The 84,481-nt window shown below is 72.6% G+C and carries 72 protein-coding genes and 5 tRNA genes; 28 read left to right on the forward strand and 49 right to left on the reverse strand.

The genetic code is table 11. The features are described from left to right. From K7787_RS17565 to K7787_RS17575, 3 genes are all read right to left on the reverse strand, one after another. Window positions 1-229, reverse strand: a 229-nt coding sequence (locus K7787_RS17565) for an RNA-binding protein (protein ID WP_223002079.1), incomplete at its 3' end; no start/stop codon positions are given. A gap of 5 nt (window positions 230-234) precedes the next feature. Then, entirely contained in the window at window positions 235-654 is a 420-nt protein-coding gene (gene rpsP / locus K7787_RS17570; protein WP_009190869.1) for a 30S ribosomal protein S16, read from the reverse strand. 300 nt (window positions 655-954) lie between these two features. Continuing rightward, a complete protein-coding gene (locus K7787_RS17575) occupies window positions 955-1,557 on the reverse strand; it encodes a hypothetical protein (RefSeq protein WP_009190868.1) in 603 nt (200 codons plus the stop codon). 546 nt (window positions 1,558-2,103) lie between these two features. Here K7787_RS17575 and K7787_RS17580 point away from each other — a divergent pair. Next, window positions 2,104-2,970: a class I SAM-dependent methyltransferase gene (locus tag K7787_RS17580; protein ID WP_223002081.1), complete on the forward strand. Its 867-nt coding sequence runs from the start codon at window positions 2,104-2,106 to the stop codon at window positions 2,968-2,970. A gap of 102 nt (window positions 2,971-3,072) precedes the next feature. On the opposite strand, the gene ftsH is transcribed toward K7787_RS17580, so the two are convergent. From ftsH to nsdA, 6 genes are all read right to left on the reverse strand, one after another. Beyond that, entirely contained in the window at window positions 3,073-5,103 is a 2,031-nt protein-coding gene (gene ftsH, locus K7787_RS17585) for an ATP-dependent zinc metalloprotease FtsH (RefSeq protein ID WP_247721012.1), read from the reverse strand. Window positions 5,104-5,203: 100 nt separating this feature from the next. After that, window positions 5,204-6,754: a signal recognition particle protein gene (gene ffh / locus K7787_RS17590; protein ID WP_009190865.1), complete on the reverse strand. Its 1,551-nt coding sequence runs from the start codon at window positions 6,752-6,754 to the stop codon at window positions 5,204-5,206. A gap of 117 nt (window positions 6,755-6,871) precedes the next feature. Further along, entirely contained in the window at window positions 6,872-9,325 is a 2,454-nt protein-coding gene (locus K7787_RS17595; protein ID WP_223002083.1) for a [protein-PII] uridylyltransferase, read from the reverse strand. A gap of 25 nt (window positions 9,326-9,350) precedes the next feature. Next, window positions 9,351-9,689: a P-II family nitrogen regulator gene (locus K7787_RS17600; protein ID WP_009190863.1), complete on the reverse strand. Its 339-nt coding sequence runs from the start codon at window positions 9,687-9,689 to the stop codon at window positions 9,351-9,353. Then, complete coding sequence (locus tag K7787_RS17605) at window positions 9,686-11,038, reverse strand: ammonium transporter (RefSeq protein WP_223002085.1); 1,353 nt, start codon at window positions 11,036-11,038, stop codon at window positions 9,686-9,688. The genes K7787_RS17600 and K7787_RS17605 overlap by 4 nt, the downstream gene beginning before the upstream one ends. 358 nt (window positions 11,039-11,396) lie before the next feature. Further along, window positions 11,397-12,881 carry a transcriptional repressor NsdA gene (gene nsdA / locus K7787_RS17610; protein ID WP_009190861.1) on the reverse strand — a complete coding sequence of 495 codons (1,485 nt, stop codon included), beginning with the start codon at window positions 12,879-12,881 and terminating at the stop codon, window positions 11,397-11,399. Between the two features lie 449 nt (window positions 12,882-13,330). Here nsdA and K7787_RS17615 point away from each other — a divergent pair, with 449 nt between their 5' ends. Beyond that, complete coding sequence (locus K7787_RS17615; RefSeq protein ID WP_009190860.1) at window positions 13,331-13,993, forward strand: bifunctional DNA primase/polymerase; 663 nt, start codon at window positions 13,331-13,333, stop codon at window positions 13,991-13,993. A 224-nt stretch (window positions 13,994-14,217) separates the two neighbouring features. Here K7787_RS17615 and ftsY read toward each other — a convergent pair whose 3' ends face one another. After that, window positions 14,218-15,429 carry a signal recognition particle-docking protein FtsY gene (gene ftsY / locus K7787_RS17620; protein ID WP_043261343.1) on the reverse strand — a complete coding sequence of 404 codons (1,212 nt, stop codon included), beginning with the start codon at window positions 15,427-15,429 and terminating at the stop codon, window positions 14,218-14,220. Window positions 15,430-15,626: 197 nt separating this feature from the next. On the opposite strand from ftsY, the gene K7787_RS17625 reads away from it, so the two are divergent. Continuing rightward, window positions 15,627-17,093, forward strand: a complete 1,467-nt coding sequence (locus K7787_RS17625; RefSeq protein WP_009190858.1) for a cytosine permease — start codon at window positions 15,627-15,629, stop codon at window positions 17,091-17,093. Between the two features lie 66 nt (window positions 17,094-17,159). Further along, window positions 17,160-17,381 (forward strand): hypothetical protein, encoded by a 222-nt coding sequence (locus K7787_RS17630; protein WP_247721025.1) that lies wholly within the window; start codon window positions 17,160-17,162, stop codon window positions 17,379-17,381. A 175-nt stretch (window positions 17,382-17,556) separates the two neighbouring features. On the opposite strand, the gene K7787_RS17635 is transcribed toward K7787_RS17630, so the two are convergent. From K7787_RS17635 to K7787_RS17650, 4 genes are all read right to left on the reverse strand, one after another. Then, entirely contained in the window at window positions 17,557-18,972 is a 1,416-nt protein-coding gene (locus K7787_RS17635; protein WP_164393754.1) for a sugar porter family MFS transporter, read from the reverse strand. 336 nt (window positions 18,973-19,308) lie between these two features. Beyond that, a complete protein-coding gene (gene smc, locus K7787_RS17640) occupies window positions 19,309-22,878 on the reverse strand; it encodes a chromosome segregation protein SMC (RefSeq protein ID WP_223002087.1) in 3,570 nt (1,189 codons plus the stop codon). Between the two features lie 245 nt (window positions 22,879-23,123). Beyond that, complete coding sequence (locus K7787_RS17645; protein WP_009190853.1) at window positions 23,124-23,327, reverse strand: hypothetical protein; 204 nt, start codon at window positions 23,325-23,327, stop codon at window positions 23,124-23,126. Window positions 23,328-23,702: 375 nt separating this feature from the next. Beyond that, entirely contained in the window at window positions 23,703-23,984 is a 282-nt protein-coding gene (locus tag K7787_RS17650; RefSeq protein WP_223002089.1) for an acylphosphatase, read from the reverse strand. Window positions 23,985-24,153: 169 nt separating this feature from the next. On the opposite strand from K7787_RS17650, the gene K7787_RS17655 reads away from it, so the two are divergent. Continuing rightward, window positions 24,154-25,329: a CAP domain-containing protein gene (locus K7787_RS17655; RefSeq protein ID WP_223002091.1), complete on the forward strand. Its 1,176-nt coding sequence runs from the start codon at window positions 24,154-24,156 to the stop codon at window positions 25,327-25,329. 20 nt (window positions 25,330-25,349) lie between these two features. Here K7787_RS17655 and K7787_RS17660 read toward each other — a convergent pair whose 3' ends face one another. From K7787_RS17660 to K7787_RS17680, 5 genes are all read right to left on the reverse strand, one after another. Next, entirely contained in the window at window positions 25,350-26,591 is a 1,242-nt protein-coding gene (locus tag K7787_RS17660; RefSeq protein WP_223002093.1) for a tyrosine-type recombinase/integrase, read from the reverse strand. Beyond that, window positions 26,591-26,785: a helix-turn-helix transcriptional regulator gene (locus K7787_RS17665; protein WP_223002095.1), complete on the reverse strand. Its 195-nt coding sequence runs from the start codon at window positions 26,783-26,785 to the stop codon at window positions 26,591-26,593. The genes K7787_RS17660 and K7787_RS17665 overlap by 1 nt, the downstream gene beginning before the upstream one ends. Next, window positions 26,782-28,200: a replication initiator protein RepSA gene (gene repSA / locus K7787_RS17670; RefSeq protein ID WP_372456654.1), complete on the reverse strand. Its 1,419-nt coding sequence runs from the start codon at window positions 28,198-28,200 to the stop codon at window positions 26,782-26,784. Before repSA ends, K7787_RS17665 begins: the two co-directional genes overlap by 4 nt. Next, complete coding sequence (locus tag K7787_RS17675) at window positions 28,197-28,529, reverse strand: hypothetical protein (protein ID WP_223002097.1); 333 nt, start codon at window positions 28,527-28,529, stop codon at window positions 28,197-28,199. Before K7787_RS17675 ends, repSA begins: the two co-directional genes overlap by 4 nt. Window positions 28,530-28,610: 81 nt before the next feature. Next, a complete protein-coding gene (locus K7787_RS17680; RefSeq protein ID WP_223002099.1) occupies window positions 28,611-28,802 on the reverse strand; it encodes a hypothetical protein in 192 nt (63 codons plus the stop codon). Between the two features lie 191 nt (window positions 28,803-28,993). On the opposite strand from K7787_RS17680, the gene K7787_RS17685 reads away from it, so the two are divergent. Together K7787_RS17685 and K7787_RS17690 are read left to right on the forward strand one after the other, a co-directional pair. Beyond that, window positions 28,994-29,767: a GntR family transcriptional regulator gene (locus K7787_RS17685; protein ID WP_223002101.1), complete on the forward strand. Its 774-nt coding sequence runs from the start codon at window positions 28,994-28,996 to the stop codon at window positions 29,765-29,767. Next, a complete protein-coding gene (locus K7787_RS17690; protein ID WP_223002103.1) occupies window positions 29,764-30,327 on the forward strand; it encodes a GNAT family N-acetyltransferase in 564 nt (187 codons plus the stop codon). The genes K7787_RS17685 and K7787_RS17690 overlap by 4 nt, the downstream gene beginning before the upstream one ends. A gap of 346 nt (window positions 30,328-30,673) precedes the next feature. Here the strand turns inward: K7787_RS17690 and K7787_RS17695 are convergent, their stop codons facing one another. Then, window positions 30,674-31,123 (reverse strand): hypothetical protein, encoded by a 450-nt coding sequence (locus tag K7787_RS17695; RefSeq protein WP_223002105.1) that lies wholly within the window; start codon window positions 31,121-31,123, stop codon window positions 30,674-30,676. A 527-nt stretch (window positions 31,124-31,650) separates the two neighbouring features. Here K7787_RS17695 and K7787_RS17700 point away from each other — a divergent pair. Further along, complete coding sequence (locus K7787_RS17700; protein ID WP_223002107.1) at window positions 31,651-32,046, forward strand: winged helix-turn-helix transcriptional regulator; 396 nt, start codon at window positions 31,651-31,653, stop codon at window positions 32,044-32,046. A 135-nt stretch (window positions 32,047-32,181) separates the two neighbouring features. On the opposite strand, the gene mutM is transcribed toward K7787_RS17700, so the two are convergent. The 8 genes from mutM to recG all read right to left on the reverse strand — a co-directional run bounded on the left by mutM (window position 32,182) and on the right by recG (window position 39,873). Next, window positions 32,182-33,060, reverse strand: coding sequence for a bifunctional DNA-formamidopyrimidine glycosylase/DNA-(apurinic or apyrimidinic site) lyase (gene mutM / locus K7787_RS17705; RefSeq protein ID WP_019983173.1), 879 nt, complete (start codon window positions 33,058-33,060; stop codon window positions 32,182-32,184). Between the two features lie 205 nt (window positions 33,061-33,265). Beyond that, a complete protein-coding gene (gene rnc, locus K7787_RS17710) occupies window positions 33,266-34,078 on the reverse strand; it encodes a ribonuclease III (protein ID WP_020657164.1) in 813 nt (270 codons plus the stop codon). Between the two features lie 19 nt (window positions 34,079-34,097). Then, a complete protein-coding gene (gene rpmF / locus K7787_RS17715) occupies window positions 34,098-34,271 on the reverse strand; it encodes a 50S ribosomal protein L32 (RefSeq protein WP_007493396.1) in 174 nt (57 codons plus the stop codon). A gap of 2 nt (window positions 34,272-34,273) precedes the next feature. Next, window positions 34,274-34,927 carry a YceD family protein gene (locus tag K7787_RS17720; protein WP_009190847.1) on the reverse strand — a complete coding sequence of 218 codons (654 nt, stop codon included), beginning with the start codon at window positions 34,925-34,927 and terminating at the stop codon, window positions 34,274-34,276. Window positions 34,928-35,154: 227 nt separating this feature from the next. Further along, window positions 35,155-36,309 (reverse strand): F0F1 ATP synthase subunit B, encoded by a 1,155-nt coding sequence (locus K7787_RS17725; protein WP_223002109.1) that lies wholly within the window; start codon window positions 36,307-36,309, stop codon window positions 35,155-35,157. Window positions 36,310-36,408: 99 nt separating this feature from the next. Beyond that, on the reverse strand, window positions 36,409-36,888 hold the full coding sequence (gene coaD / locus K7787_RS17730) for a pantetheine-phosphate adenylyltransferase (protein WP_009190845.1): 480 nt from the start codon (window positions 36,886-36,888) through the stop codon (window positions 36,409-36,411). 26 nt (window positions 36,889-36,914) lie between these two features. Next, the gene (rsmD, locus tag K7787_RS17735) at window positions 36,915-37,502 is read right to left on the reverse strand and encodes a 16S rRNA (guanine(966)-N(2))-methyltransferase RsmD (protein WP_009190844.1); all 588 of its coding nucleotides are present in this window, start codon (window positions 37,500-37,502) and stop codon (window positions 36,915-36,917) included. Window positions 37,503-37,650: 148 nt separating this feature from the next. Next, the gene (recG, locus tag K7787_RS17740; protein ID WP_164390728.1) at window positions 37,651-39,873 is read right to left on the reverse strand and encodes an ATP-dependent DNA helicase RecG; all 2,223 of its coding nucleotides are present in this window, start codon (window positions 39,871-39,873) and stop codon (window positions 37,651-37,653) included. A 171-nt stretch (window positions 39,874-40,044) separates the two neighbouring features. On the opposite strand from recG, the gene K7787_RS17745 reads away from it, so the two are divergent. Continuing rightward, a complete protein-coding gene (locus K7787_RS17745; protein ID WP_223002111.1) occupies window positions 40,045-41,877 on the forward strand; it encodes an HSP90 family protein in 1,833 nt (610 codons plus the stop codon). Beyond that, entirely contained in the window at window positions 41,874-45,074 is a 3,201-nt protein-coding gene (locus K7787_RS17750) for a tetratricopeptide repeat protein (RefSeq protein WP_223002113.1), read from the forward strand. Before K7787_RS17745 ends, K7787_RS17750 begins: the two co-directional genes overlap by 4 nt. Before the next feature lie 71 nt (window positions 45,075-45,145). Here the strand turns inward: K7787_RS17750 and K7787_RS17755 are convergent, their stop codons facing one another. Beyond that, window positions 45,146-47,449: a DAK2 domain-containing protein gene (locus K7787_RS17755; protein ID WP_223002115.1), complete on the reverse strand. Its 2,304-nt coding sequence runs from the start codon at window positions 47,447-47,449 to the stop codon at window positions 45,146-45,148. 165 nt (window positions 47,450-47,614) lie between these two features. On the opposite strand from K7787_RS17755, the gene rpmB reads away from it, so the two are divergent. The 3 genes from rpmB (at window position 47,615) to K7787_RS17770 (ending at window position 52,563) form a co-directional block, all read left to right on the forward strand. Next, window positions 47,615-47,800, forward strand: coding sequence for a 50S ribosomal protein L28 (gene rpmB, locus K7787_RS17760; RefSeq protein WP_009190838.1), 186 nt, complete (start codon window positions 47,615-47,617; stop codon window positions 47,798-47,800). A gap of 126 nt (window positions 47,801-47,926) precedes the next feature. Further along, window positions 47,927-50,986: an AfsR/SARP family transcriptional regulator gene (locus K7787_RS17765; RefSeq protein WP_223002117.1), complete on the forward strand. Its 3,060-nt coding sequence runs from the start codon at window positions 47,927-47,929 to the stop codon at window positions 50,984-50,986. Between the two features lie 344 nt (window positions 50,987-51,330). Then, complete coding sequence (locus K7787_RS17770) at window positions 51,331-52,563, forward strand: FAD-dependent monooxygenase (RefSeq protein ID WP_223002119.1); 1,233 nt, start codon at window positions 51,331-51,333, stop codon at window positions 52,561-52,563. On the opposite strand, the gene thiD is transcribed toward K7787_RS17770, so the two are convergent. Together thiD and K7787_RS17780 are read right to left on the reverse strand one after the other, a co-directional pair. Further along, window positions 52,530-53,405 (reverse strand): bifunctional hydroxymethylpyrimidine kinase/phosphomethylpyrimidine kinase, encoded by an 876-nt coding sequence (gene thiD / locus K7787_RS17775; protein ID WP_223002121.1) that lies wholly within the window; start codon window positions 53,403-53,405, stop codon window positions 52,530-52,532. The two genes, K7787_RS17770 and thiD, sit on opposite strands and share 34 nt — an antisense overlap. Further along, window positions 53,402-54,367 (reverse strand): thiamine-phosphate kinase, encoded by a 966-nt coding sequence (locus K7787_RS17780; RefSeq protein ID WP_009190834.1) that lies wholly within the window; start codon window positions 54,365-54,367, stop codon window positions 53,402-53,404. The genes thiD and K7787_RS17780 overlap by 4 nt, the downstream gene beginning before the upstream one ends. Window positions 54,368-54,573: 206 nt before the next feature. Here K7787_RS17780 and K7787_RS17785 point away from each other — a divergent pair, with 206 nt between their 5' ends. Both K7787_RS17785 and K7787_RS17790 read left to right on the forward strand, forming a co-directional pair. After that, a complete protein-coding gene (locus K7787_RS17785) occupies window positions 54,574-54,807 on the forward strand; it encodes an Lrp/AsnC family transcriptional regulator (protein WP_009190833.1) in 234 nt (77 codons plus the stop codon). A 21-nt stretch (window positions 54,808-54,828) separates the two neighbouring features. Further along, window positions 54,829-55,329 carry a DUF3515 domain-containing protein gene (locus K7787_RS17790; RefSeq protein WP_009190832.1) on the forward strand — a complete coding sequence of 167 codons (501 nt, stop codon included), beginning with the start codon at window positions 54,829-54,831 and terminating at the stop codon, window positions 55,327-55,329. A gap of 73 nt (window positions 55,330-55,402) precedes the next feature. Here K7787_RS17790 and K7787_RS17795 read toward each other — a convergent pair whose 3' ends face one another. Genes K7787_RS17795 through K7787_RS17805 form a run of 3 tightly spaced genes read right to left on the reverse strand, consistent with a single transcriptional unit; the run spans window position 55,403 to window position 58,454 of the window. After that, window positions 55,403-56,560 (reverse strand): D-alanine--D-alanine ligase family protein, encoded by a 1,158-nt coding sequence (locus K7787_RS17795; protein ID WP_009190831.1) that lies wholly within the window; start codon window positions 56,558-56,560, stop codon window positions 55,403-55,405. A gap of 59 nt (window positions 56,561-56,619) precedes the next feature. Continuing rightward, window positions 56,620-57,630: an NAD(P)H-dependent glycerol-3-phosphate dehydrogenase gene (locus tag K7787_RS17800; RefSeq protein WP_223002123.1), complete on the reverse strand. Its 1,011-nt coding sequence runs from the start codon at window positions 57,628-57,630 to the stop codon at window positions 56,620-56,622. Continuing rightward, window positions 57,627-58,454, reverse strand: coding sequence for a lysophospholipid acyltransferase family protein (locus K7787_RS17805; RefSeq protein WP_223002125.1), 828 nt, complete (start codon window positions 58,452-58,454; stop codon window positions 57,627-57,629). Before K7787_RS17805 ends, K7787_RS17800 begins: the two co-directional genes overlap by 4 nt. 152 nt (window positions 58,455-58,606) lie before the next feature. On the opposite strand from K7787_RS17805, the gene cofC reads away from it, so the two are divergent. Beyond that, the gene (cofC, locus tag K7787_RS17810; RefSeq protein ID WP_223002127.1) at window positions 58,607-59,245 is read left to right on the forward strand and encodes a 2-phospho-L-lactate guanylyltransferase; all 639 of its coding nucleotides are present in this window, start codon (window positions 58,607-58,609) and stop codon (window positions 59,243-59,245) included. A gap of 106 nt (window positions 59,246-59,351) precedes the next feature. After that, window positions 59,352-59,561 (forward strand): hypothetical protein, encoded by a 210-nt coding sequence (locus K7787_RS17815; RefSeq protein ID WP_009190827.1) that lies wholly within the window; start codon window positions 59,352-59,354, stop codon window positions 59,559-59,561. A gap of 130 nt (window positions 59,562-59,691) precedes the next feature. Here K7787_RS17815 and K7787_RS17820 read toward each other — a convergent pair whose 3' ends face one another. The 4 genes from K7787_RS17820 to leuC form a co-directional block, all read right to left on the reverse strand. Further along, window positions 59,692-60,330 carry an HU family DNA-binding protein gene (locus tag K7787_RS17820; RefSeq protein ID WP_009190826.1) on the reverse strand — a complete coding sequence of 213 codons (639 nt, stop codon included), beginning with the start codon at window positions 60,328-60,330 and terminating at the stop codon, window positions 59,692-59,694. Between the two features lie 136 nt (window positions 60,331-60,466). Continuing rightward, window positions 60,467-60,697 (reverse strand): SCO5555 family protein, encoded by a 231-nt coding sequence (locus tag K7787_RS17825; protein WP_009190825.1) that lies wholly within the window; start codon window positions 60,695-60,697, stop codon window positions 60,467-60,469. 387 nt (window positions 60,698-61,084) lie between these two features. Further along, on the reverse strand, window positions 61,085-61,678 hold the full coding sequence (gene leuD, locus K7787_RS17830) for a 3-isopropylmalate dehydratase small subunit (protein WP_223002129.1): 594 nt from the start codon (window positions 61,676-61,678) through the stop codon (window positions 61,085-61,087). 6 nt (window positions 61,679-61,684) lie between these two features. Further along, complete coding sequence (gene leuC / locus K7787_RS17835) at window positions 61,685-63,115, reverse strand: 3-isopropylmalate dehydratase large subunit (RefSeq protein WP_009190823.1); 1,431 nt, start codon at window positions 63,113-63,115, stop codon at window positions 61,685-61,687. Between the two features lie 186 nt (window positions 63,116-63,301). Between leuC and ndgR the strand changes: the two genes are divergently transcribed. After that, the gene (gene ndgR, locus K7787_RS17840) at window positions 63,302-64,018 is read left to right on the forward strand and encodes an IclR family transcriptional regulator NdgR (protein ID WP_009190822.1); all 717 of its coding nucleotides are present in this window, start codon (window positions 63,302-63,304) and stop codon (window positions 64,016-64,018) included. Between the two features lie 479 nt (window positions 64,019-64,497). On the opposite strand, the gene K7787_RS17845 is transcribed toward ndgR, so the two are convergent. The 9 genes from K7787_RS17845 to K7787_RS17885 all read right to left on the reverse strand — a co-directional run bounded on the left by K7787_RS17845 (window position 64,498) and on the right by K7787_RS17885 (window position 68,704). Continuing rightward, a tRNA-Glu gene (locus tag K7787_RS17845) sits at window positions 64,498-64,570 on the reverse strand. 44 nt (window positions 64,571-64,614) lie between these two features. Beyond that, window positions 64,615-64,686 (reverse strand) — tRNA-Gln (locus K7787_RS17850). Window positions 64,687-64,706: 20 nt separating this feature from the next. Then, a tRNA-Glu gene (locus tag K7787_RS17855) sits at window positions 64,707-64,779 on the reverse strand. Window positions 64,780-64,841: 62 nt separating this feature from the next. Continuing rightward, a tRNA-Glu gene (locus K7787_RS17860) sits at window positions 64,842-64,914 on the reverse strand. Between the two features lie 42 nt (window positions 64,915-64,956). Continuing rightward, window positions 64,957-65,028, reverse strand: a tRNA-Gln gene (locus K7787_RS17865). Window positions 65,029-65,119: 91 nt separating this feature from the next. Then, complete coding sequence (locus tag K7787_RS17870) at window positions 65,120-65,875, reverse strand: HAD family hydrolase (protein ID WP_223002131.1); 756 nt, start codon at window positions 65,873-65,875, stop codon at window positions 65,120-65,122. Between the two features lie 131 nt (window positions 65,876-66,006). Continuing rightward, window positions 66,007-67,521, reverse strand: a complete 1,515-nt coding sequence (gene gltX / locus K7787_RS17875; protein WP_223002133.1) for a glutamate--tRNA ligase — start codon at window positions 67,519-67,521, stop codon at window positions 66,007-66,009. Further along, window positions 67,514-68,299, reverse strand: coding sequence for a fumarylacetoacetate hydrolase family protein (locus tag K7787_RS17880; protein WP_009190819.1), 786 nt, complete (start codon window positions 68,297-68,299; stop codon window positions 67,514-67,516). Before K7787_RS17880 ends, gltX begins: the two co-directional genes overlap by 8 nt. A 216-nt stretch (window positions 68,300-68,515) precedes the next feature. Further along, window positions 68,516-68,704: a hypothetical protein gene (locus tag K7787_RS17885; RefSeq protein WP_019983194.1), complete on the reverse strand. Its 189-nt coding sequence runs from the start codon at window positions 68,702-68,704 to the stop codon at window positions 68,516-68,518. Between the two features lie 601 nt (window positions 68,705-69,305). On the opposite strand from K7787_RS17885, the gene K7787_RS17890 reads away from it, so the two are divergent. The 8 genes from K7787_RS17890 (at window position 69,306) to K7787_RS17925 (ending at window position 80,222) form a co-directional block, all read left to right on the forward strand. Continuing rightward, window positions 69,306-73,352, forward strand: coding sequence for a sensor histidine kinase (locus K7787_RS17890; protein WP_223002135.1), 4,047 nt, complete (start codon window positions 69,306-69,308; stop codon window positions 73,350-73,352). 9 nt (window positions 73,353-73,361) lie between these two features. After that, a complete protein-coding gene (locus tag K7787_RS17895) occupies window positions 73,362-73,775 on the forward strand; it encodes a roadblock/LC7 domain-containing protein (protein WP_003973453.1) in 414 nt (137 codons plus the stop codon). Between the two features lie 111 nt (window positions 73,776-73,886). Continuing rightward, the gene (locus K7787_RS17900; protein WP_009190816.1) at window positions 73,887-74,285 is read left to right on the forward strand and encodes a DUF742 domain-containing protein; all 399 of its coding nucleotides are present in this window, start codon (window positions 73,887-73,889) and stop codon (window positions 74,283-74,285) included. Beyond that, window positions 74,266-74,841: a GTP-binding protein gene (locus K7787_RS17905; RefSeq protein ID WP_009190815.1), complete on the forward strand. Its 576-nt coding sequence runs from the start codon at window positions 74,266-74,268 to the stop codon at window positions 74,839-74,841. The genes K7787_RS17900 and K7787_RS17905 overlap by 20 nt, the downstream gene beginning before the upstream one ends. A gap of 416 nt (window positions 74,842-75,257) precedes the next feature. Then, the gene (locus K7787_RS17910) at window positions 75,258-78,557 is read left to right on the forward strand and encodes a sensor histidine kinase (protein WP_223002136.1); all 3,300 of its coding nucleotides are present in this window, start codon (window positions 75,258-75,260) and stop codon (window positions 78,555-78,557) included. A gap of 10 nt (window positions 78,558-78,567) precedes the next feature. Next, a complete protein-coding gene (locus K7787_RS17915) occupies window positions 78,568-78,981 on the forward strand; it encodes a roadblock/LC7 domain-containing protein (protein WP_004983065.1) in 414 nt (137 codons plus the stop codon). Between the two features lie 97 nt (window positions 78,982-79,078). After that, window positions 79,079-79,651, forward strand: coding sequence for a DUF742 domain-containing protein (locus K7787_RS17920; RefSeq protein ID WP_009190813.1), 573 nt, complete (start codon window positions 79,079-79,081; stop codon window positions 79,649-79,651). After that, window positions 79,632-80,222, forward strand: a complete 591-nt coding sequence (locus K7787_RS17925) for a GTP-binding protein (protein ID WP_043261333.1) — start codon at window positions 79,632-79,634, stop codon at window positions 80,220-80,222. The genes K7787_RS17920 and K7787_RS17925 overlap by 20 nt, the downstream gene beginning before the upstream one ends. A gap of 224 nt (window positions 80,223-80,446) precedes the next feature. Here K7787_RS17925 and K7787_RS17930 read toward each other — a convergent pair whose 3' ends face one another. Both K7787_RS17930 and K7787_RS17935 read right to left on the reverse strand, forming a co-directional pair. Further along, window positions 80,447-80,641 (reverse strand): acyl-CoA carboxylase epsilon subunit, encoded by a 195-nt coding sequence (locus K7787_RS17930; protein WP_009190809.1) that lies wholly within the window; start codon window positions 80,639-80,641, stop codon window positions 80,447-80,449. A 56-nt stretch (window positions 80,642-80,697) separates the two neighbouring features. Continuing rightward, window positions 80,698-82,305 carry an acyl-CoA carboxylase subunit beta gene (locus tag K7787_RS17935; RefSeq protein WP_019983029.1) on the reverse strand — a complete coding sequence of 536 codons (1,608 nt, stop codon included), beginning with the start codon at window positions 82,303-82,305 and terminating at the stop codon, window positions 80,698-80,700. A 400-nt stretch (window positions 82,306-82,705) separates the two neighbouring features. Between K7787_RS17935 and K7787_RS17940 the strand changes: the two genes are divergently transcribed. Both K7787_RS17940 and K7787_RS17945 read left to right on the forward strand, forming a co-directional pair. Then, the gene (locus K7787_RS17940) at window positions 82,706-83,329 is read left to right on the forward strand and encodes a YceI family protein (protein ID WP_223002138.1); all 624 of its coding nucleotides are present in this window, start codon (window positions 82,706-82,708) and stop codon (window positions 83,327-83,329) included. A gap of 237 nt (window positions 83,330-83,566) precedes the next feature. Then, on the forward strand, window positions 83,567-84,481 hold a 915-nt coding region (locus K7787_RS17945), incomplete at its 3' end, for an RNA polymerase sigma factor (RefSeq protein ID WP_247721015.1).

The following is an 84,481-nucleotide window of genomic DNA, read 5'->3' on the forward strand; positions in this document are numbered from 1 at the left end:
GGTCCACGTCGACGAGGTCGACGCGGACACCGCGGCCGCCGATGGCGCCCACGACGGTGCGCAGCGCGCGTGCGGTACGGCCGTTGCGACCGATCACCTTGCCGAGGTCCTCGGGGTGCACCCGGACCTCCAGCACGCGTCCGCGACGCAGGTTGCGCGAGGCGACCTGCACATCGTCAGGGTTGTCGACGATGCCCTTCACGAGGTGCTCAAGCGCCTCTTCGAGCATGCTGCTCAGGCCTCGGTCGAGTCGGACTCGGCAGCGGCCTCGTCCTTCTTCTCAGCCTTCTTCTTCGGGGTGATCGCCTCACCCTTGCCCTCGTCGTCGCCGCCGAGGGCCTCGAACGACGGACGCGCGGCCTTCTCCTGCGGCTGGAGCAGCGGAGCCGGGGCGGGCTCGCCCTTGAACTTCTGCCAGTCGCCGGTCTTCTTCAGGATGGCGAGCACCGGCTCGGTCGGCTGGGCGCCGACGGAGAGCCAGTACGCCACGCGCTCGGCGTCCACCTCGATGCGCGAGGGGTTCTGCACCGGGTGGTACAGACCGATCTCCTCGATGGCCCGGCCGTCACGGCGGGTACGGGAGTCGGCGACGACGATGCGGTAGTGAGGCGAACGGATCTTGCCCAGACGCTTCAGCTTGATCTTGACTGCCACGGGAGTGGGTTCTCCTGGAATTGACGTGGTTGGGCACGGCGAGACGCCGCGTGGGGTTGCGGTACCCGAGTGCCCGATGGACGCGTCAGCCGGAGGAGAGAGGGGTCCTGTGCGGCTGTCGAGTACAGCTGGCCATTCTGCCACACTCCGCGGACCCGATCGGGCACGGGGTGCTGCGGCCGTATGCGGGCATGCCTCGGCGGCACCCGGCGCGACGGCTCCGCGGCAGAGCTGCCCGCGGCCGCGCCGTCGCCCCGGCGTGCCGTGGCGCGTCCGGCACCCACGAGATGCCGGACGCGGTCAGCTCGCCGCCGCTCCCACCGTCTCCGGGATCCGGAACGGCTTGCCGCATCCCCCGCACACGATCGGGGCCTGCGCCAGGACGGAGGGGACGACCCGGACGTTGCGGCCGCAGTCGCAGACCGCCTTGACCCGGACGCCGCCGCCGGAGGAGCCGTGGCGGGCGGCCGGACCGCGGAAGGTGCGGCTGGTGTCGGCGGAGGTGGCCGCGGTGTGCGCCTTCAGGGCGCGCTGGAGGCGCTCCATGGTCGGGCGGTAGCGCCGCTTGGCCTCCGGGCTGAGCGTGACCAGGGAGAAGCCGCTGCTGGGATGCGGCTCGTCCGGGTGGTCCAGCCCCAGCTCCTCGGCGATGGCGAGGAACCGGCGGTTGTGGTACCGGCCGGCGCGGGAGGTGTCACGCACCCCGCGCGCGGCGGCGATGCCGTGGACTGCTTCGTGCAGCAGTCGCTCGAAGGAGAGTTCGTGCCCGCACGCGGACGACGACTCTCCGATCAGGGATTCCGGCGCGGCCAGATCCGGCAGTTCGGGGTGGTTCCGCTGAATGTCGGCCCACGCCTGCGCCAGTTCCGCTGCGAGAACAGGTGTTGTCTGTGTCGTGCTCACGTAATGACAACGAGCGTGGGTGCCGCCGTGTTCCTATTCCGGGGCATCCCAAATAATTTGCACGTACCCGTCAGTTGCCGCTGATGCGTCCTGACGAGGGCGGGTGCGCTGATCTGCGGAGAAGCCTCACAGCTCGGCACAAGCTGGTGCGTAGTCACGGCTACGCACGGGCGGCCGCCGTCCGGTGCCCACGGGGCGCGGAACGGGGCAAGAGGCGTTTCGGCCGCTTTCGGGGGCGAACGCCGTCACTAGGTCAGCGCGCCCGGGGTCCCCGACGTTACCGGGCCCGCTCCCCCCGTCCCGCACCGGCCCGTCCCCCTCCCCTGAAGGCGGCTCGGTCCGTGTCCGGAAACAGCTCGTCGAGGCTCCGGTTACCGGGATGTGAAATCTCGCCCCGCACGCCCGAAACCGGCAACCGAGAGCCCCTCGACCCCTGGACGCGATGCGGAGCGGGGAGTTACCTGACATACGGGAAGTGCGAGCGCGCGGCACGGGGGCCACGGAACCTGCACAGCGGCAACTCTCGGCGGATTGGGGCGCTTATCCATGACACCTACGCTCGTGCGTCAGCACGCCACCCACGCGGGGCCGGCTCCCCGGGTGGACCAGCGTGCACGCGCGCGTGACTGGTCCGAGATCCAGGAGCGGATGCTGGTACCGCTCTACGAAGCCGTGTACGAGCGACTGGACGTGGGCGCCGGCACCCGGCTGCTGGCCCTGGGCTGCGGGTCCGGGCTCGCCCTGCTGATGGCGCACGCCCGGGGGGCGGCGGTCACCGGCGTCGGCCCCTCCTGCCCCGAACGGCTCGCCCTCGCGCGCCGCCGCCTGCTGCCGCAGACAGGGGGCACGCGCGCGCGTGCGGACGCCCGGATCGTCGACGGGCCGCTCTCGACCCTCCTCGACGACGGCGAGGCCGCCGACGCCGCGGACAGCGCCCCGAGGCCGCCGTACACCCTGATCACCGCGTTCGACCCGGTCGGCTGCCTGACCGGCGACGGCGAACGGCTGAGCGAACTGCTCTCCGCGGTGGCGCCGCTCGCCGGGCGCGGGACGCCCGTCGTGCTGGCCGGCTGGGGACCGCCTGAGCGGTGCGCGACCTCCTCCGTGCTGCGGGTGGCGACCGGGCCGGACGCCCCGCACCCCGCCGCGCGCGACGGCCTGGAGGACGTGGCCCGGCGCGCCGGACTGCGACCCGACGGCTCCGGCCGGGTCGCCTGCCCGTTCGGATACGCCGGCCTCGACAGCGCGGTGCGCGGCATGCTCTCCACCGGGCTGTTCGACACCGCGATCGAGGCGGGCGATCCCGACCAGGTCGCCAAGGAGCTGGCGGAGGCCCTGCACGCCCACCAGCGATCCGACGGCACGGTGTGGATGCCGAACGTGTTCCGCTACCTGATCGCGCTGACGCCCTGACCGGACGGGCCTCCCGCCCGGTCCCGTCCGCCCGTACGGACCCGGGGCCGGGCGCGCCCGCTGGAACGGCTCAGGCCGCGTACGCCCGCCCGCAGCGGCCGCTCAGACCGGGTGCGCGCCGCGGCCGTCGTCGCCGCCCCGGTCCTCCACGTGCCGGGTGTGCGTGTCCGGCTCGGGCTTCGGCTCCGGTTCGGCCTCCGCCTCCAGGTCCTTCTTCAGACGCGTGATCCCGGCGACCCGGTAGGCGTCGGCCTCCTCCAGGGTCTCGTTCTCCAGCAGCGCCGCCGCCAGCGCGTCCAGCTGCGGCCGGTGGTCGCGCAGCTTGCGGCACGCCTCCTCGTAGCACTCGTCCACGATCCGCCGCATCTCGGTGTCGATGGCGTCCAGGGTCTGCGGGGCGGCGGCGAGCCCGTACGCCTGCTGGGAGTCGTTCGGCAGCGCCGACAGCCGCCCCAGATGCTCGCTCATCCCCCACCGGGCCACCATCCCGCGCGCGATGTTGGTGACCTGCTCCAGGTCGCTCTCCGAACCGGTGGTGATGACGTCGTAGACCACGTGTTCGGCCGCCATGCCGCCGAGCGCGCCGATGATCCGGCCGCGCAGATACTCCTCGGTGTACGCGTACTTGTCCGACTCCGGCGTCGACAGGGTGACGCCGAGCGCGCGCCCGCGCGGCACGATGGTGATCTTGCGGACCGGGTCGGCGCCGGGCTGGAGCATGCCGAGCAGCGCGTGGCCGCTCTCGTGGTACGCGGTGCGCCGGCGCTCCTCCTCCGGCATGACCAGGGCGCGTTCCGCACCCAGCTGCACCTTCTCCAGCGCCTGGGAGAAGTCGGTCTGCGTCACCTGCCGCTGGCGCCGCTTGACCGCGAGCAGCGCGGCCTCGTTGGCGAGATTGGCCAGTTCCGCGCCGGTCATGCCCGGCGTGGTGCGGGCCACCCGGTTGAGGTCCACGTCCGGTGCCAGCGGGATCTCCCGGGTGTGGATCCTCAGGATCGCCTCGCGGCCGCCCCGGTCCGGCGGCGCCACCTGCACCATCCGGTCGAACCGGCCCGGCCGGGTCAGCGCCGGGTCCAGCACGTCGGCCCGGTTGGTGGCGGCCAGCACGATCACGCCCTCGGAGCCCGAGAAGCCGTCCATCTCGGTCAGGATCTGGTTCAGCGTCTGCTCGCGCTCGTCATGGCCGCCCATCGACGCGCCGCCGCCGCGCGCCCGCCCGATGGTGTCGATCTCGTCGATGAAGATGATCGACGGAGCCACCTTGCGGGCCTCCGCGAACAGCTCGCGCACCCGCGAGGCGCCCACACCGACGATCATCTCGATGAACTCCGACGCCGACGCCGAGAAGAACGGCACCCCCGCCTCGCCCGCCACGGCCCGCGCCAGCAGCGTCTTGCCGGTGCCCGGCGGTCCCGTGAGCAGTACGCCGCGCGGCATCTTGGCGCCCATGCGGCGGTAGTCGTCGGGATGCTTCAGGAAGTCCACCACGTCGTCCAGCTCGCCCTTGACCTCGTCGATCCCGGCGACGTCGGCGAACGTGGTGCGCTGCGTGCCCGGCTGCAGCTCGACCGGCCGGGGCGGCGTCTTGCGGCCCAGCAGCCCGCCGGGACCGCCCAGACCCGAGCCGATCCGCCGGGCGAAGAAGATCCACAGGACGGCCAGGACCGCGATCGGGGCGAGCGACAGCAGCAGATTGGACAGGAAGCTGCGCTCCTGCACGACCGGCTGCGCGGTCACCGTGACCCCGTGACCGCTCAGGCTCTGCCAGAGCCGGTCGTCCGCGAACGACGGCCGCTGGGTGCGGAACTTCGTGTACGTCCCATGGCCGCCGGGCTTGGTCCGCGCAGTCTTCAGCTGGCCCTGGATCGCGTCGCCCTTGGCGTAGATCTTGCCGACGTTGCCGGCGTCGACCTGCCGGCTGAACTCCGTGTACGAGATCGTCGGCTCGCCGCCGCCGCTGTAGTAGCTCAGCCCGCCGTAGGCCAGCAGGAAGACGATGACCGCCGTGACCAGCAGCCCCCACCATCTGCCGCGCATCCTCCGGCCGCCGGGCCGCCTCGGCGGCTGGTCCGGCGTGCCCTCGGTGCGCCACGGCTGGTCAGGGGCCTTGCGTGGTGGCGCGGCATTGCTCATATCTGGACGTTACGGCAGATGCCGTGCCCCGGCACGCGCTGAGGGCGCCCCCCTCCGCACGGAAGGGGACGCCCTCGGCCACTGACGGTCCGGGCGACCGTCAGCCCATGAACTTCTTGAACTCGTCCGGCAGCTCGAAGTCCTGCGCGCCCTGCTGGGGCAGGCCGAGCGCGCCGCCCGCCTGAGCCGCCGCGGCGCGCCGCGCGGCCTCCTCCTGCTCCTGCTGCTTGCGCTTCATCGGGTTGCCCGAGCGCTGCTTGCCCTTGGCTTTCTTCGGCTGCTTCTTGGAACGGCCGGGGCCGCCGCCCATGCCCGGGATGCCCGGCATACCGGGCATGCCGCCGCCCTGCGCCATGCGGGACATCATCTTGCGGGCCTCGAAGAACCGCTCGACCAGGTTCTTCACGGCGCTGACCTCGACGCCGGAGCCCTTGGCGATACGGGCGCGGCGCGAGCCGTTGATGATCGTCGGGTCCTGGCGCTCGCCCGGGGTCATCGACTTGATGATCGCGGCGGTGCGGTCCACGTCGCGCTCGTCGATGTTGTTGATCTGGTCCTTGATCTGCCCCATGCCGGGCAGCATGCCGAGCAGCTTGCTGATGCTGCCCATCTTCCTGACCTGTTCCATCTGGGACAGGAAGTCGTCCAGGGTGAAGTCCTGGCCCTTCTTCGACGCCAGCTTGGAGGCCATCTTCTCGGCCTCTTCCTGGCTGAACGTCTTCTCCGCCTGCTCGATCAGGGTGAGCAGGTCACCCATGTCGAGGATGCGGGAGGCCATCCGGTCCGGGTGGAAGGCGTCGAAGTCGTCGAGCTTCTCACCGTTGGACGCGAACATGATCGGCTTGCCGGTGATCTGCCGGATCGACAGGGCCGCGCCGCCGCGGGCGTCGCCGTCGAGCTTGGAGAGCACCACGCCGTCGAAGCCGACGCCGTCGCGGAAGGCCTCCGCGGTGTTGACCGCGTCCTGACCGATCATGGCGTCGACGACGAAGAGGATCTCGTCCGGGGAGACGGCGTCGCGGATGTCCGCGGCCTGCCGCATCATCTCCTGGTCGATGCCGAGGCGGCCGGCGGTGTCCACGATCACGATGTCGTGGACCTTGGCCTTGGCGAACTCGATGGAGTCCTTGGCGACCTTGACCGGGTCGCCGACGCCGTTGCCCGGCTCGGGGGCGTAGACGGCCACGCCGGCGCGGTCGGCGACGACGCTGAGCTGGTTGACGGCGTTGGGGCGCTGGAGGTCGCAGGCGACCAGGAGCGGGGAGTGGCCCTGCTCCTTGAGCCACTTGCCGAGCTTGCCCGCGAGGGTGGTCTTGCCCGCGCCCTGGAGGCCGGCGAGCATGATCACGGTGGGGGGCTGCTTGGCGAAGCGGAGACGGCGGGTCTCGCCGCCCAAGATCTCGACAAGCTCCTCATTGACGATCTTGAGGACCTGCTGGGCGGGATTCAGGGCCTTGGAGACATCCGCCCCGAGGGCCCTCTCCTTCACGTTCTTGATGAACGTGCGCACGACGGGGAGCGCGACGTCGGCCTCGAGCAGGGCGATGCGGATCTCGCGCGCCGTGGCGTCGATGTCCGCCTCGGACAACCGCCCCTTGCCGCGCAGGTTCTTGAAGGTCGCTGAGAGGCGATCGGAGAGAGTATCGAACACGGCGGCGTCGGTCCTCGGGGTAGGGGTCGTCTTGGGCTGCCCTCCAGGGTATCCGGCCCCGCAAGCGAATCGCCCCCGCCCGCCGACGGCGGGCGGGGCACGATCACCGGGGACGGATCATCCCCGCAGCGTCTCCTCCACCCGCCGGGCCAGCGAGGCGGCCTCGTCGTCCGGCAGCGGGGCGCCGTCCAGGGCCGTGACGTAGAAGGCGTCCACCGCGTTCGCGCCGAGCGTCGAGACATGGGCGCTGCGCACCCGTACCTTCGCGTCCTCCATCGCCTGCCCGAGCCGGAACAGCAGGCCGGGCGCGTCCTGGGCGCGGACCTCGATGACGGTGGCGTGCCGGGAGGCGGCTGGGGCGACCGTCACCCGCGGCGGGGGCGGCACGACGCCGCGGCGGCGCGGATAGGCGGCGTCGCGCTCGGCGAGGCGGCCGGCGATGCCGAGGCTGCCGTCCAGCGCCCGGACCAGGTCGGCGCGGAGCCGGGTGGCCTGCGGCAGCGAGCCGTACTCGGCGGCGACGCGCCAGTTCAGCAGCAGGACGGTGGCGTCGCCGAAGCCGTCGGGCAGGTCCAGGGTGCGCAGTTCGGCCGTGCGGACGGTGAGCCGGTGCACGGCGAGGACGCCGGCGACCGCGGGGAGCACTCCGGGCTGGTCGGGGACGGCGAGGAGCAGTTCGACGCCGAGGGGTTCGGGTTCGCGTGCGGGGTCCTCGTCCAGGGGGTCGGCCTGGGGGCGCAGGGTGAGGACGGGGCCGCCGGTGCGGAAGGCCTCGACGGCGAGCCGTTCCTGTTCGGCGGTGGGCGCGGCGGCGGGTTCGGCCGCCTCGGGCTCCTCGCCGGCGAGGAGGGCGCCGACGCGGCGGACCAGGTCGGCGACGAGGGAGGCGCGCCAGGAGGACCAGGCGGCGGGGCCGGTGGCCAGGGCGTCGGCCTCGGTCAGGGCGTGCAGCAGTTCGAGGGTGCCCTGGGTGCCGACCGCCTCGGCGACGGCGCGGACGGTGGCGGGGTCGTCCAGGTCGCGGCGGGTGGCGGTCTCCACCAGCAGCAGGTGGTGGCGGACGAGAGTGGCGAGGACGGCGGCGTCGGCGCGGTCGAAGCCGATGCGGCCGGCCACGTCGCGGGCGATGGTCTCGCCGGCGACGGAGTGGTCGCCGGGCCAGCCCTTGCCGATGTCGTGCAGCAGGGCGGCGGCGAGGAGCAGGTCGGGGCGGTGGACGCGGCGGGTGAAGCCGGCGGCGCGTACGGCGGTCTCGATGAGGTGGCGGTCGACGGTCCAGACGTGGACGGCGTTGCGCTGGGGGCGGCAGCGCACCCGTTCCCAGTCGGGCAGCAGCCGGCTGATGACGCCTTCCGCTTCGAGGGCTTCCCAGACCTGGACGGTGGGGCGTCCGGAGCCGAGCAGGGTGACGAGCTGTTCGCGGGCCTCGGCCGGCCAGGGCGTGGGCAGGGGGCCCGCGGCGGCGGCCAGGCGGCGTACGGCGTGCAGGGAGAGCGGGAGGCCGGCCTGGGCGGCGGCGGCCGCGGCGCGCAGCGGGAGCACGGGGTCGCGTTCGGGGCGCGCGGTGCGGGCGAGGACGACTTCGCCGTCCTGTTCCACGACGCCCTCGGCGAGCGGGGTCCGTTCGGCGAGGTGGGTCTTCCCGCCGCCGAGGAGGGCGCGCAGCTTGGGGCGCACGGCGCGCGATTTGAGGACGCGCCCCACTTCGCGCCAGGTGACGTCGCCGGCGTAGGAGATGACGCGGGCGGCCTCGTAGACCTGGCGCAGCAGGGTGTCGGCGTCGAGGAGGCCGAGGTGGGCGGCGACCTGGTCCTGTTCCTGGAGGGCGAGCCGGTCGGTGGCGCGGCCGGTGGTCAGATGGAGGGCGTCGCGTACGTCGAGGAGCCGGCGGCGGGCGTCGGCGAGGCCTTCGCGGGGGGCGTCGGCGAGCCAGGAGGCGGCGACGGCGCGCAGGGCGGTGGCGTCGCGCAGGCCGCCGCGGGCCTCCTTGAGGTCGGGTTCCAGGAGGTACTGGAGTTCGCCCTGGCGTTCGGCGCGCTCGGCGCACAGGTCGCGCAGTTCGGGCAGGCGTTTGGGGGCCTGGTTGCGCCAGTCGGCGAGGATCTCGGTGCGCAGGGCGGTGGTGAGGCCGCGGTCGCCCGCCAGATGCCGGGCGTCGAGCAGGCCGAGCTGGGCCTTGAGGTCGTCGGCGGCCGTCCGGCGGGCCTCGGCCGGGGTGCGGACGGAGTGGTCGAGGGCGAGCCCGAGGTCCCAGACGGGGTACCAGAGGCGGTCGGCGAGGGCGGCGACCGCCTCGGGGGCGCTGCCGTCGTGCAGCAGGAGCAGGTCGAGGTCGCTGCGCGGGGAGAGTTCGCCGCGGCCGTAGCCGCCGACGGCGACGAGGGACGCCCCGGGCAGGTTGTGGGCCGCGGCGGCGAAGAGGCCGGCCAGCCAGTCGTCGGTGAGGGCGGCCAGGGCGGCACGGCGCGGCGGCCCGGGCCGCGTCTCCTCGGTGAGGAGGCGCAGCCGGGCCGCCGCGTAGCCGCTGGGTCCCGAGTCCTCTGCTTCGTTGCGCATGTCGGTGTCCGTCACCCGGCGACTCCTGTCCTCGTGGCTGTCAGAGCGCGTCCGGGCCGCGTTCGCCGGTGCGGACCCGTACGGCCGTCTCGACCGGCAGGGACCAGACCTTGCCGTCTCCGATCTTGCCCGTTCGGGCCGCCTTGACCACGACGTCGATGAGCTGTTCGGCGTCGTCGTCCTCGGCCAGCACCTCGATGCGGATCTTGGGGACCAGGTCGACGGTGTACTCCGCGCCGCGGTAGACCTCGGTGTGTCCGCGCTGGCGGCCGTAGCCGCTGGCCTCGGTGACGGTGAGGCCGTGGACGCCGAAGGCCTGGAGGGCCTCCTTGATCTCGTCCAGCCGGTGCGGCTTCACGACGGCGGTGATGAGCTTCATGCGTCCACCTTCTTGCTCGGCTTGCTCTGCGTCGCGCCGCCCGGGGCGGCGGTGGGGCCGGCGGTGATGACGCCGCCGCCCGCGCCGGCGAAGTCGTACGCGGTCTCGGCGTGCTCGGCGCGGTCGATGCCGGAGATCTCCTCGTCCTCGCTGACCCGCATGCCGATCGTCTTGTCGATCAGGAGGGCGAGGACGGCGGAGGCGACGAGGGAGTAGGCGAGGACCGCCAAGACGCCGGCGCACTGCTTCCAGAACTGGTCGAGGCCGCCGCCGTAGAAGAGGCCCTTGACGTCGGACTGGCCGCTGCCGCTGGCGAACAGGCCGATCAGCAGGGAGCCGATGACGCCGCCGACCATGTGGACGCCGACGACGTCGAGGGAGTCGTCGTAGCCGAACCGGTACTTCAGGCCGACCGCCATGGCGCACAGGACGCCGGCGATGGCGCCGACCGCGATGGCGCCGAGCGGGGAGACCGCGCCGCCGGAGGGCGTGATGGCGACGAGGCCGGCGACCGCGCCGGAGGCGGCGCCGAGGGTGGTGCACGCGCCGTGGCGGATCTTCTCGTAGCCGAGCCAGGCGAGCATGGCGGCGGCGGTGGCGATCTGGGTGTTGACGAACATCAGCGGGCCGACGCCGTCGTCGTTGCCGAGCCAGGAGCCGGCGTTGAAGCCGAACCAGCCGAACCACAGCAGTCCGGCGCCGAGCATGACCAGCGGGAGGCTGTGCGGGCGCATCGGGTCCTTCTTGAAGCCGACGCGCTTGCCGATGACGAGGATGACGCCGAGCGCCGCGGCTCCGGCGTTGATGTGGACGGCGGTGCCGCCGGCGAAGTCGATCACGCCGAGGTCGAAGGCCCAGCCGCCGGTGCCCCAGACCCAGTGGGCGACCGGGAAGTACACGATCGTGGCCCACAGCACCACGAACAGCGACCAGGCGGTGAACTTCACCCGGTCGGCGAGGGCGCCGCTGATCAGGGCCGGGGTGATGATCGCGAACATCAGCTGGAAAACGGCGAAGACGAAGACCGGGATGGTGTATCCGGGCCACAGGTCCGTCTTGCCGATCCCGCTGAAGCCGACGAAGTCGGAGGTCCAGCCGACGAAGGAGCCCTTGTCGGCGCCGAAGGCCATGGAGAAGCCGTAGAGGACCCAGAGGATGGTGATGATCCCCAGGCTGATGAAGCTCATCATCAGCATGTTGAGGGTGCTCTTGACGCGGACCATGCCTCCGTAGAAGAAGGCCAGGCCCGGGGTCATCAGCATGACCAGGGCGGAACAGATGAGCATGAAGCCTGTGTTGGCGGACGACAGCTTGGGTGCGTCCGCCGCAAGCATGATGGCTGGTGCCATCGGCGTCTCCTCGTCTTGGGTACGGCCCCGTGCGGGCGAAGCCTTGCGCGGTCCGGGAAGCGATTCCCGGCCAGGAGGGGTGGGCCGGTTATGCGCCATGAGATTGGCGCAGCGCGGTTTCGGTGGGCGCCCCCCGTTGTTTCGCCGGGGTGACGAAGGCGCCCGCTGTGTTACGCGTCGGTGAATCGCGCGTGTGGGGCGGCGCCGCGGGGCGGATGCGGGGACGAGGAGCCTCGTGGCGTGAGAAAACCGGCCGCGGCGGCCTTCCGATGACCTGGCGGGGGAGCCGAGTCGGGCAGTTCGGGAGGGCCGGCCGCGGCCGGGGTTCTGGGGTGCGCCGGTGTCCGGCGGCGGTGTCTCAGCCGGCCTCGGCCGTCTCGGGCAGCTCGGCGGCGAGCTGCTCGGTGAGGTCGATGACCTCGGCGAGGTCGCCGAAGTCGCGTACGGCGTTGTCGACGGTCTTGCGGATACGGGTGTTGACGCGTTCGGAGCGGACCTTCTTGGCCACCTTCATGGCCTGCGTGACGTACTGGGTGCTCTGCTCGGGCTCGCGCTGGAGGAGGTGGACGGTGGCCATGCCGATGAGGTTGAGCGCGTAGGAGCGCTGGTGCTCGGAGTCGTCGGCGAACAGGTCCACGGCCCGCTCCATCAGGGGCTGGGCCAGCGAGGCGTAGGCGGGGCTGCGGCCGGCGACATAGGCGAGGTCGCGGAAGGAGTGGCTGTTCTCGCCGTGCAGTTCGGCCTCGGAGAAGAAGCGGATCCAGTCGGGGTCCGGCTCGTCCCAGTCCTCGGCGTCGGCGAAGGCGTCCTCGGCCATCCGCACCGCGCGCTTGCAGCGGCCGGGCTGGCCCATGTTGGCGTAGGCGCGGGCCTCCATCGCATACAGCATGGACTGGGTGCGCGGGCCGGCGCAGTCGCGGCTGCCGTACTGGGCGAGGTGGATGAGTTCCAGGGCGTCGTCGGGGCGGCCGAGGTGGATCATCTGTCGGCTCATGCTGGACAGGACGTAGGAGCCGAGCGGCTTGTCGCCGGCCTCCTTGGCGGCGTGCAGGGCGAGCACGAAGTACTTCTGCGCGGTGGGCTGGAGCCCCACGTCGTAGCTCATCCAGCCGGCCAGCTCGGCCAGCTCGGCGGCGACCTTGAACAGGCGCTTGGTGGTGGCCTCGGGCTGTGCTTCCTGGAGGAGGTCGGTCACCTCGTGCAGCTGGCCGACGACCGCCTTGCGGCGCAGGCCGCCGCCGCACTGGGCGTCCCACTGGCGGAACATCTTCGTGGTGGTCTCCAGCAGCTCCAGCTCGGGGCGGGAGAGCCGGCCGGGGCGGCGGGAGGCGGCGGCCGGTTCCGGCTCGCGCGACGGGCTGGGGGGCGAGGGGACGAGCCAGCGCTGGAGCGGTTCGATCAGGGACGGGCCGGCGGAGAGCGCCAGCGAGGTGCCGAGGAAGCCGCGCCGGGCCAGCATCAGGTCGCTGCGGGAGAACTCGCTGAGCAGGGCCACGGTCTGCGGGCCGGTCCAGGGCAGGTCGACGCCGGTGACGGAGGGCGACTGGCGGGCGGTGCGCAGGCCGAGGTCCTCCACGGAGACCACGCAGCCGAAGCGCTCGGAGAACAGCTCGGACAGGATCCTGGGGATCGGCTCGCGCGGGTTCTCCCCGTCCAGCCAGCGGCGCACGCGGGAGGTGTCGGTGGAGATGTGGTTGGCGCCCAGCTGCCGGGCCCGGCGGTTGACCTGGCGGGCCAGCTCGCCCTTGGACCAGCCGCTGCGGACGAACCACGAGGAGAGCAGTTCGTTCGGCCGCTTGTCACCGCTCGCAGTGTTCGTCCCGCCACCGCCGTTGCCGCTCACTGGAACGCCCCCATTCCTGAGACCACTTGTCGCTGAGTGCGCCAAGCCCTATCAGAATGCCGGTCGGCTCCGCCGTCCGTCCGTCGCTTCTCGGCCGCCGGACGGGAGCCGACTTGCCTCCGGCATACCCACGAGCGCATGGACCCCCAGGACTCGTGCACTCACAGTAATCCCACGATCACCGTCACGACCATGGCGATCCCGGAAACGCCACCATTCGCCACCCCTTCGAATGAACTCTGGGCGGCCATGACGCGATTGACTTGACATCACACGTCCACGACCGGGCGGAACGGTGCACGGCAGGGCGCGCATCGCCGACCGCACCACCCCGGACGCTCCAGTGCGCCGTCTGAACTCTGCGGCGCGGGGGATGGGACTGGAAGACGGAGAGTTACCGACCGCATCCGCCGCGTGACCATCGAGGCGGCGGACCCGTTGGAGGGGGCATGGGGTTCACGATCGGCGGCATGCGCGAGATCCGTTCCGGCACGCGTCGGCGCGGCCGGCCGTACCGCTCGTCGGAGTGCACGGCGGTGGCCGAGTACACCGGGCTGTGGGGCTGGGACGTGGCGCCCGGCGCGCGGGCCGTCGGCCGCTCCTGCTCCTGCGGCCGCGCCGGCTGTCCGGCGCCGGGCGCGCATCCGCTGGACTTCGCCCCCCTCGTCCCGGCCGGCGCCACGCTGGACGAGGTGACCCGGGCGTGGGCCGAGGTGCCGGGCGCCGCGGTGATGCTGGCGGTCGGGCGGGCGTTCGACGTGATCGAGGTGGCCGAGCCGACCGGGCGCTGCGCGCTGGCCCGGATGGAGCGGATGGGGCTGCCGCTCGGTCCGGTGACCGTCTCCCCCGACGGCCGCGCCCACTTCTTCGTCGCCCCGGGGGCCGCCGCCGAGCTGCCCGGTCTGCTCTACCGCATGGGCTGGGACGACCCCGCCGCCCTGGATCTGCGCGGTCTCGGCCCGGGCGCGTATCTGACGGCGCCGCCCTCCGACCGCGGCGGCCGCGGCCCGGTGCGCTGGCTCCGGCCGCCCGCCCTGGACACGGCGAACCCGCCGGAGGCCCGGCTGCTGCTCGGCACGCTGGCGTACGTGGCGCACCGCTCCCGGGCGTAGCCCGGCGGCCCGGCCGCGCACCCCTGCCCCGCGTCCGCGGCCGAGCCCGCGCGCATCCCGGCCGGCTCCCGCGCACCGCGGCCGGCTCCCGCGCGTCCCCGGCCGCGCCCTCACACCCGTACAGCCGTCTCCCGCCCCCGTGCATACGAAAGCGCCCGGCCCATACGACAGCGCCCGCCCCCCGTGTTCCGGGGGCGGGCGCTGTCGTGGGCCATGGGGGCCGGTCAGTCTCCGATGAGGGCGTCAACGAACGCCTCCGGCTCGAACGGCGCGAGGTCGTCCGCGCCCTCGCCGAGCCCGATCAGCTTGACCGGGACGCCCAGCTCACGCTGGACCGCGATCACGATGCCGCCCTTGGCGGTGCCGTCCAGCTTGGTCAGCACGATGCCGCTGATGTCCACGACCTCGGCGAAGACCCGCGCCTGGACCAGACCGTTCTGCCCGGTGGTGGCGTCGAGGACGAGCAGCACCTCGTCCAGCGGGGCGTGCTTCTCGACGACCCGCTTGACCTTGCCCAGCTCGTCCATGAGACCGGTCTTGGTGTGCAGGCGGCCGGCGGTGTCGATGAGCACCACGTCGACGCCCATCTCCTTGCCCTCCTTCACCGCGTCGAAGGCGACGGAGGCGGGGTCGCCGGCCTCGGGGCCGCGCACGGTGTGGGCGCCGACGCGCTCGCCCCAGGTCTGGAGCTGGTCGGCGGCGGCGGCGCGGAAGGTGTCGGCGGCGCCGAGGACGACGGTGCGCCCGTCGGCGACCAGGACGCGGGCGAGCTTGCCGGTGGTGGTGGTCTTGCCGGTGCCGTTGACGCCGACGACCATCACGATGCCCGGCTTGCGGCCGTCCGGCTCGGTGCGCACGGTGCGGTCCACATCGGTGCCGACCAGGGTCAGCAGCTCCTCGCGCAGCAGGGTGCGCAGCTCGGCCGGGGTGCGGGTGCCGAGGACGCGGACCCGCTCGCGCAGCCGCTCGACCAGCTCCTGGGTGGGCTGGACGCCGACGTCGGCGGTCAGCAGGGTGTCCTCGATCTCCTCCCAGGTCTCCTCGTCCAGGTGTTCGCGGGACAGGAGGGTGAGCAGGCCCTTGCCCAGGGCGTTCTGCGACCGGGAGAGGCGGGCGCGCAGCCGGACCAGGCGGCCGGCGGTCGGCTCCGGGACCTCGATCGCGGGAGCCGGGATCTCCTCGACGACGGGCGGCTCCTCCACGACGACGGGAGAAGACGCGTCGGGCAGGTCCACCTCCTCGATCGTCCGCCGCGTTTCCTCGCGCGGCGTCTCGGCCTCTTCGCCGACGTGCGGCTCGGCCGGAGGAGCGGTGATGTCGGGGGGGCTGGGCGGCGGCGGGGGCAGCGGCCTGCGGCGCCGGCTGCCGACGACGAGCCCGCCGAGCGCGCCGAGCACCACCACGGCGATGACTACAGCAAGGATGATGGTTTCCATAACGCGTCCAGTATCAGCCATGGGTACCGGCCGCAGGCGGCTTGTGGCTTCCGCCAGGAGACAAAGGCCACCGAATGCCATGAGTCGGATCAAAGTACGATGGTGTGGCTCGCGTCCGTACGCGTAGAGTCCCGACGTCGCCGCCCTTTTCTCCCGGCGGCCCCTCTCCCCCCACGAACGAGGCCGGACCCTTCTTCATGAGCAAGACCGCCGAGACCGAAGGCGCGCTGGAAACCCGTGGCATCGAACAGGTGCCCGATCACGAGCGCACCGCCAGGACCCGTGAGCTGTTCCCCACCTGGGTCGGCGCCAACATCAGCGTGCTGCTGCTCACCATGGGCGCCAGTCTCGTCGTGGCGTACCACCTGAACTTCTGGCAGGCGCTCGTCGTCGCCGTCGCGGCGCCCGTCGTCTCCTACGGCCTGGTCGGGCTGATCGGGATCGCGGGCAAGCGCGGCGGGGCGCCGGGCATGGCGCTGTCGCGGGCGGTCTTCGGGCAGCGCGGCAATCTCCTGCCCGGTTCGCTGATCTGGGTGGCCCGCTGGGGCTGGGAGACGATCAACGCGGTGACCGGCGCGTACGCCGTGCTCACCATCCTGAAGATCCTGTTCGGCGTGCGCGGCAACAGCGTGCTGGACATGGTGACGCTGCTGGCGTTCGTCGTCGCCACCTTCGCGATCTCCGGGCTCGGCATCACCGCCGTGCAGAAGTGCAACAAGTACGCGACGTACCTCTTCGGCGTCTTCTCGGTGCTGGTGCTCGGCTATCTGGTCGTGGACACCGACTGGTCGGCGGTCTTCGGGCACTCCGCCGGGTCCACCGCCTCGGTGATCACCGGTGTCGGCATGATCGCGGCGGGCGGCGTGAGCTGGATCCCGACCGCGCCGGACTTCACCCGCTACCTGCCGCGCACCGCCTCCTCCAAGGCGATCGTGGGCCACTCGGTCGGCGGCGCCGGAATCGTCGTGCTGCCCATGGTGCTGATGGGCGCGGTGATGGCGGTCTCCACGCCCGATCTCGCCTCGGCCGCCGACCCGGTCTCCTTCCTCGGCGAGATCCTGCCGACCTGGATCGCGGTGCCGTATCTGCTGATCGCGCTGATCGGCATGCTGCTGATCAACTCGATGTCGATGTACTCGGCGGGCTTCACCGCGCAGACCCTCGGCTTCAAGGTGCCGCGGCACTGGGCGGTCTCGGTCAACGCGGTGATCTCGCTGGCGTTCGGCGGCGTGCTGATGCTGGTGGCGACGAGCTTCATGGGCTCGTTCATCGCCTTCCTGTCGCTGCTCGCGGTCGCCTTCTCCGCCTGGGTCGGCGTCTTCGGCGCGGACATGCTGCGGCGCACCGAGTACGACGGCCGCGCCATGGCCGACACGACGCGCACCAGCGCGTACTGGTACCGGGGCGGCTTCTCCCCCGCCGCGGTGGCGGCGTGGGCGATCGGCCTGGCCGCGGGTCTGATGTTCACCACGTCCGACTGGTTCACCGGCCCGTTCGCGACGGGCAACGTCATCGGCGAGTACGGCCTCGGCTGGGTCGCCACGATCGTGGTCTCCGGCCTGCTGTACCTGGTGCTGCCCAAGCCGGCCGTGGCGACGCCGGCCGCCGCCGCGGGCGCCGCCGAGGAGCGCGCCGCCGAGCAGCCGGAGACGCTGACCGTCTGAGCCGCGCGCACCCGCCTTCGCACACACCGAAGTCCCCCTCCCGCCTGACCCGAGGGGGACTTCCGCGTGTCCGGGGGTGCCGAAACTGCGTGGCTCGACGCCGAGCAGGTGCCGGAGCTGCTGCGCGAGGTCGCCCTGCCGCGCGAGCGGCTGGACCAGGTCGCGCTGTGGACCGAGCGGCCGCGGACGGTCGAGGAGCACCGGGACCAGATCGCGGTCCGGCTCGGGATCGTCGAGGACAGCGCCCGCGAGGCGCTGGAGATCGGCGGCGGCGTCCTCGTCCGGTGACCGCGGCCGACCGCGTGCGAAACCGCCGCCCCCGGCCGGTCGGAACCGGGCGGGGGCGGCGGTGGATACGAGGAGAGGGCAGCGGGGATGGGCCCGTCTCCTCGGCTTCGGGGGCCGGGGGAGCCAAGGGCGCGCGGGGCTCCGTGCGGAGTCCGGGCGCGCGGCCCCCGCGGGCTCAGCCCATCTCCTCCAGTGCCTTGCCCTTCGTCTCCTTGACGAACTTGAGCACGAACGGGATGGAGAGCGCGGCGAAGACCGTGTAGATGATGTAGGTCCCCGACAGGTTCCAGTCGGCCAGCGACGGGAAGCTCGCGGTGATGGCCCAGTTGGCGATCCACTGCGCGGAGGCGGCCACGCCGAGGGCGGCGGCGCGGATCCGGTTCGGGAACATCTCGCCGAGGAAGACCCACACGACCACACCCCAGGACAGGGCGAAGAAGAGGACGAAGACGTGGGCGGCGATCAGGGCGACCCAGCCCTGGGTGGCGGGCAGCTTGCCGTCGACCAGCGGGTGCGAGAAGGCCCAGGCCTCCAGCGCCAGGCCGACCACCATGCCGACCGAGCCGACGAGGGCGAGCGGCTTGCGGCCGACGCGGTCCACGAAGATCATCGCGATCACGGTGCCGACGATGTTGATGATCGACGTCGTGAACGAGTAGAAGAACGACTGCGAGGGGTCGACGCCGACCGACTGCCACAGCGTCGAGGAGTAGTAGAACGCGACGTTGATGCCTACGAACTGCTGGAACACCGACAGGCCGATGCCGATCCAGACGATCGGCTTGAAGAAGAAGCCGCCGCCGAGCAGGTCCTTGAAGGTGGACTTGTGCTCGCGCTTCATCGCGGTCTCGATCTCGTGCACGCGCGCGTCGAGGTCGACGTCCTTGCCCTCGACCTCCGCGAGGATCTCGCGGGCCCGCTCCCGGCGGCCGACGGAGATCAGGAAGCGCGGGGACTCGGGGATGGCGAAGGAGAGCAGACCGTACAGCACGGCCGGGACGACCATGACGCCGAGCATGACCTGCCAGGCCTCCAGGCCCATCAGCTTGCCGCGCTGGTCGCCGCCGGCGGCGTTGAGCAGGCCCCAGTTGACCAGCTGCGAGATCGCGATGCCGACGACGATCGCGGCCTGCTGGAAGGAGCCGAGCCGGCCGCGGTAGGCGGGCGGGGAGACCTCGGCGATGTAGGCGGGGCCGATCACCGAGGCCATGCCGATGGCGAAGCCGCCGATGACGCGCCACATGGCGAGGTCCCACAGGGCGAACGGCAGGGCCGAGCCGACGGCGCTGACGGTGAACAGGACCGCGGCGATCTGCATGCAGCGGATGCGGCCGATGCGGTCGGCTATGCGGCCGGCGGTCGCGGCGCCGATGGCGCAGCCGATCAACGCGATGGCGATGACCTGCGCCAGCACGGCGGAACCGACGTCGTAGCGGTCCCGGATGGCCTCGACGGCGCCGTTGATCACGGAGCTGTCGTAGCCGAAGAGGAAGCCGCCCATGGCCGCCGCCGCGGCGATGAAGATGACGTGCCCGAGATGATCGGGATGGGCCGTGGCTCCTGGCCTGGGTGCCTGCGCTGTGCTGGTCACGTGTACTCCTCGGGCACACCGGCAACGCTGCCGGGGTGGGGGGTCAGCCCTCCGGGTCATGAGACCTGAAGGTAAAAGCAACGTTGCAGAGACTATGCCTTCATGTTTCGAAGTCAATAGCTCGTCTGCTGTGACTTTGACCCACCCGCGTGGCGAGCTTGCGTTCAAGTGTTGAAATCAAGTATCGGACAAGGTCCGTCTACCCCGAAGTCATGGGTACACGCGGGGGCCGATCACGAAACGGGCGGAAGAGGGCAAGTGCTCTCCGAGCGCGCAGACGAAGAGGGCGCCCACGGCCGCGAGCCGGTGCGGGCGCCCTCGGCGGAGCCGGTGCGGTCAGCGCAGGCGCTGGCTGATGACCTTCGAGACGCCGTCGCCCTGCATGGAGACGCCGTACAGCGCGTCGGCCACCTCCATCGTGCGCTTCTGGTGCGTGATCACGATGAGCTGGGAGGCCTCCTGCAGCTCCTGCATGATCCGGATCAGCCGCTGGAGGTTGGTGTCGTCGAGGGCCGCCTCGACCTCGTCCATGACGTAGAACGGGCTCGGCCTGGCCTTGAAGATCGAGACCAGCAGGGCGACTGCGGTCAGCGAGCGCTCGCCGCCGGAGAGCAGGGACAGCCGCTTGACCTTCTTGCCCGGCGGGCGCGCCTCGACGTCCACGCCGGTGGTGAGCATGTTGTCGGGGTCGGTCAGCACGAGCCGGCCCTCGCCGCCGGGGAAGAGACGGCTGAACACGCCCTCGAACTCGCGTGCGGTGTCCCGGTAGGCGTCGGTGAAGACCTGCTCGACCCGCTCGTCCACCTCCTTGACGACCTGGAGGAGATCGGCGCGGGTCTTCTTGAGGTCGTCGAGCTGCTCGCTGAGGAACTGGTGGCGTTCCTCCAGGGCCGCGAACTCCTCCAGGGCCAGCGGGTTGACCTTGCCGAGCTGCTGGTAGGCGCGCTCGGCGGCCTTGAGCCGCTTCTCCTGCTCGGCCCGCACGAAGGGCCGGGGGCGGTTGCGGGGGTGGTCAGGGTCCTCGGGCAGTTCCTCGCCCTCGGCGGGCAGCGAGGGCGGCACGAGCTGGCCCGGCCCGTACTCCGCCACCAGAACGGCCGGCTCCACGCCCAGCTCCTCCAGCGCCCTGGCCTCCAGCTGCTCGATCCTGAGCCGCTTCTCGGCGCCGAGCACCTCGCCCCGGTGCACGGAGTCGGTCAGCTTGTCGAGTTCGCCCTTGAGATCGCGGCCCTGGGTGCGGGCGGCGGCCAGCTCCTGCTCGCGCAGGGCCTTGGCGGCCTCGGCGGCGGCGCGCTCCCGCTCGGCGCGGGCGAGGGAGACCTCCACATGGGCCAGCAGTTGCCGGGCGCCGGAGGCGACGGCCCCGGCGACTGCCGCCTCGTGGCGCAGCCGGGCGCGCCGCTGTTCGGCACGCGCGCGTGCCTCGCGTTCGGCGCGGGCGGCCCGGTCGAGGGAGTCGGCGCGGCCGGCGAGCGACTTGACGCGTTCCTCGTGGGTGCGGACCTGGAGGCGGGCCTCCATCTCGGTCTGCCGGGCGTTGGCGCCGTCGGCGGCGAGCCGGTCGCGCAGATGGGTGTCGGGTTCCTCCTCGACGGGCGTCTCCTCGGCGACGGCGAGCCGCTCGGCGAGTTCCGCCACTTCCTGGAGGGCGTTGTCCAGGGCTTCCTGGGCGCGGGCGGCGGCGGCCGTGGAGCGTTCGGCCTCGCCCGCGGCGCCGCGGGCCTGGCCGGCGAGGCGGCCGAGCTGCTGGGCGACCGCCGACTTCTCCCGGTCGGCGGCCCGCCGCCGCTCCCCCAGCTCCTCGACCAGCGCCGCGCACTCGGTGCGCCGCTGTCCGGCCAGCCGCTGGGCCTCGGCCAGCTCCTCGCACCGGACGGCGAGCCGGTCCAGCTCGGCGGCGGCCTCGTCCACGGAGGCCTGCACCTCCAGCAGGCTCGGCGCGCCGGCCGATCCGCCGTGCGCGAAGTGCGCGCCGAGCAGATCGCCCTCGGCGGTGACGGCGGTGAGACGGGGATGCGTACGGACCAGGTCCTCGGCGTCCTCCAGGGTGGTGACGACGACGATGCCGCGCAGCAGGCGGCGTACGGCCGGCATGAGGTGGGCGGGGCCGCTGACGAGGTCGGCGGCGCAGGGGTGCCCGCAGGGGGTGCCGTCCGGTCCGGTCGCCGGGGTCCCGGGCTCGTCCGGGGCGTCGGCGAGGAGGAGGGCGGCGCGGCCCGCGTCCTGTTTGCGCAGCAGGCGCAGGGCGTCGGCCGCGGCGGCGGGGCCGGCGACGGCGAGGGCGTCGGCGGCGGCGCCGAAGGCGGTGGCGAGGGCGGTCTCGTGGCCGGGGGCGACCGTGAGGAGTCCGGCGGCCGGGCCGAGCAGTCCGGTGAGGCGGTCGGCGGCGTCGAGCAGGGCGCCGGTGCCGTCCTTGCGGCGCAGCCCCAGGGCGAGGGCGTCGTGCCGGGCCCGCATCGCCGCGCGTTCGCGTTCGGCGGCGGTGGCGGCCTCGCGGGCGGCGCCGAAGGCGGCCTCCGCCTCGGCCAGGGCGGTCCTGGCGGCCTCGTGCCGTTCGGCGAGTTCGTCCTCGTCCGCGTCGAGTCCGTCGACCTCGGCCTTGAGGGCCTCGTACTCCTCCTGGGCGTGGACGGCGCGTTCCCGGGCCTCGTCGCGGGCGGCGGCCAGGCGGTCGATCTCGGCCTGGGCGGAGGCGGCGCGGGAGCGGGCCGCGTTGACCTGGCCGGCGAGCCGGGCCAGCCCTTCGCGGCGGTCGGCGATGGCGCGGGCGGCGTCCCTGAGGCGGCGCTCCTCGGCGGCGAGTTCGCGTTCCAGTTCGGCGCGGTGGGCGACGGTGTCCTCCAGCGCCCGCTGGGCGGCCTCCAGGGCGGCCTCCAGCTCGGCCTCCTGTTCGCGGACGCGGGCGGCCTCGCGCTCCAGGTCCTCGGGGTCGCGGCCGCGCCGCTCCTCGTCGGGTGCGGAGGTGGCGCTTCTGACCCGGGCGTCGGCCAGGGAGATGGTGCCGCGGACGCGTTCGGCGAGCTGGGACAGCTCGTACCAGGTCTCCTGGGCGCGGGTCAGGCGCGGGGTGAGGCGGCGTACCTCGTCCTCCAGGCGCGCTTCGCGCTGGAGGGCGCGGGCCAGTTCCTGTTCGGCGGCCTCCTTGCGTTCCTTGAGGGCGGCCTCGTCGGCGATCTCCGCCTGGAGGGCTTCGCGCAGGCGTACGAGGTCGTCGGCGAGCAGGCGCAGCCGGGCGTCGCGCAGGTCGGCCTGGATGACGGCGGCCCGGCGGGCGACGGCGGCCTGGCGGCCGAGCGGTTTGAGCTGGCGGCGCAGTTCGTCGGTGAGGTCCTGGACGCGGGCGAGGTTGGCCTGCATCGAGTCGAGCTTGCGGAGCGCCTTCTCCTTGCGCTTGCGGTGCTTGAGGACGCCGGCGGCCTCCTCGATGAAGGCGCGGCGGCCGGCCGGGTCGGCGTGCAGGACGGAGTCGAGCTGGCCCTGGCCGACGATGACGTGCATCTCGCGGCCGATGCCGGAGTCGGAGAGCAGTTCCTGGATGTCCAGCAGCCGGCAGGTGTCGCCGTTGATCTGGTACTCGCTGCCGCCGTTGCGGAACATGATCCGCGTGATGGTGACCTCGGCGTACTCGATGGGCAGGGCGCCGTCGGAGTTGTCGATGGTCAGGGACACCTCGGCGCGGCCCAGCGGCGGGCGGCCGGTGGTGCCGGCGAAGATGACGTCCTCCATCTTGCCGCCGCGCAGCGACTTGGCGCCCTGTTCGCCCATGACCCAGCTGAGCGCGTCCACCACGTTGGACTTGCCCGAGCCGTTCGGGCCGACGACGCACGTGATCCCCGGTTCAAAGCGGAGCGTGGTCGCCGAGGCGAACGACTTGAAGCCGCGGAGGGTCAGGGCCTTGAGGTGCACGCCGTCGGACTCTACCCGCCCGGGCTAGCGCACTCCACGAACCCTCGCAACCGCGCGGTTTCGCCCAGGGGCGGGCAGGGCACACCAGACGTTAAGACGCTGAAAGGATGCGCGGGAAACGGCGGGGGCCACGCGAGCGGGGGGACGGGAAAGAAGGAAGGGACGCCGAAGCGTCCCTTGCAACTCTGACGACGGAGCGGTTGACACGGGCGGCCCAACCACTGTGTCGTGGTGCTGTGCAGTGATCAGGTGAGCGCAGGCTCCGCCTGGTGTGCGTCGACACGCTCCATGATCCTGTCGTGAGAAGCGGCAGCCGTCAGCGCGTCGTTCTCCGCCTGGATCCGTACGAGCTCGGATTCAAGGTCCTGGACGCGCTGCTGGAGCCGTCGCATCTCGGCGAGGAGTCGAGGGTCGGAGCCACCGACGTAACCGAGAAGCGCCTTTGCCATGATGGATGGTCCTCCACACTGAGTGACCGACCGATGCGGTGTGGGTCGTGAGGGATTCGCACCCGCGGTGCTTGGCACTGTTCAGTTGTGCTGCCGTTCATCCATGCCAAACAGCTAAGGTGCGCGGGCTTTCAGCGTCTCACCAAAAAGTTTGACGGTCAACACGATCACACCCCGTGTCGGTGGGCGTCCCGGGGGCGCGCGGCCGGAAAGGCGGCGCGGCGGCTCCTGCGGGCCCCTGGGGGCGTGGCGGTCATCCTGCCCTGCGCGGCCCGGCACGGCAAGGTCCTTCCGGCGACCACCTGCTCTTTTCCCTCCGGGCAGATGCCAGGGGCAGGTGCGGCGGCCCGGGCCCGGCGACGCCCGGCGACCGCGTCAGCGGATCGCGAAGCCGTCGTAGCCCCCGCGCGGTGTGTCCCAGATCTCTGTGACACCGTCCACACGGCCGGGCGTGTCGTCCCCCTGGAGCCAGTCGAGGAGCCTCTGGCAGGCCTCGTGCGCCCCTTCGGCGACGATCTGCACGCGTCCGTCGCCGAGGTTGAGGGCGAAACCGCTGAGCCCGCCGATCTCCAGGGCCCGCGCCCGGGTGAACCAGCGGAAACCCACGCCCTGGACGTGCCCACGCACCCAGGCGACCAGTCGAACATCCTCGCTCATGAGTGCAACCTAACCGGGCAATGTCCCTGAGGGCACTTCCGCCCCCTGCGCCATGCGGTACCGTCCCGACCCAATGAATCTCATATGAAACTCACTCGATCGAGTGAGTCGGGTTGACCGCGTCGGCTCAGGGCGCGCGTCGGCCCTGGGGACGAGGAAGGCCAGGAACATGGGACGCCACCGACGTTCGGACGCCGGCCGCGCCACCACGGACCGTGCCACGGGGGCGACGGACACGCACGGCTCGTACCGGCAGGGCCACAGCTCACGGGACCTCTACGACTCGTTCCCGGACGGCGACCGCATGGGCATCGCGCCCTATCTGAACCCGGAGCGGTACGCCGACGCCTACGCGCGGGCCGAGGAGTACCTCTTCGCGACGGACGACGACTACGCCCGCGCCACGGACACGGTGGGCTTCCCGCCCGAGGGCTTCAGCCCCTCGCAGGGGCCGCTCGGCCGGGGCCGCCGCCGCAGGAGGAGGGCCGCCACCCCCGTCCGCACGGGTCTGCTCGGCGTCTCGGCGGCGGTCGCCCTCGGCACCGTCGCGGTGGCCACCGGCGCGGTGCCCGGGCTGGAGAACTACCGGCTGGGCGGGGACAGCAGCACCGGCGCCGACAGCGTGCAGGCGGCGGGCACGCCCACGAACAGCGCGAGCGCGCAGGGCGGCACGTCCGGCGGCGCACTGCCGGGCGACCGGACGGGAGCGCCCGGCGCCGGACGCGGCGCGGGCCGGCCGGCCTCGCCGACGCACTCCGCCGCACAGCCCTCGGCGACGCCGAGCCCATCCGCCCCGTCCGCCTCTCAGAGCCCGGCCGCCACCGCCCCGGCCACCCCGGCGAAGCCGCCCGCGGCCGAGCCGACGACCGAGCCGGCCGGCACCGCGGCCCCGCAGGAGACCGCGCCGGCCGCGCCCGCCACGAAGATCCCGCGGCAGCGGACCCGGTCCCCGGCGACGGTCTCCACGGAAGCCACCGCCGCGGCGGAGGTGCTGAGCCTGGTCAACCAGGAGCGGGCGAAGGCGGGCTGCAGCCCCGTCACGGCGGACGGCGCGCTGGCCTCGCTGGCGGAGGACTTCAGCGAGGCCATGGCCGACCAGGGCTTCTTCGACCACACCGACCCCAGCGGCGCGTCCCCGTGGGACCGGGCCGCCCGGCTCGGCATCACCGGCCTCGGCGGCGAGAACATAGCCCGCGGTCAGGCCGACGCGGCGGCGGTCATGGACGCCTGGATGAACAGCCCCGGCCACCGTGCCAACATCCTGAACTGCGACTTCAAGACCCTCGGCGTCGGCGTCCACTTCGGGACGGGCGGGCCTTGGTGGACGCAGGACTTCGGGTACTGAGATTCCCGCAGGTCAGACGCCTATGCACCTTCCTGGGCCGTGTCCGGGCCGTCGCCCGCGGGTTCCTCGTCGGCGAAGACGCGATCCACGGCGGCCCGGGTCCGAGTCCCGCTCGACGGCATCAGGTGCGTGTACGTCCTCAGCGTGAAGCCTGGGTCATGGTGACCCAGGTACTCGCTGAGAGCCTTGATGCTCTCCCCCGCGTCCAGCAGCACCGAGGCGTAGAAGTGCCGCAGCGCGTGCATTCCGTTGTCCCGCCCGGTCTCGACGCCTGCCGCACGAAGCGCCGGCCGCCATACGCGGTCGTTGAAGCGGTTCCGGTCCAGTGACAGCCCCATGGACCCGGTGAAGATCAGCGACGCCGTGACGGGCGGGCCGTCGAGGGTCTTCCAGGGGAGCGTGATCCTCGTAGCCGGGTGTCGCTTGAGGTGGCCGGCCAGCGCGAAGGCCACGGACTCAGGCAGGGGAACATCACGCTCCTTGCCGCCCTTGGGCGGGGCGAACACCGGCCGGGACAGCCGTAGGAGCTTGACCTGCCGTACGACGTGCACCACTCCCCCGAGGAAGTCCACATCTTCCACGGCCAGGCCGAAAGCCTCACCCTGACGCAGGCCGCACCCGGCAGCCACGTTCACGAGCGACTGGTAGCGATCCGGCAGCGCCGAACGCACGGCCATGACCTGTTCAGCAGACCACGGCTTCACCTTTCGAGGCTCCAGGCGCGGCGCCCGCACAGACCGAGCGCTGCACGGATTGGCCCGGATGATCCGGTCTTCCACAGCAGCAGTGAAAACCGTGGAGACATGGGCGAAGATCCCGCGCCGATACCCAGCAGAAAGCCCACGGTCCTCCAACGTCCGCAGCCAGAGCCGCAGGTGGGAAGGCGTGAACGACCCCAGCGGTCGGCTGCCCAGGTACGGGATCGCGTGCAGCCGTAGGCGGCTTTCCACGGACTCTCGGGTCAGAGGGTCCGTGACCTGGGTGGCCATCCACTCCGTGGCGTACTGCTCGAACGTGACCTTGCCAGCGTCAGGGTCGACGTAGTCGCCGCGCGACATGTCCGCCTCGATGTTGACCAGCCACTGTTCCGCCTTGCGCTTCTGCTTGTCCGGGAAGCTCTTGGACTTCTCGGCCCCGTCCGGACCGACGTAGCGAGCCCGGTAGCGCATCCCTACACCGTGGCGCTCAGTCTTGACTTTCCGGGGCTTGCCGTCCGGCCCGGTCTCGGTCTTGTACCAGCGGTCTTGGATGTGCCCGGCCATCAGGCGGCCCTTTCCATCAGAGAGGCGACCCAGGTACGCACGTCTTCGGGGTCGAAGCGGAGATGCCGGCCGACGCGGAAGCCTCGCGGCCCGGTCTGCTTGCGGCGCCACTGGTAGACGGTTTCGACCGGGACACCCAGGAGGTCGGCCAGGTCGACCGGGGTCAGGTAGCGGTCGGGCAGCGAGCGCTTCATGCCCACACCTCCATGTCGTCCAGGTCGGCGAGTGCTTCGCGTGCGGTGTCTCGGTTCAGTCGCAGGTCTCGGGCGATGGATGCGGCGAGCCAGGATTCGCCGGGGGTGTGGCCTTGTCCGGCGTAGGTCCAGTGGGCAAGGACGAGCGTGGAGCCCTCCGTGTCGTCGAGGTCTTCGGAGAGCCCGCGTTCGCGGCGTTCCTGCCGGGCGCGGTAGTCGGCGCGGACCTGGCGCAGCGCGCCGAGGGTGGTGGAGTAGCGGCGGGACTTGGTGGAGAAGTGGCCGCGGAAGCCGAGCATGTGAGCCCAGCGCCACAGCAGCCGGTCCGGGTAGGCGTCATCGAGGACCCAGCACGCTTCGATGAGCCGCCGGGTGTGGTCGGGCAGGGGGAGCTTGTCCAGTTCGGCCGGTTCCCCGATGCGGCGGTCGATGGTGCCGGTGGTCTCGGCGGCTTTGGTGGCGTACTTGGCGACGTAGGAGGCCACGGCCTGTTCGGTCAGTTCCTCGCGGCCCAGTGCGCCGATGGCTTGCACGTCGACCTGGGAGCCCCAGCGCAGGGTGCGGGCGGGGTGGCCGGCGGAGGCCGGAACGGGCACGGACACGCGAGCGGCGGCCGCCCGGATCGCGTCATCCAGGAGGGCGATGGTGGCCCACGCCGGCGGAGGTGTGTCGGGGCCGTCTGGACCGTCGAGGCGGACCACCGCGTGGAAGTGCACCGAGCCGCGTTTCTGGAACTCGGCGACCTTGCCGAAGGCGACCTTGCACACCTCGCGTAATGCCGACTGCGTGAGGCCGGCGCGGGCGGCGATCTCCCGGCGCAGGTAGATGGTGAAGCGGCGCCACAGGTCCCCGGCGAAGTTGTTCCACAGCACCGCGCCCGCGTAGTCGTAGCGCTCCGGGTCCAGGGCCGTGCCGAGTACCGGGTCGTCCTCGGTGTGCTGGGTGCCGCAGCGGCAGCGGCCGGTGTCTGGCCGGTTGTGGACGGGGCCGAAGGACGGTGCGGTGAGGGTTGCGAAGACGCGGGGGTGGTCCCGCACGGTGGCGGGCACGTCCTTGCGTTCGTCGCCGGTGATCCCGGCGCGGATCAGGTGGTAGGTGTCCCCGGCATACGTCCAGGCGCAGGCCGGGCAGCGGGAGGCCCGCCGGTTGCCGCAGGCGACGCGGAGCATGCCGCCCGGCTCGGTCTCGGTGCTGTAGGAGTAGAGCACGTCCCCGGTCGCCGCGTCGCGGGTGACCGTCTGGCCCGTCAGCCGGATCGGGTGGGAGCAGCCGCCGGTACGGCGTACCTGTTCCTGCCAGCGGTCGAAGCCCGGCGAGTTCGCCACCCGCAGCAGGTCCGCCAGGGTCAGGGGGTCGGTGCCCAGGGAGGCCGCGACACCGGCCACGACCTCCGGAGGAACAGGGAACAGGCTCACGCGGCCACCGCCAGCGCAGCCGGGGGAACGAGCCGGGCGAGGCGGGCGACGTAGGCGGCGTGCCGCTCCCTGGCGCTCTCGCTGATCGAGGTCAGGCGGACGGAGGCGGATGTGTGCTCGGTGAGTCCGGAGCCCGCGCAGGAGCCGCAGAAGATGCCGGTCGGGTCGCTGTCGCCCGCCCAGCCGGAACCGGCGCACCGGTCGCAGTCGGCCCACGGCCGGGAGACGAGGAAGTTCAGGCACTCGGCCGGATCGGCGCAGTCCGTGACACCGCAAGCCGGGCACGCCCGCTGGAGGGAAACGCGCACACGGAGGGGGGAAGCAGGCATGATGGAGGTTCCCTTCGAGGGAGCCGGGGGCGGCGGATCTTCTTGGCGGTTGAGCGCCGCCCCCGGGCGCGGATCGGACTGTTACTGGCCGTAGCGGCGGCGGTAGCGCCGGGACTCGAACTTCGGCGCGGGCAGCATCTCCTTGTCGGGGGAGTCGCCCTTGTCCGGCGCGTAGTCGGGGTTGTACGGGTAGGTCGGGTGCTGGAGATGGGCCTTGACCGCTGCCCGGTCCCGCTTCCTCGCGTCCCGCTCCCCCTGGTCCCTCTTGAACATGTCCTGTCCTTTCCTTCGAGGTGTCGGGGCGGCTGATCTTCTTGACGGTTGAACACCACCCCTGAGCAAGGGAATTGACCCCCTTGCTCAACTTGTTGGTACAAGCTCAGCTTGCAGTGTGATGCGGCCGACGTCAAGAGAATCGGCGCTACATGTACCAACAAGTTGACCGGGTGCGTCATGATGGGGGTATGAGCAAGCAGCCGAAGTACCAACAGGTGGCGGACGCCCTGCGCCGCGACATCGACAGCGGGACGTACGAGCCAGGTGCGCGGCTGCCCTCGGAGAGCGACCTGATGGCACGCTTCGACGCTTCCAGGAACACGGTTCGATCAGGTCTGAATGTGCTGGTGAGCCAAGGGCTGATCTCGTCCAGCCAGGGTCTTGGGTACGCGGTCCGGAAGCACGAGGTGTTCGAGCTGAACGCCTCTCGCTTCGAGAACCTGACGTTTCCTCAGAACGGTGACGCCTACTCGACGGACGTTACGAACGCTGGCCGCCGGCCGCATCAGACCTTTCGGGTCGAGCTGACCACCGCGCCTGAATACGTAGCTCAGCGACTGAAGGTCGATGCCGGATCAAGGACGGTCCTACGGTTCTGTCACCGGTTCGTTGATGACGTGCCGTGGTCCACTCAGGCCACGCACTACCCGGAATGGCTGATCGAGCAGGCGCCGCGACTCACCGAGCCGGGCGACATTGCTGAAGGCACCACGCGATACCTGACAAGCCTTGGCATCGAGCAGGTCGGGTACGCAGACGAGATCGCTACGAGGATGCCGACGCCAGAGGAGGCCCGTCTCCTGGACATCGCTCCCGGCGTACCTGTCTTGCTGTGGACACGCACTGGCTACTCGACGGAGAAGCCCATACGGTGCACGATCACTACCCTGCGAGGCGACCTGAACCGCATGAACTACGAGATCGGCGATCTCTCGGCCCGAGACGAGAACGAGTCCCAGTGATAATCACCCCCGCCGTCCCGGACGATCTGACCGCACTCCTGGCGTTCCGCGAAGAGGCAGCCTCTTGGATCAGTGAGTTGGGAAGCGACCAGTGGAGCCGCCCCTATCCCGCGGATCGCCTCATGGCCACAATCGAGGCCGGGACGGTGTTCATGGTGCGAGACGGGGAGACGACTGCCGCCACGATCACTCTCACGCCAGAGGCGGAGGAAGGGTTGTGGTCCGAGGAGGAACTGTCCGAGCCGTCGATGTTCATCAACAAGCTGACGGTGTCCCGCCTGTACGCCGGCCAGAACCTCGGCGGCCGACTTCTTGACTGGGCAGGAGACCGAGCGTTCCGGTCATCGGCCAAGTGGCTACGCCTTGACGCATGGACGACCAATGAGGCCCTACAGCGCTACTACCTGCGCCATGGGTTCCAGCATGTTCGGACCGTCCGTGAAGGCAGCGCCGTTAACGGAGGCCCGCGTGTCTCAGGGTGGCTCGCCCAAAGAGAGGCACAGCCTGCCGATCACGGCTTCGCAGACCAGACGCCTGCCCCCGCGCCACTCGCCAGGTAGCGGTTACAGGTTTCTCTACCTCATCAAGCCCCGGCTGCGCTCCGCTCCGCCGGGCGCGCTTCCCGGCTCCGCTCCGCGCGCCGCTCCTGCCTTCGGCCCGCTCCGCGCGGGCTGCGCCGACGCGCGCCCTGGTGAGGGTTGGCCGGCGGCATGAGGTCAGAACACGTCGTGGCTGGGGCGGTCGGCTCCACGGCTTTAGGCAGCCACTTTGGGGCGAGCCTCTAAGATCATGGCCCCAACGTCGTGCTTTACCGGGCAGGTCCACAGACTGCCCGACGCGCCGCAAGCTTACGGGGCCATGATCACTCGCCCCAAAGCAGCTCCAGCCCAAAGCCGCTCCGCCGACCTAGTCCGGACTCTGAACCAGCTCTTTGGGTTGGCCGGATAGATCGCCACCTACGATTCCCAGATCATCCCGCATGGCACTTAGAAGATCTCGGTAGGCGTTCTCAAGCCCTTGCGCAAAGCTGTCCTTATTCTCCTCAGACCGCTGCTGATCAGGCAGGCACACGCTGGAGGCCCCGAACCACATCCACACTCCCCGAGCGTCGGCAGCGACCTTCCGCGACCCAAGCAGCTCCATCTCGGCGATGAGCCGTTCGGCATCGCGCGTGAAGGCTTGGACGTCTGGGGCCGCCGCTGGAGGGATCTCCGGAGAGTAGCGAAGGTGCCTCACGTAGGGACGCCAGGTGCTGACGAGGCCCAGATACTCGGTGAACACCCTCTGCCTCTCGCTGGCCCAGCGATGCCGATCCTCTCGCTCCCAGCGCTGCTGTTCCCTCTCAATCTCGCGCACCCAACGAGCGTCATCACGTCGAGCAAGCACACGCTGACCCACGACAACGCCGGTAGCTCCGAGCGCTCCGCTTGATCCGAACTGAATCAAGGCCATCCACCATGCCGTCATGCCCTGAAGGTACGGCGAGCCCTGGACACGCATGTGAGATCTGAGGAGGATCTGAGCCCGAACCGCTCGCCCAAGCCCGCCGGGCCGTCCCCGGGCCGTCCGAGGCCGCACAACGACGACCAACGCTGACAACCACCGACGGCTAAGTCGCAGGTCGCAGCGTTGATCGTCTACAAGGCCCCAGGTCAGCGGACCGACCCGGCACTTCTTCGGGTACTGAGGCGGGGCTTCGATCACTGAGGCGGGGCTTCGGTCACCCTGGCCGGGCTTCGGTCACCGAGGCCGAGGCCGGTCGGCTGCTGAAGGCCGGTCGCCGCTCAGGCCGGTCGGCTGATGAAGGCCGTCGGTCGTCGGGAACGCTGTCGTTCGGTGAGCGCTGTCTGTCGGTGAGCGCTGTGCTCGCGTACGCTGCTCGTATGAGCGGCACGCAGGAACGCATCGAGGCGCCGGACCTCCCCTACGACGTGTTCGCCAAGGCGTGCCCCTCGCGCGGGACGCTGGAGCACGTCACCGGGCGCTGGGGCGCGCTGACCGTCGGGGCGCTGCACGAGGGCTCGCTGCGGTTCAACGAGTTGCGCCGCCGCGTCGACGGCGTGAGCGAGAAGATGCTGTCGCAGACGCTTCAGGCGCTGGAGCGGGACGGCCTGGTGCACCGTGAGGCGCGGCCGACGAACCCGCCGCGCGTCGACTACGAGCTGACCCCGCTCGGGCACGCGGTGGCCGAGCGGCTGCTGGCCCTCATCCACTGCGTGGAGGGCCGGATGGACGAGGTGCTGGCCGCCCGCGAGCGCTACGACGCCCGCCGGGCCTGACGACTACGCGGCTCTGTCCCGACGGCTACGCGGCTCGGGCACGACGACCGCGCAGTCCGGGCCTGGCGACCGCGAGGCCCGCGCCCCGCTCGCGCGGCCCGCGCCTCGCCGCGGGGTCCGGGCCCCGTCCGCACCTCAGACCCGGCCGCCCGCCGCCGGGCGGAGGCGGGGCGTGGGCTGGCACTTCGGGCAGTAGTGGCTGGAGCGGTTCATCCAGGGGCGGCGGCGCATCGGGGTGGCGCAGCGGCGGCAGGGCAGGCCCTCGCGGCCGTAGGCGTCGAGCGAGCGGTCGAAGTAGCCGGACTCGCCGTTGACGTTGACGTACAGGCTGTCGAAGCTGGTGCCGCCGACGGCGAGGGCCTCGTTCATCACGTCCCGGACGTGGCCGAGGAGTTCGGCGGTGCGGGGGCGGGTGAGGGTGGCGGTCGGACGCTCGTAGTGCAGCCGCGCCCGCCACAGCGCCTCGTCGGCGTAGATGTTGCCGACGCCGCTGATCAGCGACTGGTCGAGCAGGGCGCGCTTGATGGTGGTGCGCTTGCGGCGCAGCGCCCGGTGGAAGGCCTCGTCGTCGAACAGCGGGTCGAGGGGGTCGCGGGCGATGTGCGCGATGACGTCGGGCAGCCCGTCGGGCCCGGTCTCGTGCAGCGAGAGGCCGCCGAAGGTGCGCTGGTCGACGAAGCGGAGTTCGGTGCCGTCCTCGTCGGCGAAGCGGACGCGGATGCGCAGGTGCTTCTCGGCGGCCGCCTCCCGCGGCTGGACCAGGAGCTGGCCGCTCATGCCGAGGTGGGCGAGGATCGCCTGGTCGCTGTCGGCCAGCGGCAGCCACAGGTACTTGCCGCGGCGGCTGGGCGTGCCGACGCGGTGGCCGATGAGGCGGCGCGCGAAGTCGTCCGGGCCGGCCAGGTGCCGGCGCACGGCGCGCGGGTGCAGCACCGCGACCTCGGCGACGGTCCGCTGGGCGACCCACCGCTCCAGTCCGCGCCGTACGACCTCGACCTCGGGCAACTCGGGCATGACTCCCCCGCACTGACTCGACCTGTCGATCTGCTCGACCTGTGGACTCGCTCGATCTGTGGATTTGTTCGACCTGTGGACTTGATGGGGCATGCGCCGAGCGCCCGCCCCGGGTGCGGGACGGGCGCTCGGAACGTGCTCGCCGCTACGGCCGCAGGGCCGTGGCGGTCGCCGTGCCGCGCCGGACGGTGCCGGGCGGACGGCGTCAGGCGGAGGCCGGCGCCTGGTCGGCGCCGTTGTCGCCGGCGGCGGACTCGGCCGCCTTGGCGCGTTCGTCCGCAGCGGCCTTGATGGCCCGCCAGGCGGACTCGGCGGCCTGCTGCTCCGCCTCCTTCTTGCTGCGGCCGGTGCCGGTGCCGTACGAGACGCCTCCGACGCGGGCGGCAGCAGTGAAGGTCTTCTCGTGGTCGGGGCCGGTCTCCGTGACCAGGTACTCGGGGACGCCGAGCCCTTCGGTCGCGGTGAGCTCCTGGAGGGACGTCTTCCAGTCCAGGCCGGCTCCGAGGTTCGAGGACTTCTCGATCAGCGGGTCGAACAGGCGGTGCACCAGTTCGGAGGCCGCGTCGAGGCCCTGGTCGAGATAGACCGCGCCGATCACCGCTTCAAGGGTGTCGGCGAGGATGGACGCCTTGTCCCGGCCGCCCGTGCCCTCTTCACCGCGGCCGAGCCGGATGAAGGCGCCCAGGTCGAGGCCGCGGCCCACTTCCGCCAGCGCACGCGAGTTGACCACCGCGGCCCGCAACTTGGCCAGCTGGCCTTCGGGCAGGTCGGGGTGGGTGCGGTACAGCGTGTCCGTGACGACGAGACCGAGGACGGAGTCACCGAGGAACTCCAGCCGCTCGTTCGTCGGCAGGCCGCCGTTCTCGTACGCGTAGGAACGGTGGGTCAGCGCACGCACCAGAAGGGCGGACTCGAGCCGGTAGCCGAGCCGCCCTTCCAGAAGCGTGTGGGACGAGGCGGTGTTGTCCGATGGGCCACTCCCGGCAGCGCGGGGAGAGTTCTTCTTCGCCGTGGACACGGTGCCTCTCACCAGCCGCTCAGACCTCGAGGACCTGGCGCTTGTTGTAGGTGCCGCAAGACGGGCACGCGATGTGCTGCAGCTTGGGCTCGTGGCAGCGCTCGCACGCCACCAGGGTGGGGACCGCAGCCTTCCACTGCGACCGGCGGTGGCGCGTGTTGCTGCGCGACATCTTCCGCTTCGGAACAGCCACGGCTACTTCTCCTGCTTCTCGTCGACGCGCGCTGATCGAGTCGCGTCGCCGCTCATCTCGTCCTTCTCGCCGTCTTCGAGTGAACCGGCGAGTCCCTGCAAAGCCGCCCAACGGATGTCGACGGCGTCGTGGTGGTGGTCCGGGTCGTCCGCGAGCCGCGCTCCGCACTCGGAGCACAGGCCCGGACAGTCGTCCTGGCACACCGGCTGCATCGGCAGTGCGAGCACCACCGCATCGCGCAGCAGAGGTTCGAGGTCGAAGAGTCCGTCCTCGAGGAAGAACCTGTCCTCGTCGTCCTCGGCGTCGTCGCCCGGTTCCGCGATCACACGGCCCCGGTCGTCGGCGTCAGGGTACGAGAACAGTTCCTGGAAGTCCGCTTCGAGCTCCAGCCCGACCGGCTCCAGACACCTTACGCACTCCCCCTCGGCCCGTGCACGGGCGGTGCCTGTGACGAGCACCCCTTCCATGACCGACTCGAGCCGGATGTCCAGCTCGACGGGGGCGCCTTCCGGCACCGCGATCACGGACTGGATACCGAGGTCCCGGGGGGCCGGGACCGTGCGGGTCAGGCGCTGCAGCGCACCAGGACGCCGCCCCAGCTCATGTGTGTCGAACACGAGAGGGTCGCGGTGGTCGAGGCGGGCGTTGTGAGCCATTCCTGCTTTCGGTTTCCGAGCTAGGAGGGACGCGGCCTGGGTCGGTGTCTCCCGGGCAGCGCGGATCGCGGACGTACACGCGACCGAAGAGCCAGGATACTGGACCTTTCGCTCTCGTCCCAATCCGGCCCCGGCCGGCCGTGCGGCGCCCGTGTCCGGCGGGCGCGCGGGCGGTGTGCGCGGCCCGTCTGCAAGCCGCGTGCGCCCGGTGCGCGCCCCCTGGTGGCTTACAGCCCGCGGCCCTGTTCGTACGCCCGCAGCTGTTCGGCGCTGATCATGCTGGTGTCGAAGAGGCTGGTCTCGTCGAGCGCGTAGCCCGGCTGGGAGTGCTGGGGCTGCTGCGCCTGGTGGTCCTGCTGTCCGTCGTGGCTCTGCTGGGCGTGCTGGGCCTGGTTCGGGTCGTACCCGGGCTGCTGCCCGGTGTCGTAGCCCTGGTACGGGTCGCCGGCCGCCGTCCCGTAGCCGGTGGCGGCGTAGGGGTCGGGCTGCTGGGACTGCTGGTAGCCGTACGGGTCCTGCTGGGGGTCGTAGCCCTGGTAGCCGTACGGGTCGCTCTGCCCCGGCTGCTGGTAGCCGTAGGCGGGCTGGGGCTCGTACTGCGGCTGGGGCGGGGCGGCCGGGCGCTCGGGGGCCGGGGCGGCGGCGGTGCGAGGCGAGGGGGCGTCCGAGAGGTCGGCGAGGCCGGCCAGGTAGTCGGCGTCGCTGGAGTGCTGGACGGTGCTGGTGTCGTCGGCCAGCGCGCCGAGCTCGTCGGTGGCGATCCGGCCGTGCAGCTTCTGCCGGCCGCGGCCGACGGCCTCCAGGGTCTTGGCGAGGACCGCCTCGAAGGCGCCGAGCTTGGCGTCGACGTACTGGTCGGCGTCGCGCCGCAGGGTCTCCGGGTCGTGGCTGCGCTCGGGGGCGTCCTCGTCCTCGTAGCCGTTCTCGTCGAGGCCGGGGCCGGTGCCGAGCAGCTTCTCGCGGCCGCGGCCGACCGAGCCGAGGGTCTTGGTGAGGACGACCTCGAAGTTGGCCAGCTTGGAGTCGACGTAGTCGTCGGCCTCGGCGCGGATCTCCTCGGCCTCCTGGCGGGCCTCGGCGAGGATGCGGTCGGCCTCGGCCTGGGAGCGGCGGGCGATCTCGGTGCCGGAGACCAGGGAGCCGCGCTCGGCGTGCGCGGTCTCGATGATCCGTTCGGCCTCGCGGCGGGCCTCCTCGACCATCTGTTCGCGGTCGCCGATCAGTTCCCGGGCCTGCGCGAGCGAGCCGGGCAGCGCCTGGCGGACCTCTTCGAGCAGCGCGAGCAGCTCGGCGCGGTTGACCACGCAGGACGCCGACATGGGCATGGAACGGGCGCCCGAGACCGTGGCCACGATCTCGTCGAGCTTCTTCTGCACGTCCACGGTGTGCTCGCCTACTCCCTACCGATGCGCTGTTCCGGACGGGACGACTGTACGACCACGGCGCGGCCGCCGGACACCGGGTGACGGCACGTCAGCGGCTCAGTCCTTCCTGAGCCGGGCGGACAGGGCCGCCAGGACCTGCGGGGGCACCAGGTGGGAGACGTCGCCGCCCCAGGTCGCGACCTCCTTGACCAGGGAGGAGGACAGGAAGCTGTAGGTGGGGTTGGTGGGCACGAACAGCGTCTCGACGCCGGAGAGGCCGTTGTTCATCTGGGCCATCTGCAGCTCGTAGTCGAAGTCGCTGACGGCGCGCAGGCCCTTGACGATGGCGGGGATGTCGCGCTGCTTGCAGAAGTCGACGAGGAGGCCGTGGAAGGCCTCGACGCGGACGTTGCCGTACTCGGAGGTGACGTCGCGGATCAGCTCGATCCGCTCGTCGATCTCGAACAGGCCCTTCTTGGACTGGTTGATCATCACCGCGACGTAGACCTCGTCGTACAGACGGGAGGCGCGGGCGATGATGTCGAGGTGCCCGTTGGTGATGGGGTCGAACGACCCGGGACAGACGGCACGGCGCACTTGAGTTCCCTCGCTCTCCGGTCCGGTCATCGTGCGTCTTCGCACGTAGAGGCGGCGCGACCGTACCAAAACGTTCCCTCGCCGTAGCGACGGGCCCGGAGTGCGTCGAAGCCCTCCGGCCACCCGAATTCACCGCCTCTGGTGCTGCGCTCCACGGTGACGAGGGCTTCCGTCGCGAGCCACCCCTGCGAGCGGAGTGTGAGCAGGATCTCCCGAAGATCGTCGTCGGTGACGGCGTAGGGCGGGTCGAGGAAGACGATGTCGTACGGCCCGGCGGGCGGCGGCGACTGGACGATCTGTTCCGCTTTGCCCGTCCGGACCTCGGCGCCGGGCAGGCCGAGGCTCTTCACGTTCTCCCGGACGATCCGCGCGGCGCGGGCGTCGGCCTCGACGAGCAGGGTGTGGCCGGCGCCGCGGGAGAGCGCCTCCAGGCCGACGGCTCCGGAGCCGGCGTACAGGTCCAGGACCCGTTCGCCGTCGAGGGGGCCGCCGAGGAGGGACTGCCAGGTGGAGAACAGGCCCTCGCGCGCGCGGTCGGAGGTGGGGCGGGTGCCGGTCCCCGGCGGGACGGCTAGGCGACGTCCGCCGGCCTTGCCGGCGATCACGCGGGTCATCTGGGGTCCTTGGTCGTGGGCGGTGTCCCGTTCAGTGTGGCTGGTCGCGCGGCGGCCCGCGTCCCTGGGGCGGTGGCCCGCGTCCCTGGGGGACCTCTGCGGGCTCCGCCGCCCGCGCGCGGCTCCCGCGTCCTGGGGGCGGCGCCGCTCACCCCTTCTCCAGGTACTGCTCCTTGTCGTCGTCCAGCAGGGCGTCCAGCGCCGTGCGCAGGCCGGGCAGGCCCGTCAGCTCCGGGTCCGCGGCGACCACCGCCGTCGCCTCCTCCCGCGCCTCGGCGATGATCTCCTCGTCCTCGATGACCGCGAGGACGCGCAGGCTGGAGCGGGCGCCGGACTGGGCCTGGCCGAGGACGTCGCCCTCCCGGCGCTGTTCGAGGTCGATGCGGGACAGCTCGAAGCCGTCGAGGGTGGCGGCCACCGCGTTCAGCCGCTGGCGGGCCGCGCTCGCCTCGGGCATCTCGGTGACCAGCAGGCACAGGCCGGGGGCGGAGCCGCGGCCGACGCGGCCGCGCAGCTGGTGCAGCTGGGAGACGCCGAAGCGGTCGGCGTCCGTGATCACCATGACGGTGGCGTTGGGGACGTTGACGCCGACCTCGATGACGGTGGTGGCGACCAGGACGTCGGTGTCCCCGGCGGCGAAGCGGCGCATGACCGCGTCCTTGTCGTCGGGGGCCATCCGGCCGTGCAGCACCTCCACGCGCAGCCCCTGGAGAGGGCCCTTGGCGAGCTGGTCGGCGACGTCGAGGACGGCGAGCGGGGGGCGTCGGTCGGCGGTCGCGTCGGCGTCCGGGGACTTCTTGGCGGCCTTCTTCGGGTCGTCCTCCTCGTCGCCGATGCGCGGGCAGACGACGTACGCCTGGTGGCCCTTGGCGACCTCCTCGCGCACCCGCTCCCAGGCGCGGGCGAGGAAGTGCGGCTTGTCGGCGGCCGGGACGACATGGCTGGCGATGGGCGAGCGGCCGGCCGGGAGCTGGTCGAGGACCGAGGTCTCCAGGTCGCCGAAGACGGTCATCGCGACCGTGCGCGGGATGGGGGTGGCGGTCATGACCAGCAGGTGCGGGGGCTGTTTGCCCTTGCCGCGCAGGGCGTCGCGCTGTTCGACGCCGAAGCGGTGCTGTTCGTCGACGACGACCAGGCCGAGGTCGTGGAACTGGACCTTGTCCTCGATCAGCGCGTGGGTGCCGATCACGATGCCGGCCTCGCCGGTGACGAGGTCGAGCAGGGCCTGGCGGCGGGCGGCGGCGCCCATGGAGCCGGTGAGCAGCACCACCTTGGTGGCGTGCTCGGAGCCGCCGAGCATGCCCCCTTCGGCCAGTTCGCCCATCATCTCGGTGATCGACCGGTGGTGCTGCTGGGCCAGCACCTCGGTGGGCGCGAGCATCGCGGCCTGTCCGCCCGCGTCGACGACGGCGAGCATGGCGCGCAGGGCCACCATGGTCTTCCCGGAGCCGACCTCGCCCTGGAGCAGGCGGTGCATGGGGTGGTCGGCGGCGAGGTCGGTGAAGATCTCGCGGGAGACCTTCCGCTGGCCCTCGGTGAGGGTGAAGGGGAGGCGGTCGTCGAAGGCGGCCAGCAGGCCGTCGGGGCGGGGGACGCGCGGGACGGCGGGCAGCTGGGCGTCGGCGTGGCGGCGGCGGGCCAGGGCGACCTGGAGGACGAACGCCTCGTCCCACTTCAGCCGGGCCTGGGCGTCGGCGATGTCGGCCTTGGTGTGCGGGCGGTGGATCTTGAGCAGGGCCTCGGGCAGGGGCAGCAGGCCGCGGCCGGCGCGCAGCGCCTCGGGCAGCGGGTCCACGGCGTCCCGGGCGTCCGGCAGCACGGTCTGGACCGCCTTGGCGATCTTCCAGGACTCCATCTTGGCGGTGGCCGGGTAGAGCGGGATGAGGGCGCCGGCGAAGGACTCGACGCTCTCCCCGTCGTCGCCCTGGAGCAGTTCGTAGGCGGGGTGGGCCAGTTGGAGCTTGCGGTTGAAGACGGAGACCTTGCCCGCGAACATCGCGCGCGTGCCCGGCAGCAGGTCCTTGTGGGGCTTGTGCACGCCGTTGCCGAAGAAGACCAGCTGGAGCCGGCCGCTGCCGTCGGTGATCGTCACCTCCAGGCGCTGGCCCTTGCCGCGGGGCGCCCGGGAGGAGGCGAACGTGTGCAGCCGGGCGTCGGCGACCTGGGCGACCACCGTGACGTGCTCGTCCATGGGGAGGTCGGCCAGATGGGTGAGCCGGCCCCGCTCCTCGTACTTGCGGGGGTAGTGGTGGAGGAGATCGCCGACGGTGTGCAGGCCGAGGTGCTCGGCCATCACCTTCGCGGTGGCGGGGCCGAGCACCGACTTGAGCGGTCGACGCAGTGGTTCTTGCAGTGCGGGCACGAGATCCATTGCACACCACGCCACTGACATTGCCGTATACGTACCTCGAAACCCCTGGTCAGCCGGGTGGTGTGGGCTCTAGGATGACGCGCTCACGGACCTTCCCCCGCGGTCCACCGCCCCACCGGTGCCGCCCGACCCCGCGCCGTCGGCAAGCCCCCACCCGGCGGCGCTGCGACGATGGACTCCCAGACCTCACAGTCATCAGCCGAAGGCTCCCCGTCCGCCCACGCGTTCCAGGTCGACCTGCGCGGTCTGGTGGACCTGCTGTCGCACCACCTGTACTCCAGTCCCCGGGTCTATCTGCGCGAGCTGCTGCAGAACTCCGTGGACGCCGTCACCGCCCGGCGCGCCATGCAGCCGGACGCCCCTGCCCGGGTGCGGCTGGTCGCGGACGGCGGCTCGCTGCGGGTGGAGGACACCGGCATCGGCCTGACCGAGTCCGATGTGCACGAGCTGCTGGCGACCATCGGCCGCAGCTCCAAGCGGGCCGAGGGGCTCAGTCAGGCCCGTTCGGACTTCCTCGGCCAGTTCGGCATCGGTCTGCTGGCCTGCTTCCTGGTGGCCGAGCGCATCCGGGTGGTCAGCCGCAGCGCGCGTACGCCGGGGGCGCCGCCGGTGGAGTGGACCGCGCGCGAGGACGGCTCGTACACGGTGCGGACGCTGCCCGCCGACGCCCGCCCGGAGCCCGGCACCACCGTGCACCTGACGGCGCGGGCGGGGGCCGGCGAGTGGCTGACGGAGGAGCGGGTGCTCGCGCTGGCCCGGGACTTCGGGTCGCTGCTGCCGTACGACGTGCGGGTGGGCGAGCGGGCGGTGAGCGACCTGCCGGCGCCCTGGGACCGGCCCTACCCCTCCCCCGCCGCGCGCCGGGTGGCGCTCGCCCGGCACTGCCACGAGCTGTTCGGTTTCACACCGCTGGACTCGATCGACCTGGACGTGCCGCTGGCCGGGGTGCGCGGGGTGGCGTACGTGCTGCCGGCCGCGGTCAGTCCGGCGCAGCGGGCGGGCCACCGGGTGCACCTGAAGGGCATGCTGCTGACCGAGCGGGCCGAACAGCTGCTGCCCGACTGGGCGTTCTTCGTGCGCTGCGTGCTGGACACGGACAGTCTGCGGCCCACCGCCTCGCGCGAGTCGCTGTACGAGGACGAGACGCTGGCTGCCGTGCGCGACGCGCTCGGGGAGCGGATCCGGTCGTGGCTGACCGCCCTCGCGGCCGGTGATCCGGAGCGGCTGGCGGCGTTCCTGTCGGTGCACCACCTGGGGGTGAAGTCGCTGGCCCGGCACGATCCGGAGATGCTGCGCACGATGCTGCCGTGGCTGCCGTTCGAGACGAGCGACGGGCGGCTGTCCCTGGAGGAGTTCGCGCAGCGGCACCCGGTGGTGCACTTCACGCGGACGGTGGAGGAGTACCGGCAGGTCGCGGCGATCGCCTCCGCGCAGGGCGTCGGCGTCGTCAACGGCGGCTACACCTACGACAGCGAGCTGGTCGAGGCGCTGCCGTCGGTGCGGCCGGGGACGGTGGTCGCCGAGCTGGACGCGGACACGGTGACCGCCCATCTGGACGCCGTGGACCCGGCCGAGGAACTGGCCCTGGCGGGCTTCCTGGCCGCCGCGCGGGCGCGCCTGGACCCACTGGGCTGCGATGTGGTGCTGCGCGCCTTCCATCCGCTGTCGGTGCCCGCGCTGCACCTGGACGACCGCTCGGCGCGGCACGAGCGGGCCCGCGCGGAGGCCGAGGAGCAGGCCGACGACCTGTGGGCGGGCATCCTCGGCTCGCTGCGCGGCGGCGCCCCGCGCGCGCGGCTGGTGCTCAACCATCTCAACCCGCTGATCCGCCGAATCGGTTCTCTCGCCGACGGGGAGCTGATCGGCACGGCGACGGAGTCCCTGTACGGGCAGGCGCTGCTGATGGCGCAGCGCCCGCTGCGCCCGGCGGACTCGGCGCTGCTCAACCGCGCTTTCATCGGCCTGCTGGAGTGGGCCACCCACGGGGAGGACGGCCGCCGATGAGTTCGGTCACGGATCTCGACTCGCTCAGGCGGGCGATGGCGGAGAACGGCGAGCGGCCGGAGGGACCGGCCCGCAACGCGCGCGCGGAGGAACTGCTCGCCGAGGCGGAGCGGCTGGACATACCGCTGGCGGTGATCGAGGCGCTCGGGCACCAGCTGAAGGTCTACAACTACAGCTCCGAGAAGGACAAGATGTTCGTGCCCTTCGCGCGGCTGCTGCGCATGTGGGACGAGCGCCCCGAGGACTTCGACGAGTACGAGGCCCACTCGCTGCACTGGGTCTTCAAGTGGATGTCGGCGGGCATGGTGGACCAGCCGCACATCCCGCTGGCCTCCATGGAGAAGTGGCTCGGCGAGATGGAGCACCGCTACCGCCTCGCCGGGTACAGCGAACGGGCGGTGCGCGGCGCGGAGTTCAGCGTGGCCGCCCATGTGGGCGACGTGGCGCGGGCGGAGCGGGCGTACGCGGCGTGGCTGGCGGCCGACCGGGACCGGATGGCCGACTGCCACGCGTGCGAGCTGCACACGCAGGGCTGGTGGCAGGCCGAGCGCGGCCGGGACGAGGAGGCGGTGCGGCTGTGGCGGCCGGTGCTGGAGGGGGAGTTCTCCTGCGCCCACGAGCCGCACACCGTGCTCGCCTCGGCCCTGCTGCCGCTGCTGCGGCTGGGCCGGACGCAGGAGGCGCGCGCCCACCATCTGCGCGGGTTCCGGCTGGTGCGGCCGATGGAGAGCATGCGCGCCGCGTACGCCGACCATGTGGAGTTCTGCGCGCTGACCGGGAACGAGGCGCGCGCCCTGGAGCTGCTGGCCGAGCGGCCGGCGTACTTCACCGACGCCGGGCATCCGCGCAGCCGGCTGGACTTCCTGACGGTGGTGGCGCTGCTGATGGACCGCCTGGTGGAGCTGGGGCACGGCGGTCAGCCGGTGCCGGGCCCGGCGGGCCGGTCCTGGACGGCCGCCGAGCTGGCCGCCCACGCGCGCGGGGAGGCCGAGGCGCTGGCGGCCCGGTTCGACGCGCGCAACGGCACCTCCCACGTCGGCGAGCGGGCACGCGCGCGCATGGCGCGACGGCCGCTGCTGGAGCGGCTGCCGCTGGGCGTGCGCACGGCCCGGCCGGTCTCCGCCCGGGCCGCCGCGGCGCCGCCCGCCGCCGGGGCCGTCGCTCCCGCCGAGCCGGAGCCGGCCGGCCTGGCCGAGCTGGTGGCGCGGGCGCGGCGGCTGTCGGACACGCTGCGGCCGCACGCCATGGAGGCGTGGGCGGCGGTGGCGCGCGCCGCCGAGGGCGCGGCGGACGCCGGCCTGACCGACCGGGACCGGGCGGAGGTCGCCGAGCACGAGGCGATGAGCCTGGGGCCGCAGGGCGCGCCGCTCTTCGAGAAGGCCGCCGCGCTGTACGCGGCGGCGGGCGATCCGGGCGAAGCGCTGGCGGCACGCGCACGCGGGGCGTACGTACGGGCGCTCGCGGGCGACCCGGAGGGCGCGCTCGCCGAGGTCTCCGGACCGTACGAGGAGATCCTCGCGCTGTACGCCGAGGAGGGCACCGGGCTGCGGCAGACCGCGTCCGTGCTGATGGCGCGGGCGCGGGTCCTGATGCGGCCGGTGCACGAGGCCGACGGGCCGGTCGATCCGCGGGTCCTCGCCGCCGCCGAGGAGGCCGCGCGGGAGGTGCTGGCGCTCGTCGGGGGCCGCACCGGCGAGGACGTACGGCTGGCCGCGCGGTCGGCGGAGGCGCGGGCGATGCTCGCCGAAGTCGCCGCGCACACCGGGGACCTGCCGGGCGCGGCGGAATCGTTCCAGCGGGCGGCCGCGGAGTACGTGGCCGCCGGGCTGCCGTGGTTCGCGGTCGAGTACGAGGCCCGGCTCGCCGCCCTGGCCCACCACCTGGGCGACGTCGCCGGGGCCGAGCGCGCGCTGCGGGCCGCCCTGGAGCACGGCGACACCGTCCTGGAGGCCCCCGGACGGGCCCGGCTGCACCTCCAGCTGACCGAGGTCCTCGGCAGCCTCGACCGGCCCGCCGAGGCGGCCGAGCACGCGCTGGAGGCCGCCCACTGGGCCGACGAGGCGGGCGAGGGCCCGGCGCTCGGCGCGTGGGCGCGCCAGCAGCTCGGCGGTCTGCTGCTGCGGCTGGGGCGGTGGGCGGAGGCCGCGGAGGTGCTGGAGTCGGCGCTCGCGGACCTGACCGCCGAGACGCACGGCGACGGGGCGGTGGTGCAGACGCAGTGGTGGCTCGGCGACGCGCTGAGCGAGCTGGGCGAGCACCGCGCGGCGGCGGAACGGCGGCTCCAGGCCGCCGAGATCGCCCGGCACTGGCCCGAACAGCAGGACCACGCCACGCTCGCCCACCTCGCCGCGGAGTCGCTGAGCCGCGCGGGCCTGCTCACGGAGGCGGACGCCGCGTACACGCGCGCGGGCGAGCTGTGGCGGACGGTGGGCAGCGTCCACGGGGTGGTCCGCGCCCTGCGCGCGCGTGCCTGGCTGGCGGTGCGGGGGGACTCCGGGGGCGGCTCGGAAGCGGGTGCGGGCTTGGACTCGGGTGCGGGTACGGCCGTCGGTGGGGGCGCGGGGTCGGGCTCCGAGGTCGGTGCGGGTGCAGGTTCCGGCGCGGGTGCAGGTTCCGGCGCGGGCTCGGGCTCGGGCGCCGAGGTCGGTGCGAGTGCGGGCTCGGCTGCGGGTGGTGAGGTCGGCTCGGGTGACGGGGTGGGCTCGGGCTCCGGGGCGGGTGCGAGTGTCGGGGTGCGTGCCGCGCGGGAGTTGATGGCGGACGCCGTCGCGGAGTGCCGGGCCGCGCTGCGCGGCGCCGACGACGACGAGGAGCGGTTCCGGCTCACCGACGAACTCGGGAGCAGCCACCAGCAGTTCGGCGAGCTGCTGGCCCGGTGCGCCGCCGACGAGGACGAGGCCCTTCTCGCGGCGGCCCTGTCCCAGACGGAGCAGGCCGTCGCCGTCTTCGCCGGGCTCGGTCCGGCCGCCCGGCACGACCGCACCGGCGCGCAGCTCACCGCCGCCCGGCTCGCCGCCGACCTGGGCCGCCTCGCCGAGGCGACGGCACACGCGCGTGCCGTACTGACGGCCTGCGACGACGCGCAGACTCCGGACGGCGACGCGACCGCCCCCGGCCCTGGGGACGACCTGACCGCCGCCCGCCGCGCGGACGCGTCACGTCTGCTGCGGCTGCTGGAGGAACGGGCCGGGAAGTGAGCGGCGGGGCCGGGGCCCGCGCCCCGGCCGCTCCAGCGGGAACGATCCCGCTGCGGTCGGGGGCTACTCGGCTACTCCACGCCGATGAGGAGCAGCGCGCCCTGTCGGCCGCCGTGGTAGGTCACCGTGTCCACGGCCAGGTAGGCGTCGCGGACGCGGCGCTCCAGGTGGGCGGCGACGGTGTCGGGGGCGTCGTCGCCGAGGACGAGGGTGACCAGTTCGCCGCCGGCCGCGAGCATCCGGTCCAGGACCGTCCGGGCGGTGGCCGTGACGTCCGAGCCGATCACGGCCACGTCACCGTCGATGAGACCGAGCACGTCGCCGGCCTGGCAGACGCCGGCCGAGGTCCAGGACTCGTGCTCGGCGACGATGACCTCCGCGTGGCGGGTGGCGCCGGCCGCCGAGGTCATGGCGACGACGTCCTCGTCGAACCTGCGGCCCGGCTCGTGCACGGCGAGGGCGGCCAGGCCCTGGACCGCCGAGCGGGTCGGGATGAGCGCCACCCGGACGCCCTCGCCGCGCGCCTGTTCGGCCGCCGCGGCGGCGGTGTCGCGCAGCTCGGCGTCGTTGGGCAGCAGGACCACCTCGCGCGCGTGCGCCCGCCGTACGGCCTCGACCAGCTCGCCGCTGGCCGGGGGCTCGCCGGGGCGGGCCAGCACCGTGGTCGCGCCCGCCTCGGCGCACAGGCCGGCCAGGCCCTCGCCGGGTACGACGGCCACCACGGCGCGCTGGGCCCGCTCGCGGGGCGGCCGGCCGGGACCGGCCGCGTGCGCGTCGCCCACGCCGAAGTGGGTGATGCGGATGCGGTGCGGCCGGCCGGCCTCGACGCCCGCCTCCACCGCCGCTCCCGCGTCGTCGACGTGGACGTGGACGTTCCACAGGCCGTCGCCGCCGACCACGACCAGGGAGTCGCCGAGCGCGTCCAGTCGCTGCCGCAGCCGGGCCACGGCGGCGTCGTCGGCCTCCAGGAGGTAGATCACCTCGAAGGCCGGGCCGCTGACCGGCGCGGCGGACGCGGCGGACGCACAGCCGCCCGGCCCGGCCGGCTCCACCGCGCCGCCGATCTCCGCACCGGTCCCACCGCCGACGCCGCCGCCCAGGCCGATTTCCGCACCGGTCCCACCGCCGACGCCGACTCCGCCGTCGATTTCCCCACCGGCCCCGCCACCGGCACCGCCAGGGGGCACGCCACCGGCCTCGCCGCAGGCACCTTCACGGCTCCCGGCCCCGCCGTCGGTTCCGGCTCCGCCGTCCGTTCCGCCAGGGTCCCCGCCGTCGTTCCCGGCCCGCACACCGGCACCGGCGCCCGCACCGGCCCCGGCCCGCATACCGGCCCGCGCGGCCGTCCCGTTCCCGCCCGCCGTTCCGGACGCGACCGCGACCGCCGCTCCGGCATCCGCGCCGCTCCCGGACGCGGACTCGGAGGCGGACTCGGGCTCGGAGGCACGCTCGGGCTCCGCTCCGGCTCCGGCTCCGCCGTCGCCTCCGGCCTCCCCGGAGCCCCGCACGCGCGCGTGCGGCACGGTCGGCCGGGCCGCGCCCGCACCGTCCGGTGCCGTGACGGCCGCCACGGCCGTCCCCGCCATCCCGGTCGCGGCCACCGCCGCGGTCCCCGCGACCGCCTCCCCCGTGAACGTCTCGACCAGCGCACCGAGCACCGCCACCAGTCCCCGGCCGCCCGCGTCCACCACGCCCGCGCGCCCCAGGGCCGCCAGCTGGCCCGGGGTCGCGGCCAGGGCCGTGCGGGCGCCCTCGTACGCGGCCCGCGCGACCGTGCCGCAGTCGCCCTCGGCGTCGTCGGCCGCGTCGGCGGCGGCGGAGGCGACCGTGAGGACCGTGCCCTCGACCGGGCGCGCGACCGCCAGCCGGGCGGAGTCGGCGGCGCGCCGCAGGGCGGTCCGCAGACCGTGCCCGCCGGTGTGAGCACTGTCACCGTCGGCGGCGAGCACCTCCGCCATGCCGCGCAGCAGCTGGGCGAGGATCGTCCCGGAGTTGCCGCGCGCGCCGATGAGCGCCCCGTGCGCCATCGCCCGCGCCGCCTCGGCCAGGGACGGGCCGCCGGGGAGGCCGTCCGAGGCGCCCGCGCCGGTCTCGTGGGCGGCGAACACGGCCTCCACCGCGGCGACGGCGGACTCCACGGTCAGATACAGGTTGGTGCCGGTGTCCCCGTCGGCGACGGGATAGACGTTGATCGCGTCGATCTCCTCGCGGGCGCGGCCCAGCGCCCGCAGGGCCAGCCCGCACCAGGTGCGCACCGCCGGCGCGTCGAACGTCTGCGCCACCTGCGCCTCCTCGAGCTGCTGGACTGGACGGCAGCGTAGACCCAGGGACGGTCCCGGCCGGAAGAGGGCCTGGGCGGGGTCCTCGGCCGCCATGGTAGTTTCGTGGCACGGAAGCAGTCGTTGTATGCTGCTCCGGTTGCCCGATCCTGATCGGGCTCTCCCCCTGGCAACGCCACTCAGATCAGTGTGCTCATTGAGCCCCGGATCCCGGCATGCCGGGATCAACCGTAAGTGCATCTGAAGTCTTTGGAGTGACCCGTGGCTGCCAACTGCGACGTCTGCGGCAAGGGGCCGGGCTTCGGCAACAACATCTCGTTTTCGCACCGCCGTACGTCCCGTCGCTGGAACCCCAACATCCAGCGTGTGCGTACCGTGGTCGGCGGGACGCCGAAGCGCGTGAACGCTTGCACCTCGTGCATCAAGGCCGGCAAGGTCTCGCGCTGACGCACAGCAACAGCTAAGCGCGCGGCCACTGCTGGTTCGCTGCACTAAGCCGGTCCCCCTCGGGTGGGCCGGCTTTTTGCCGTACCCGACGCCGGGACAGGCGCCCCGCCTGCCACAATCCGGGGAATGCGCTTCGGCATCCTGGGCCCGCTGGACATCCGCACCGACGACGGCGCCCCCGTCGATCCCGGCGGCCCGCGCCCCCGCGCCCTGCTCACCCTGCTGCTGCTCGCCGCCGGCCGCACCGTCACCACCGAGCATCTGACCGACGGCCTGTACGGCTCCCAGCCGCCCGCCGGGGCCGTCAACGCGCTCCAGTCGCAGATCTCCCGCCTGCGCCGGCGGCTCGGCCCGCACGCGCCGATCGAGGCCGTCCCGGCCGGCTACCGCCTCGCCGTCCCGCCGGACGCGGTCGACGCCCACCGCTTCGCGCGGCTGGCCGCGCAGGGCCGTACCGCCCTCGCCGCCGGCGATCCCGCGCGGGCGGCCGACCGGCTGCGCGCGGCGCTCGCCCTGTGGCGCGGCCCGGCCCTGCCGGACCTGCCGGACGCGCACGCCGAGACCGCCCGCCTCGCCGAACTGCGGCTGACCGCCGTCCAGGACCGCGTCGAGGCGGACCTGGCCCTCGGCGGCGGACCCGAGCTGGTGGCGGAGCTGCGGGCGCTGCTCGCCGATCATCCGCTCGCCGAGCGGCTGTACGGGCAGCTGATGCGAGCCCTGCACGCGGCCGGGCGGCCCGCCGAGGCGCTCGCCGTGTACGAGGACGCCCGGCGCGCCCTCGCCGACGAGCTGGGCGCGGACCCCTCCCCCGAGCTGTCGGCCCTGCACCTGGAGCTGCTCCGGCAGACCCGGCCCGCGCCGCACCGGCCCCGGCTGCCCGCGCAGCTGACCGGCTTCGTCGGCCGGGACGGCGAGCTCGCCCGCATCGCCGCCCTCCTCACCGCCCCCGACGCCCGCCTGGTCACCCTCACCGGACCCGGCGGCGCGGGCAAGACCCGGCTGGCGGTCGAGGCCGCCCGCGCGCACCCGGACGCGTACCTCGTCGAGTTGGCCCCGCTGGCCGACGGCGCCCGCGTCCCGTACGCGGTCCTCGCCGCCCTCGGGGTGCGCGAGGGCCTGCGCAGCACCGCCGTGGACGGCCTGGACCGGCTGTGCGGCGCGCTGGAGGACCGCGAGGCGCTGCTGGTGCTGGACAACTGCGAGCACCTGGTCGAGGACGCCGCCCGGTTCGCCGGGCTGCTGCTCGGCCGCTGCCCCGGGGTGCGGGTCCTCGCCACCAGCCGGGAGGCGCTGGGCATCACCGGCGAGGTGCTGGTGCCGGTGGAGCCGCTGCCGGCCGGGGCGGCGCAGCGGCTGTTCCTGGAGCGGGCGCGGGCGGTGCGGCCCGGCTTCGACGGGCACGCGTGCGTGCCCGACGTCTGCCGCGCCCTGGACGGGCTGCCCCTGGCGATCGAGCTGGCGGCGGCCCGGCTGCGCACCCTGGAGCCCGAGGAGCTGGCCGCCCGCCTGGACGACCGGTTCCGGCTGCTCTCGCGCGGCGACCGTACCAAGGCGCCCCGGCACCGCACCCTGCGGGCGGTCGTGGAGTGGAGCTGGGACCTGCTGGACGCCGAGGAGCGGGAGCTGGCCGAACGGCTCACCGTCTTCGCCGGGAGCGCCACCGTGCGGGCGGTGCGGGAGGTGTGCCGGACGCCGGACCCGGAGGACCTGCTGGACTCGCTGGCGGAGAAGTCGTTCCTGACGGTGGCCGGGGGGCGGTACCGGATGCTGGAGACGATCCGCGCCTTCGCCGCCGAGCACGCCGCCCGGCATCTGGACACCGATGCGCTGCGCGACGCGCACGCCGCGTACTTCCTGCGCCTGGCCGAGCGGGCGCAGCCGCTCCTGCGCGGCGGCGGGCAGCTGCCCTGGCTGGCCCGGCTTGCCGCCGAGCACGCCGACCTGGACGCGGCGCTGCGGCATCTCGCGGGCGCCGACCGGGCCGGCGCCCTGCGGCTGATGGCGCTGCTGTCGTGGTTCTGGCGGCTGCGCGGGCTGCACGGCGAGCAGGTGCCGCGCGCCCGCGCGCTGCTGGCGGCGGTGGGCGACGTGCCGCCGCCGGGGCTGGTGGAGGAGTACGTGCTGTGCGCGCTGAACGCGCTGTCCGGGGACGACGGCGACCCGGCCGCCGAGGAAGCGCTCCACGCGCGCGTGGAGACCCTGCTGGACTCGCTCGACGGGCCGCTGCGGCTGCCGTACGTCCTGGTGCTGTGGTCGGTGGTGACCGGGCCCCGGCCCGCCGCCAACGCCAGGGCCCTGCGGCTGGCCGGTACGGACCCGTGGGCGGGGGCGCTGCTGGACATGGGGCTGGGTCTCCAGGCGCGGTTCGCGGGGCGGCCCGGGGAGGCGGAGGAGGCGCTGACGCGGGCGCTGGCCGGGTTCCGGGCGACCGGCGACCGCTGGGGCATGGCCAACTGCCTGGAGCCGCTCGGGATGTACGCCCACGCGCGCGGGGACGACGACGGCGCGCTCGGGCTGCTGGACGAGGGGCTGGCCCTGGTACGGGAGCTGGACGCGCCGGAGGAGACCGCCGACCTGCTGCGCAGCCGCGGCGTCGTGCTGCTGCGCCGGGGCGACGCGGCGGGCGCGGCGGACCACTTCGAGCGGGCGACGGCGCTGGCCCGTACGGCCGGGGCCGGGGACAAGGCGGCGGGCGCGCGGCGCGGCCTCGGGGACGCGGCCCGGCTGTCCGGGGACACGGCACGCGCGCGCGTGCTGTACGAGGAGGCGCTGCGGATGTGCGCGGCGAACTGGTTCAGCGTCGGCGAGATCGTGCGCGTCCTCATCGGTCTGGGCCGTACGGCCGCCGCCGAGGGGAAGGCCGAGGACGCGCGGGAGTGGTTCCGCCAGGCCGCCGTCGCCGCCGGGGACTCGGCGAGCGTGCTCGAACTGGCCGAGGCGGCCGAGGCGCTGGCGTCCGTCGCCGAGATGCCCGAGCGGGCCGCCGTCCTGCTGGGCGCCGGCGCGGGCCTCAGGGGAGCGCCGGCGCGGGAGGACCCCGATGTCGCCCGCACCGAGGAGGCGCTGCGGGCGCGGCTGTCGCCCGAGGCGTACACGGCCGCCTTCGAGCGGGGCGTACGGCTGCGGGCGGCGGCGGTCGAGGAAGGGCGCGGCGAGGCCGGCGAACGCCGGGTCGCGGCCGGCTGACGCCGGGACAAGGCCGCCGAACGGGAGGGCGCGGTCGCCGAACCCTAGGCGGGACCGGGCGGACCGCGGACCGCGGACCACGGACCGCAGACCACGAGGCGCGGTCGGCGGACGGGCGGAACACGGTGGGCGGACGGGCAGAACGCCGTCGGCGGACGCGCGGAACACCGTCGGCGGACGGGCGGAACACGATGGGCGGACGCGCGGAACACCGTCGGCGGACGGGCAGAACACGATGGGCGGACGCGCGGAACGCCGTCGGTGGACGGCGCGGTAAGGAGACGGCGGCACGCGGTCAGCGAGCGGTAGGCGGACGGTCAGCGGCGTGCCCGAGGCTGCCGTGCATGACGCATCAGCAGCACACCCGGTCCCTCGCCCACCTGGACGTCCTGATCTCCGGCGCCGGCGTCGCCGGACCGGCCCTCGCCCTCAATCTCGCCCGCTACGGCGCCCGTGTCACCGTGGTGGAGCGGGCGCCCGCCCTGCGCGGCGGCGGCTTCGCCGTCGACTTCCGCGGCCACGTCCACCGCCGGGTCCTCACCGACATGGGGATCTGGGAGCAGATCCACGCCCGCCAGACCCGTATGGGCCCGCAGAGCGTGGTCGACGCCGACGGCGTCCCGCGCGTGGACCTGCCGGCCGCGATGATGAGCGGCGACGTGGAGATCTTCCGCGGCGAGCTGGCGCGGATCATGTACGAAGGCACCCGGGACCGCGTCGAGTACGTCTTCGGGGACTCCGTCACCGCGCTCGCCGAGACGCCCGGCGGAGTCGAGGCCGCCTTCGAGAAGGGCGCGCCGCGCCGCTTCGACCTGGTCGTCGGCGCGGACGGGCTGCACTCCACCACCCGCCGCCTGGTGTTCGGCGACGAGTCCCGCCACCTGCGCTTCCTCGACCACTACGTGGCCGGCTTCCCCGTACCCAACCACCTGGGCCTGGACCGCCGGGGGCTGATGTACAGCGAGCCCGGCCGCTGCGTCGCCGTCGGCAACTACGACGGCGACCCGGACCGCGCGGGCGCCCTGCTGGTGTTCCGGTCCAAGGAGCTGACGTACGACCGGCGGGACGTGGCCGCGCAGAAGCGTGTCCTGGCCGAGCGGTTCGCGGGCATGGGCTGGGAGACGGACCGGGTCCTGGCCGCGCTGGCGGACACCGACGACCTGTACTTCGACGCGATCGCGCAGATCCACGTGGACCGGCTCACCGAGGGCCGGGTGGCGCTCCTCGGCGACGCCGGCTACGGGGCGACCATGGGCGGCATGGGCACCGGCGTGGCCGTCGTCGGCGCGTATGTGCTGGCCGGTGAACTCGCCCTGGCGGGCGGCGACCACCGCACCGCGTTCGCGGCGTACGAGGACCGGATACGGGACTTCGCCAAGGGGTGCCAGAAGATCTCCGGGAACGCGGGGCCGTTCTTCGCGCCGCCGACCGAGCGGCGCATCCGCAGCCGGGACCGCATGTACCGGCTGCTCGCCTCGCGGCCGCTGGCCGGCTTCTTCAAGCGGCTCACGGAGAAGGCGGCCACCGCGATCGAGCTGCCGGACTATCCGGCCGCCTCCGGCTCCCCCGCCGCGTGAGCGGTGCGGAAGGTCCAGGCGTGGTCCACCGGGCCGATGCCGCCGCCGAGCGCGAAGCCGTGGGCGATGGCCCCGGTGACGTACTCCTTGGCCGCCGTCACCGCCTCGGGCACCGACCGCCCCCGGGCGAGGTGCGCGGCGATCGCGGAGGCGAGGGTGCAGCCGGTGCCGTGGGTGTGCCGGTTGTCGTGCCGGGGGGCGCGCAGCCAGTGTTCCTCGGCGCCGTCGGTGAGCAGGTCCACGGCCTCCCCGGTGAGGTGACCGCCCTTGATCAGCACCCACTTCGGGCCGAAGGCGAGGACGGCCGCCGCGGCCTCGCGCAGCTCTTCCTCGCGGGTGACGCGGACGCCGGTGAGCTGGGCCACCTCGTCCAGGTTGGGGGTGGCGACGGTCGCCGCGGGGAGCAGTGCGGTGCGCACCGAGTCCAGCGCGGAGGCGGCCAGCAGCGGGTCGCCGTGCTTGGAGACGCCGACCGGGTCCACCACCGCGGGGGCGTCCGTCGCGGCGATCAACTCGGCGACCGCCCCGACCAGTTCCGCCGAGGAGAGCATGCCGGTCTTGACCGCCTGGACGCCGATGTCGTCCACGACGCTGCGGTACTGGGCCCAGACCGCCTCGACGGGCAGTTCCCAGGCGCCCTGCACGCCGAGCGAGTTCTGCGCGGTCACGGCGGTGAGCACGCTCATGCCGTGCACGCCGAGGGCGAGCATCGTCTTGAGGTCGGCCTGGATGCCCGCGCCGCCGCCGGAGTCGGAGCCGGCGACGGTGAGGACCCTGGGCGGCGCGGGCCGGGACGCGGGAACGGGCGCGGAGCCGGGGACGGAGCCGGGTGCGGTGCTCATGACTCGATGTCCCCGAAGTGGTCCCAGCCGCCCTTCTTGGTCCACGGCGCGCCGTCGACCGTGACCTGGGGCAGCGCCGACAGGTTGAGCACCTCGCCGATCACCTTCCAGCGGGCCGGCAGCTTCACGTCCGGCGGGAAGGTCGCCACGATCGCGTGGTCCTCTCCCCCGGTCAGCACCCACTGCAGCGGGTCGACGCCGACGGCCTGCCCGATGTCGTTCATCTGCGAGGGGACGTCGATGGCGCCGGAACGGATGTCGATGCGGACCTTGCTGGCCTCGGCGATGTGCCCGAGGTCGGCGATGAGCCCGTCGCTGACGTCGCACATGGCGGTCGCGCCGAGCCCGGCCGCCGCGGGGCCCGCGTGGTACGGCGGTTCGGGGCGGCGGTGCGCCTCGACGAAGGCGCGCGGGGAGCGGAAGCCGCGGGAGAGGACGGCGTATCCGGCCGCCGACCAGCCGAGCCAGCCGGTGACGGCGACGAGGTCGCCGGGCCGGGCGCCCGCGCGGGTCACCGGCTCGTGGTTGCGCAGATCGCCGAGGGCGGTGATGGAGACCATGATGCTGTCGCCGCGGACCACGTCGCCGCCGACCACACAGGCGCCGGCGACCTGGCACTCGTCGCGCAGGCCGTCCATCAGCTCGGTGGGCCAGGTGACCGGGAGTTCGGCCGGGACGACCAGGCCGAGCAGCAGCGCCGTCGGCACGGCGCCCATGGCGGCGATGTCCGCGAGGTTCTGCGCGGCGGCCTTGCGGCCCACGTCGTACGCCGTGGACCAGTCGCGGCGGAAGTGCCGGCCCTCCAGGAGTATGTCCGTGCTCGCCACGACCCGGCGGTCGGGGGCGGCCACCACCGCGGCGTCGTCGCCGGGGCCGACCCGGACCGCCGGGGTGGTGGTGAGACGGGAGGTCAGCTCCCTGATGAGCCCGAACTCACCTAGCTCACCCACAGTGCCCTTCATAGCCCTTACGCCCCTTCTGTCCCTGTGCGTTCCCCGGCGTGCGGCCCCGTGGCCCGCGCCGCGGCCCCGACGGCCGTCAACTTCTGTCCTACCTGCACCCCGGCGCGCCGGTCACGTTCCGCGCGGGTCTCCCCGCGATGTGCGGCGACGCGATACCGTGGCGTTCCTTTTCCCCACATGATCCTCGTGGCCGCCCTGGAGGTTCCGTGGTACAGGCGTACATCCTGATCCAGACGGAGGTCGGCAAAGCGTCGACCGTCGCCGAGACGATCAGCAGACTCCCTGGAGTGATCCAGGCCGAGGACGTGACAGGACCGTACGACGTCATCGTGCGCGCGCAGGCCGACACCGTCGACGACCTGGGCCGCATGGTGGTGGCGAAGGTCCAGCAGGTGGACGGCATCACCCGCACCCTGACCTGCCCGGTCGTGCATCTGTAGCCCCCGTCTACCCTTGGGCCGGTGAGTTCCTCTCGTCACCGGCTCTACGGCCTGCCCGCCCTCGCCGTGCTGATCGCCGCCGCGGGCTGTTCCTCCAGCGACGACAGCGCCGCCGCGGCGGTTCCCAGCCCGGACGCGGCGGCCGTGAAGCTGTGCCGGGATCTGGACGGGGCGCTGCCGGGGAAGCTGGCCGGACTGAGCCGCAAGGACCCCCGGCCCGCCTCGGCGCTGACCGCGGGCTGGGGAAGCCCGGTGATCATACTGCGCTGCGGTGTCCCCCGGCCGCCGAAGATGATCGACCCGAAGGTCGCCGAGGGCAAGGACCCGGACGCGGTGGCCGGCGGGGTGAACGGCGTGGACTGGCTGATGGAACGGCAGGGCGACGGCGGGTACCGCTTCACCACCGCCAACCGCAGGGCGTACGTCGAGGTCGTGGTGCCCGAGGGCCGGGACAGCTCCACGGTCCTGGTGGGGCTGGCCCCGGCGATCAAGAAGGCGATCCCCGAAGGGATCGCCGACTGACGCGAAGTGCCGACCGGCGCGAAGTGCCGGCTGACGCGCAGCGCCGGCTGGCGCGAAGCGGGGGTGTCCCCGCTCAGCGCAGGCCGGTCGGGCGGCGCAGCGCCGCCTGGATGAGGCGGTCCACCAGTTCCTCGTAGGAGACGCCGGTGGCCTCCCACATCTTTGGGTACATCGAGATCGGCGTGAAGCCGGGCATGGTGTTGATCTCGTTGATGACGAACCCGCCGTCCTCGGCGAGGAAGAAGTCCGCGCGGACCAGGCCCTCGCAGGAGGCCGCCTCGAACGCCTCCACCGCGAGCCGCCGCACCTCGGCGGTCTGCTCCTCGGTGAGCGGGGCGGGCACGACGCCGGGCGTGGAGTCGATGTACTTCGCCTCGAAGTCGTAGTACGCGTGCTCCTGCGGCGGCGGGATCTCGGCCGGCACGGAGGCGCGCGGGCCGTCCTCGAACTCCAGGACGCCGCACTCGATCTCGCGGCCGCGCACCGCGGCCTCCACCAGCACCTTCGGGTCGTGCCGGCGGGCCTCCTCGATCGCCTCGTCCAGACCGGCGAGGCCGTCCACCTTGGTGATGCCGATGGACGAGCCCGCGCGGGCGGGCTTCACGAACAGCGGCCAGCCGTGCTCGCCGGCGAAGTCGACGACCTTCTTGCGGGCGGCGGCCGGGTCCCGGTCCCACTCGCGCGGCCGGATCACCACGTACGGGCCGACCCGCAGCCCGAAGGAGGTGAACACCCGCTTCATGTACTCCTTGTCCTGGCCGACGGCCGAGGCGAGCACGCCCGAGCCGACGTAGGGCACGCCGGACAGCTCCAGCAAGCCCTGGAGGGTGCCGTCCTCGCCGTAGGGGCCGTGCAGCACCGGGAAGACCACGTCGACCTCGCCGAGCGCCTTGGGCACCGAACCGGGTTCGCTGTAGACGACTTCGCGGTTGTGCGGGTCGACCGGGAGCACCACGCCGCCCTCGGTGGACTCGGCCAGCTCGTCCACGCTCGGGGTGCGGCGGTCGGTGATCGCCATCCGCTCCGGGTCGTCCGCGGTCAGGGCCCAACGGCCGTCCGTGGTGATGCCGATCGGCAGGACCTCGTACTTGGACCGGTCGATGGCGCGCAGCACCGCACCCGCGGTGACCACGGAGATCCCGTGTTCGGAGCTGCGTCCGCCGCACACGACGGCCACGCGCGGCTTGCGGGGCGGCTGCTCGGGGCTCTGGGGGAGGTTCTCGGTGCTCATATCGCGATGAGAGTACCCGGTGGCCGTGCCCCGAGACAGCGTTGGCGGGGCGGGGTCGCTCAGCGTCGCTCGGGCTTCGCGCTGCGCGACATCAGCTCCTTGACGGCGACCATCGGCGACTTGCCCTCGTGCACGATGGCGACGACCGTCTCGGTGATCGGCATGTCGACGCCGTGCCGGCGGGCCAGGTCGAGCACCGACTCGCAGGACTTGACGCCCTCGGCGGTCTGCCTGGTGACGGCGATGGTCTCCTGGAGGGTCATGCCCCTGCCGAGGTTGGCGCCGAAGGTGTGGTTGCGCGACAGCGGCGAGGAGCAGGTCGCCACCAGGTCGCCGAGGCCGGCCAGTCCGGAGAAGGTGAGCGGGTCGGCGCCGAGCGCCATGCCGAGGCGGGTGGTCTCGGCGAGGCCGCGGGTGATGAGCGAGCCCTTGGCGTTGTCGCCGAGTCCCATGCCGTCCGCGATGCCGACGGCCAGGCCGATCACGTTCTTCACGGCGCCGCCGAGTTCGCAGCCGACGACGTCGGTGTTGGTGTACGGCCGGAAGTACGGCGTGTGGCAGGCGGCCTGGAGCCGCCGGGCGACCGCCTCGTCGGCGCAGGCCACCACGGCGGCGGCCGGCATGCGCGCGGCGATCTCGCGGGCGAGGTTGGGTCCGGTGACCACGGCGACGCGGTCGGCGCCCACCTTGGCGACGTCCTCGATCACTTCGCTCATGCGCATGGCCGAACCGAGTTCGACGCCCTTCATCAGGGAGACGAGGACGGTGTCCGGGGCGAGCAGCGGCAGCCACTCGGCGAGGTTGTCGCGCATGGTCTGCGAGGGGATGGCGAGGACGGTGAAGTCCGCGTCGCGGGCGGCCTCGGCGGCGTCCGCGGTGGCCCGCACGGTGCGCGGGAGTTCGACGCCGGGCAGGTAGTCCGGGTTGGTCCGGGTGGAGTTGACCGCCTCGGCCACCTCCGCGCGGCGGGCCCACAGGGTGACGTCGCAGCCGGCGTCGGCGAGGACCACGGCGAAGGCGGTGCCCCACGATCCGGCGCCGAAGACGGCCGCCTTGACGGGTGCGCTCACGTGCCCTGCCCCTCTTCCCGTACGGCCTCGCGCGCCGCCGGCTCCTTGGGGTCGACGGCGGCGGTGCGGCCCTGGGACCGCAGCTGCGCCTGCGCCTGGGTACGGCGGCGCTGTTCGATCCGCTCGCGGCGCGGGTCGTAGGGCACGGCGGGCGCCTTCTCGCCGCGGATCTGCTCCAGCAGGCCGGTGATGGCCGCCATGATGACCTCGGTCGCCTCCTTGAGCAGCTCCGGGGTCATCTCCTTGTCGTAGAAGCGCGACAGGTCCACCGGCGGCCCGGCCAGCACGTGGTGCGTCTTGCGCGGCAGCAGGTTGGGCTTCTTGGCGTAGGGGGGCAGGAGTTCGTTGGCGCCCCACTGGGCGACCGGGACGACCGGGCACTTGGTCTGCAGGGCGACGCGGGCGGCGCCCGTCTTGCCGGTCATCGGCCAGCCGTCCGGGTCGCGGGTGAGGGTGCCCTCGGGGTAGAAGGCGACGCACTCGCCGCGCTGGACGGCGTCGATGGCGGCGCGGAAGGCGCTCAGCGCGTCCGTGCTCTCGCGGTAGACGGGGATCTGGCCGGTGCCGCGCATGGCGGCGCCCACCAGGCCCTTCTTGAAAAGCCCGCTCTTCGCGAGGAATCGCGGGACGCGCCCGGTGTTGTACTGAAAGTGGGCATAGGCGAAGGGGTCGATGTGCGAATTGTGATTCACCACGGTGATGAATCCGCCATCGGCCGGAATGTTCTCCATTCCGCGCCAGTCCCGCTTGATCAGAACCACCAGCGGCGGTTTGCAGATCACCGCTGCGAAGCGGTACCAGAAGCCGATTCTGCGGCGGGGCACGCGGACACCTTCCTCTAGGTCTGCCCCCGGGGCCGGGAGCCGCACAAGTGTCGCCCCAGGCCGCCGGTCTGTCGAGAACACCGTACGCCCCGGCCCTGGCGATGCCGACGGGCCGGGGAGAATGTCCGGGACGAAGAGAGGGACGAACGCTCGTGCAGTGGACCTTGGTGATCCCCCTGAAGCCGCTGGCGCGGGCCAAGAGCAGACTGGCGGACACCGCCGGGGACGGGGTCCGCCCCGGTCTGGCCCTCGCCTTCGCACAGGACACCGTGGCGGCGGCGCTGGCCTCGGCGGCGGTCGCGGGTGTGGCGGTCGTCACGGACGACGCGGTGGCCGGGCGGGAGCTGGCGGCGCTGGGCGCGCGGATCGTCCCGGACACGCCGGGCGCCGGGCTGAACGCCGCGCTCGCGCACGGTGCGACGGCCGTCCGGGCGGGGCGGCCGGGAAGTGCGGTGGCCGCTCTCAACGCCGATCTGCCGGCGCTGCGGCCCCTGGAATTGGCGCGTGTTCTGGCGGCGGCGGCCGAATTCCCGCGCGCTTTTCTCGCGGACGCGGCGGGGGTCGGCACGACTTTGCTGGCGGCGGGGCCGGCCCATGAATTGCGCCCGGCGTTCGGCGGGCCGTCCCGCGCCCGGCATCGCGCCTCGGGCGCGCGCGAACTGGACCTCGACGCGGTGGACTCGGTCCGCCAGGACGTGGACACCGGCGCCGACCTGCGCACGGCCCTCGCCCTGGGCGTCGGCCCCCGCACGGCGGCGGCCGCGGCCCGTCTGCTGATCCCGGAACAGTGAGGCGCGCGGCGGCGAGAGGGCGCGGGGGTCTGCAGGGGGACGCCGGGCGTCCTGCGGGCCGCTTCGGTGCGGGGCGGGCGACCGGCAGGGGCAGTAGGGTGGCGCCATGCAGGCGACCGCATACACGTACGACCCCGAAAGCCGTAGCGGGCAGGTGCTGCTGGACGACGGCACGCCGGTGCCCTTCGACGCCGCGGCGTTCGACGCGGGCGGGCTGCGGCTGCTGCGGCCGGGTCAGCGGGTGCGCATCGAGACGGCGGCGGACGGCGGGGACGCCGGCCCCCGGATCACACTGGTGACGCTCCAGACCTTCTGAGCGGCCGCTCGGGCCCGGGCCCCGCCCGAACCGCGCGAGCCGGTCGAACGACCCTCCCGAACAGGCCGGACGCACCGCGGGCCGGGCTCCCTGGGGAGTCCGGCCCGGCGCTTGAGCACCGCGGTGCGCCTCACTTGCCGCGGGCGGTGGTCTTCTTGGCGGTGGTCTTGCGGGCGGTCGACTTCTTGGCCGGGGCCTTCTTGGCCGTCGCCTTCTTCGCGGGGGCCTTCTTGGCGGCGGTCTTCTTCGCGGCGCTCGTCGCCGTCGTCTTCTTGGCCGCCGGGGTGGCCTTCTTGGCCGCCGCCGTCGTCTTCTTGGCGGTGGTCTTCTTCGCAGCGGCCGCCGTCGTCTTCTTCGCGGTCGCCTTCTTCGCGGCGGCGGTGGTCTTCTTCGCGGCGGCCTTCTTGCCGACGGCCTTGGCGATGGTGGCCGGCGGGCCGGACAGGCTGCCCTTGGGCGCCTTCTTCACCGCGATGTCGTTCTTCGGGAGCTTCTTCGAGCCGCTCACCAGGTCCTTGAAGCCCTGGCCGGCCCGGAAGCGGGGAACGGAGGTCTTCTTGACCCGCACCCGCTCACCCGTCTGCGGGTTGCGGGCGTAGCGGGCCGGGCGGTCGACCTTCTCGAAGGACCCGAAGCCGGTGACCGAGACCCGGTCTCCCCCGACGACCGCTCGGACGATGGCGTCCAGTACGGCGTCGACGGCGTCGGCGGCCTGCTGCCGGCCGCCCATCTTGTCGGCAATCGCTTCTACGAGCTGCGCCTTGTTCACGTCTTCCCCTTCGGAGACCTCGCCAGAACGAAGATGTTCAAGCTTTTTCGCACGTTAGGCAGATATATACCGCAAATCAAACACGAAACGGGCTAATCACCCTTGTGCCGCAACAGACTCGACGGCCTCGGGCTGTTCAGGCTTCCTCGCCGGGGATTCGCCCCTCGTCGAGGTCCGCCGTGAACCGCTCCAGACGCCTGGTCGCCCCGGCGAGATCGTGCTTGGCCGCAGCCGTAATGACCAGCAGCTTCCGGGTCAGCGCCATCCGTACGCCCTCCGGGACTTGCAGTGCGCGCACCCGTGAGTGCGCTTCCTTCAACTGGGCCGCGACCGCCGCGTAGAGCTGGAGTTGGCCGTCGTCGTCCATGCACAGATTGTGCCATCTGGGGCGAGTTGTCGCCTGCGCAGGGGGCAACTGCCGCCTCGGCCGGCCGTCCGGGCGACGCCGCCGACCGGGCCCCGGCGGCTCGTGTACCCCGGCAACCACCGCTCTAACCTGGGCAGTTGACCCACGGCGAGCCGAGCCGCCGGGCGGTCCGGCCCCGGAAACAGCTGTACCCCCGATCGTGGCGATCGGGGGTACGGCGGCGTTTCGCGGTGGCCGAAACTCTACTTGTCACAGAGCCGGAGCAGTGAACCGGTCCGGGCGGCCGGCGTGAGCGGACGGCGTCCGGACGGCCGCCCGGCCGGGGCGGCGGACCATCCGTGGATCACACCCGGATCACCCGTGGATCACACGTGCTCCGCCGCCGGCTCACACCTGGAGCGTGCGCGGCTTGAACGACGGGCGCTTCGCCTCGTACGCGGCGATGTCCTCCTCGTTCTGGAGGGTGATGGAGATGTCGTCCAGGCCGTTCAGCAGCCGCCAGCGGGAGTTCTCGTCCAGCTCGAAGGCGGCGGTGATGCCCTCGGCGCGGACCTCGCGCGCGACCAGGTCGACGGTGATCTCGGCGCTCGGGTCGCTCTCCACCAGCCCCCACAGCGCGTCCACGACCTTCTGGTCCAGGACCACCGTGAGCAGGCCGTTCTTCAGCGAGTTGCCGCGGAAGATGTCGGCGAAGCGGGCGGAGATCACGGTCTTGAAGCCGTAGTTCTGCAGCGCCCAGACCGCGTGCTCGCGGGAGGAGCCGGTGCCGAAGTCGGGGCCGGCCACCAGGACCGTGGCGCCCTGCCGCTCGGGGCGGTTGAGCACGAACTCGGGGTCCTTGCGCCAGGCCTCGAACAGCCCGTCCTCGAACCCGTCGCGGGTGACCTTCTTGAGCCAGTGGGCGGGGATGATCTGGTCGGTGTCGACGTTGCTGCGGCGCAGCGGTACGGCCCGGCCGGTGTGGGTGGTGAAGGCTTCCATGATCTCTCAGACTCCAGCGGGCGTGGGGGCGGCGGCGTCGGTCAGGTCGGCCGGGGAGGCCAGGTGGCCGAGGACCGCGGTGGCGGCGGCGACCTGCGGGGACACCAGGTGGGTGCGGCCGCCCTTGCCCTGCCGGCCCTCGAAGTTGCGGTTGGAGGTGGAGGCGGAGCGCTCGCCGGGGGCCAGCTGGTCGGGGTTCATGCCCAGGCACATGGAGCAGCCCGCGTGCCGCCATTCGGCGCCGGCCTCCTTGAAGACCACGTCCAGGCCCTCGGAGACGGCCTGCAGACCGACCCGCGCGGAGCCGGGGACGACCAGCATCCGTACGCCGTCGGCGACTTTGCGGCCCCGCACGATGTCGGCGGCGGCGCGCAGGTCCTCGATGCGGCCGTTGGTGCACGAGCCTACGAAGACGGTGTCCACCTTGATGGAGCGCAGCGGCTGCCCGGCGTCCAACCCCATGTACTCCAGGGCCTTTTCGGCGGCCAGGCGCTCCGAAGCGTCTTCGTACGAGGCCGGGTCGGGGACGGCGGCCGAAAGCGGCGCGCCCTGGCCGGGGTTGGTGCCCCAGGTGACGAACGGGGACAGCTCGGCGGCGTCGATGACGACCTCGGCGTCGAAGACGGCGTCGTCGTCCGTCCGCAGCGTCTTCCAGTACGCGACGGCGGCGTCCCAGTCCTCGCCCTCGGGGGCGTGCGGGCGGCCCTGGAGATAGGCGAAGGTGGTCTCGTCCGGGGCGATCATGCCCGCGCGGGCGCCGGCCTCGATCGACATGTTGCAGATGGTCATGCGGGCCTCCATCGAGAGCTTCTCGATGGCGGAGCCGCGGTACTCCAGGACGTAGCCCTGGCCGCCGCCGGTGCCGATCCGGGCGATGATCGCCAGGATGAGGTCCTTGGCGGTGACGCCCTCGGGCAGTTCGCCCTCGACGGTGATCGCCATGGTCTTGGGGCGGGCCATCGGCAGCGTCTGGGTGGCCAGCACGTGCTCCACCTGGGAGGTGCCGATGCCGAACGCCAGCGCGCCGAAGGCGCCGTGCGTGGAGGTGTGCGAGTCGCCGCAGACGACGGTGGTGCCGGGCTGGGTCAGGCCGAGCTGGGGGCCGACCACGTGCACGACGCCCTGCTCGACGTCGCCCAGCGGGTGCAGCCGTACGCCGAAGTCCGCGCAGTTCTTGCGCAGCGTCTCCAGCTGAGCGCGGGAGACCGGGTCCGCGATGGGCTTGTCGATGTCGAGGGTGGGGGTGTTGTGGTCCTCGGTGGCGATGGTCAGGTCGAGCCGGCGCACACCGCGCCCGCTCTTGCGGAGGCCGTCGAAGGCCTGGGGGCTGGTCACCTCGTGCAGCAGGTGCAGATCGATGAAGAGGAGGTCGGGCTCGCCCTCGGCGCGCCGGACGACGTGGTCGTCCCAGACCTTCTCCGCGAGTGTCCTACCCATCGCTTTCCCTCCGGCCGGACGCACCAGTGCGCCGGCCCAACTAGAGATCTTGAGGAGGCGGCACCGCGCCCCCCTACGGGCAGCCGCCGCCGGACCCGCCGGTCCACGGGCCGCTGATTACCAGGGTGGCGTGTTCCACGGAAAATTGAACTTGCGTTTCACAGAGTGAGACGCGAGTATCGTTGCATGGACAACAGTAGCGGCGTCGGCGTCCTGGACAAGGCAGCCCTTGTCCTGAGCGCCCTGGAGTCCGGTCCGGCCACCCTCGCGGGTCTGGTCGCGGCCACCGGACTGGCACGACCCACGGCCCACCGGCTGGCCGTGGCCCTGGAACACCACCGCATGGTGGCACGCGACATGCAGGGCCGTTTCATTCTCGGCCCCCGGCTCGCGGAACTGGCCGCGGCGGCCGGCGAGGACCGTCTCCTCGCCACCGCGGGCCCGGTGCTCACGCATCTCAGGGACGTCACCGGCGAGAGCGCGCAGCTCTATCGCCGCCAGGGCGACATGCGCATCTGCGTCGCCGCCGCCGAGCGCCTGTCCGGTCTGCGGGACACGGTCCCGGTCGGCTCCACGCTCACCATGAAGGCCGGCTCCTCCGCCCAGGTCCTGATGGCCTGGGAGGAGCCCGAGCGCCTGCACCGGGGCCTGCAGGGGGCCCGCTTCACGGCGACGGCCCTGTCGGGCGTACGGCGGCGCGGGTGGGCGCAGTCGATCGGCGAGCGCGAGCCGGGCGTCGCCTCGGTCTCCGCGCCCGTGCGCGGCCCCTCCAACCGCGTGGTGGCCGCCGTCTCGGTCTCCGGACCGATCGAGCGCCTGACCCGCCACCCCGGCCGGATGCACGCCCAGGCGGTCATCGACGCCGCCGCCCGCCTCTCCGAGGCGCTGCGCCGCTCCGCCTGACCCGCTCCCCGCTCCTCCCCCCAGGCCCTGTCGGGCGGCGGCCTCAACGCCGCGGCGCCGCAGCCGACGGACCGCACGACGACACCCGCACCCGTATCGAGCCGCCCGAGGCGGCCCCCGAGTCCCGTCCCCTCGGACTCGGGGACCGCCTCTCTCGTTCAGCGGCGCGTCACCGCGGGGTGCCGCACCGCGCTCAGGCCGGGTCCGGGCCGCCGCCCCGGAGCGGTGGGCGAGCCGGTCCGCGAGGTGGTGCCGGAGCACGCGGACGACGACTTTCCCTGGGCCGCACGATTCGGCTGGGCTGCGGCTGCGGGACCGAACTGCTCGTGCCGTACGCCGAGTTGGCGTACCGGACGGCGCGGGAGGAGGAGTCGGTCGGGCGGTACGGCTTCGACCAGCCGTCCCGGGATGCGCCGGCCGTGCGCGGCCGACGCCGGGAACGCCGAAGGCCCTCCGCCGAAGCGAAGGGCCTTCCTCTGTACCCCCGACCGGATTCGAACCGGCGCTACCGCCTTGAGAGGGCGGCGTGCTAGGCCGCTACACAACGGGGGCGTGGACACTGCAAGCGCTTAAAACCGCATCGCCGCAGGTCCAAGCTGGTCTACCTGGACTCGAACCAAGACTAACTGAACCAGAATCAGTCGTGCTGCCAATTACACCATAGACCAATGATGGTTTAGACCAGTCGTACCCCCGACCGGATTCGAACCGGCGCTACCGCCTTGAGAGGGCGGCGTGCTAGGCCGCTACACAACGGGGGCCCTAGCGATCCTGCATCGGAAACAACGGGTGCGACCCGGATTGTTCCCGCGGGAAGGATCTGTACCCCCGACCGGATTCGAACCGGCGCTACTGCCTTGAGAGGGCAGCGTGCTAGGCCGCTACACAACGGGGGCTTGCGGATGTGATCCGCGGTTGCAGATTGAAGCATCTGCGAGCTGGCCTACCTGGACTCGAACCAAGACTAACTGAACCAGAATCAGTCGTGCTGCCAATTACACCATAGGCCACTGGAACGCAAGCCCCTGAGGGGTTCTTGTTCTAGTACTGCGCTCCGGGTTTCCGGCCTTCCGGCCCGTTCCCCGCGGCGCAGGAAGAACATTACCTGAAGGTGGACGGGGCTCCAAAACGACTATCCGTGCCGAGCGTCGCCGGGAGTTCGGCGAGGGGGGAGATCCGGCGCGGACCGCCCTCGGCGTCACCGAGGGTGTGCACGCCGTCACGGTCGATCCAGATCGAGAGCAGTCCCGCCTCGTGGGCGCCCCGGCCGTCGATCTCCGGGTGGTCCCCCACGTACGCCACCTGGTGCGGCGGGAGTTCCAGCGCCTCGCAGGCCGCGTGGAACGCCGCGGCGGCCGGCTTGGACACGCCCAGCTCCGCGGCGCACAGCAGCACCTCGAAGCGGTCGCGCACCCCGAGGACGGTCAGCTTGTGCTCCTGGACCCGGAGATTGGAGTTGGACAGCACGGCGTGCCGGTGGCTGGCGGCGAGGGCGTCCAGGACGGGCAGCACGTCCGGGAAGAGCGCCCAGGCGGCCTCGTAGTGGCGCAGATAACGCCCGAACCATTCCTCGGCCTCGGCGTCGGTCAGCTCCGGCCGGCCGAGGAAGACCCGCACCCGGTCCCGGCGCTGCTCCTCGAAGGTCGCCTCGCCCGCCGCGAACCGCGCCCACTGCTCGTCGGTGATCCGCCGCCAGTGCGCGAGGGCCTCCTCCGCGTCGCCGTACCGCTCCAGCAGGCGCTCGGCCAGCAGATGCGCGCGCATCCCGGCCCGGTCGGCCGTGGTGTAGTCGAAGAGGGTGTCGTCCACGTCCCACAGAACGGCTCGGATCTCCGGCAGCGCGGGCTGGCTGGTCATGTCTTCGACCGTACCGCGGCACCCGGCGCCGGCGGGCGGTCCGCCCGGACGGCGAGATCGCCCGGACAACGCGCGGGGGCGGCCCCCGGTGACCGGGAGCCGCCCCTGGTGAGCGCGCGGGCGCGGTGGCGTCAGGCCGCGAGCCTGGCCAGCGCCGCGTCGATGCGGGCCAGCGTCTTCTCCTCGCCCAGGACCTGCAGGGACTCGAAGAGGGGCAGGCCGACCGTGCGGCCGGTGACGGCGACGCGGACCGGGGCCTGCGCCTTGCCGAGCTTGAGGCCGTGCGCCTCGCCGGCGGCCAGGACGGCCTCCTTCAGCGACTCGGCCGACGTCCAGTCCGCGGCCGAGAGCTTCTCGCGGGCGGTGCGCAGCAGGGCGTCCGAGCCCTCCTTCATCGCCTTCGTCCAGCTGGCCTCGTCGAAGACGGGCTCGGGCAGGAACAGGAAGTCGACGTTGTCGGTGATCTCGGAGAGGACCTTCAGACGGGTCTGCGCGTGCGGCGCGATCGCCTGCCACTTGGCCTCGTCGAAGTCCTCCGGCGCCCACGGCGCGAAGGGGGCCCTCAGCCAGGGCGCGCAGCGCTCGGTGAAGTCCTTCACATCGAGCATGCGGATGTGGTCGGCGTTGATCGCCTCGCACTTCTTGAGGTCGAAGCGCGCCGGGTTGGGGTTGACGTCCGTGATGTCGAAGGCCGCGACCATCTCCTCGATCGAGAAGATGTCCTGGTCGGCCGAGAGCGACCAGCCGAGCAGGGAGAGGTAGTTGAGCAGGCCCTCGGGCAGGAAGCCGCGCTCGCGGTAGAGGTTGAGCGAGGACTGCGGATCGCGCTTGGAGAGCTTCTTGTTGCCCTCGCCCATCACGTACGGCAGGTGGCCGAAGGCGGGGATCTCCTTGGCGACGCCCAGCTCGATCAGCGCCTTGTACAGGGCGATCTGGCGCGGGGTGGAGGAGAGCAGGTCCTCGCCGCGCAGGATGTGGGTGATCTCCATCAGCGCGTCGTCGACCGGGTTGACGAGCGTGTAGAGGGGGGCGCCGTTGGCGCGGACGATGCCGTAGTCCGGGACGTTCTCCGGGAGGTAGGTGATCTCGCCGCGGACCAGGTCCGTGAAGGTGATCGTCTCGTCGGGCATCCGGAAGCGGACGATGGGGGTGCGGCCCTGCGCCTGGTACTCCGCGACCTGCGCCTCGCTCAGCTCGCGGCAGTGGCCGTCGTAGCCGGAGGGCTTGCCGGCGGCGCGGGCGGCCTCGCGGCGGGCGTCCAGCTCCTCCTGCGAGCAGTAGCAGTGGTAGGCGTGGCCGGCGTCCAGCAGCTTCCGCGCGACGTCCCGGTAGACGTCCATGCGCTGCGACTGGCGGTAGGGGGCGTGCGGGCCGCCGACCTCGGGGCCCTCGTCCCAGTCGAAGCCCAGCCAGCGCATCGCGTCGAGCAGCTGGTTGTAGGACTCCTCGGAGTCGCGGGCCGCGTCGGTGTCCTCGATGCGGAAAACGAGGGTGCCCTGGTGGTGGCGGGCGAACGCCCAGTTGAACAGGGCGGTGCGGACCAGCCCCACGTGGGGGTTACCGGTGGGCGAGGGACAGAAACGGACACGCGGGGGTGCCCCCTGTCCGAGCGCCGTCGAGGACTTGGGGGATGGTGCGCTAGCCACGCTTGACAACCTTGTTGGTGAGAGTGCCGATGCCTTCGATGGTGACGGCGACGTCGTCGCCGACGTTCAGGGGGCCGACCCCTGCCGGGGTGCCCGTGAGGATCACGTCGCCGGGAAGCAGCGTCATGGCCTCGGAGATGTTGACGATCAGATCCTCGATGGGGTGGATCATCTCGCTGGTGCGGCCCAGCTGCCGCTGCTCGCCGTTGACGGTGAGCTGGATGGTCAGGTCGCCCGCGGCGGCGAGGTCGATGCCGGTCTCCACCCAGGGGCCGAGCGGGCAGGAGCTGTCGAAGCCCTTGGCCCGGGCCCACTGCTTCTCGCGGCGCTGGACGTCGCGGGCGGTGACGTCGTTGGCGCAGGTGTAGCCGAAGATCACGTCCTTGACGCGGTCGCGCGGGACCTCGCGGCACATGCGGCCGATGACGACGGCCAGCTCGGCCTCGTGGTGCAGTTCCTCCGAGAAGGAGGGGTACTGGATGGGGTCGCCGGGGCCGATCACCGAGGTGGACGGCTTGAAGAAGGCGAACGGCGCGTCGGGGACCTCGTTGCCGAGTTCGCGGGCGTGCTCGGCGTAGTTGCGGCCGAAGGCGACGACCTTGTTGGGGAGCACCGGCGGCAGCAGCCGTACCTTGCTCAGCGGCACCTTGGTGCCGGAGAGCTCGAAGTCCGCGAACGGGATGCCCTTGATGATGTCGAGGACGAGCTGGTCCGGCTGGTCGCCCTCGACCGCGCCGAAGGCGACGTTCCCGTCGATGGAGAACCTGGCGATGCGCACGGGTTGCTTGGCCCCTTGACTGAGCTGGCTGGAGTCTGACGCTCCAGGCTAGCGCGGCACGGGCCCCGCATCCCGCGCATTACGTGGCCCGGGCAGCGGGTCACGGGGCCGGGAGGCGCCGGGGCCGGACGCGCGAGAGGGGCGCCCCCGGGGCCGGGGGCGCCCCTCTCGCGGTGCGCGGCGGGCCGGTTGAGCGGTTCGCCGTCCGGGCGCGTACTACTCCGCGACGGAGGCGGCGACCGGGGCCTCCATCAGGACGGTGCGCCGGGGATTGGCGGTCTGGGCGGGGAGGGTGACGGAGTGCTCCGGCAGTTCCGGGGTCTGCAGCGCTTCGGCGTCCTCGAGGTGCGCCAGCGTCGTGCGCCGGGGGTTGGCTATGGTGCGGAACATCATCGTCGTCTTCACGGTTGTCTCAAGACCTTGTCGTCTACGGGCGCCGGGAGCGGTCGGACGGGCCCCCGCGCGCGAGGTTGGCAGAGTTACGCCTTATGTAAAGCGTCAGGCTAAACATGCAATTCCCGGCCCAAGACGTGAAGAGACCGTGATCTCCATGTGAGTTTGCTCACGGAGCTATCGACAATCCGGACAATTGCCAGGCGGCCCCCACCCCACCGAATCGGACATTCGCTCCCTGAAGTAATCATTCCGCTCCCGATCATGGCGACTGGGACACCTGCGGCCGCTCACCAGGTCGTAGGCATATGTCCGTAATGCGGGAGATCACTTTCCACCACCGGTAACCCGCCACTCACGTGGTGTCACAGAGGTCACAGCATGGCCCACATGCCTTGTTGGAGATCCTGCACTGTGCTGGAATGCCACGGACCGCCGCAGGATCGAGCCGGCGCGCAGGGGGCGCAACGCAGCGCCGAGTGGCGGCGAGACAGGGGGAGCAGCGCCGGTCACTCACGACCACCCGGGGAACGTTTTCAGGGCGTTCCCCACGACGCCGACACCGTCCTTCCGCTCGCGCGGGAGGGCGCCTGGTCCAGAGGTTGCGACGCTAGTGCAGGGACGTTTCAAGAGGGATGGCAGCGCTTCGGCGGAGCCGGAGCCGCACGGCGGGACTGGCCCCATGGCCGTCAGCTCCTCGCCCCAGCACGCCCAGAACCAGGGCCCGGCCGCGTCCGGCGACAGCAAGGAACGCGGCGGTACGGCCGGCCCGACTCCCCCGTCGGGCCCCGCTCCGTCGGTGAAGCCCGCCAAGGGGGCGGCCTCCACCGGCCCCGGCTCGCGCATGGCCCTGCGCAACTGGCGCATCTCCACCCGCCTGGTGTCGCTGCTCGCGCTCCCCGTGGTCGCGGCCACCACGCTCGGCGGTCTACGCATCAACCAGAACCTGGACGACATCCAGCAGCTCGACAACATGAAGCTGCTGACGGACATGACCAAGCAGGCCACCGAACTGGCCGCCGCGCTCCAGGAGGAGCGCGACCAGTCCGCCGGTCCGCTGGCCCACCCGTCCAGCGCGAGCGCGATCACCGTCAAGGGCTTCCGGGACAAGACGGACCGCGCCAAGGACAACTTCCTCACCGCCTCCGAGGAGATCGACAGCGCCAGCAAGGACGGCAACCTCCAGGGTGTCCGCGACACCCTCGTCGGCCTCGCCAGCGAGCTGAACGGCCTCGCCAAGATCCGCAAGAGCGCCTACACCTCGGAGCGGAACTCCGCCCAGACGGTCGAGGCGTACCACCACCTCATCACCGAGCTGCTCGGCCTCTCCCAGGACATGGCCGAGGCGACCAGCAACCCGGAGATGATCCAGCGCACCCGCGCGCTGGCCGCGTTCTCCTCCGCCAAGGAGTACGCCTCCGTCCAGCGCGCCGTCATCGCGGCGGCCCTGCCGGCGAACAACACCTCCAAGGCCGACCTCTCCGACAACGACCGCCTGTACGCGCAGTCGGCGCTGGACAGCCAGACCTCCGAGATCAACAGCTTCCGCAACATCTACGGCAGCGGGGCCGAGGAACTCCTCAAGCCGGTCGAGGAGGGCAACCCGACCATCCAGTCGGCCGACCAGTACGCCAAGCGCGCGCTGGACAGCGCCGACGGTCTGGCCTCGCTCAACAAGCGCTCCTACCGCGACTGGGTGGACGACAGCTCGACCAAGATCGAGCAGATGCGGAAGATCGAGCACACGCTGCTTGAGAACATGGAGCAGAAGGCGCGCGAGCTGCGCAGCTCCACCGAGCAGGACGCCATCATCTCCGGTGTGCTGATCCTGCTGGTGCTCGGCGTGTCGCTGGTCGGCGCGTTCGTCGTGGCGCGGTCCATGATCCGTTCGCTGCGCCGGCTGCAGGACACCGCCACCCGGGTCGCCCAGGACCGGCTGCCCGAGCTGGTCAAGCAGCTCTCGGAGTCCGACCCGCAGGACGTGGACACCACCGTGGAGTCGGTCGGTGTGCACTCGCGCGACGAGATCGGCCAGGTGGCCGCGGCCTTCGACGAGGTGCACCGCGAGGCGGTCCGCCTCGCCGCCGAGCAGGCGCTGCTGCGGGGCAACGTCAACGCGATGTTCACCAACCTCTCGCGCCGCTCCCAGGGTCTGATCCAGCGACAGCTGTCGCTGATCTCCGAGCTGGAGTCCCGCGAGGCCGACCCGGACCAGCTGTCGTCGCTGTTCAAGCTCGACCACCTCGCCACCCGTATGCGCCGTAACGGCGAGAACCTCCTCGTCCTCGCGGGCGAGGAGCCCGGCCGCCGGTGGACCCGCCCGGTCCCGCTGGTCGACGTCCTGCGCGCCGCCGCCTCCGAGGTGGAGCAGTACGAGCGCATCGAGCTGGCCTCCGTGCCGACCACCGAGGTCGCCGGCCGCGTCGTCAACGACCTCGTGCACCTGCTCGCCGAGCTGCTGGAGAACGCGACCTCGTTCTCCTCGCCGCAGACCAAGGTCAAGGTCACCGGTCACGCGCTGCCCGACGGCCGGGTGCTGATCGAGATCCACGACACCGGCATCGGCCTCTCCCCCGAGGACCTGGCCGCGATCAACGAGCGGCTCGCCTCGCCGCCCACCGTGGACGTCTCCGTCTCCCGCCGCATGGGTCTGTTCGTGGTCGGCCGCCTGTCCCAGCGACACGGCATCCGCATCCAGCTGCGCCCCTCCGACTCGGGCGGCACGACGGCCCTCGTCATGCTGCCGGTGGACGTCGCCCAGGGCGGCAAGAAGCCGGCCCCCGGCAAGCCCGGCGCCTCCGCGGGCGGTCCGGCGGCGGCCGCTGCCGCCGCGGGCGCGGCCGCGGCCCGGCGCCAGAGCGGCCAGGCCGCCGGCGGCGCGCTCGGTGCGGGCGGCGCGGGCCGCCTCGGCCCCGGCGCCGCCCAGCGCGGCCAGGTCGGGGCCGGTCAGGGCCCGCGGGCCGCGCTGCCCGGCACGGGCGGACGGCCCGGCGGCCCGGGCGGCGCCCGTGGTCCGCAGGGCGGCCCCGGTCAGCCGCAGCAGGGCCGGCCGGGCCAGAACGGCCCGGGCCCGAACAACGGTCAGAACGGTCCCGGCCAGAGCCCCGCGGGTGCGGGCGCCGGCTTCGGCGGCCGGGCGCCGGGCGCGCCGCAGGGCCTGCAGGCCGCGGGTCCCGCCGCGCCGCAGGGCTTCGGCGACGGCCGCCGCGCGAACAACGCGAACCCCCGGCAGGGCTTCGGCGAGGGCGGCCGGCAGGACGCCTTCGGCAACGGCGCCCGCGGCGGCGTGCCCCCGCAGCGGGGCAACGGCGGCGAGCAGGGCCGTACCCCGCAGCTGCCGCCGCGCGGCGGTCCGCGCGCCGAGCTGCCCGGCGGCAACCCGCAGCCGCGCACGCCGAGCTGGGGCGACGAGAACGCGGCCGGCCCCGCCCGGCCCGACGCCCCGCGCGGGCACGACGAGGCGGAGCGGGCGCAGAACGCGCCGCGCTACGAGGACCACTCGGGCCCGGGCGGCACGGCGGAGATGCCGGCGCTGCCGGCGCCCGACCGGCAGGGCCAGGGCGGCCCGGCGGACACCTCGGCCTTCCCGCGCCCCGACTTCGACGCCCCGCAGGGCAGCGGCCGGGACGCGGGCCGGTTCCAGGACCCGGCCGCGGGCGCGCAGCAGAACACCGGCTCGTTCGTCCGCCCGGACATATTCGGCGGCGGCGCGCAGGGCGGCCAGCAGCACGGCGGCCCGTCGGACACGGGCCAGTTCGCCGCGCCGCAGGGCTACGACAACGGCTCGACCGGGCAGTTCCAGCAGCCCGGGTACGACGACGGCTCCACGGGCCAGTTCCCGGCCGTGCAGGGCTACAACGACGGCTCGACCGGCCAGTTCCCGGCCGTGCAGGGCTACGACGACGGCTCCACCGGCCAGTTCCGGCAGCCCGGGTACGACAACAGCTCCACGGGCCAGTTCCAGCAGCCCGGGCACGACAACGGCGCCACCGGCCAGTACGCCACCCCACAGGCGTACGACAACGGCGCCACCGGCCAGTTCCAGCAGCCGGCCCAGCACGACGGGAACTTCGGCCGGCCCCAGCTGCCGGGCCGACAGGACCCCTCGTCCACCGGCCAGTTCGAGCGGCCGCAGGCCACCGGGGGTCCCGCCGACTTCGGCGCCCCGCGGCCGCCCGCGCAAGCGCAGCGGCCCGTGGCCCGGGAGCCGGAGGCGCTGCCGCCGGCCGGTCCGGGCGACGGACGCACGCCGCTGTTCGACACGCTGGAGACCAACTGGTTCCGCGGTGAGCGGCAGCAGGCGGCGACGCCGGCTCCCGCCCCGCAGCAGCCGCAGGCTCCCGCGGCCCCCGAGCGTCCCGCCGCCTCCGCCTGGCGCAGCTCGCCGAACGACGAACTCGTCCGGCAGGCAGAGCGCGTACGGCAGCCGGCTGCGGGCGGCGTCACCACCTCCGGCCTGCCGCGCCGGGTGCCCAAGGCGAATCTCGTCCCGGGCACGGCTCAGCAGCAACAGCACCAGAGCGGTCCGCAGGTCTCGCGTGCGCCCGACGACGTACGCGGCCGACTGACCAATCTCCGTCGGGGCATCGCACAGGGTCGTCAGGCCGGCAACGGCCAGACGGGCAGTCACCCGAGCCCCACTCACCAGCAGGAGCGTTAGTTGAGCCCGATGAGCCAGGCGGCACAGAACCTCAACTGGTTGATCACCAACTTCGTGGACAACACCCCCGGGGTGTCCCACACCGTCGTGGTGTCCGCGGACGGACTCCTTCTGGCGATGTCCGAAGGGTTCCCGCGCGACCGCGCCGACCAGCTCGCGGCCGTCGCGTCCGGCCTGACCTCGCTGACCGCGGGGGCGTCCCGGATCTTCGAGGGCGGCAACGTGGCGCAGACGGTCGTGGAGATGGAGCGCGGCTTCCTCTTCCTGATGTCCGTCTCGGACGGGTCGTCCCTGGCCGTCCTGGCCCACCCGGAGTGCGACATCGGCCTCGTCGGCTACGAGATGGCGCTGCTGGTCGACCGGGCGGGCGCGGTGCTCACCCCCGACCTGCGCGCCGAACTACAGGGCAGTCTGCTCCACTGACCGGCCCCGGTACCACCCACGTCACCAAATCACCGTCCGGCCGCCACAATCCCCCCACCGGCCCCGTCAGACGGCTCGCCCGACCGACTTGCTGTCCCGCCCGGAGGATTCATGACCCCGCCCACCGCCCATCATGATCCGTACGCCGAGCCGTACGGGGACGAGGGCGACCAGCCGCTGGTCCGTCCGTACGCGATGACCGGCGGCCGGACCCGGCCGCGCTATCAGCTCGCCATCGAGGCGCTGATCAGCACCACGGCCGACCCGGCAGCGCTGATGGGACTGCTCCCGGAGCACCAGCGGATCTGCCATCTGTGCCGCGAGGTGAAGTCGGTCGCCGAGGTGTCGGCGCTCCTCGCCATGCCGCTCGGCGTGGCACGGATCCTCGTCGCGGACCTGGCCGAGGCCGGGCTGGTGGCCATCCACCAGCCGGGCGGTGACGAGAACAACGGCGGCGCGCCTGATGTGACGCTGCTCGAAAGGGTGCTCAGTGGACTTCGCAAGCTCTGACGGGGGCCGGGCCACCACCTCCGCCAAGATCGTGGTGGCGGGCGGCTTCGGTGTCGGCAAGACCACGTTCGTGGGCGCCGTCTCGGAGATCAACCCGCTGCGCACGGAGGCCGTGATGACCTCCGCGTCCGCGGGCATCGACGACCTGACCCACACCGGGGACAAGACCACCACCACGGTGGCCATGGACTTCGGCCGCATCACGCTCGACCAGGACCTGATCCTGTACCTGTTCGGCACGCCCGGCCAGGACCGCTTCTGGTTCATGTGGGACGACCTGGTCCGCGGCGCCATCGGCGCGGTGGTGCTCGTGGACACCCGGCGCCTGGCCGACTGCTTCCCCGCGGTGGACTACTTCGAGAACAGCGGACTGCCGTTCGTCATCGCCCTCAACGGCTTCGACGGCCAGCAGCCCTACAGCCCCGACGAGGTACGCGAGGCGCTGCAGATCGGCCCCGACACCCCGATCATCACCACCGACGCCCGCCACCGCGCCGACGCCAAGTCCGCCCTCATCACGCTCGTGGAACACGCGCTGATGGCCCGCCTGCGGTAACGGCGCGGACACGGACACATCTCACATAGCACCCAAGCAGGGGTCGCGATACACCAGTTGTCGTAGCAGCACCGGAGCCGGCTGTGTCCTTTGACACGGTCGGCCCCGGTGTTCATAACGTTTCGGCAGAGGAATCGGGTGGTACTGCAACGCGTCGCGCACATCCGGTGCCGCTGCGCGCACGATGCGCCCGCCTTTTGACGCCGCTCGCTCTTTATGACCGTTTTATCTGGGGCTTACAAGTGCGGGCGCGGCCGGTTCCAACTGTTTGGAAGACCGCATGTCCGCGTGCTGGAATGCCTGAACTGCCCAATAGTCAAAGACGTACTCAGTGATGCTGACGTCGTCGCCGGCGCAGAGGGCTTGAGACACTGCGGCACAACGAAGGTGCCGACCGCCGAGAGGTTGTTGGTCGAGTGAGGCGAAGCAAGAACGGTCCCGAGCCGTCGGCGGCCCGGGGCAACTTCACCCCGCCGCCGCGCGGAGCGGCGCCCGCACACGTGCCCGGTTCGGAGTCGGCGAGCGCCCCCGCGCCGAGCGGCGGTCCCTTCTCTCCCCGCAACTGGCGGGTGCGCACCCGGCTGAACGCGATCCTGCTCATACCCGTGCTGGTCGGCCTCGTCATGGGCGGCTTCCAGGTCAAGAGCTCGATCGACACCTGGAACGAGGCCCAGGACGCCGAGAAGACCGCCCGTCTGGTGCGGGCCTCCCTCAGCTACGCCAACGCCCTGTGGAACGAGCGCGACGTCACCGCCGCCCCGCTGCTCCAGGGCAAGGGCCAGAACGACGCCACCGTCACCCAGGCCCGCGCCGCCACCGACAAGGCCGCCGACGCCTTCGACGCAGCCGCCAAGGACATGCCCCAGAAGCCCGGCCTGGTGCGCCGGCTCAAGCTGTTCCGCGAGACCGAGCCCGAACTCCAGTCGCTGCGCGCCGCCGCCTTCACCTCCAAGCTGACCGGTGTGCAGACGGAGGAGGGCTACGTCAAGGTCGGCCACCCGCTGATGGAGTTCGCCAACGAACTCGGTCTGGGCACCGGCAACATCACCTCCTACGGCCGTACGGTCTACGCGATCTCCCTCACCCAGGCCGCCCTGTCCCTGGAACGCTCGATCGGCACGCATCTGCTGGTCAAGCCCGGTCCGGACGCCGGCAACCTGGCCAGCCAGCGCATCGCCCTGTCCTCCTACGCCTACCTGGAGGGCATCGCCGTCGAGGAGTACCTCGGCGGCGGCACCGAGGCCGACGCGCAGAAGCTGGACCAGGCGAAGAAGGACATCCAGACCAAGGCCGCGGCGATGGCGCAGGACGCCAAGAGCCAGAACCCCGACTACGTGGCCCCGCCGTCGGACCCGCAGAAGATGGTCACGGCCCTCGCCACGCTGGACAGCACCGATGCCGGCGCGCGCCAGGAGCTGGCCGCCAAGGGCATCACCGCGCAGAACTGGTGGGCCGTCAACACCCTCAAGTTCGACGCCTACCGCAAGATCCAGTCGGACATGGCCGACACCGCGGTGAACGAGGCCTCCGGCATCGCCGACGACGCCAAGCAGTCCACGTTCATCACCAGCGCCGTCGTCCTGCTCGCCCTGCTGGCCGCGTTCGTCCTGGCCGGTCTGGTGGCCCGCCAGATGAGCCGCTCGATGCGCCGTCTGCGCAACGCCGCCTTCGGCATCGCCGAGCAGCGCCTGCCGATGCTGGTCGACCAGCTCTCGCGCACCGACCCGGGCCGGGTGGACACCCGCGTCGAGCCGATCCCGATCGCCTCCACCGACGAGATCGGCGAGGTCGCCCGCGCCTTCGACCAGGTGCACCGCGAGGCCGTCCGGCTCGCCGCCGAGCAGGCCCTGCTGCGGGGCAACATCAACGCGATCTTCACCAACCTCTCGCGCCGCAACCAGTCGCTGATCGAGGGCCAGCTGACCCTGATCACCGACCTGGAGAACAACGAGGCCGACCCGGACCAGCTGGAGAACCTGTTCCGCCTGGACCACCTGGCCACCCGTATGCGCCGCAACGGCGAGAACCTGCTGGTCCTCGCCGGCGAGGAGCCCGGCCGCCGCTGGGACCAGCCGGTCCCGCTGGTGGACGTGCTGCGCGCCGCCTCCTCGGAGGTGGAGCAGTACGAGCGCATCGAGATGTCCGGCGTCCCGGAGGCCGAGATCCACGGCCGCGCGGTCACCGACCTGGTGCACCTGCTGGCCGAGCTGCTGGAGAACGCCACCACGTTCTCCTCGCCGCAGACCAAGGTCCGCGTCACCGCGACCCGGCTGCCCGACGGCCGCGTCATGGTCGAGATCCACGACAAGGGCATCGGCCTGACCGCCGAGGACTTCGCGGACATCAACCACAAGCTCGCCAACCCGCCCACCGTGGACGTGGCGATCTCCCAGCGCATGGGCCTGTTCGTGGTCGGCCGGCTCGCCGACCGGCACGGCATCCGGGTCCAGCTGCGCCCCTCGGGCGAGCAGGCCGGCACCACCTCGCTGGTCATGCTGCCGGACGCGATCACCCACGGCGGCGGCGGCGAACAGGCGCTGGAGCGCGACGAGTTCACCGTCTCCCAGATCATCCCCGAACAGCAGGCGCCGGGGGAGGACTTCACCCAGCTGCCGCCGATGCGGACCGCCGCCGAACTCGGCTTCGACGACAGCCGCTACGCGGAGGTCCCGGACGACCTCCGGGGCCTGGACCCGGTGGGCCGCTCGCTCAAGCGCGAGGAGCGCCGGGCCGCCCTGGAGTCCCAGACCGGCGGCGCGCCGGAGGGCCAGGAGGCCCACCAGGGCGCCGCTTTCCCGGACGACTCCGCCGGTCGGCAGCAGGCCTACGACACCGGCCAGAACCCGTACCCGGAGCAGACCGCCGGCTACGACGGCCGCAGCGGCTACGCGGACCAGCAGCAGGCGTACGACCAGCAGGGACAGCAGGCGTACGACCAGCACGGCCAGGTGCCGTACGAGCAGCAGGGCGCGCAGTCGTACGAGCAGGGGTACTACGCGCAGGACGGCGCCGTCGCGCAGAACAGCGGCTACCCGGCCGACGGCGGCTACGCGGGCGCGGACGCCTATGCGGAGCCGGTGCGCGAGGACCACTCGGGCGTCCACCCGGGTGCGCAGGAGCAGTACGCCGGCTTCCAGGAGCAGCCCTACCAGGACGACTGGCCGCAGGGCGACGCGTACCAGAACGGCTACGCCGAGCAGTACGCTCCGCAAGCGGAATCCGTGCAGGCCGCTGACGTGACCGACGGTAACCGCGTAGGCTTCGACCAGCCCGGAGCGGACCCGGCCGCCGGCCACGCGCTGACCGACGCGGGGCTGCCCCGCCGGGGTTCCACGGCGGGCGGTGCGGACGGCGCGCGGCCCGAGCACCGGGAGGCGCCGGCTTCCTCCCCGGCGAACAACGGCGACAGCGGCTGGCGTTCGGCGAACGACGAGCGCTGGCAGCAGGCCTCGAAGCTGCGCAAGCCCAAGGCGGGCGGGGTGACCTCCTCCGGCCTGCCGCGGCGGGTGCCCAAGGCCAACCTGGTCGAGGGAACCGCGGAATCGACCCCGCAGGGCGGCCCACAGGTCTCCCGCGCCCCCGAGGACGTCCGGGGCAGGCTGAGCAACCTGCGCCGGGGCGTCGAACGGGGACGCACCGCAGGAAGTGACAAGAACGGCCAGGCCACAAGGAATGAACACAGTGGTCCTGACAGCACCTACAACCAGGAGCGTTAGTGTGAGCCCGATGAGCCAGGCGGCGCAGAACCTGAACTGGTTGATCACCAACTTCGTGGACAACACCCCCGGGGTGTCCCACACGGTGGTGGTCTCCGCCGACGGACTCCTTCTGGCGATGTCCGAAGGCTTTCCCCGCGACCGCGCCGACCAGCTCGCGGCCGTCGCGTCCGGTCTGACCTCGCTGACCGCGGGCGCGTCCCGCATCTTCGAGGGCGGCAGCGTGAACCAGACCGTTGTGGAGATGGAGCGGGGATTCCTCTTCATCATGTCCATCTCCGACGGTTCTTCCCTCGCGGTTCTCGCGCACCCCGAGGCGGACATCGGTCTCATTGGGTACGAGATGGCCCTTCTGGTGGACCGCGCGGGCACGGTCCTCACCCCGGACCTCCGCGCGGAACTCCAGGGAAGCCTTCTCAACTGAAAGTCAGACGGTGCGTTTTGGTGTCCTGTGGCCGTAAGGTTTCGGGACGCGGCTTCCACACCGTTGGAGGCCCGGCGCCATCGGAGGAGGAGAGAGAGTGGCAACACCCCCAGGCGGTTCGCATTCGGGCAACTGGTCGTACGGCCCTGCCCAGGGCCAGGGCGACGGTTCGGCGAACCAGTTCGGCTACCCCTCCGTCCCGCGCCACCGGCAGCCGTACGCGCCGCAGGGCCCCGGCCCCTCGCCGTACGACCAGCCGCAGGCGCCGCGCATCCAGCCGGTGCAGCCGCAGCGACGCGCCCCCGAGCCGGCGCCCGCCGGGGCGTCGGGCAACCCTCTGGTCCGCCCGTACGCCATGACGGGCGGCCGCACCAGGCCGCGGTACCAGCTCGCCATCGAGGCCCTGGTGCACACCACCGCGCAACCGCACCAGATGCAGGGCCAGTTGCCCGAACATCAGCGGATCTGCCAACTGTGCCGCGAGATCAAGTCGGTGGCCGAGATCTCGGCCCTGCTGACGATTCCTCTCGGCGTGGCCAGGATCCTCGTCGCCGACTTGGCGGAGGCGGGCCTGGTCGCCATCCATCAGCCCGGCGGCGACGAGAGCGCCGGCGGCCAGCCAGACGTGACACTGCTCGAAAGGGTGCTCAGTGGACTTCGCAAGCTCTAGCGGAGGGCCGGTTTCTCCAAGTCGCTCCACCACGTCCGCGAAGATCGTGGTGGCGGGCGGCTTCGGCGTGGGCAAGACCACGTTCGTCGGCGCCGTCTCGGAGATCAACCCGCTGCGCACAGAGGCCGTCATGACGTCTGCTTCGGCGGGCATCGACGACCTCACCCACACCGGGGACAAGACCACCACCACGGTGGCCATGGACTTCGGCCGCATCACGCTCGACCAGGACCTGATCCTGTACCTGTTCGGCACGCCCGGCCAGGACCGCTTCTGGTTCATGTGGGACGACCTGGTCCGCGGCGCCATCGGCGCGATCGTCCTGGTGGACACGCGCCGCCTGGCCGACTGCTTCCCGGCCGTGGACTACTTCGAGAACAGCGGACTGCCGTTCGTCATCGCCCTCAACGGCTTCGACGGCCAGCAGCCCTACAGCCCCGACGAGGTACGCGAGGCGCTCCAGATCGGCCCCGACACCCCGATCATCACCACCGACGCCCGCCACCGCGCCGACGCCAAGTCCGCCCTCATCACACTCGTGGAACACGCGCTGATGGCCCGCCTGCGGTAACGGCGGGCGCACGCCCGCGACAGCGCAAGGGGGCGTCTCCTCCCCGTGGGAGGAGACGCCCCCTTCGCCGTGCGCCGGCGCGGGACGGGCCGCGCGGGCGAGCAGGGGCGCACGCCCGCGCGGACGCGCGAAGGGAGCCACCCCGGGCGGGGTGACTCCCTTCAAGGCGTACGGGGCTCCGGTCCCGCGGGGCTCCTGCGAGCCGTACGGCCGTGGCGCGGTGCTCAGTGCCAGCTGTGCGGGGCGCGGAAGCCGTTCTCGCGCTCCAGGCGGCGCCAGGCGGCGCGGGGGCGGCCGCGGTGGATCGGGGCGGTGTCGGCGGGGCGGGCGGCGGCGCGGGCCAGGAGGAGGGCCGTGAGGGCGGCGACCTCCTCGGGCTCGGCGTGGCCCTTCTCGACGCGGATGTCGGGCATGTCCATGGTGTCAGTCTCCGTGGCTGAGAGGTCCGCGGGATTGCCGCGGAGCGTCCGCTGGGTTACTGCGGCGGGTTGCCGTGCTTGCGGGAGGGCAGGTCGGCGTGCTTGGTGTGCAGCATCGCCAGGGACCTGATGAGAACCTCGCGGGTGTCGGCCGGGTCGATGACGTCGTCCACCAGGCCGCGTTCGGCGGCGTAGTAGGGGTGCATCAGCTCCGCCTTGTACTCCTTGACCATCCGGGCCCGGGTGGCCTCGGGGTCGGCGGCCTCGGCGATCTGGCGGCGGAAGATGACGTTGGCGGCGCCCTCGGCGCCCATGACGGCGATCTCGTTGGTGGGCCAGGCGTAGGTCAGGTCGGCGCCGATGGACTGGGAGTCCATGACGATGTAGGCGCCGCCGTAGGCCTTGCGCAGGATGAGGGAGATGCGCGGCACGGTCGCGTTGCAGTAGGCGTAGAGCAGCTTGGCGCCGTGCCTGATGATGCCGCCGTGCTCCTGGTCGACGCCGGGCAGGAACCCGGGGACGTCCAGGAAGGTGACGATCGGGATGTTGAAGGCGTCGCACATCTGCACGAAGCGGGCGGCCTTCTCGCTCGCCTCGATGTCCAGGACGCCGGCCAGCACCTGCGGCTGGTTGGCGATGATGCCGACGACCTGTCCGTCCAGGCGGCCCAGCGCGCAGATGATGTTGCGCGCCCAGCGCTCGTGGACCTCCAGGTACTCGCCGTCGTCGACGATCTCCTCGATGACCTTGGTCATGTCGTAGGGCCGGTTGCCGTCGGCCGGGACCAGGTCCAGCAGCACGTCGGAGCGGCGGTCGACCGGGTCGGAGGTCTCCACCCGCGGCGGGTTCTCGCGGTTGTTCTGCGGCAGGAGCGACAGGAGGTAGCGCACCTCGGCGATGCACGTCTCCTCGTCGTCGTAGGCGAAGTGGCACACGCCGCTGGTCTCGGCGTGCACGTCCGCGCCGCCCAGGCCGTTCTGCGTGATCTCCTCGCCGGTGACCGCCTTGACCACGTCCGGGCCGGTGATGAACATCTGCGAGGTCTCGCGGACCATGAACACGAAGTCCGTCAGCGCCGGGCTGTAGGCCGCGCCGCCCGCGCACGGGCCGAGCATCACCGAGATCTGCGGGATGACGCCGGAGGCCTTGGTGTTGCGCTGGAAGATGCCGCCGTATCCGGCGAGCGCCGAGACGCCCTCCTGGATGCGGGCGCCCGCGCCGTCGTTCAGCGAGACCAGCGGGGCGCCGGCCGCGATGGCCATGTCCATGATCTTGTGGATCTTCGTGGCGTGGGCCTCGCCCAGCGCGCCGCCGAAGATGCGGAAGTCGTGGGCGTAGACGAAGACCGTGCGGCCCTCCACCGTGCCCCAGCCGGTGATCACACCGTCGGTGTACGGCTTCTTCGCCTCCAGGCCGAAACCGGTCGCCCGGTGCCGGCGCAACTGCTCGACCTCCTGGAAGGACCCCGGGTCCAGGAGCAGCTCGATCCGCTCCCGCGCGGTCAGCTTGCCCTTGGCGTGCTGCGCCGCGGTCGCCTTCTCGCTGGGACCCGCCACCGCCTGCGCACGGATCCCGTGCAGCTCCGCGACCCGCCCGCGCGCGTCCGCCGGCTCCCCGGCCGGATCACCCGTCGGCTCACCCGTGGTCTCTTCCAAAACGGTCATGTAGCGACCTTACGAAGGACACCAAGGAAAGCGAGCCGTCGACTCCGTACAGTCTCCGGCCCGTTTTCCTGGTGCTCCTGAACAGAACCCCGGGGCTGTTGAGGCTTTCCGACTGCTCAGAGGGGATCGGCGTTGTGGAGGTCACACAAACGCGGGGATCGAGAGGCGGCTCACATTCTCCTGTCGAGGATGCCATCTCCTGAGTGATGCGCAGACCCGTACGGCGGACCGGAGGGCGCCCGGCGGAGTCCGGCCGGGACTCGCCGGCGACATTCCGCGCCGGATGTTGAAACCCGAACGGAATCGGACTACGGTCGTCGGTGTTGAGGTGATTGAACATTCAACATCACCGGCGCTCCCCCTCCGCGCCGGTGCCGACACCGTCCCCAAGGAGCACGCCATGGGCATCTTCGGCCGCAAGAACGACACCGTCACCACCACCGCCACCGCCCCCGAGGCCCCGGCCGCAGTCGTGAACCCGGACCTCGCCGCGCTCACCGGCGACTACACGATCGATCCGGCCCACTCGACGCTCGGCTTCACGGCCCGGCACGCGATGGTCACCAACGTCAAGGGCCGCTTCACCGAGTTCACCGGCACCCTGCACCTGGACGGCGCCGACCCGGCCGCCTCCACCGCCACCCTCGACATCGCCATGGACAGCATCGACACCGGCTCCGCGGACCGCGACGGGCACCTGAAGAGCGCGGACTTCTTCAAGACCGAGGAGTTCCCGTCAATGACCTTCCGCTCCACCGAGGCGGAGGCCCTGGGCGGCGACGACTACCGCATCACCGGCGACCTCACCATCCTCGGCGTCACCAAGCCGGTCACCATCGACCTGGAGTTCAACGGCGCCGCCAAGGACCCCTTCGGCAACGAGCGCGTCGGCTTCGAGGGCAAGACCGAGATCCTGCGCTCCGAGTGGGGCCTGACCTGGAACGCCGCGCTGGAGACGGGCGGCGTGCTGGTCTCCGACAAGATCAAGCTGAACTTCGACATCTCGGCGATCAAGAACGCCTGACGGCGGCCGGCGGGGGACACGCTCCCCCGCTCCCGGAACGCGCCCGCCCTCCACTCCCCCGTACCGGGAGGGCGGGCGCTTCGGCGTGCCCGGCGGGACCCGTTCGCCGCCGGCCGCGGACCTCTCCCGCAGAAGTTTTCGATCGGATCTGCGAAGAACTGTTATCCGGGCCGCCGTCGGCGGTCTCCCTGGCATCGGACATCATCGACCGACGTCGAGGGACAGGGAACTTCTCGTATGAGCACACAGCACCCGGTGGAGCTGGCGGCGCTGGTGAACCGCGCCCGCGAAGGCGATCCGGCGGCTCAGGACGCCTTGGTCAGCGCGCACTTGCCGCTCGTGTACAACGTCGTGGGCCGCGCCCTGAACGGTTCCGTGGACGTCGACGACATCGTCCAGGACACCATGCTGCGCGCCCTCGACGGGCTGTCCGGGCTGCGCGAACCCGAGAGCTTCCGGTCCTGGCTGGTGGCGATCGCCATGAACCGGGTGCGGGCGCACTGGCAGGACCGGCAGGCCGCGCCGGGCGGCGTCGAGGAGGCCGGCCGGGTCCCGGACCCGGGCGCGGACTTCGTGGACCTGACGATGCTGCGGCTCCAGCTGTCCGGCCAGCGCCAGGAGACGGCACGCGCCACCCGCTGGCTGGAACCGGACGACCGGGGCCTGCTGTCGCTGTGGTGGCTGGAGTGCGCCGGTGAACTGACCCGCGCCGAGGTCGCGCAGGCGCTCGCGCTGTCCCCGGAGCACACCGCGGTCCGGGTGCAGCGGATGAAGGCCCAGCTGGAGGCGGCCCGTGTGGTCGTCCGCGCCCTCGACGCCCGGCCGCGCTGCCCCGAACTCGGCGACGTGCTGGCCGGCTGGGACGGCCGCCCGTCCGCGCTGTGGCGCAAGCGAATAGCCCGGCACGCCCGGGAGTGCGTGCGCTGCGCGGGCCTGTGGAGCGGGCTGATGCCGGCCGAGGGGCTGCTCGCGGGTCTCGGCCTGGTGCCCGTCCCGGTGTCGCTGCTGCCGCATCCGCCGGCCGCCGGCTTCGACGGCACGCCGACCGGTTCGGCCTCCGGGAGCATGTACAAAACCGGCGGCACGCACGACGTGACCGCCTACGGCGGCCGGGTCGCGGCGCGGCGCGGCGGCGGCCGGGGCACCGCCCGG

The sequence above is a fragment of the Streptomyces sennicomposti genome (genome assembly GCF_019890635.1).
In the GTDB taxonomy this organism is placed as follows: domain Bacteria; phylum Actinomycetota; class Actinomycetes; order Streptomycetales; family Streptomycetaceae; genus Streptomyces; species Streptomyces sennicomposti.

Coding starts and splice junctions, on each gene's coding strand:
- K7787_RS17655 (WP_223002091.1), top strand. CDS start 24,154: ATGGGACGCCACCGACGTTCGGACGCCGGCCGCGCCACCACGGACCGT.
- K7787_RS17750 (WP_223002113.1), top strand. CDS start 41,874: ATGAGTTCGGTCACGGATCTCGACTCGCTCAGGCGGGCGATGGCGGAG.
- K7787_RS17605 (WP_223002085.1), bottom strand. CDS start 11,038: ATGGCACCAGCCATCATGCTTGCGGCGGACGCACCCAAGCTGTCGTCC.
- K7787_RS17615 (WP_009190860.1), top strand. CDS start 13,331: ATGGGGTTCACGATCGGCGGCATGCGCGAGATCCGTTCCGGCACGCGT.
- ftsY (WP_043261343.1), bottom strand. CDS start 15,429: ATGGAAACCATCATCCTTGCTGTAGTCATCGCCGTGGTGGTGCTCGGC.
- K7787_RS17935 (WP_019983029.1), bottom strand. CDS start 82,305: ATGACCGTTTTGGAAGAGACCACGGGTGAGCCGACGGGTGATCCGGCC.
- K7787_RS17900 (WP_009190816.1), top strand. CDS start 73,887: ATGACCCCGCCCACCGCCCATCATGATCCGTACGCCGAGCCGTACGGG.
- K7787_RS17675 (WP_223002097.1), bottom strand. CDS start 28,529: ATGCCTGCTTCCCCCCTCCGTGTGCGCGTTTCCCTCCAGCGGGCGTGC.
- recG (WP_164390728.1), bottom strand. CDS start 39,873: ATGGATCTCGTGCCCGCACTGCAAGAACCACTGCGTCGACCGCTCAAG.
- K7787_RS17680 (WP_223002099.1), bottom strand. CDS start 28,802: ATGTTCAAGAGGGACCAGGGGGAGCGGGACGCGAGGAAGCGGGACCGG.
- K7787_RS17645 (WP_009190853.1), bottom strand. CDS start 23,327: ATGGCAAAGGCGCTTCTCGGTTACGTCGGTGGCTCCGACCCTCGACTC.
- K7787_RS17600 (WP_009190863.1), bottom strand. CDS start 9,689: ATGAAGCTCATCACCGCCGTCGTGAAGCCGCACCGGCTGGACGAGATC.
- K7787_RS17770 (WP_223002119.1), top strand. CDS start 51,331: ATGACGCATCAGCAGCACACCCGGTCCCTCGCCCACCTGGACGTCCTG.
- K7787_RS17895 (WP_003973453.1), top strand. CDS start 73,362: ATGAGCCAGGCGGCACAGAACCTCAACTGGTTGATCACCAACTTCGTG.
- K7787_RS17815 (WP_009190827.1), top strand. CDS start 59,352: ATGCAGGCGACCGCATACACGTACGACCCCGAAAGCCGTAGCGGGCAG.
- K7787_RS17755 (WP_223002115.1), bottom strand. CDS start 47,449: ATGGCGGCCGAGGACCCCGCCCAGGCCCTCTTCCGGCCGGGACCGTCC.
- K7787_RS17700 (WP_223002107.1), top strand. CDS start 31,651: ATGAGCGGCACGCAGGAACGCATCGAGGCGCCGGACCTCCCCTACGAC.
- K7787_RS17650 (WP_223002089.1), bottom strand. CDS start 23,984: ATGAGCGAGGATGTTCGACTGGTCGCCTGGGTGCGTGGGCACGTCCAG.
- K7787_RS17930 (WP_009190809.1), bottom strand. CDS start 80,641: ATGGACATGCCCGACATCCGCGTCGAGAAGGGCCACGCCGAGCCCGAG.
- ndgR (WP_009190822.1), top strand. CDS start 63,302: ATGGACAACAGTAGCGGCGTCGGCGTCCTGGACAAGGCAGCCCTTGTC.
- thiD (WP_223002121.1), bottom strand. CDS start 53,405: ATGAGCACCGCACCCGGCTCCGTCCCCGGCTCCGCGCCCGTTCCCGCG.
- K7787_RS17625 (WP_009190858.1), top strand. CDS start 15,627: ATGAGCAAGACCGCCGAGACCGAAGGCGCGCTGGAAACCCGTGGCATC.
- K7787_RS17685 (WP_223002101.1), top strand. CDS start 28,994: ATGAGCAAGCAGCCGAAGTACCAACAGGTGGCGGACGCCCTGCGCCGC.
- K7787_RS17765 (WP_223002117.1), top strand. CDS start 47,927: ATGCGCTTCGGCATCCTGGGCCCGCTGGACATCCGCACCGACGACGGC.
- K7787_RS17915 (WP_004983065.1), top strand. CDS start 78,568: ATGAGCCAGGCGGCGCAGAACCTGAACTGGTTGATCACCAACTTCGTG.
- ftsH (WP_247721012.1), bottom strand. CDS start 5,103: ATGAGCAATGCCGCGCCACCACGCAAGGCCCCTGACCAGCCGTGGCGC.
- rsmD (WP_009190844.1), bottom strand. CDS start 37,502: ATGACCCGCGTGATCGCCGGCAAGGCCGGCGGACGTCGCCTAGCCGTC.
- K7787_RS17660 (WP_223002093.1), bottom strand. CDS start 26,591: ATGGCCGGGCACATCCAAGACCGCTGGTACAAGACCGAGACCGGGCCG.
- K7787_RS17940 (WP_223002138.1), top strand. CDS start 82,706: ATGGGCATCTTCGGCCGCAAGAACGACACCGTCACCACCACCGCCACC.
- K7787_RS17665 (WP_223002095.1), bottom strand. CDS start 26,785: ATGAAGCGCTCGCTGCCCGACCGCTACCTGACCCCGGTCGACCTGGCC.
- K7787_RS17780 (WP_009190834.1), bottom strand. CDS start 54,367: ATGAAGGGCACTGTGGGTGAGCTAGGTGAGTTCGGGCTCATCAGGGAG.
- K7787_RS17720 (WP_009190847.1), bottom strand. CDS start 34,927: ATGGCTCACAACGCCCGCCTCGACCACCGCGACCCTCTCGTGTTCGAC.
- K7787_RS17870 (WP_223002131.1), bottom strand. CDS start 65,875: ATGACCAGCCAGCCCGCGCTGCCGGAGATCCGAGCCGTTCTGTGGGAC.
- K7787_RS17825 (WP_009190825.1), bottom strand. CDS start 60,697: ATGGACGACGACGGCCAACTCCAGCTCTACGCGGCGGTCGCGGCCCAG.
- leuC (WP_009190823.1), bottom strand. CDS start 63,115: ATGGGTAGGACACTCGCGGAGAAGGTCTGGGACGACCACGTCGTCCGG.
- K7787_RS17795 (WP_009190831.1), bottom strand. CDS start 56,560: ATGAGCACCGAGAACCTCCCCCAGAGCCCCGAGCAGCCGCCCCGCAAG.
- K7787_RS17745 (WP_223002111.1), top strand. CDS start 40,045: ATGGACTCCCAGACCTCACAGTCATCAGCCGAAGGCTCCCCGTCCGCC.
- K7787_RS17580 (WP_223002081.1), top strand. CDS start 2,104: ATGACACCTACGCTCGTGCGTCAGCACGCCACCCACGCGGGGCCGGCT.
- leuD (WP_223002129.1), bottom strand. CDS start 61,678: ATGGAAGCCTTCACCACCCACACCGGCCGGGCCGTACCGCTGCGCCGC.
- mutM (WP_019983173.1), bottom strand. CDS start 33,060: ATGCCCGAGTTGCCCGAGGTCGAGGTCGTACGGCGCGGACTGGAGCGG.